Source organism: Clostridium pasteurianum DSM 525 = ATCC 6013, from assembly GCF_000807255.1.
GTDB classification, from domain to species: domain Bacteria; phylum Bacillota; class Clostridia; order Clostridiales; family Clostridiaceae; genus Clostridium_I; species Clostridium_I pasteurianum.
In genome coordinates this window covers 1,384,119-1,499,461 of record NZ_CP009268.1, presented here as the reverse complement: position 1 = coordinate 1,499,461, position 115,343 = coordinate 1,384,119, and the positions used below count along the sequence as shown (strand labels likewise).

Annotated in this window: 106 protein-coding genes, 21 tRNA genes, 1 pseudogene, 1 riboswitch and 2 other annotated features (2 of these 131 cut by a window edge); of the genes and pseudogenes, 32 read left to right on the top strand and 96 right to left on the bottom strand. The window is 29.2% G+C overall.

Annotated elements, in window-relative coordinates; all coding sequences use genetic code 11:
• Window positions 1–887: the 3' portion of an NADP-dependent glyceraldehyde-3-phosphate dehydrogenase gene (locus CLPA_RS06820; RefSeq protein WP_003447913.1), read on the top strand. 568 nt of this gene lie to the left of the window's left edge; the window shows 887 of its 1,455 coding nt (coding positions 569–1,455); the start codon falls outside the window, past its left edge; its stop codon occupies window positions 885–887.
• Between the two features lie 103 nt (window positions 888–990).
• On the opposite strand, the gene CLPA_RS06815 is transcribed toward CLPA_RS06820, so the two are convergent.
• Complete coding sequence (locus CLPA_RS06815; RefSeq protein WP_003447915.1) at window positions 991–2,682, bottom strand: WG repeat-containing protein; 1,692 nt, start codon at window positions 2,680–2,682, stop codon at window positions 991–993.
• Window positions 2,683–3,070: 388 nt separating this feature from the next.
• On the opposite strand from CLPA_RS06815, the gene CLPA_RS06810 reads away from it, so the two are divergent.
• From CLPA_RS06810 to thrC, 4 genes are all read left to right on the top strand, one after another.
• Entirely contained in the window at window positions 3,071–3,508 is a 438-nt protein-coding gene (locus CLPA_RS06810) for an ACT domain-containing protein (protein ID WP_003447917.1), read from the top strand.
• 11 nt (window positions 3,509–3,519) lie between these two features.
• Window positions 3,520–4,419, top strand: a complete 900-nt coding sequence (thrB, locus tag CLPA_RS06805) for a homoserine kinase (RefSeq protein ID WP_003447918.1) — start codon at window positions 3,520–3,522, stop codon at window positions 4,417–4,419.
• A gap of 37 nt (window positions 4,420–4,456) precedes the next feature.
• Complete coding sequence (locus CLPA_RS06800) at window positions 4,457–5,752, top strand: homoserine dehydrogenase (protein WP_003447920.1); 1,296 nt, start codon at window positions 4,457–4,459, stop codon at window positions 5,750–5,752.
• 88 nt (window positions 5,753–5,840) lie between these two features.
• On the top strand, window positions 5,841–7,334 hold the full coding sequence (gene thrC, locus CLPA_RS06795) for a threonine synthase (RefSeq protein ID WP_003447923.1): 1,494 nt from the start codon (window positions 5,841–5,843) through the stop codon (window positions 7,332–7,334).
• A 151-nt stretch (window positions 7,335–7,485) separates the two neighbouring features.
• Here thrC and CLPA_RS20405 read toward each other — a convergent pair whose 3' ends face one another.
• The gene (locus CLPA_RS20405; RefSeq protein ID WP_080751519.1) at window positions 7,486–7,644 is read right to left on the bottom strand and encodes a Spo0E family sporulation regulatory protein-aspartic acid phosphatase; all 159 of its coding nucleotides are present in this window, start codon (window positions 7,642–7,644) and stop codon (window positions 7,486–7,488) included.
• A 200-nt stretch (window positions 7,645–7,844) separates the two neighbouring features.
• On the opposite strand from CLPA_RS20405, the gene CLPA_RS06790 reads away from it, so the two are divergent.
• Window positions 7,845–8,246, top strand: coding sequence for a helix-turn-helix domain-containing protein (locus tag CLPA_RS06790; protein ID WP_003447925.1), 402 nt, complete (start codon window positions 7,845–7,847; stop codon window positions 8,244–8,246).
• Between the two features lie 85 nt (window positions 8,247–8,331).
• Window positions 8,332–9,477 carry a GerMN domain-containing protein gene (locus tag CLPA_RS06785; protein WP_003447927.1) on the top strand — a complete coding sequence of 382 codons (1,146 nt, stop codon included), beginning with the start codon at window positions 8,332–8,334 and terminating at the stop codon, window positions 9,475–9,477.
• Between the two features lie 129 nt (window positions 9,478–9,606).
• On the opposite strand, the gene CLPA_RS06780 is transcribed toward CLPA_RS06785, so the two are convergent.
• The 8 genes from CLPA_RS06780 to CLPA_RS06745 form a co-directional block, all read right to left on the bottom strand.
• Window positions 9,607–11,304 carry a methyl-accepting chemotaxis protein gene (locus CLPA_RS06780; protein WP_003447929.1) on the bottom strand — a complete coding sequence of 566 codons (1,698 nt, stop codon included), beginning with the start codon at window positions 11,302–11,304 and terminating at the stop codon, window positions 9,607–9,609.
• 378 nt (window positions 11,305–11,682) lie between these two features.
• The gene (locus tag CLPA_RS06775; RefSeq protein ID WP_003447933.1) at window positions 11,683–12,861 is read right to left on the bottom strand and encodes a DUF116 domain-containing protein; all 1,179 of its coding nucleotides are present in this window, start codon (window positions 12,859–12,861) and stop codon (window positions 11,683–11,685) included.
• A gap of 2 nt (window positions 12,862–12,863) precedes the next feature.
• The gene (locus tag CLPA_RS06770) at window positions 12,864–13,505 is read right to left on the bottom strand and encodes a lactate utilization protein (RefSeq protein ID WP_003447935.1); all 642 of its coding nucleotides are present in this window, start codon (window positions 13,503–13,505) and stop codon (window positions 12,864–12,866) included.
• A gap of 318 nt (window positions 13,506–13,823) precedes the next feature.
• A complete protein-coding gene (gene proS, locus CLPA_RS06765) occupies window positions 13,824–15,266 on the bottom strand; it encodes a proline--tRNA ligase (protein WP_003447938.1) in 1,443 nt (480 codons plus the stop codon).
• Between the two features lie 82 nt (window positions 15,267–15,348).
• Window positions 15,349–15,592 (bottom strand) — a binding site (T-box leader).
• Window positions 15,593–15,658: 66 nt separating this feature from the next.
• On the bottom strand, window positions 15,659–17,011 hold the full coding sequence (locus tag CLPA_RS06760) for a TolB family protein (protein ID WP_003447939.1): 1,353 nt from the start codon (window positions 17,009–17,011) through the stop codon (window positions 15,659–15,661).
• A gap of 69 nt (window positions 17,012–17,080) precedes the next feature.
• Window positions 17,081–17,431 carry a sensor histidine kinase gene (locus CLPA_RS06755; RefSeq protein WP_257786247.1) on the bottom strand — a complete coding sequence of 117 codons (351 nt, stop codon included), beginning with the start codon at window positions 17,429–17,431 and terminating at the stop codon, window positions 17,081–17,083.
• 308 nt (window positions 17,432–17,739) lie between these two features.
• Window positions 17,740–18,546 carry an ExeA family protein gene (locus CLPA_RS06750; protein ID WP_003448320.1) on the bottom strand — a complete coding sequence of 269 codons (807 nt, stop codon included), beginning with the start codon at window positions 18,544–18,546 and terminating at the stop codon, window positions 17,740–17,742.
• Between the two features lie 15 nt (window positions 18,547–18,561).
• Window positions 18,562–18,879, bottom strand: coding sequence for a Mu transposase C-terminal domain-containing protein (locus tag CLPA_RS06745; RefSeq protein WP_034829397.1), 318 nt, complete (start codon window positions 18,877–18,879; stop codon window positions 18,562–18,564).
• A 93-nt stretch (window positions 18,880–18,972) separates the two neighbouring features.
• Here CLPA_RS06745 and CLPA_RS06740 point away from each other — a divergent pair, with 93 nt between their 5' ends.
• Together CLPA_RS06740 and CLPA_RS06735 are read left to right on the top strand one after the other, a co-directional pair.
• On the top strand, window positions 18,973–19,302 hold the full coding sequence (locus CLPA_RS06740) for a transposase (protein WP_003441125.1): 330 nt from the start codon (window positions 18,973–18,975) through the stop codon (window positions 19,300–19,302).
• Window positions 19,303–19,346: 44 nt separating this feature from the next.
• A complete protein-coding gene (locus CLPA_RS06735; RefSeq protein WP_003441126.1) occupies window positions 19,347–20,228 on the top strand; it encodes an IS3 family transposase in 882 nt (293 codons plus the stop codon).
• Window positions 20,229–20,276: 48 nt separating this feature from the next.
• Here the strand turns inward: CLPA_RS06735 and CLPA_RS06730 are convergent, their stop codons facing one another.
• From CLPA_RS06730 to CLPA_RS06715, 4 genes are all read right to left on the bottom strand, one after another.
• A complete protein-coding gene (locus CLPA_RS06730; RefSeq protein WP_236900390.1) occupies window positions 20,277–21,215 on the bottom strand; it encodes a DDE-type integrase/transposase/recombinase in 939 nt (312 codons plus the stop codon).
• A 198-nt stretch (window positions 21,216–21,413) separates the two neighbouring features.
• Complete coding sequence (locus CLPA_RS22100) at window positions 21,414–21,968, bottom strand: DUF6431 domain-containing protein (protein WP_076719224.1); 555 nt, start codon at window positions 21,966–21,968, stop codon at window positions 21,414–21,416.
• A 174-nt stretch (window positions 21,969–22,142) separates the two neighbouring features.
• Window positions 22,143–23,234 carry a sensor histidine kinase gene (locus CLPA_RS06720; protein ID WP_003446324.1) on the bottom strand — a complete coding sequence of 364 codons (1,092 nt, stop codon included), beginning with the start codon at window positions 23,232–23,234 and terminating at the stop codon, window positions 22,143–22,145.
• 16 nt (window positions 23,235–23,250) lie between these two features.
• The gene (locus tag CLPA_RS06715; RefSeq protein ID WP_003446323.1) at window positions 23,251–23,934 is read right to left on the bottom strand and encodes a response regulator transcription factor; all 684 of its coding nucleotides are present in this window, start codon (window positions 23,932–23,934) and stop codon (window positions 23,251–23,253) included.
• Window positions 23,935–24,195: 261 nt separating this feature from the next.
• On the opposite strand from CLPA_RS06715, the gene CLPA_RS06710 reads away from it, so the two are divergent.
• From CLPA_RS06710 to CLPA_RS20400, 3 genes are all read left to right on the top strand, one after another.
• Entirely contained in the window at window positions 24,196–24,420 is a 225-nt protein-coding gene (locus CLPA_RS06710) for a FeoA family protein (protein WP_003446322.1), read from the top strand.
• Between the two features lies 1 nt (window position 24,421).
• A complete protein-coding gene (feoB, locus tag CLPA_RS06705; RefSeq protein ID WP_003446321.1) occupies window positions 24,422–26,185 on the top strand; it encodes a ferrous iron transport protein B in 1,764 nt (587 codons plus the stop codon).
• A 76-nt stretch (window positions 26,186–26,261) separates the two neighbouring features.
• Window positions 26,262–26,423, top strand: coding sequence for a FeoB-associated Cys-rich membrane protein (locus tag CLPA_RS20400; protein WP_003446320.1), 162 nt, complete (start codon window positions 26,262–26,264; stop codon window positions 26,421–26,423).
• A gap of 136 nt (window positions 26,424–26,559) precedes the next feature.
• On the opposite strand, the gene CLPA_RS06700 is transcribed toward CLPA_RS20400, so the two are convergent.
• From CLPA_RS06700 to CLPA_RS06620, 17 genes are all read right to left on the bottom strand, one after another.
• Window positions 26,560–27,189: a DUF3793 family protein gene (locus tag CLPA_RS06700; RefSeq protein WP_003446319.1), complete on the bottom strand. Its 630-nt coding sequence runs from the start codon at window positions 27,187–27,189 to the stop codon at window positions 26,560–26,562.
• 79 nt (window positions 27,190–27,268) lie between these two features.
• Window positions 27,269–27,691, bottom strand: a complete 423-nt coding sequence (locus CLPA_RS06695) for a flavodoxin (RefSeq protein ID WP_003446318.1) — start codon at window positions 27,689–27,691, stop codon at window positions 27,269–27,271.
• A gap of 304 nt (window positions 27,692–27,995) precedes the next feature.
• Complete coding sequence (gene argB / locus CLPA_RS06690) at window positions 27,996–28,877, bottom strand: acetylglutamate kinase (RefSeq protein WP_003446317.1); 882 nt, start codon at window positions 28,875–28,877, stop codon at window positions 27,996–27,998.
• Between the two features lie 167 nt (window positions 28,878–29,044).
• The gene (locus tag CLPA_RS06685; protein WP_003446316.1) at window positions 29,045–29,371 is read right to left on the bottom strand and encodes a YqfO family protein; all 327 of its coding nucleotides are present in this window, start codon (window positions 29,369–29,371) and stop codon (window positions 29,045–29,047) included.
• A gap of 10 nt (window positions 29,372–29,381) precedes the next feature.
• Entirely contained in the window at window positions 29,382–29,720 is a 339-nt protein-coding gene (locus tag CLPA_RS06680) for an arsenate reductase family protein (RefSeq protein WP_003446315.1), read from the bottom strand.
• 72 nt (window positions 29,721–29,792) lie between these two features.
• Window positions 29,793–30,674, bottom strand: a complete 882-nt coding sequence (locus CLPA_RS06675; protein WP_003446314.1) for a LysR family transcriptional regulator — start codon at window positions 30,672–30,674, stop codon at window positions 29,793–29,795.
• A 392-nt stretch (window positions 30,675–31,066) separates the two neighbouring features.
• A complete protein-coding gene (locus CLPA_RS06670; protein ID WP_003446313.1) occupies window positions 31,067–31,867 on the bottom strand; it encodes a protein-glutamine gamma-glutamyltransferase in 801 nt (266 codons plus the stop codon).
• Window positions 31,864–32,853 carry a hypothetical protein gene (locus tag CLPA_RS21640; RefSeq protein WP_003446312.1) on the bottom strand — a complete coding sequence of 330 codons (990 nt, stop codon included), beginning with the start codon at window positions 32,851–32,853 and terminating at the stop codon, window positions 31,864–31,866. Before CLPA_RS21640 ends, CLPA_RS06670 begins: the two co-directional genes overlap by 4 nt.
• Before the next feature lie 1,063 nt (window positions 32,854–33,916).
• Window positions 33,917–36,031 carry a ferrous iron transport protein B gene (gene feoB / locus CLPA_RS06660; RefSeq protein ID WP_003446311.1) on the bottom strand — a complete coding sequence of 705 codons (2,115 nt, stop codon included), beginning with the start codon at window positions 36,029–36,031 and terminating at the stop codon, window positions 33,917–33,919.
• Between the two features lie 46 nt (window positions 36,032–36,077).
• Window positions 36,078–36,299 carry a FeoA family protein gene (locus CLPA_RS06655; RefSeq protein ID WP_003446306.1) on the bottom strand — a complete coding sequence of 74 codons (222 nt, stop codon included), beginning with the start codon at window positions 36,297–36,299 and terminating at the stop codon, window positions 36,078–36,080.
• 230 nt (window positions 36,300–36,529) lie between these two features.
• A complete protein-coding gene (locus CLPA_RS06650; protein WP_003446299.1) occupies window positions 36,530–37,462 on the bottom strand; it encodes a peptidoglycan-binding protein in 933 nt (310 codons plus the stop codon).
• A 229-nt stretch (window positions 37,463–37,691) separates the two neighbouring features.
• Window positions 37,692–38,672 (bottom strand): D-isomer specific 2-hydroxyacid dehydrogenase family protein, encoded by a 981-nt coding sequence (locus CLPA_RS06645; protein ID WP_003446298.1) that lies wholly within the window; start codon window positions 38,670–38,672, stop codon window positions 37,692–37,694.
• Window positions 38,673–39,345: 673 nt separating this feature from the next.
• Window positions 39,346–39,912 carry a CDP-alcohol phosphatidyltransferase family protein gene (locus tag CLPA_RS06640; RefSeq protein WP_003446297.1) on the bottom strand — a complete coding sequence of 189 codons (567 nt, stop codon included), beginning with the start codon at window positions 39,910–39,912 and terminating at the stop codon, window positions 39,346–39,348.
• Window positions 39,913–39,962: 50 nt separating this feature from the next.
• Window positions 39,963–40,808, bottom strand: coding sequence for an undecaprenyl-diphosphate phosphatase (locus CLPA_RS06635; protein ID WP_003446296.1), 846 nt, complete (start codon window positions 40,806–40,808; stop codon window positions 39,963–39,965).
• A 272-nt stretch (window positions 40,809–41,080) separates the two neighbouring features.
• Entirely contained in the window at window positions 41,081–41,929 is an 849-nt protein-coding gene (gene ablB / locus CLPA_RS06630; protein ID WP_003446295.1) for a putative beta-lysine N-acetyltransferase, read from the bottom strand.
• Between the two features lie 187 nt (window positions 41,930–42,116).
• Window positions 42,117–42,542 (bottom strand): DUF1523 family protein, encoded by a 426-nt coding sequence (locus CLPA_RS06625; RefSeq protein WP_003446294.1) that lies wholly within the window; start codon window positions 42,540–42,542, stop codon window positions 42,117–42,119.
• A gap of 432 nt (window positions 42,543–42,974) precedes the next feature.
• Complete coding sequence (locus tag CLPA_RS06620; RefSeq protein WP_003446293.1) at window positions 42,975–43,256, bottom strand: hypothetical protein; 282 nt, start codon at window positions 43,254–43,256, stop codon at window positions 42,975–42,977.
• Between the two features lie 550 nt (window positions 43,257–43,806).
• On the opposite strand from CLPA_RS06620, the gene CLPA_RS06615 reads away from it, so the two are divergent.
• The gene (locus CLPA_RS06615) at window positions 43,807–44,385 is read left to right on the top strand and encodes a Uma2 family endonuclease (protein WP_003446291.1); all 579 of its coding nucleotides are present in this window, start codon (window positions 43,807–43,809) and stop codon (window positions 44,383–44,385) included.
• A gap of 143 nt (window positions 44,386–44,528) precedes the next feature.
• Here the strand turns inward: CLPA_RS06615 and CLPA_RS06610 are convergent.
• From CLPA_RS06610 to CLPA_RS06495, 24 genes are all read right to left on the bottom strand, one after another.
• Window positions 44,529–44,605: transfer RNA gene (locus CLPA_RS06610), tRNA-Arg, on the bottom strand.
• Between the two features lie 74 nt (window positions 44,606–44,679).
• Window positions 44,680–44,753 (bottom strand) — tRNA-Gly (locus CLPA_RS06605).
• A 4-nt stretch (window positions 44,754–44,757) separates the two neighbouring features.
• A tRNA-Pro gene (locus CLPA_RS06600) sits at window positions 44,758–44,833 on the bottom strand.
• A 16-nt stretch (window positions 44,834–44,849) separates the two neighbouring features.
• Window positions 44,850–44,925 (bottom strand) — tRNA-Lys (locus tag CLPA_RS06595).
• A 68-nt stretch (window positions 44,926–44,993) separates the two neighbouring features.
• Window positions 44,994–45,068: transfer RNA gene (locus tag CLPA_RS06590), tRNA-Gly, on the bottom strand.
• Window positions 45,069–45,133: 65 nt separating this feature from the next.
• A tRNA-Leu gene (locus CLPA_RS06585) sits at window positions 45,134–45,217 on the bottom strand.
• A 5-nt stretch (window positions 45,218–45,222) separates the two neighbouring features.
• A tRNA-Lys gene (locus CLPA_RS06580) sits at window positions 45,223–45,298 on the bottom strand.
• A 14-nt stretch (window positions 45,299–45,312) separates the two neighbouring features.
• Window positions 45,313–45,387, bottom strand: a tRNA-Gln gene (locus CLPA_RS06575).
• 6 nt (window positions 45,388–45,393) lie between these two features.
• A tRNA-His gene (locus CLPA_RS06570) sits at window positions 45,394–45,469 on the bottom strand.
• Window positions 45,470–45,473: 4 nt separating this feature from the next.
• Window positions 45,474–45,550, bottom strand: a tRNA-Arg gene (locus tag CLPA_RS06565).
• Window positions 45,551–45,556: 6 nt separating this feature from the next.
• Window positions 45,557–45,630 (bottom strand) — tRNA-Gly (locus tag CLPA_RS06560).
• Between the two features lie 6 nt (window positions 45,631–45,636).
• Window positions 45,637–45,711 (bottom strand) — tRNA-Gly (locus tag CLPA_RS06555).
• 129 nt (window positions 45,712–45,840) lie between these two features.
• A tRNA-Leu gene (locus CLPA_RS06550) sits at window positions 45,841–45,924 on the bottom strand.
• A 5-nt stretch (window positions 45,925–45,929) separates the two neighbouring features.
• A tRNA-Lys gene (locus CLPA_RS06545) sits at window positions 45,930–46,005 on the bottom strand.
• Between the two features lie 14 nt (window positions 46,006–46,019).
• Window positions 46,020–46,094: transfer RNA gene (locus CLPA_RS06540), tRNA-Gln, on the bottom strand.
• 6 nt (window positions 46,095–46,100) lie between these two features.
• Window positions 46,101–46,176: transfer RNA gene (locus CLPA_RS06535), tRNA-His, on the bottom strand.
• 4 nt (window positions 46,177–46,180) lie between these two features.
• Window positions 46,181–46,256: transfer RNA gene (locus CLPA_RS06530), tRNA-Lys, on the bottom strand.
• A 13-nt stretch (window positions 46,257–46,269) separates the two neighbouring features.
• A tRNA-Arg gene (locus tag CLPA_RS06525) sits at window positions 46,270–46,346 on the bottom strand.
• A 6-nt stretch (window positions 46,347–46,352) separates the two neighbouring features.
• Window positions 46,353–46,426, bottom strand: a tRNA-Gly gene (locus tag CLPA_RS06520).
• 4 nt (window positions 46,427–46,430) lie between these two features.
• Window positions 46,431–46,506, bottom strand: a tRNA-Pro gene (locus tag CLPA_RS06515).
• 101 nt (window positions 46,507–46,607) lie between these two features.
• Window positions 46,608–47,075: a metallophosphoesterase gene (locus tag CLPA_RS06510; protein WP_003446290.1), complete on the bottom strand. Its 468-nt coding sequence runs from the start codon at window positions 47,073–47,075 to the stop codon at window positions 46,608–46,610.
• Window positions 47,076–47,245: 170 nt separating this feature from the next.
• Window positions 47,246–47,866, bottom strand: a complete 621-nt coding sequence (locus CLPA_RS06505; RefSeq protein ID WP_003446289.1) for an XTP/dITP diphosphatase — start codon at window positions 47,864–47,866, stop codon at window positions 47,246–47,248.
• Window positions 47,867–47,869: 3 nt separating this feature from the next.
• Complete coding sequence (gene rph / locus CLPA_RS06500) at window positions 47,870–48,619, bottom strand: ribonuclease PH (protein ID WP_003446288.1); 750 nt, start codon at window positions 48,617–48,619, stop codon at window positions 47,870–47,872.
• Window positions 48,620–48,654: 35 nt separating this feature from the next.
• A complete protein-coding gene (locus tag CLPA_RS06495; protein WP_003446287.1) occupies window positions 48,655–49,635 on the bottom strand; it encodes an AIR synthase family protein in 981 nt (326 codons plus the stop codon).
• Window positions 49,636–49,723: 88 nt separating this feature from the next.
• Between CLPA_RS06495 and CLPA_RS06490 the strand changes: the two genes are divergently transcribed.
• A complete protein-coding gene (locus CLPA_RS06490; protein WP_003446286.1) occupies window positions 49,724–51,295 on the top strand; it encodes a hypothetical protein in 1,572 nt (523 codons plus the stop codon).
• A gap of 150 nt (window positions 51,296–51,445) precedes the next feature.
• Here the strand turns inward: CLPA_RS06490 and CLPA_RS06485 are convergent, their stop codons facing one another.
• From CLPA_RS06485 to CLPA_RS06435, 11 genes are all read right to left on the bottom strand, one after another.
• A complete protein-coding gene (locus tag CLPA_RS06485; RefSeq protein WP_003446285.1) occupies window positions 51,446–53,086 on the bottom strand; it encodes a peptide ABC transporter substrate-binding protein in 1,641 nt (546 codons plus the stop codon).
• A gap of 274 nt (window positions 53,087–53,360) precedes the next feature.
• The gene (gene gatB / locus CLPA_RS06480; protein ID WP_003446284.1) at window positions 53,361–54,791 is read right to left on the bottom strand and encodes an Asp-tRNA(Asn)/Glu-tRNA(Gln) amidotransferase subunit GatB; all 1,431 of its coding nucleotides are present in this window, start codon (window positions 54,789–54,791) and stop codon (window positions 53,361–53,363) included.
• A gap of 14 nt (window positions 54,792–54,805) precedes the next feature.
• Window positions 54,806–56,266 (bottom strand): Asp-tRNA(Asn)/Glu-tRNA(Gln) amidotransferase subunit GatA, encoded by a 1,461-nt coding sequence (gene gatA, locus CLPA_RS06475; RefSeq protein ID WP_003446274.1) that lies wholly within the window; start codon window positions 56,264–56,266, stop codon window positions 54,806–54,808.
• A gap of 63 nt (window positions 56,267–56,329) precedes the next feature.
• Window positions 56,330–56,617 (bottom strand): Asp-tRNA(Asn)/Glu-tRNA(Gln) amidotransferase subunit GatC, encoded by a 288-nt coding sequence (gene gatC / locus CLPA_RS06470; RefSeq protein ID WP_003446272.1) that lies wholly within the window; start codon window positions 56,615–56,617, stop codon window positions 56,330–56,332.
• A 506-nt stretch (window positions 56,618–57,123) separates the two neighbouring features.
• Window positions 57,124–57,399, bottom strand: coding sequence for a hypothetical protein (locus CLPA_RS06465; RefSeq protein ID WP_003446271.1), 276 nt, complete (start codon window positions 57,397–57,399; stop codon window positions 57,124–57,126).
• An 83-nt stretch (window positions 57,400–57,482) separates the two neighbouring features.
• Window positions 57,483–59,477: an NAD-dependent DNA ligase LigA gene (gene ligA, locus CLPA_RS06460; RefSeq protein ID WP_003446270.1), complete on the bottom strand. Its 1,995-nt coding sequence runs from the start codon at window positions 59,475–59,477 to the stop codon at window positions 57,483–57,485.
• Between the two features lie 110 nt (window positions 59,478–59,587).
• Entirely contained in the window at window positions 59,588–61,879 is a 2,292-nt protein-coding gene (gene pcrA, locus CLPA_RS06455) for a DNA helicase PcrA (RefSeq protein WP_003446269.1), read from the bottom strand.
• A gap of 255 nt (window positions 61,880–62,134) precedes the next feature.
• Complete coding sequence (locus CLPA_RS06450; RefSeq protein WP_003446268.1) at window positions 62,135–62,473, bottom strand: YerC/YecD family TrpR-related protein; 339 nt, start codon at window positions 62,471–62,473, stop codon at window positions 62,135–62,137.
• A gap of 237 nt (window positions 62,474–62,710) precedes the next feature.
• Entirely contained in the window at window positions 62,711–63,457 is a 747-nt protein-coding gene (locus CLPA_RS06445; RefSeq protein ID WP_003446267.1) for a pseudouridine synthase, read from the bottom strand.
• A gap of 16 nt (window positions 63,458–63,473) precedes the next feature.
• Window positions 63,474–64,175: a lytic transglycosylase domain-containing protein gene (locus tag CLPA_RS06440; protein WP_003446266.1), complete on the bottom strand. Its 702-nt coding sequence runs from the start codon at window positions 64,173–64,175 to the stop codon at window positions 63,474–63,476.
• A 177-nt stretch (window positions 64,176–64,352) separates the two neighbouring features.
• Complete coding sequence (locus CLPA_RS06435) at window positions 64,353–66,359, bottom strand: triple tyrosine motif-containing protein (RefSeq protein WP_003446264.1); 2,007 nt, start codon at window positions 66,357–66,359, stop codon at window positions 64,353–64,355.
• Between the two features lie 163 nt (window positions 66,360–66,522).
• Between CLPA_RS06435 and pulA the strand changes: the two genes are divergently transcribed.
• Complete coding sequence (gene pulA, locus CLPA_RS06430) at window positions 66,523–68,676, top strand: type I pullulanase (protein ID WP_003446262.1); 2,154 nt, start codon at window positions 66,523–66,525, stop codon at window positions 68,674–68,676.
• A 161-nt stretch (window positions 68,677–68,837) separates the two neighbouring features.
• On the opposite strand, the gene CLPA_RS06425 is transcribed toward pulA, so the two are convergent.
• A complete protein-coding gene (locus CLPA_RS06425) occupies window positions 68,838–69,281 on the bottom strand; it encodes a YaiI/YqxD family protein (protein ID WP_003446260.1) in 444 nt (147 codons plus the stop codon).
• Between the two features lie 461 nt (window positions 69,282–69,742).
• Between CLPA_RS06425 and CLPA_RS06420 the strand changes: the two genes are divergently transcribed.
• A complete protein-coding gene (locus tag CLPA_RS06420; protein ID WP_003446258.1) occupies window positions 69,743–70,015 on the top strand; it encodes an STAS-like domain-containing protein in 273 nt (90 codons plus the stop codon).
• A 240-nt stretch (window positions 70,016–70,255) separates the two neighbouring features.
• On the opposite strand, the gene nth is transcribed toward CLPA_RS06420, so the two are convergent.
• From nth to sleB, 5 genes are all read right to left on the bottom strand, one after another.
• Window positions 70,256–70,894, bottom strand: a complete 639-nt coding sequence (gene nth / locus CLPA_RS06415; protein ID WP_003446256.1) for an endonuclease III — start codon at window positions 70,892–70,894, stop codon at window positions 70,256–70,258.
• Between the two features lie 43 nt (window positions 70,895–70,937).
• Window positions 70,938–71,642: a lysophospholipid acyltransferase family protein gene (locus CLPA_RS06410; RefSeq protein WP_003446244.1), complete on the bottom strand. Its 705-nt coding sequence runs from the start codon at window positions 71,640–71,642 to the stop codon at window positions 70,938–70,940.
• Window positions 71,643–71,845: 203 nt separating this feature from the next.
• Complete coding sequence (queG, locus tag CLPA_RS06405) at window positions 71,846–72,826, bottom strand: tRNA epoxyqueuosine(34) reductase QueG (RefSeq protein WP_003446242.1); 981 nt, start codon at window positions 72,824–72,826, stop codon at window positions 71,846–71,848.
• Between the two features lie 302 nt (window positions 72,827–73,128).
• Window positions 73,129–73,686 (bottom strand): serine O-acetyltransferase EpsC, encoded by a 558-nt coding sequence (gene epsC / locus CLPA_RS06400; RefSeq protein ID WP_003446241.1) that lies wholly within the window; start codon window positions 73,684–73,686, stop codon window positions 73,129–73,131.
• 770 nt (window positions 73,687–74,456) lie between these two features.
• Complete coding sequence (gene sleB, locus CLPA_RS06395; protein ID WP_003446240.1) at window positions 74,457–75,158, bottom strand: spore cortex-lytic enzyme; 702 nt, start codon at window positions 75,156–75,158, stop codon at window positions 74,457–74,459.
• 339 nt (window positions 75,159–75,497) lie between these two features.
• Between sleB and CLPA_RS06390 the strand changes: the two genes are divergently transcribed.
• Both CLPA_RS06390 and CLPA_RS06385 read left to right on the top strand, forming a co-directional pair.
• Window positions 75,498–77,450, top strand: a complete 1,953-nt coding sequence (locus CLPA_RS06390) for a YgiQ family radical SAM protein (RefSeq protein WP_003446238.1) — start codon at window positions 75,498–75,500, stop codon at window positions 77,448–77,450.
• A 291-nt stretch (window positions 77,451–77,741) separates the two neighbouring features.
• Complete coding sequence (locus tag CLPA_RS06385; protein WP_003446236.1) at window positions 77,742–79,358, top strand: FMN-binding protein; 1,617 nt, start codon at window positions 77,742–77,744, stop codon at window positions 79,356–79,358.
• 88 nt (window positions 79,359–79,446) lie between these two features.
• On the opposite strand, the gene CLPA_RS06380 is transcribed toward CLPA_RS06385, so the two are convergent.
• The 6 genes from CLPA_RS06380 to CLPA_RS06355 form a co-directional block, all read right to left on the bottom strand.
• Window positions 79,447–80,955 carry a sensor histidine kinase gene (locus CLPA_RS06380; protein ID WP_003446234.1) on the bottom strand — a complete coding sequence of 503 codons (1,509 nt, stop codon included), beginning with the start codon at window positions 80,953–80,955 and terminating at the stop codon, window positions 79,447–79,449.
• The gene (locus CLPA_RS06375) at window positions 80,956–81,642 is read right to left on the bottom strand and encodes a response regulator transcription factor (RefSeq protein WP_003446232.1); all 687 of its coding nucleotides are present in this window, start codon (window positions 81,640–81,642) and stop codon (window positions 80,956–80,958) included.
• 37 nt (window positions 81,643–81,679) lie between these two features.
• Window positions 81,680–82,015, bottom strand: coding sequence for a hypothetical protein (locus CLPA_RS21635; RefSeq protein ID WP_236900389.1), 336 nt, complete (start codon window positions 82,013–82,015; stop codon window positions 81,680–81,682).
• A 371-nt stretch (window positions 82,016–82,386) separates the two neighbouring features.
• Window positions 82,387–83,268 carry a YegS/Rv2252/BmrU family lipid kinase gene (locus CLPA_RS06365; RefSeq protein WP_003446229.1) on the bottom strand — a complete coding sequence of 294 codons (882 nt, stop codon included), beginning with the start codon at window positions 83,266–83,268 and terminating at the stop codon, window positions 82,387–82,389.
• Between the two features lie 570 nt (window positions 83,269–83,838).
• The gene (locus CLPA_RS06360; protein ID WP_003446228.1) at window positions 83,839–84,267 is read right to left on the bottom strand and encodes a CBS domain-containing protein; all 429 of its coding nucleotides are present in this window, start codon (window positions 84,265–84,267) and stop codon (window positions 83,839–83,841) included.
• Window positions 84,268–84,321: 54 nt separating this feature from the next.
• The gene (locus tag CLPA_RS06355) at window positions 84,322–85,014 is read right to left on the bottom strand and encodes a TVP38/TMEM64 family protein (protein WP_003446227.1); all 693 of its coding nucleotides are present in this window, start codon (window positions 85,012–85,014) and stop codon (window positions 84,322–84,324) included.
• Window positions 85,015–85,256: 242 nt separating this feature from the next.
• Here CLPA_RS06355 and pssA point away from each other — a divergent pair, with 242 nt between their 5' ends.
• Complete coding sequence (gene pssA / locus CLPA_RS06350) at window positions 85,257–85,793, top strand: CDP-diacylglycerol--serine O-phosphatidyltransferase (protein WP_003446226.1); 537 nt, start codon at window positions 85,257–85,259, stop codon at window positions 85,791–85,793.
• Between the two features lie 35 nt (window positions 85,794–85,828).
• Here pssA and CLPA_RS06345 read toward each other — a convergent pair whose 3' ends face one another.
• Genes CLPA_RS06345 through sdaAB form a run of 3 tightly spaced genes read right to left on the bottom strand, consistent with a single transcriptional unit; the run spans window position 85,829 to window position 87,764 of the window.
• Window positions 85,829–86,158: a hypothetical protein gene (locus tag CLPA_RS06345; protein WP_003446225.1), complete on the bottom strand. Its 330-nt coding sequence runs from the start codon at window positions 86,156–86,158 to the stop codon at window positions 85,829–85,831.
• Between the two features lie 52 nt (window positions 86,159–86,210).
• Window positions 86,211–87,080: an L-serine ammonia-lyase, iron-sulfur-dependent, subunit alpha gene (gene sdaAA, locus CLPA_RS06340; RefSeq protein ID WP_003446222.1), complete on the bottom strand. Its 870-nt coding sequence runs from the start codon at window positions 87,078–87,080 to the stop codon at window positions 86,211–86,213.
• Window positions 87,081–87,764, bottom strand: a complete 684-nt coding sequence (sdaAB, locus tag CLPA_RS06335; protein WP_003446220.1) for an L-serine ammonia-lyase, iron-sulfur-dependent subunit beta — start codon at window positions 87,762–87,764, stop codon at window positions 87,081–87,083. It abuts the gene before it with no gap.
• A 392-nt stretch (window positions 87,765–88,156) separates the two neighbouring features.
• Here sdaAB and CLPA_RS06330 point away from each other — a divergent pair.
• The 5 genes and pseudogenes from CLPA_RS06330 (at window position 88,157) to fba (ending at window position 91,949) form a co-directional block, all read left to right on the top strand.
• Window positions 88,157–88,529: pseudogene (locus tag CLPA_RS06330) on the top strand (IS607 family transposase).
• Window positions 88,492–89,664 (top strand): RNA-guided endonuclease InsQ/TnpB family protein, encoded by a 1,173-nt coding sequence (locus CLPA_RS06325; RefSeq protein WP_174548949.1) that lies wholly within the window; start codon window positions 88,492–88,494, stop codon window positions 89,662–89,664. The pseudogene CLPA_RS06330 and the gene CLPA_RS06325 overlap by 38 nt, the downstream one beginning before the upstream one ends.
• A gap of 158 nt (window positions 89,665–89,822) precedes the next feature.
• Window positions 89,823–90,494 (top strand): DUF421 domain-containing protein, encoded by a 672-nt coding sequence (locus tag CLPA_RS06320; RefSeq protein ID WP_003446215.1) that lies wholly within the window; start codon window positions 89,823–89,825, stop codon window positions 90,492–90,494.
• 30 nt (window positions 90,495–90,524) lie between these two features.
• Entirely contained in the window at window positions 90,525–90,905 is a 381-nt protein-coding gene (locus CLPA_RS06315; protein WP_003446213.1) for a DUF4363 family protein, read from the top strand.
• 120 nt (window positions 90,906–91,025) lie between these two features.
• Window positions 91,026–91,949 (top strand): class II fructose-1,6-bisphosphate aldolase, encoded by a 924-nt coding sequence (fba, locus tag CLPA_RS06310; RefSeq protein ID WP_003446210.1) that lies wholly within the window; start codon window positions 91,026–91,028, stop codon window positions 91,947–91,949.
• A 56-nt stretch (window positions 91,950–92,005) separates the two neighbouring features.
• Here the strand turns inward: fba and CLPA_RS06305 are convergent, their stop codons facing one another.
• The 3 genes from CLPA_RS06305 to CLPA_RS06295 form a co-directional block, all read right to left on the bottom strand.
• Entirely contained in the window at window positions 92,006–93,133 is a 1,128-nt protein-coding gene (locus CLPA_RS06305) for a MalY/PatB family protein (protein WP_003446209.1), read from the bottom strand.
• Window positions 93,134–93,214: 81 nt separating this feature from the next.
• The gene (locus tag CLPA_RS06300) at window positions 93,215–94,252 is read right to left on the bottom strand and encodes a nucleoid-associated protein (RefSeq protein WP_003446208.1); all 1,038 of its coding nucleotides are present in this window, start codon (window positions 94,250–94,252) and stop codon (window positions 93,215–93,217) included.
• 202 nt (window positions 94,253–94,454) lie between these two features.
• Window positions 94,455–94,949 (bottom strand): DUF6106 family protein, encoded by a 495-nt coding sequence (locus tag CLPA_RS06295; RefSeq protein ID WP_003446207.1) that lies wholly within the window; start codon window positions 94,947–94,949, stop codon window positions 94,455–94,457.
• A gap of 268 nt (window positions 94,950–95,217) precedes the next feature.
• Here CLPA_RS06295 and CLPA_RS06290 point away from each other — a divergent pair, with 268 nt between their 5' ends.
• The 4 genes from CLPA_RS06290 to CLPA_RS06275 all read left to right on the top strand — a co-directional run bounded on the left by CLPA_RS06290 (window position 95,218) and on the right by CLPA_RS06275 (window position 98,627).
• The gene (locus tag CLPA_RS06290; RefSeq protein WP_003446206.1) at window positions 95,218–95,754 is read left to right on the top strand and encodes a class IV adenylate cyclase; all 537 of its coding nucleotides are present in this window, start codon (window positions 95,218–95,220) and stop codon (window positions 95,752–95,754) included.
• Between the two features lie 138 nt (window positions 95,755–95,892).
• Window positions 95,893–96,750: a DUF5685 family protein gene (locus CLPA_RS06285; RefSeq protein ID WP_003446205.1), complete on the top strand. Its 858-nt coding sequence runs from the start codon at window positions 95,893–95,895 to the stop codon at window positions 96,748–96,750.
• Between the two features lie 517 nt (window positions 96,751–97,267).
• The gene (locus CLPA_RS06280) at window positions 97,268–97,903 is read left to right on the top strand and encodes a J domain-containing protein (protein WP_003446204.1); all 636 of its coding nucleotides are present in this window, start codon (window positions 97,268–97,270) and stop codon (window positions 97,901–97,903) included.
• A gap of 205 nt (window positions 97,904–98,108) precedes the next feature.
• The gene (locus CLPA_RS06275) at window positions 98,109–98,627 is read left to right on the top strand and encodes a hypothetical protein (RefSeq protein ID WP_034829403.1); all 519 of its coding nucleotides are present in this window, start codon (window positions 98,109–98,111) and stop codon (window positions 98,625–98,627) included.
• A gap of 48 nt (window positions 98,628–98,675) precedes the next feature.
• Here the strand turns inward: CLPA_RS06275 and CLPA_RS06270 are convergent, their stop codons facing one another.
• Window positions 98,676–99,434 (bottom strand): LytR/AlgR family response regulator transcription factor, encoded by a 759-nt coding sequence (locus CLPA_RS06270; protein ID WP_003446203.1) that lies wholly within the window; start codon window positions 99,432–99,434, stop codon window positions 98,676–98,678.
• Entirely contained in the window at window positions 99,427–100,764 is a 1,338-nt protein-coding gene (locus CLPA_RS06265) for a sensor histidine kinase (RefSeq protein WP_003446201.1), read from the bottom strand. The genes CLPA_RS06270 and CLPA_RS06265 overlap by 8 nt, the downstream gene beginning before the upstream one ends.
• Window positions 100,765–101,284: 520 nt before the next feature.
• On the opposite strand from CLPA_RS06265, the gene CLPA_RS21120 reads away from it, so the two are divergent.
• Window positions 101,285–101,455, top strand: a complete 171-nt coding sequence (locus tag CLPA_RS21120) for a hypothetical protein (RefSeq protein ID WP_003446199.1) — start codon at window positions 101,285–101,287, stop codon at window positions 101,453–101,455.
• Between the two features lie 114 nt (window positions 101,456–101,569).
• Here the strand turns inward: CLPA_RS21120 and CLPA_RS21115 are convergent, their stop codons facing one another.
• From CLPA_RS21115 to CLPA_RS20395, 8 genes are all read right to left on the bottom strand, one after another.
• A complete protein-coding gene (locus CLPA_RS21115; protein WP_155760555.1) occupies window positions 101,570–101,728 on the bottom strand; it encodes a hypothetical protein in 159 nt (52 codons plus the stop codon).
• Entirely contained in the window at window positions 101,718–102,320 is a 603-nt protein-coding gene (locus tag CLPA_RS06260; protein ID WP_003446194.1) for an accessory gene regulator B family protein, read from the bottom strand. The genes CLPA_RS21115 and CLPA_RS06260 overlap by 11 nt, the downstream gene beginning before the upstream one ends.
• Window positions 102,321–102,358: 38 nt before the next feature.
• Window positions 102,359–103,027, bottom strand: a complete 669-nt coding sequence (locus tag CLPA_RS06255; protein ID WP_003446185.1) for an ATP-binding cassette domain-containing protein — start codon at window positions 103,025–103,027, stop codon at window positions 102,359–102,361.
• Window positions 103,014–104,135: a hypothetical protein gene (locus CLPA_RS06250; protein ID WP_152414182.1), complete on the bottom strand. Its 1,122-nt coding sequence runs from the start codon at window positions 104,133–104,135 to the stop codon at window positions 103,014–103,016. Before CLPA_RS06250 ends, CLPA_RS06255 begins: the two co-directional genes overlap by 14 nt.
• A 388-nt stretch (window positions 104,136–104,523) precedes the next feature.
• Entirely contained in the window at window positions 104,524–105,801 is a 1,278-nt protein-coding gene (locus CLPA_RS06240; protein WP_003446182.1) for a M50 family metallopeptidase, read from the bottom strand.
• A 194-nt stretch (window positions 105,802–105,995) separates the two neighbouring features.
• Complete coding sequence (locus CLPA_RS06235) at window positions 105,996–107,708, bottom strand: methyl-accepting chemotaxis protein (protein WP_003446181.1); 1,713 nt, start codon at window positions 107,706–107,708, stop codon at window positions 105,996–105,998.
• A 417-nt stretch (window positions 107,709–108,125) separates the two neighbouring features.
• Complete coding sequence (locus CLPA_RS06230) at window positions 108,126–108,353, bottom strand: hypothetical protein (RefSeq protein WP_003446180.1); 228 nt, start codon at window positions 108,351–108,353, stop codon at window positions 108,126–108,128.
• A 346-nt stretch (window positions 108,354–108,699) separates the two neighbouring features.
• A riboswitch (SAM riboswitch) is annotated at window positions 108,700–108,810 on the bottom strand.
• A 97-nt stretch (window positions 108,811–108,907) separates the two neighbouring features.
• Entirely contained in the window at window positions 108,908–109,180 is a 273-nt protein-coding gene (locus tag CLPA_RS20395; protein ID WP_071167505.1) for a hypothetical protein, read from the bottom strand.
• A 79-nt stretch (window positions 109,181–109,259) separates the two neighbouring features.
• Here CLPA_RS20395 and CLPA_RS06220 point away from each other — a divergent pair.
• Both CLPA_RS06220 and leuS read left to right on the top strand, forming a co-directional pair.
• Window positions 109,260–109,336: transfer RNA gene (locus tag CLPA_RS06220), tRNA-Gln, on the top strand.
• Window positions 109,337–109,432: 96 nt separating this feature from the next.
• Window positions 109,433–109,629: a binding site (T-box leader), on the top strand.
• Window positions 109,630–109,821: 192 nt separating this feature from the next.
• On the top strand, window positions 109,822–112,251 hold the full coding sequence (leuS, locus tag CLPA_RS06215) for a leucine--tRNA ligase (RefSeq protein WP_003446178.1): 2,430 nt from the start codon (window positions 109,822–109,824) through the stop codon (window positions 112,249–112,251).
• 123 nt (window positions 112,252–112,374) lie between these two features.
• Here leuS and CLPA_RS06210 read toward each other — a convergent pair whose 3' ends face one another.
• Together CLPA_RS06210 and CLPA_RS06205 are read right to left on the bottom strand one after the other, a co-directional pair.
• Window positions 112,375–113,493 (bottom strand): Ger(x)C family spore germination protein, encoded by a 1,119-nt coding sequence (locus CLPA_RS06210; RefSeq protein WP_003446177.1) that lies wholly within the window; start codon window positions 113,491–113,493, stop codon window positions 112,375–112,377.
• Complete coding sequence (locus CLPA_RS06205) at window positions 113,490–114,893, bottom strand: spore germination protein (RefSeq protein WP_003446175.1); 1,404 nt, start codon at window positions 114,891–114,893, stop codon at window positions 113,490–113,492. Before CLPA_RS06205 ends, CLPA_RS06210 begins: the two co-directional genes overlap by 4 nt.
• Before the next feature lie 131 nt (window positions 114,894–115,024).
• Here CLPA_RS06205 and CLPA_RS06200 point away from each other — a divergent pair, with 131 nt between their 5' ends.
• On the top strand, window positions 115,025–115,343 hold the start of the coding sequence (locus CLPA_RS06200; protein ID WP_003446172.1) for a GerAB/ArcD/ProY family transporter. It continues 773 nt past the right edge of the window; only the first 319 of its 1,092 coding nucleotides appear in the window; the start codon lies at window positions 115,025–115,027; its stop codon lies off the right edge, out of view.

The window sequence follows — 115,343 nt, the reverse complement described above, 5'->3', positions numbered from 1 at the left end:
GTGCAATAAGTGCATTATATTTGGCAGAGGTCTTTAATAAAGCAGGTATTCCTAAAGGAGTATTAAATACCGTTACTGGCAGAGGTTCTGAAATTGGTGATTATCTTGTCACTCACAAAAATGTAAACTTTATAAATTTTACCGGCAGTACAGAAGTAGGTAAGCATATTGCTAAAGAGGCAAATATGATACCAATGATGATGGAACTTGGGGGAAAAGATGCCGCTATAGTTCTTGAAGATGCTGATCTAGAATTAGCCGCTAAAAATATAGTTTCTGGTGCGTACAGCTATTCAGGTCAAAGGTGTACAGCAGTTAAGAGGGTTTTAGTTTTAGATACTGTAGCAGATAAATTAGTATCTCTTTTAGAGGAAAAAGTAAAGAAATTAAAAGTAGGAAACCCAAAGGATGAAGTAGATATAACTCCTTTAATTGACTCAAAAGCCGCAGATTTTGTTCAAGGCTTAATTGATGACGCTATTGATAAGGGTGCTAAACTGCTAGTTGGAAATAAACGAGAAGGAAATTTAATATATCCAACTCTTTTTGATAATGTTACTACAGATATGAGACTTGCTTGGGAAGAACCTTTTGGGCCTGTACTTCCTATAATACGTATAAAAAATATAGAAGAAGCCATAGACATTGCAAATAAATCTGAGTACGGTCTTCAATCTTCTGTATTTACCCAAAATATTGATGACGCTTTTTATATCGCTAAAAAGCTTGAAGTTGGTACAGTACAAATCAATAATAAAACTGAAAGAGGTCCTGATCATTTTCCTTTCCTCGGAGTTAAATCTTCTGGTATGGGAACTCAGGGTATACGTTACAGTATTGAAGCTATGAGCAGGCCTAAAGCCATTGTATTGAATCTTCTAAAGTAATATATCTTATAAATAACAATATAATATTTTAATTCATTCGCATTATTTCAAAAGAGCTGTTTACAATGGATAAATAAACATTGTAAACAGCTCTTAAATTTTCTTATATTTTTACACAGTCATGAAATTCCCCATCTTTATATATAAATCCCTCTTTAATTCCCCTTAAAATGCTATTAACTTTTACATGAGCAATTCCATTATAAAACTCCCCTACTTCATCAAATCTAGGCTTTATTACTATTTCACCTAATTTATTTATATATCCCCATTTAGTTCTCATAAGAGATTTTATCTTTACTGCTGCCAATCCATCATGAAAATCTCTTGCAAAGTCATACATAGGACTTATGATTATTTGCCCTTCTTCATTTATATATCCCCACTTATCATTTATATTTATTCTAGCAATATTATCATTAAAAGATCCTATATAATCAAAATAAGGTTTTATAATAGTTATTCTATACTCTTTATCCATATATCCATATTTGCCTTTACTATCTATAAATCTCATAAGTCTATTATTTATAAGCCCTAATTTTTTTCCGGTAGAATCTACATAAGTATAATTTCCATTTATCTTCATTAATGCAATTCCATTAATGAAATCAAATTTTTCATTGATTATATAGTCATCTTCCTGACTAGAATCATAAGCAATAACATCTACTACCGTATGACACTCTTCCATTGCAGTATTATCTGTACCTTTCTCTGAATTATTAAATCTAATTTCTGTTTCGCCTTTAAAGTTTATTAACTTTATTGTTTCCACTTCTAAACAGTTATTATCATTTCTAAATACCACATAGACCTTGTACCTGTCCCCAGCTTCATAGAGTTCTTTTGAAAATCTTCTATCTGCTTCAATATAGGTATTTTTTATATTTGATATATATTCTTTTATCCAACTTTCCCATTCTATAATTAAAGGAAGAATTTCTTCATTTGAATTATATCTATCTATATCTAAAACAGCTTCACCTGCTGATAACAAGCTTAAACATTTTATTTGATTTGTATATTCTTCTGTAGTATCAAAAAATAAATTATTAAAAATGACAGTATGTACACTAATTTTATTTTCCTTCCATAATAAAAATATTTGCTGAATATCTACAAATATTTGTCCATTTATATAATTCAATTTTCCATAAATGGTACATGAACTATTTTCCCTATAAAATTCCTCTACTTCTTCTCTATCTATAACTATATAAAATAAATTTGAATCTGGAAATTTTACTTCTTTAAAAGTATCAATGTTCACCTGTATTTTAAAGGCACCTGTGTTTATATCATAGTTGTTCCTATCTATTATTACTTTTCCCAAAGGCATATCTTTTATGTTTATTATTCTATCTTTAAAATCACTTTCCGTTTCAAAGGACCTTTTTATAAAGCTTATAGGATAAACTTTTAATTCCATATCCTCTACACATATAGTTATACTTTCAGTGTTAACATAAACTTTTTCACCTTTTACTATTAAACTGGCTCTTACGGTATATCTATCATTTAAATTTTCTATATACTCAATTTTTTTATCTTGAAGAATAAAATATAAGTAGTCATAATCAATTTTTGCTATAGACTTCCATTTATAAAATTCTACATTCATAAAACAAATACCACATTGAGCATCGTAACTATCAATCAATATTTCTGCTTTCCCTATATTAACTGATTTCAAACTTTCAATACGTTCTTTAAATTCTTCATAAGTTTCGAAGGAGTCTCTTGTCAAACTGTCATCCGTTATATTAATAATAGAACCATTATAATTAAACAAATTACCACTTCCTTCATAATATATTATATTTAAATGCAGTTTTTCAACTTAAATTTATCCATTTATATTATTATATTCCATTTTCTGTATAATTATCAAGTACTATATTTAATTTTAAAAAATTTATATAAATTAATAATAATATTTATATAAATTAATCTAATAAATCTTTATTCATATTACTTATTCAAAAATTTAATTATATGATTGTAATATAAGTATAGCTATGATAATATATCAAGGGAGTCCTTAATAGAAAAACACTTGTTTTTTATACAAAGACATATAAATTAAAAATTGCATTTTAAATAATCATTAAAATTTTTCTATAAGAATTGTTATTTTAATAATTATTTAAATTAGTTGGAGGGGTATTTATTAAAAGCTTATGAAAAATAAATATTTGTTAGTAAATACAAAAGTACTCCCTGATGTATTTGAAAAAGTAATGGAAGTTAAGGATCTTATAAATCTAAAAAAAGCTCGAGATATAAGTGAAGCAGTAAAAATTGTAGGTATTAGCAGAAGCACTTATTATAAATATAAAGACTGTGTTTTTCCAGTTTCTGAAACTGCTAAAAGTACCAAAGTAGCCATATATTTACTCCTTGGTCATAAAACTGGTACTCTCTCAAGAATACTTGATAAAATGGCAGAAAATCATGCCAATATTCTTACAATAAATCAAGATATACCTATTAATAATGCTGCTAATGTAAGTATCACCTTTGATATCTATAATCTTAAAATAAAATTGGAACAATTATTAGAAGATATAAAAAACACTGAAAATGTTATTAAAGCTGATTTAATTGCAATGGAATAGGAGATGAAAGTATGCTTAAAGTTAAAGTGCCTGCTAGTACCGCTAATATGGGACCTGGTTTTGATTCTTTTGGTATGGCATTGAACTTATATAATGAATTTCAAATTAAAGAAACAGACAAAGATATAATATTTTTGGAAAATGGAGAGCCCTCTTCAATTCCTTTGAATGAAAACCTGATATATAATAGTATGATTAAGGCTTTTCAAAAACATAAATATAAATTTAAAGGACTTTACATAAATGTAACAAAGGCTGATGTGCCTCTTTCAAGAGGTCTTGGAAGCAGTGCTACCTGTATCGCTGCTGGTATTAAAGCAGCTAATCATATTATGGGTAACATTATGCCAAAACAGGAAATTTTAAATTTAGCTACAGAAATAGAAGGCCATCCTGACAATGTAGTTGCTGCCTTAGAAGGTGGTTTTGATGTTTCCCTAGTGGAAAATAACCAGGTATTATATTCTAAAATAACACCACCAGAAGAACTTGTATTTGCCGCATTAATACCAAACTTTAAAATGAGTACTTTAAGTGGCAGAAAGGTTTTGCCTGACAAATATGACAGAAAAGATTGTGTATTTAATATTTCTAGAGCAGCTCTTTTGATTTCCGTATTTTATAATAAAGATTTTGAAAAACTAAGAACATGTTTTCAAGATAAAATACATCAACCCTATAGAGGCGAATCAATCAAAAATTTAAATTCAATTTTTGAAACTGCTAAAAGATTTGGATCATTAGGCGAATTTATCAGTGGATCAGGCTCTACTTTGATGACAGTAATTCATAAAGACAATATTGATTTCTTAGAAAATATGAAAAACTACTTGAAAACTATGGAAGTTTCTTGGGAAATAAAACTTTTAAAACCAGACTGCAATGGTACTGAAATAACAGTATGCCAATAATCAATAAAAATAAAGTAAAAAGGGGAAAATCATAATTATGAATAAAATAAAAATAGCTTTATTGGGTCTAGGAAATGTAGGTAAAGGTGTTTGGGAAATATTTAAGAATAATACTGATGAAATAATACGTCGTTCTGCTTCTGAACTGGAAATCAGCAAAATATTGGTTAAAGATGTAAATAAGGATAGAGGCATTGATGTTCCTAAAGAAATATTAACTGAGAACATTGATGATATATTAAATGATGACAGTATACAGATTATAGTTGAATTAATGGGTGGTGTTGATCCTGCTTCAGATTATGTAGTTAGGGCTATTAAAAACAAAAAACACGTAGTAACTGCCAATAAGCAAATGATAGCAACTCAAGGTAAAGAATTATTGGATCTTGCAAAAAAAGAAGGTGTACTTTTATACTACGAAGGTAGTGTTGCAGGCGGTATCCCTATATTAAAAGGAATTGAAGAAAGTCTTACTGCAAATAAAATTGAAGAAATTGTAGGAATAATAAATGGAACTACCAATTATATTCTTACTAAAATGTCTCTTGAAAATATGGACTTTGAAACAGCTCTTAAAGAGGCTCAAGAAAAAGGATATGCTGAAGCTGACCCTACTTCTGACATAGAATCTTATGACGCTGTATATAAACTTGCAATTTTAACTTCTTTGTCTTTTGGAATAAATGTAAATGTAAATGATATTTACAGAGAAGGAATTTCAAAAATAACTTCTCATGATATTCAAAATGCAAAGGAATTTGGATATACAATTAAACTTTTAGCCATTGCAAAAGAGAAAAATGATTCTCTTGAACTGAGAGTTCATCCTACAATGATTCCTTTAACTCATCCATTGTCAAACGTAAATGACTCCTTTAATGCTATACTTATAAAGGGAAATGCCGTAGGAGACTTAATGTTCTATGGAAGAGGTGCTGGTTCTCTTCCAACAGGTAGTGCTGTGGCTGGTGATATAATATCAATTGTGAGAAATGATATGACTTTACGTTCAATTGCTCTAGCTGATAATCCAGATTTACAGAAAAGAGTACTTTCTAGAGAAGAATTTACTTCAAGATATTATTTAAGACTCAAAGTAAAAGATGTCAGCGGCGTTTTAGGTCAAATTTCCAATATATTAGGTAAAAATGATGTAAGTATATCCTCCTTTATTCAAAAGGGACAAAAGGATGAAAATAATCTTGTATCTATAGTTTTTATCACTCATGATACATTAGAAGGAAATATCATGAAATCTATTGAAGAATTAAAAACTCTTGATGTAGTAGATAAAATTAAAAATTTAATAAGAGTTGAAAAATTCATCTAAAATTTCAATATAAAAAAGTAATTCATTAATAATAAAATAATACTTTTAGATAAAAGACATTAAAAAGAAATATTGAGGAGGAAATACCTTGGATAATTTAATATACAAAAGTACACGAGGACAAGGTGAAGCCGTTAGCGCCTCACAGGCTATAATAAGAGGAATTGCGGAAGATGGAGGTCTTTTTGTACCTAATTACATTCCAAAAATAGATTTTAATGCAAAAGATTTTTCAAAGTTTGATTATAAAGAATTAGCTTATATTGTAATGAGCAAATTTTTTACTGATTTTACTGAAGAAGAGCTTAAAAATTGTATAGATAAAGCCTATGATGATAAATTTGATACTAACGAAATTGTACCAGTAAAAAAAATTGGCAATGATTTTTTCTTAGAACTTCATCATGGTCCTACTCTAGCTTTTAAAGATGTAGCATTATCTATTCTTCCACACCTTTTAAAAACTGCTGTAAAGAAACAAGGTATAAACAAAGAAATCTTAATTCTTACAGCAACTTCTGGAGATACAGGTAAAGCTGCCCTTGAAGGTTTTAACAATATAGATGGTATAAAAATAATAGTATTCTATCCTGAGGTGGGTGTAAGTATAGTTCAGCAACTTCAAATGACAACTCACAATGGAAACAATACTTTCGTTGTAGCTATAAAAGGTAACTTTGATGATGCTCAAAAAGCTGTAAAAGAAATTTTCACCGATGAAAAGATGAGATCTCAATTAAATGAAAAGGGATTTATGTTTTCTTCTGCAAATTCCATTAATATAGGAAGACTTATTCCTCAAGTGGTCTACTATTTCTCCGCTTATTTAAATTTATATAAAAAAGGTGAAATAGCTGAAGGAGAAAAGATAAACGTAGTAGTTCCTACAGGTAACTTTGGAGATATACTTGCAGGATACTTTGCTAAATCTATGGGACTTCCTATTGATAAATTAATATGTGCCTCAAATAAGAATAAAGTTTTAACTGATTTTATAAATACAGGTAGATACGATAGGAACAGAGATTTTTATGTTACTAATTCTCCTTCAATGGATATATTAGTTTCAAGTAATCTAGAGAGATTATTATATTTTGTAAGTGGAGAAAATCCAGAAAAAGTAAAATCCCTAATGGAATCTCTATCAACTAAAGGTGAATATTCTATAGATGAGGATATGAAAAATAAGCTTCAGGACTTCTATGCAGGCTATGCTTCTGAAGAAGAAACTTGCTATGTGATTACTGATCTTTACAGAGATTATAAAGAAGCAATAGATACTCATACTGCTGTTGCCTACTCAGTATATAAAAAATATGAAGAGGATACTAAGGATGCTACAAAAACAGTAATATTATCTACTGCAAGTCCTTTTAAATTCCCTAAGTCTGTTATGAGTTCCATAGATAAAAAATATGATGGCGTAAATGAATTCGAACTAATAAAGGAACTTAGTAAAATAGGAAATTATCCTATCCCAGCAGGAATTAAGGATATTGATACTAGACCACAAATCCACAACACTGTTTGTGATAAAAAAGACATTAAAAATGTTGTATTGAACTTTTTGAAAATAAAGTAATAATACTGTAATGGGGTTTATTACCATACTGAAAATACGTTAACATTTATCTAGTTAACGTATTTTTTATATTTTTAAAAGTTTAAAGGATATGTTATAAAATACCAAAGAATTTTTAGCAGAATATTATAAAAAAATAACATTTTATGGTTTATTCTTCCGAAGATGTCTTTTCTAATTTTTCATAAATAAATTCTACTATTATTTCATCTAATTCTTGACTTAACTTTAATATTTCTTCATAATCGGCCTCTTCTAAAATTAACAAATGCAATTTTTCTCTTAATATAGAAATTTTATCTTTCAGCATATTTAACACTCCAATTTTAATCTATTTTTATATAAGTTCTTCAATAATTCTCCTATAAAATACTAATATTCACCAAAATAAAACTTTATATATACAATTTTACAACAAATATATGCTATTAGCAAATATTTTTTCATTACTATCAGCCCGTTTATATAACTAATATTTATGTATAAAGTTATTTTAAGGAGTGATCTAAATTGAATAACAAATCAAACTATATAAATGCTGAAAAAATTGGATATAGATTACGTATAGAACGAGAAAAACTTAAAATAACAAGAGAAAAGTTTGCAGAATTAGTAGATCTTTCTCCCCTTTATATTGGACAACTTGAACGTGGTGAAAGACAAATGAGTATTAATGCTTTAGCAAATATATCAAGAACTTTACATATATCCACAGACTATCTGTTATTTGGTAAAACTATGGATAACACTAATGGTCTTTTTAAAGAAAATCTTAATGATTACATTACAAATAGCAATAATTCTAAAAAAATATGTAATAAAAATTTAATAGATTTACTTGGTAAATGTGATGAGATCCAGTTAGAACTTATAGAGAATATTCTAAGATTAATTATGCCCCATTTAAAATAAAATGACTATATTTTATTAATTTTCCTATACATTTATATTATGTTATAATAAAACTACAACAAAATGTAAATTGGAGGGGATTTAGATGAAAGTATATAAAACTGCTTTTAAATTTTGCACTTTTTTCATTGTTTCAGTAATCTTATTAACCAGTTGCAGTAAAGCAGCTAATAATACTAATAACTCAAATATAAATAATACTACTAAAAACAGCAGTGAAAATAAAGTGAATACAAATAATATCACAACATCTGATAATAATGCTAGTAATAATATCTCAAATAAATATACTATAAAAAACTATTATCCTTTTAAGAAAGATTTAAGATTAAGTTATGAAGGAACTGGAAATGAATTTGCCTCTAAAGAAGTTTATGTAGATTTTATAAAAAGCAACAAAATTCAGCTTAGAAACATAAATGCCGGAACTACTCTAGGACAAGTTCTTCAATATGAAAATGGACAGCTTACACTAGTATATTCCAGAGGTGAATTCTATTATAGAGATGATCTAACTTCTTTACAAAGTAATACTAAGGAAATTCTTCTAAAAGAACCTTTACAAAAAGGTACTAGCTGGTCTCTCCCTGATGGAAGAAAAAGATCCATAACAAGTACTGATGCCTCTGTAGATACTCCTTCTGGTAAATATAAAGCTTTAGAAGTTACTACCTCTGGAAATAACTCTACTACTAAAGACTATTATGCACTTAATACTGGTCTTGTAAAAACTGTATTTACTTCTGAAGGTTCTACAGTTACTACATCTTTAAAAGGTATTATTAATGATTCCGCTGTAACCCAAACTATAAAATTTTATTATCCAAAGATGACAGATACAGATGTAGCAATTATGTCTAAAAAAAGTACAGTAAATTTGAAAACTAATGATGATATAAAAAATATCTTTCAAACTAATTTTAGAAAAACTTCAATAACTGATGCTAAGCCTTTAATGAGCAATAACACTAAAATAAACAAACTATATTTGAATGATTCTGAAAAAGTTGTATACGTAGATTTTTCAAAGGAATTTATTACTAAAATGAATGCTGGAAGTTCTATGGAAAGTGGAATACTAACTAGTGTTGTAAACACTTTGGGTGATTATTTCAATGTAAATGAAGTAAGACTTACTGTAGATGGTAAAGAATATGCTTCTGGCCATATTGCAATGAAAAAGGGTGAAAATTTTAAAGTGAACTATAACGAAGTTACAGAGGTTAAATAATTGATAATTTTACATTAAAATATTTTAATGTAAAATAAAAAGGCCGTATATTAAAACCAATAGTATACGACCTTTTTTCTATAACTACTTTTTATATCTTTATGTGTTAATACAAACTTTTATTAAGTTCTATGCAATTTTAAACTGAGATACATACTTCTTTAGCTTATCTGAACTTTCTTTGGCATTATCCATAAATTTTTCCACTGTATCTGCATTTTCAGATACTTTAATTGACTTTTCAGCAATATTAGTAATACCCTCTGCCCCCTCATTAGTTGCTATAGTTACTTGATTTATAGCTTTTGATACATTTTCTATGGACATATATAAAGCCTCTGTTGAATTGCTTACTTCTGTTATAATATTATCTATATGATCTGAATCAGCACTATACTTCTCTCCACTATCAACGAACATTTTATAATCATTTACAATTTGATTATCCACAAACTCTAATAATTCCTTAGAACTGTTTACCAAATTATCAACACAATCCAATACTGTAGTTGTAACTTTTTGTATTTCAATAACTGTAGTTTTTGAATTTTCCGCCAGATGTCTTATTTCTTCTGCTACCACCGCAAAACCTTTTCCAGATTCCCCTACTCTTGCTGCCTCTATAGCCGCATTTAGAGCTAACAGATTTGTTTGATCAGAAATTGAAAGTATAGCTTCTGATAATTCCTTAATTTTTTCAATAGATTTTGACCTTTCAATGGCAATCTTTAATTTATTTTCATTGGCAGAGTACACATCATTAGTATTTTTAGCAGATTCACTGAATACAGTACTTAATTCACTGGATTTTTTATTTATTTCCTTTGCTGATTCATGGCCTTCTTTAGACTTCTGTGCTACAAGTGCTACAGAGCTTTCTATTTCCTGTGAAGTTGCATTCATTTCTTCCATAGATGCAGCGGTCTGCTGCATTCCTGCTGACAATTGCTGTGTAGTTGCAGAAACATCTTCTATACTCTCATTTAAATTTTTAATACTATTTTGTGATAAATTTAAAACTCTATCTATACTAGCAGATTCTTTAGTTATAATCTCAATTATTCCTCTCATATCCTGGGTCAATTTTAAAGAGGCCCTGGCCATGTCCCCAATTTCATCCTTTAATATAAGATATTTTTTAGATATTTCCTTACTAAAATCTCCTTTTGACATATTAGTCAAATTTTCTTTCACTGCATTGATAGCTTTGACTATTGTATCGCCAAATAGATAAGAAACCCCTATGCCTATTATAAGCATGATCATTATAATACTAGTAACAAAAATCATTATTGAAATTATTTCATTATTAGCTGTAGTTTTATTAGAACCCATAAACCACATACCTATTATTTTACCCTTTGCATCAACTATTGGTTTATAATAAGTTATAGAGTCTTGTCCAACAACTTTTGCCTCTCCAATATACTCTTGACCATCATTTAAAACTTTATCAATAACTTCATCTGCTGCTCTTGTACCTGTAGCTCTCTTTCCATTACTATCTAAAACATTTGTAGAAATTCTAGTATCATTCATAAATATAGTAACATAAAAACCTGTAGTATTTTTTATGCCGTCTAATACATTAAAATTATCATTTATTAAGGTATTTCCCTTATATAGTTTGTTATCTTTTATGTACCAATCTCCTGTGTACTTCGAATCTAAATAGGAATATCCAAGTTCTGCACTTGATTTAATATCTTTAGTATAATTGTTATAAATAATAGTATTAATCTTACTATAAACAACTAAAGCTATTATTGATGAAAATAATAACAGTATTACTGAAAAAGTAATTATTATTTTCTTTTTCACACTCATAAAATCGCTCCTTCCATATTATATAATTTTATTCTTTGAAATTCTACAAGCATATGTAAAAAATCTTATGATACATACGGTCACATACAATATATGTAATTTATATGGTAATGTTTTTAATTATACTGTATTTATTTAAAATTATCAATAAAAATTATTAATTAATAATTAATAATCCGACAAAAAAATGTTTCTCAAAATACTCATTTGAGAAACTATAAACTCATATTAATATTCATTATCTTTTTTAACCTGACTAACTTGGCGTAAGTCTCCAACGCACTCTGTGAAAGTGATTCACACCAAATTAAAATTTGGGTTCTCTACTTTTTTCTTCAAGTGGGAGTTCAACGCCAAGTAAGCCATGCATTCGCAGTTCTAAAATTCAGATGAGGTAAAAGAATCCCCACCTGAATTAAGAACTTGCTTCAATTGATTTATATTGATATCTGTTACAATTCCCTTATTACTCCAATGCTTTTTGCAACCACAATAATCTAAAATTACACATTGAGGAACTAGATTAAACCTTCTTGCCTTCCATCCACCACTCATTAAATTAAGAACACAGGCAACTCCAACAATTCCTATCTCACCATAAGAAATCTTTTTTTCCTTAAATACTGAAGAACCGTGGGGGATTATCAATACTTCAAATCCATATTTTTTCCCCATCTTAGAAAGCTTATTAACTTTACAATTTTCAATACAATCTTTACAAGTATATCCATCCTCTGTATATTGTGCTTTACAATTTTTTTCGTTATTATATCTCATACATACAGGTAGAAGTAGTTTTTTTATCTTAGTTTTCAAAAAATCTGTTCTAAAAGATCTGTTCATTATTTCTGCACCTGTCATATTTAGATGATATTCTATCCTTTGTCTTCCACATAGAATAACATCTTCTTTGAATTTATGCTTAGGATATTCATCCTTAAGAAATGTTTCTACATTTACTGTGTACTTTCCAATTAAATTTTCACTTCTTATATTAAACCATAATGCATAAGAATTTATATTAAAAAAAGTCTGTTCCAATTTTTCTTCAGACAAAGCAAAGAAATATTTTTTTAAAATATCAAATCTCTGTACTTCCTCTTCAAATTCTCCTGAAGCGGATAACCACTTTAAAAACTTTTCAAAAGTCTTTAGAGATGGTTTTATGTTTGATTTGTAATTATTATTTGGAAACAAAAATACAGTAGCAAGTATTCCTCTTATGAAATCCGCTCCACCTTTAACTTTTCCTCCATGTTTCCTAAAGTCTACAAGTTTTTTCATTATATTTTTAGGTAATTCAGACAATTCAGCTGCATCATCACTATATAACTTCCAAAGAGTACCTAATGTTAAAATTTCCAGTAGGTATTCTTCATCACTTCTTAGAGTTTCCATATCTTTTAAACTAATATAATTCTTTAGATCTATTATTATGGAATCTATGATTGATCTTCCATTTAATATAACTTCCTCTGCAAATTCAGCTATATCTTTGTAATAATTATCAGAATTTATTTGGTCTGCATTAAGGGAATAAGTAACAATATCCTTCATAACTAATACCCTAATTCTTTTCCTACAATTATTACTTTTATTCTTCCTTTAGCACCTTGTCTTTTTATCAATGTATATTCATTGCAAATTCTCTCTTCGCTGCTGCAATCCATACAATATCCAACCTTTGCACAGGGAGTTTTTCTATTTAATCTCTTTGCATTAGCTGGAGCTGCATACTCTCTATTCCTCTGAATTGCTTCATCTACATCTTTAACTATTTTATTTTTACCCACAATTATAATAACTTTATCTGGTCCATAAAGCATTGCTGCTACCCTATTGCCGTTACCGTCTACATTATAAAGTTCTCCATTTTCGGTTATAGCATTACTGCTTACAATGTAAGTATCTGTTAAAAGACTCTTTTTAAATATATCTAATACTTCTTTACGAGTTAATCCTTCTGCATATCTGTCTAAAAAATTAAAGTCTCCATTTCTTAAAAAATCAATAGCCCCAATTTGAAAAAGTGTCTCTGAACCTCCAACAGCCACACTTTCACCCTTATTTATAAGGCTTTTAAGTATATCCAAAGCTTCTTTTTCATCTTTAGCATAGTACCCTTCCATATTATTTTTTTCTAATTTTTCAATAGTTCTATTAATTCTTTGTTCCATTAACCATATAGTATTTTCATCCATAATCTTTATAAGTACTACCATAATTCCAGCAGTACTTTTCCCCCTTTTCTTTTTATTTGATAAACAACATACCTATCTATCATCTATTCTTTTATATTTTAACATATAATTATTTATGTGATTAGGTAAAAATATAAATTTAACCTGACTAACTTGGCGTAAGTCTCCCCCTTTTTCAAGTAGGAGTTCAACGCCAAGTAAGCCATGCATTTGCAGTTCTAAGGGTAAAAGAATCCCCACCTGAATTAAGAACTTGCTTCAATTTTTCTATATACTAAATTAAGTGAGATTTAAAAATCTCACTTAATAAAATACTAATTAATATGCTCTTCCCCAATACACCATGTGTTTTGCCTTTTTACCACAGCATACACAAGTATCTGAAAGTTCTTCCTGCTCAAAAGGAATACACCTTGAAGTAGCTCCTGTATCTTCCTTTATCTTATCTTCGCAGTCTTTATCACCACACCACATAGCTTTAACAAAACCAGTTTTATTTTCAACTATATCATTGAACTCTTCCATAGTAGTTGCTATGTTGGTTTTTTCTTCCCTTGCCTTTGTAGCTGCTTCCAGCATTGATTTGTGTATATCTTCTAAAAGTTCTGGTATCTTTGTTTCAAGTTCATCCATTGGTACAAATATTTTTTCTCTAGTATCACGTCTTACTAGTACCACCTGATTTTTCTCCATATCCTTAGGTCCAACTTCCAGTCTTACTGGAATACCCTTCATTTCATATTCACTGAATTTCCATCCTGGTGTCTTATCACTTATATCCATTTTAACTCTGGCTACCTTAGCTATTCTATCCTTTAATTCAGTTGCCTTCTCAATAACACCTTCCTTATGCTGTGCTATTGGCACTATTACAACTTGAGTTGGTGCTATTCTTGGAGGCATTTTTAACCCTTCATCATCCCCATGTACCATGATAATTGCTCCAATTATACGTGTAGTCATACCCCAGGAGGTCTGATTTACATACTCAAGCTTTTCATTCTTATCTGCGAACTGTATTCCAAAGGCCTTTGCAAAATTTTGACCAAAGAAATGGGAAGTTCCTGACTGAAGTGCCTTACCATCATGCATCAAGGATTCAATAGTATAGGTAGCTTCTGCTCCTGCAAACTTTTCCTTTTCAGTTTTTCTTCCCTTAACTACTGGTATAGCAAGCATATTTTCACAGAAATCCGCATAGATATTAAGCATTTGTATGGTTTCTGCCTCTGCCTCTTCCTTTGTAGCATGTATGGTATGGCCCTCCTGCCATAAAAATTCTGTAGTCCTTAGGAAAGGTCTCGTAGTCTTTTCCCATCTTACTACAGAACACCACTGATTATATAACTTTGGCAGATCTTTATAGGATTGAACTATCTTAGCATAGTGCTCACAGAACAATGTTTCTGAAGTTGGACGAACACATAATTTTTCTGTAAGCTCATCATTTCCACCCTTTGTAACCCAAGCTACTTCTGGTGCAAATCCCTCTACATGGTCTTTTTCCTTTTGAAGAAGACTTTCTGGAATAAGAAGTGGCATATATACATTTTCATGGCCTTTTTCTTTAAACTTTCCATCTAAATATTTCTGTATATTTTCCCAAATGGCATAAGCATAAGGCCTGAGGATAACACATCCCTTAACACTGGAATAGTCTACAAGTTCTGCTTTTTTAACGATATCTGTATACCACTGTGCAAAATCCTCATCCATAGAAGTGATTTGCTCAACTCTTTTATTATTGTTTTTCTTTGACATAAAGTTTTCTCCTCCTAATTATAAATTATTATGTAATATTTCTAATAAAATTATCAATAAAAATAAAAAAGTCCCAAATCCCCAAAGGGACCGAGACTATATCGGCGGTACCACCCTAATTAATAAATTAATTAACACTACTCACTCTTATCTTTAACGGAATTTAACCGCTACAGCCTACTTTAAGGAATGTTGAAATTCATATACCTTATTTCAGTGCAGAACTCAGAGGCAGGTTCAAAGGGGCTCCTTAAGGAATTTTTCAGCTAGCATTCCCTCTCTTTTAAAGAACTTATATTTCTACTATTCCTCTTCTTTGTATTTAATCATAGTATTGAACTACCTCAAATAATAGAATATAAAATTTACTTTGTCAATAGTGATAATAAAGTTTATTTAAAGGTTACTATATTTACTTCATTTTTATCCATGAAAGTAAATTCATTTTTAGTGGTTTGATTTTTTCCAGTGAAATATAATATACTTTTACTATCTGGACTCCATTGTACTTCATTATATATGTTTCCTAAAGTATTTATATTTTCAGCTAGTAATTTTCTATCTGTAAGATTATTTCCATTGATTTTGGCAGCATATAGATTCCATTGATCCTTATTATTTTTAATTACTATATTCTTATATATAATCTTAGATTTATCTGGTGATATCCAAAATGGTAACGCATATTTACTTTCTTTTGAGTTAACATGATTTATTAAATTATAAAATTTTCTTGTATCTACATCATAAACATACAGACCCTCGCTATTATTTAATATGCCATCAAATATTATTTTTTTACCATTATCTAAAATACCATAAATATCAAAAGATAGTCCATTCATAATCAAATTACCTTTTCTAATTGTTCCTATAAGAGGTAATTCAATGGAATTACCTGCACTAATATTAACATATGGGAAAAGCAACACTTCATCTATTTTCTCAGTTTCACTATTTACTTTGAATATACCCTGCCTTCTATTATTTAAATCATTATCTTTATACTGCTCTCCTATAAAATATATATCCTTTCCATCTCTACTATAAAAGTTTTGTAACGAACCCATATTAACATATTTTTTATCTATCTTTATTTCTTTATTTTTATTGTTTTTAATATCATATAAATTTATATTACTATTTTGTTGTCTAATTAAATAATTTCCATCTTCGGACCAATTGCTACTCCATGAAGTTTTCCAATCTTCTTTAAAATTATCATATTCTATATTCTTATTGGCATTTATATCATATAAGTTGTATTTATTATCTTTAGCATATCTTAATTTATTAATATTAGATACTACAGCTTCTGTTACATTTTTAGTTTCTATGTTTAAAGGGTATTTTTCAAAGGTTGTTAGATTAAGTTTGTAAACACTTCCTTGAAAGTCATCCATAGCTTCATTACTTTCCTTATCTGTCATTTTACTTAAAGCTTTAGTATATTTCTTATAAAACTTATCTCTATCCATACCAATTCCCACAATAGCTTCATTAGAATTTATAAAACCAAAGTTTTCAGAAAAACCTTGTACATTGCCATAAGTTTTCTTACTAACTATTTCTAAAGGTTTATCATCTGTCAAAGATAACGCTGAGCTATCATTCCATACCACCTCAGGTTTTTGAGAGATACTTTGTCCATGTGCAGTAATAAGTTTGTCTAGTCCTAGGCATCCTACTATAATAAATACTGGAATACCTATAATTATTAATATATTTTTAGCCTTTCGCTTCATTGTTAATCCTCCATTCATTACGTTATAATCAAAATTCATTAGTTAAAGAATAACCAATAATTATATCCATCACTTAACTAAGTTATTGCCAACTTGTAAAAACAGAGGAATTTTTATCTTAACTTTTGTTCCCTTATTAATTTCACTTTCTATATTTATATTGCCATCATATTTATCCACTATAGCTTTAACTATGGCTAATCCAAGACCACTGTTTCCACGCTCTCTACAAATCTTTTTATTCACTCTATAGAAAGGATTAAATATTTTGGATAGACTTTCTTTTGAAATTCCTATACCACTATCTTCTACCGTAATAACACAATTTCCCTTATCTCTATATAACTTAACCTTTATAATAGATTTTACATTAGCATATTTTATGGAGTTATCTATTATATTTATGAGCATTCTTGATATTTCATCTTTATTTGCAAATACATTAATATCCTCAACAATACATCTTTCAAAGGTAATTTCATACTTTTTAGCTTTAACTGTTACGTGTCAAATTATTTAATCCTTAAAAAGTCAAATTATTTCAGCCTAAAATTAGTAATAATGTGGTAAAAAATCAGTTTAAATAATCTTACTAATGGCAAATTAAGTCTCAAAAATCAAATTAAATAACCCTTTCTCCACAATATCCACAATGTATAAAATTCTAAAATTGGTCAATAAATATAGGCATAGAAAAACACTGCTCAGAATAAGCAGTGTAAAAAATTTTAAATTGTAAGATCAATTTCACTCTGAGATTTATAAACTGTATCTGAATTAATAGAAGTAAGTCTTTCATTAGCACCAGAGATAAGGCACATTCTCGTTAGAGAATTTAGTGGTCTTATAGCTCCATTAGTGCTTGAATAAATGAGTTCAAAAGCATCATCAGTAAAAATTGGTTCTGAACAGCCTGCGGCTTTTAGCATAGAAGTTATGTAGGGCTTACATTCATCATGCGTTAGCCCTTTTAAGCAATAATTCATTATGATTCGTTGACGTAGTGCTTCATGGACCTGCCTGCTGAGTTGAAGTAAAAAATTAGGTTGACCTGAAAGAATTAACATAGCATAATTCTTTGAGTCCATATGAAAATTAAATATTATTCTTAAATCATCAAGAATGGAATTGCTTAAAAATTGACATTCATCAATTATAATAACTGGAATTACATTTTTACTGTGGCTATAAGTGTATATAGACTCTTGTATTTGCTTAAACATAGTTACTTTTTTCTGAGCATGAATTATTCCAAGACCATCGCATAATGCTCTATAGAAGTCCATAACAGTTAAAGTGGAAATAGGAATGTATACGCACTTATATAAATTTGGATTTAGTGAATCTACAAAATTGCGGAGCAAGAAAGACTTACCAACTCCAGGCTCTCCAGTAATAACGCCAATCCCTAAAACAGATTTTAAAAATTCTAATCTATTCATTGCTTTAGAGAAATCCTCAGATTTAAAACTGTATTTTAAGTCAAGATTTTTATCAAAAGGATCAAAAGTTAAGCCATAAAAAGCTTTATACATAATATCAACCTCCGGTTAGTTAGCTTCAAAGGCAGAAAAATCAACAGAATTAGTATTGTTAGTTCTTCTGATTTTTGAATTATCAATTTTTTTAACAGGGAAAATAGTATCTTCAAGTTTACCATCCTGTGAAAAAATATAAGCTTTATCAATAGATGATGGATCATAGCGTATATTTATTTTGTCACCAACATATTTTAGTGGTACTTCAAATATTTTTGTACCTATAGATACTGTGGAGTCATTTTTTACAGTACGGAGTACTTTATATAAAAATAAATAGTCTAGTTCAGTTTTAGAATCAATAAATCTTATATTTTCAACATTAGACATGTACTTATCAATTGGTTTCTCTTAAGCCCCGAAATAATCTTGGACAATTGCCTATACATTTAATATAATGTAGAAAGTGATTGGAGGAAAGTTATGAAAGGCAAAAGTTATACAAAAGAATTAAAAGAAGAAATATTGAGAGAAGTAAAGGATGTAGGAAATGTTTCTTTAGTATCAAGAAGACATGGTATATCAAAATCAACCATATTTACTTGGATAAAGAAATCTGAGAATAAGGATGAGATTAAGGTTAAGCCAGGAAGAAAGGCTTTAGTTGAGGGACAAAAAGAGTTTGAAAGTGAAATTACAGAAGTAACAAAAGAGAATGATCATCTTAAAAAGATTTTAGGTGAAAAAGATTTAGAAATAGCTATCCTTAAAGATTTAATAAAAAAAGCAAACCCTCAATTAAAGATAAAGTAGCAATAGCTAAAAAATATATACATCAAGGATATAACGCAGTTTTTGTGCTTAAAACAGTTAGGCTTCTTAGATCAACATATTACTATAATTTAAGTGTTGAAGGCAAACAAAAATCAAAACCTAAAGGCGGTAAGCCTAGAGGATACAGCCTAAATAAAAAGAATCAAAAGGTATGTGATGACCTTATTAAAGAGTTTATTATTGAGTCAATTGATGGTGATGCCATTAATTATGGTTATAGAAAAATAACTTATCATCTGCGAAAATATTATAATCTTATAATTAATCCTAAGAAGGTTTACAGGCTTTGCAAGGAGCTTGGCATACTTAAAGATCAAAGAGTTATCAAACCTAAAGTGAAAAAAACTATTGCAGCTAACAGAATTATAACAGGTTCCAATCAGCTTTGGGAAATGGATATAAAGTATGGTTATATTCATGGTCAAGATAAATTCTTCTACTTGTTAAACCTAATTGATATTTTTGATAGAAGTATTATTGATTATCACATGGGATTTCACTGTGAAGCTAAAGATGCGTCAGCATTATTAAGAAAATGTTTAATAAGAAGAAATCTATTTGAGGAAGGAGTTAACAAGCCTGTAATAAGAACAGATAACGGACCACAGTTTGTAAGTTATAAATTTAGTGAATGCTGTGAGGAAATCAAGGTAGAACACGAGAGAATACCAGTAAAAACACCAAATAAAAATGCTCATATAGAATCATTTCACCGAATACTTGAGGATGAATGTTTTAAAAATAATGAATTTGAAACTTATGCACAAGCCTATGAGGCAGTAAACGATTTTATGGTTCGATATAATGACAGAAGAATACATTCAAGCTTAGGTTTTATGTCACCAAATGAATTTTATACCCTTCATTTTAGAGAAAATCTAACTGGTATTGAAATAAGGGTCTAATTCTAAGAAAATCAAAGAATTTATTATGTTTTGTCCAAAATGAAGGGGTTAATCCGGTTTTTTGTTTATTGAGGAATGTATAGTGTTGTTATAACTGTTAACATAACCCGACAGGGATTCATTTAAAAGATCTATAGATTTAAAATCATTCCAATTAATTGAATTCATCCATTGTTTTTGCATAGTTTGGAACCATCTTTCAATTTTGCCCTTAGATTGAGGGGAATATGGTCTTGCAAAACTTAAAATACTACCAAGAGCTGCACAAATCAAATGAAATTGCTCACTTTTATATATCTTTCCATTATCAACGAAAACTTTTTTAGGAATTCCCTTTGATGCTACCGCATCTTTAAATACAGACATAAGAGATAAAAGATCATCTTTAAAAAATGCTTTGCATCCTACAATGACTCTACTGGAATCATCTAAAAAAGCTATAATATAAGTCTTGAATTTTTTATCTTCTATAGTAAGGTAAGGACCTACAGATACGTCAGATTGCCAGCATTCATTGGAAAACTCAAATTCAAAGGCTCTTCTATCATCAGGTACAAGCTTTTTAGAACCTATCTTAGCCTTATTTATAAATCTAGTTACTGTTGACAGGGAAATACTAGTTTCACTTTCAAAACCTTTAGCTATAACTTCATGATATATGTACTTGGCAGTTTTTTTAGGTGAATTTAATTTACTGTTTATAATAAATTCTTTGGTTTCATTTGAAATTTTTCTGGAAGTACCTTTATCAGCTCTTGATTTTGGATATAAGCCATCAATACCATATTTCCTATATTGAACTAGCCATCCTTTGATTGTTGCAGGAGAATACTCTTTTTTCTTGCCGTTAGGCAGTGTATAAGACTTTGCTGCAATTTCTGCTAAATAATCTTTTACAGAAGTCTGAGTAAATGTATTGGTTATAATGGGTGCAATCAGAGAATAACGAAATAATGCTATCTTTTGATTAAATTCTTTTAATATCATTGATTATCAACCTCCTATTTTTATTAATAATTATGACTTAAAATCGATATTTAAACCGTTAAAGGTTGTGTGGAATTATACAAAAATTTTAGATAGAACAAGAGAAATGAGGACAAGATTGATATAAAAAGACATTAAAAAAGTGTGAAGTATTTAATTTGATAAAAAAGATAGATCTAATTTGTACCTATTAAATTATCATTTACAAAAGAAATACTTAGGCATGTGTAAAAAATAATCCAAGTTAAAATCGTGCCTTAAACGGCAAAAGATAATAATTTTTTTTATGATATCAATAGGTAATTTGCTATTTATGTTAGAATTATAGAATTTATACTGTGCAAAAAATAAACGAATACTCGATAATGAGCTTACTAGCCTATTTTTCCAAAATGATAGATCTGTTGTATTAAGAGATGAGTAGTTAATATTAAGAGATTTTATAAGAGTTAATATTTTACTAAAGGAATAACCTAGTTTTAGCATCATAATAATAGAAGTTAGAATAACTTCATAAGCATATTGCCTATAAGGAATAATAAAACTGGGTATAAGAGAATAGGTTTTACCACAGGATTGACATTTACAACGCAGGATGACTATCTTGTATGCACCTTTAAGGGTAATTAAGTTTCTATAATAAAATCCATGTCTGTACAGCTTACCTTCAAATCCACATGCTTCGCATCCATATTTACTTGGAAATTGATTAAACTTACAAAGTTTATTGTATTTTTTTATTCCGTAAGGCATTTTTACTATATTTATCATTATTATTTCTTCTCATAATTAAAAAATTTTCTCCTTACTAATTATCGTCAGATTAAATAATCTTATTCTTTTTGAGTCAGATTATTTAATCTGACCTATAAATTAAGTCTATAATAATTTGACTTTTTTGAATGTTTTTTAGCTTAAGTAAAATGCCTAATAACATTTAACAGCTAAATCATCACATATACCATTTACAATAGAGAACATATATAAGTTTTCTCTATTATCTATATTTACTTTGGATTCTATTTTTGACATATCAAGTACATCTATAATCATATTGTGAAGCTTTTCTGATTCTCTTTTTATCTTAGATGCAGCTTTTTTTAAAATAACCTCATTACTAGCTCCTTCATCTAAAATCATTTGAGAATATCCATTTATTATAGTTAATGGAGTCTTCATTTCATGAGTAACGTTGTCAAAGAAATTCTTTTTATGCCCCTGAAGTTTAATTAAATCATCCCTATCCTTTTTTATAGTAGCTATTTGTTCACTTATCTTTTCTTTCATTTTATTAAAGCTTTCCTCTAATTCCCCTATTTCATCCTTTGATTTTACTGATATAGTAATATCAAACTTGCCTTCAGCTATTTCTTTGGTAAGCTTACTTAACTTCACAATTGGTTTAGTGATTTTAGAAGCCAATAGTATTGCAAATAAAGTTACTATTAAAAATATTCCACCCATAAACATTTTTATTTTTGTTAATAATTCATTACTTGTTTCAAATAATTCCGTATTATCTTTTACATATCTTATAATTCCAAGTCTCTCATTATTTGCATAAAGAGTTTGAGAAAATACCACTAAGTATTTACTATTAATTTTTATAATCTTATAGGCAGACTTGTCTTGTTCAGCCATTTTTAAATCTGCATGATCATCTGATAATTTTTTAGTTTCTTGTGAAAATATATATCCATTAGCATCTTCGCTATCAAAGATAAAATCCCCACTATTACTATATAAAATCACTCTATTATTAATCTTAGAAGCCAGTCCATTACCTATACTTTCCCTGTTAACATGAAAACCATTCTGGCTTATATCCATATTATTTATAAGCATAAATTGTCTTATAAATATATTTAAATCTCTTTGTGAGTTGAGTAATTCATTACTTATAACTTTCTTATTATTCTGTATTATTATCTTATCCATAAAATAATTCATCGCATTAAAACTTAAGCAGAAAATCAAAAGAATTCCTATGGAAAATTTATATTTTATAGTAAATTTCATATATAATACCCCTATTTTATAGCATTTTATATCCTACTCCAAATACCGTTTCTATTATAGGCTTATCTCCTTTCACCTGAAGCTTTTTTCTAATTCGCTGTATATGTACATCAACAGTTCTACTATCCCCTTCAAATTCAAAACCCCAAACCTTTTCCAAAAGTCTTTCTCTTGTTAAAACTATTTTTCTATTTAAAGATAGCATTAAAAGAAGTTCATATTCTTTTGGCTTAAGTTTTATTACATTTTCACCTTTTATAACTTCTCTGCTATCCACATAAATTTTTATGCTATTGGGCAGCTGTATTACATTTGCAGTTCTTTGTTTTTTTAAACTGTCTATTCTCTTAAGACATACTTTTACCCGTGCAATAACTTCTCTTACATCAAAAGGCTTTGTAACATAATCATCTGCACCTAATTCTAAACCCAAAAGCTTGTCTACTATATCATTTTTAGCCGTAAGCATAATAATAGGAATATTATATTTTAAAGATATATCCTTGCATACATCATAACCACTTGTATCTGGCAGCATTAGATCTAGTATTATAAGATCTATATCTTCACTATTTACTAATCTAATTCCCTCTTTCCCCTCTTCTGCTTCTCTTACTTTAAAATTTTCTTTTTCAAGATAGTGTCTTAATATATCTCTTATGTCTTCTTCATCTTCAATAATTAGTATTGTTTTATCCATAATAATCATCCTTGTATAATTTACATAATATATAATCTTAATTATATACAAAGTTATTGCCAAGTTGTAGACAATTGTTATTTTATTATGACTAACTTATTAATTTGTATTTCAATATAAAATCTTGATATTATTTTTATAGATGATTAGCATTATTTATAGTAAATGATTTTTATTCCCATTTATCATTGACAATTTATTAAATCAATGATAAAATATACATGTAATTGATAATGATTTTCATTTAGAGGAGTTGTTAATATGAGTTTATTTGATTTAAAGCCTGGTGAAAAGGGAATTATAAAAAATATATCTGGAGACAAAAGACTAGCAAAAAGATTATTTGCTTTAGGTTTTATCGAAGGAACAGAAGTAAGGATGAAAACCTCTGCACCCTTTGGCGACCCCCTGGTTATCAATGTTAGAGGCTTTAATATTGCCATCAGGAAAAATGACGCAAAAAATATTTTTTTAGGAGATGCTTAACATGCTTACTGCTGCTCTTGTTGGTAATCCTAATGTAGGTAAAACTACTCTATTTAACTTTCTTACAGGCTCAAATCAGTATGTAGGTAATTGGGCTGGTGTAACTGTAGAAAAGAAAGAGGGTTTTTTAAATAAATCTGTTAAAATAGTTGATTTACCTGGTATATACGCTATGGATACCTATTCTAATGAAGAAAAGGTTTCAAAAAACTTTTTATTAAATGACGATGTTGATGTAATTGTAAATATAGTTGATGCCTCCAATTTAGATAGAAATCTATATCTTACAATGCAGTTAAAACAGTTTAAAAAGCCTATAATATTAGTTTTAAATATGATCGACGTAGCTCTAAAAAAAGGGGTTACAATAGATTATAAAAGTTTATCAAAAGAACTTAATGTAACTGTAATTCCTATAGTTGCATCAAAGCATAAAGATATTGATAAAATAGTAGATTCATTAAATAATACTACTTTTTCAACAGCAATTGATGAGAAAGATTATAATTTTAAATCTGAAAAGGAAACCTATAGCTATATAGAATCAATACTTAATAAATGTACAGACCAGTCAAAGGAAATTAATAAGTCCACTACAGAAAGAATTGACAATATACTTTTAAATAAAATTTTAGCTTACCCAATTTTTATAGGAATTATATGTTTAATTTTTAAAATAACTTTTTCTTGGGTGGGACAACCGCTTCAAGATTTACTTGATGGTTTAGTAAATGATTCTTTAATTCCACTGCTTCATTCAGCACTAGCTTCTTCCAGCCCTTGGTTTAGTTCATTAATAGTTGATGGCATAGTTGGAGGAGTTGGTTCTGTTATAGTATTTCTTCCAATAATACTTACATTATTCTTCTGTGTATCAATTTTAGAAGACAGTGGTTATATGGCTAGAACTGCCTTCTTAATGGATAACATAATGCGAAAGATGGGTTTATCAGGCAAAGCTTTTATACCTGTAGTTATTAGTTTTGGATGCAGTGTTCCAGCTATAATGGCTTCACGAACTCTAGAAAGCGAAAAAGACAGAAAACTTACTGCATTATTAGTACCCCTTATGTCTTGCAATGCTAGATTACCTATTTATGCACTACTAGCTGCTGCCTTTTTTCCAAAACACCAAGGTTTAGTAATAGGTTCTCTATACTTATTAGGAATTTTTATAGCTTTTATAATTGGTTTACTATTTAAAAGTACCATATTTAAAAAAGATGAAGAACCTTTAATAATAGAACTTCCTGAATATAAACTTCCTGAATTAAAAAGCCTTTTAATTCATACTTGGGATAAAGGTAAAGGTTTTGTAAAAAAGGCTGGTACAATAATTTTCTCCATATCAGTTTTAATATGGCTTCTATCAAATTTCGGCTTTACAGGTATGGTAAATATTGAATCAAGCTTTCTTGCAGGTATAGGTCATATATTAGTGCCAATATTTAAACCTTTAGGATTTGGAACCTGGCAAAATTCCGTTGCCTTGTTGACTGGATTAGGTGCAAAAGAAGTAGTAGTAAGCACTTTAGGTGTATTATATGGAGCAAATTTATCAGAACTACTTCCTAAACTGTTTACGCCAGTTACTGCCTATGCATTTTTGGTTTTCGTGCTATTATATCCACCTTGTATTTCTGCTTTGGGAACTATGAAAAAAGAATATGGCAGTAAAATGACTGTATTTACCATAGTATACCAAATATTATTAGCCTGGATAGTCTCATTTACTATTTATAGAATAGGTCTTTTAATCATATAATATAAATATAAACTTTAAGTATCTAATTGTTTAAACTCTTTAAACTTATTGGTAATTTAAATTAGAAGGTGATTTTGTGCAAAATATAGTAGAAATACTTATAGCCCTTATTATAGTAGCATCCGCAATATTTTTATTTATTAAAAATATTAAGAAAAAATCCTCTGGTGGCTGTGATTGTGGCCACTGCTCACAAAGTATTTCTTGTAATACTAAAAACAAAAATATTAAGAAATGAATTTTAATATAGAAATAAACTAGGAGTAAAAATTACTCCTAGTTTATTTCTATACCATAATAACTTAAAGGTAATATACCAGTTCATCTTGATAATTATAATGTTTAATACTACTATGTAACGTATGGAATTCACATTATACAGTACTAACCTCCGAGTTCAACATATTAATCATTTCAATTGGTTCAACTTTTTGCTTTAACAGCCTTACAACATTCTCTCTTGTCTTATCATAGCTCTCAAAAACTTTAAGAGCTTTTTCTCTATCATGATAAACTTTCCAGTATCCGCAGAGTATACATTGTTTTCCGTTACAATCTATAAAAGCTTCTACATCTTTTACAGGTATACCCAAAAATATTCCAACTTCATGAGGGCAAGCCATATATTGATACCTATATTTTAATAATTGTAAGCACATATCTAAAGACATTAAATTTGAATACCCAAATTTCAGTAAAAAATTCATATTATTTTCATGGAACAAGATCTGTGACAACAGTTTCTCATTATAAAACAGCAATATAATAAGATTTTCTTTTCGCATAATTTCAAATACCTTTAAATTTATGTTATCTATATATTCATCCCCATATTTATACCATAGATCATACATACCCTTATTTTGATTTGATATAGTAATTATAGAAGATGGTTTATATCCGGCTATCGTAGGAGATATTGCGTAGGTTATTAAATTCATCATATAATCTTTTTCTCTGGTATAATCAATAAAATCAATAAAATTTTCAATTCTCCTTGCCATCTTCTAACAATCCTCTCTTTTTTATTTATATTTTTCTAAATCTATTGTTTCCATTTCTAATTTTTTTATTTATATTTTTCTAAACTAATTCTCTACCAAGATTTTTACAATCTTCTGCTGAATCTCCTTCTGGTGCCTCTTGTACAATTAACCCATCATTTACTACATTAGCACCTAAATTATCCATTTCTGATACCCAATTTCTCATCCATTCACCGTCTCCCCAGCCATAAGAACCAAATAAAGCTACTTTTTTGCCTGTGACAATAGAAGATACTGAATCTAAGAAGGGCTGCATTTCTGATTCTTCAACAACTTCTGATCCCATTGAAGGTGATCCAAAGGCCACAACATCTGCTTCTTTTACATCATCTTCTTTAGCATCTGAAACATTTAAAAGTTTAACCTCTGCTCCTTTTTCCTGTGCTCCTTCTGCAATTAATTTTGCCATAGCTTCAGTATTACCAGTTCCGCTCCAATAAATGATATTTACTTTACTCATATAAATCACCTCACCATATAGTTGATAATGAAATTCATTATCAACTATATGATACCTTTATTTAATTTGGCTGTCAATACCATTTTTCATTATTCTTTATAGATAAAACTATATTTTTTATCAATTTAAACATCTATTTTTTACAGAATTAAAATAATATTCTTTCAATTCTGTAATTTTATTATATTAAATATAATCATAAAATATTACAAAATAAATGAAAAACATATAATTCCAATCGGAATTATATGTTTTTCATTTATTTAATAACAATATACAAAAATCAAACTAAGTATAATTAATGTTATTTAAGTATCATAGTTCCTATACCTTCATGAGAAAATATCTCAAGTAAAAGCGAATGATGTACTCTTCCATCAATTATATGAGTCCTTTTAACCCCGCCTTTAACTGCTTCAATACAGCAATTAATCTTAGGAATCATCCCTCCAGATATAACTTTATCCTCAATTAATTGAGATATATTTTGGGTCTTAAGTTCCGAAACAAGCGAAGTTTCATCCATTGGATTCATTAATACTCCTGGCACATCTGTAATTAAAATAAATTTTTCTGCCTTTAACTTACTGCTTATTTTAGCCGCTGCCAAATCTGCATTTACATTATATGGTCTACCATCTTCCTGACCCAAAGCTACTGTAGATATAACAGGTATATAGCCTCCATCTAAGCAATGCTGTATGATAGAATCATTTACATCCACAATTTCCCCTACATATCCAATATCTACTCCATCTTGAAGTTCTACTTTCTTTGCCTTTAAAAGATTGGCATCAATCCCGCATAACCCCACTGCCTTGCCTTTATTTTTATCTATTAATGATACTATGTCCTTATTTACCTTTCCCGCCAGTACCGATTGTACTATTTCTATAGTTTCTTCATCTGTAACTCTAAGTCCATTTACGAATTCACTTTTCTTACCTATCTTAGATAGATACTCATTTATTTCAGGACCTCCGCCATGTACAACCACTACCTTAATTCCAACACAATTTAAGAGAACTATATCCCTTATAACTGAATTTTTTAAATCTTCATTTATCATTGCATTTCCACCATATTTTATTACAACAGTCTTTCCACTGTACTTTTGAATATAAGGTAATGCCTGACTCAAAATATTTGCATTGTGTATGTTAATATCATTAATTCCACTAAACACTTAAAACCCCCCTGTTTTTCTTTTAAAATGTCTTAAATAAAATATTTTATATTTTCATTAAACGATTGTTAATTGATCAATCTATGATTAAAAATAATTTCAATTTCTATTACAACAACTATATATTATAAACTTAATAATCAATTATGAAAATGGTAAAATTAAATTTATTTCAAAAAGTTTGGAAGCACATTTATAACTGGGACTTCATAGGGATGGACTTTCTTTATTACTGTTAAAACCTCTTTCAATATCTCACTTTTACAAGAAAACTCAATTTTACATTCTATTTCTCTAGATACCTTATAAGCTTCTCCTTTAAAAGGATCTGCTCCACTTAACGGTCTCCAGTATCCTGTAACTCTAGAAACAGCCATACAATTATCATAATTACCGCCTATAGTAAGTGCACCTATACTATTTAAGCATTCTCTTAGCTCTTCCACATATTCTTCTGGTATAAAGGTTTCTATTTTAAAAAATTCAAATTCCATAATTATCTCCTTACTCCCACAGTTTCCAAATCTCTGGCATGTAACCTACAGTTGCTTCCTTTCCATTACGTACTATAGGAGTTTTATATAATTTAGCATTATTTAAAAGCAGTTCCTCTTTAACAGCATTATTTCTTATATGTTCAACATTTAAATTTTTATATTCTTTGGCTTTACTATTAATTAAATCATTGATATCTACAGATCTGCTTACGCTTTCAAGCTCTCTTTTACTTAAAGCTTTTTCGTTTAAATCTATGAATTGAAATTTTATTTTTCTCTCTTTAAAATATCTTTCAGCTTTCTTAGTATCAAAACATTTTTTCACACCGAAAATTTGAATATTCATTACATATTGCTCCTTATATTAATAATATTTACTGTCTAAATACGTGCTTCTTCTATTCTAAGAAATAGAAAATTATTTAGTACAAAACTCTACAAAAGTCTGAGCTGCAATAGATAGTGGTATTTTTTTATTTGAAACAATACCTATAGTTCTTTCAGGTATAGGTACTTTAACGGGGATTTCTACTAATTCTCCAGATTGAAGCTCCTTTTCAATGAAATTTTTTATTACAACAGTTATTCCCAATCCTATTTTAGCAAATTCAATTAAAAAATCCATACTGCTTATCTCAATTTCTGGCTTTACAATTATATTATTATCAAAAAAATATTTATCAATGTACTTACGGGTTATGTTCCCTGGCTCTAGCAGCATTAAATTATATTTTTCAAGTATTTCATGGAGATTACTGATATGCTTTTCTTTAATATAATCCCTTCCAGCTACAAAAATGTCCTGTATGATATCTAATTCTATAAAGTTATAATTACTACAGTCAAAAGGATAGCTTATAATTCCAAAATCAATTTCTCCTTCATCCACTAATTTTAAAGTATCAAAAGTAGTTTTATTTATGATTTTAATCTGTATATCAGGATACTTATTTATAAATTCTTTAAGTCTAGGTATCAAAAAATATTGACAAAGGGTAGTACTTACTCCTAATTTTATAATACCCTGTTCCCTTTTTTTAAGTTTTGATAATATCTTTTCTCCTATCTGTATTTCTTCCATTGCTTTTTCTATATAAGTAAAAAATATATTTCCCTCTGCAGTTAATTTTACCCCTCTGGAATTTCTTGAAAACAGTGTGATTCCAGCAATATTTTCAAGTTTTTTTATGGCTTTACTTACAGCAGGCTGACTTATGTAGAGTATTTCTGCAGCCTGAGAAATATTCTTACAACAGGCTACAGTATAAAAAATTTTATAAAGTTCCAAGTCCATATTCATTATAGATAACTCCTAGTTATAATAAATTAAATTAATATATAATTTAATTATATATTAATTTAATTTATTTGGGCAATAAAATTTAAAAATACTATCAATCTATGTAAAATAAATTGATAGTAACTTATACCATAAATTATAATTTTTCTATTTTAACCTGACTAACTTGGTGTAAGTCTCCCACGCACTCTGTACAGCGATTCACACCAAATACAAAATAAATTTTGTTTTGTCTGCTTGCACTCTGTGAAAGCGATTCACACAAAATCAAAAAAAAGATTTTGGTTCTCTGCTTTTCTTCAAGTGGGAGTTCAACGCCAAGTAAGCCATGCATTTGCAGTTCTAAAATTCAGATGGGGTAAAAGAATCCCCACCTGAATTAAGAACTTGCCTCAATGATGCCTATGTCTTCGTCTATGAGCTTCCTCATTCCTAGAAACTGACTTTAAATATATATAGAACAGATGTTTAAAATCCGGTCTTGTAGCAGAATCCAGTAAAAAAGCAGATCTTCTTGCTCCCATAAATCTCTCTTCATTTAAAGCTTCAATTATTTCATCAGCTGTTCTTATTCCTATTCCATGGCCATAATATTTACCATTCCCTAAATCAATTACATTTTCCCCCTGCCATTCTGGAGTCAATGGATTCACATCAGGATTTTTAAAATATCTGCAATCTCCTGGTAAAAAATCTGATATGTCATCACTGATATCAAGTCCAAGATTTCTATCAATATAATGCCAGTTCATTAGATATATATTTGAGAAAACAGTATCAAAAAGTCTTGCTCCAAAAGAATCCAAAACTGCTTTATAATACACAATTACCATAGCTGTGGCACACTCAGTAGCATATTTACCACTGTTTTTATAAATATCATTTATGGCACTAGCGGAACTTACTCCGTTTCTCAATAGGAATCCACCTTGACGCGTTCTTTCCCAATATTCAGAATTTGCTCTTGATTTACGGAAAACAGCAAAATCAAAATTGCTTTTATCAAGATCTATAGCTGCATTTACAATATTTTTTCTCAGATTTAATTCAAATTTGAGTTCATCCAATGAATCATATTCATGAACCTCTTCACCGGATGCCATTTTCTTTAAAGTATATGCTTCTGTGCTATTGTCTTTATATTGATTTATTATGGTACCTATATCAAATTTATCTCCATTGATCTTAATCATTGTACTCCTCCTATCTTAGCAATCTTTATTTGATCCTCTAAAGAATAGTGGAGCCATACATCCCATAGATATATATTCTTTTGATGTATTCTAATTGAAAAATTTGAAAGCAATATTTTTGTATCATAATCTAATTTCTTAAAGCCATTTAACAGTTGATTTTCTTCTCTTGATGGAATACCTAGAGTCCTTCCAGTTTCACAACATATATTTTTACATAAATATTTTCCTTCTAAAACTACCTTGTAAGGACTAGGATTGGTTTTTTGTTGAAAACTCTCTCCTGTATATTCTAAAAATGAACCGTTCTCCTTCATCCAATTTAGAAAAGTTGTATACTTCTTTTCTTTAGTGATACTCTTATCTACTTCTGGTATAAAATTTAATAATCTTGCTGCTATCTTCACATCTTCTGGTATGGAAGACAATAGTTTTTCTCCAATGAGTATTAAACTTTGTGGATCTTCTATTTGAAAAAATGCCCATACCAAATCATGTACCAAAGCTCCCTTTTTATATCTATCAAAAATCATATCTACCAGTATATTAAGTATAGTTTTATCCTTATACATCTTTGTTAGAAGTATTGCAGAAATATCTAATACTCTATCATAATCGTCATCCATACCATCATCTTTAAAGCCTGTTTCAATGATCCACTTTAGAACATTGTGAATCATCTGTACATAATCAAAGGATAATTTTTCAGAAGCTAGATTATCCCTTTTATCTGTCAATATCTCTTTTACTATTAATAATGCTATCTTATTCTTTTTAGTTAGGACATCTTCCAAATTATTTCTTTGTATCTCATCTCTAAGAACAAACAAAGTAGGAAATTGAAGATCTTTGTCATTTATAAAGTCTTTAGCCCCTTTTAAATCCTTTGCAGTTAATTGCTTAAAAAAATCTCTTAAATCTTCTATTCCCCTATCGCTTCTAACTTTATCTAGAAAACTTACGGGATCTAGATTTAAATCATACATAGATATTCAATATCTCCCTTAATATTACTATCCATACATATTTATTATTTTAAATGTAATTTATACTAATTTAATAGTAAAAACTAAAAGTTAATTACATTATTTTAGTATGTAATTAACTTTCATACTAGGAGAAAAGGACGAAACAATCCTTTTCTCAGTTGAAAGTGGATAGTGGAAAGTGGAGAGTTTAAAAAAGTTCAAATATCAAAGTCCAAAAAACAAATAAGGTGATTTTGTCTTTTACAACAAAATTCACAATTAGTTAAGAGTTAAAAATTAAGAATTAAGAGTTACTGATGCTTTTTCTTCGCTGTACTGCGAAAAAAGCTTTAGAACTAATAATTTAACATTTTAAATGGCAATATAGGTTTTTAGACCGGTAGGTCGGCTGTGCCAACTAACTTAGGTAATAAAATTTTTCAAAATATAACTAAACATTCGTTAATTCTGTTGACCTGTCCGTAGGACCATGTTATTAATAAAATACCCCTTAACAAGAGCTATATACAATATAAGTTTAGATGAATTACATGAAGAAGTTGCAGCTGTTATCTTCACCTTGTTAGAAATGAAGTATTACAGCTCTTAGCTTTCAAATAACTATCTAAACATCGATATTTTCTATACTTAATATGATTGAAAAATCGAGTCTAGTAGCCACCAAATAAATATTTTTAACTATACAAAATTGTAGGTATTAATCCTATAGTCCTTCGGACTATAAAAACAACTATCTAAATGCTAATACTCAGTCAACGTAGATTCATCATATTAATGTAATATCACTGCTAAACCACCGGGCTAACCGCCCAAAAACCTTTTATAAACCAATCTCCTTTTTTAAGTTTGTATTTATTAATTCTAAATTTTTCTGTAGTGTAACGGAAGAAAAATATCCATCACTCTCAACTTTCAACTCTTAACTCTTAACTTAATAGGTAACTTTACTCCTATCACTTTTCTAAATCTGATATTTGTTCTTTGAACTTTGCACTTTGACGTTTGCTTCGTCCTTTCCCACTAGTAAGAAAATTAATCAATTGATTATTTGAAACAATTACTAGTATAATCCAAGTATCCTAGCTATAGATGTAGTAATAAAACATACCACTATGGCAATCCCCGTAGGCATAGCTGCAGCAAACAACGTCCATTTAATGCTTCCAGTTTCTTTTCTTATAGTCAATAGTGTAGTAGCACAAGGCCAATGTAGCAGAGAAAAAAGCAATACATTTAAAGCTGTAAGATAGGTCCATCCGTGAGAAAGAAGTATATCTCTAAGTGAATCAATACTTTGAAAATCCACCATGGTTCCTGTAGAAAGATATGCCATAATAAGTATAGGAATTACTATTTCATTTGCTGGTATTCCAAGTACAAAGGCCATGAGTATATAACCATCAAGTCCTATAAATCTTGCAAAAGGGTCTATAAAGGTCACTACATGATCTAAAACACTTAAATTTCCTATATATACATTAGCTAAAATCCAAGTTATTACTCCTGCTGGAGCAGCTATAAGTACAGCCCTTGCCAGCACAAATATGGTTCTGTCTATAATTGAAGTATATATTACTCTTCCTATTTGCGGCATCCTATAAGGTGGAAGTTCTAATGTAAAACTTGATGGGTACCCTTTTAGTACAGTTTTAGACAACAAACGTGAAATAAATAAAGTCATTATTACTCCAAGGACAACTATTCCTGTAACCGCTAATGCAGGAAGTATACTTAAGCCACCGCCTCCCTTTGCAATGAGAAAAACTGATGAAATGGCAATAATCGTTGGAAATCTTCCATTACAAGGAATAAAGTTATTTGTAAGTATAGCTATAAGTCTTTCTCTTGGGGATTCAATAATCCTGCAGCCTATAACACCGGCAGAATTACATCCAAGTCCCATACACATACTAAGACATTGTTTTCCATGGGCACAAGCTTTTTTAAATAGATGATCAAGATTTAATGCTACTCTTGGTAAATACCCTAAATCTTCTAAAATAGTAAACAAAGGAAAGAATATTGCCATAGGCGGCAGCATTACAGAAATTACCCAAGCCATAGTCTTATATAGTCCAAGAATCAATACCCCATGAAGCCACTTAGGGGCATTAAGCTGTGTAAATAAAAGCGTCAATTTATCTTCAATGGCAAATAATCCCCTTGCCAGCATATCTGAAGGTACATTGGCACCAGCTATAGTTAACCACAATACCGATGCAAGTATTGCTATCATAAGCGGTATACCAAAAATTCTTGAAGTAATATACTTATCTATTACTCTATCTCTGTTAATTATTTTATTTTCATGAACACATTCATTTTTTATTTCTTCTGCACTTTTATATATTGTATAAGTAATATCATCTCTAATATCCTTCTTATCATATTTACCTTTTACTTCTTCCACTGTCTTCAATATAATATCTGCATCTTCCTTTTTAAGTTTGTTAATTATTGTCTTTCTAATGCCTTCATCCCCATCTATGAGTCTTAAAGAAAGCCATCTAGTATTTAAATTTTTTATTTTTTCCTCTATTACAGAGCTAAGTTTCTGTATCATTTTTTCTATATATTCCTGATAAATTATCTTTTTAGGTGTGGGCTGCAACTCACCTGAAGTAACTTTAGCTATAGTTTCTTTTAATTCTTCTATTCCAACACCGCTTCTGGCAGCAGTAAGTACTACTGGAATTCCCAGTTTATCTTCTATTTTTTTACCATCAACAGTTATTTTCTTTCGTTTCGCTTCATCAATAAGATTGATACACAAAATAACTTTATCTGTAAGTTCCATAACCTGATATACTAGATTTAAATTTCTTTCAAGACAAGTAGCATCAGTAACAACAATTGTAGCATTGGAATTTCCAAAACAAATAAAATCTCTGGCAACTTCTTCTTCTACAGAAGAAGAAAATAGAGAATAAGTCCCTGGCAAATCCACAAGTATATATTCCCTATCTTTTACTTTAAATTCTCCTCTTGCATTTGTTACTGTCTTTCCAGGCCAGTTACCTGTATGCTGCCTTAATCCCGTCAAAGCATTAAAAACTGTACTCTTACCCGTATTAGGGTTTCCTGCCAATGCAAAAATCTGTTGATCTTCTCTTTTATCCACTTCATACATTTCTGTTAAAACTTCCAGTCCTGTTGAATGACAAGTAAGACCCATTTCAAACCTCCAAATTATTGATAAGTACTATTTTATTAAAATGTCTTTAAGAAACTTCTATAAGACATGCTTCTTCTTTTCTAAGTGCAATCATAGCCCCTCTAATATCATATACAGTAGGATCCCCTGATGGTCCTCTATGAACAACTTCCACTAAAGCACCTTTTGTAAGACCTAATGCCAGCATTCTTTCCCTTAATAATCCTTTTGAATCAATACTGTGTACTGTTACAAATTCTCCAATATCAGTATTACTTAGTTTTCTCATAAATTTTTCACCCCTTTGTAAATCTTCATAGTTAGTTAAACTTAATAGAGTTTCCTTAAACTAACTTTTATCTAATAATAGATTATGCCGATAAATAATTAAGTGTTCATAATTTTTTCACAGTAAAATGCTTGAAACTATTATTTTCAAAGCTATAAAACTAAAAAAGCTGTCTGACAATGCATACACATTGTCAGACAGCTTTCCTAATAACTAATAACCATGCTTTTTCAATCAAGAAGCTTTTTCCAGGTTTCAGCACCTACAATTCCATCTACAACCAACCCATGATTCTTCTGCCACTTTTCAACATTACTTTTAGTTTCATTTCCAAAAATACCATCCACTGTACCGCCAGCTCTCCACTGTATATATCTAGTTGCGTATATATAACTGAAATAATTAATTCCAACAGTAGGTCTTGCATATATTTCCTCTATAGCTTGTACTGTCATTGGACCCCATATGCCATCTTGTAAAAGTCCCATGGCACCTTGAAATTCTTTTATAGCAGCGCTAGTTTTAGAACCATTGCTTCCATCAACATCTAATCCTTTTTTTAAGACCTTATTTAATTGCATTTGTATTATCTTAACTCTATTATTTTCATTTACCGTTAACTGGTTACTGGAATTCTCATTATTCATCAATATATTCCTGCTGAATATATTGATATCTGCATTTCCCTGAATGCCATTTACCCTGCCATTCCAGCTATATTGGATACCAGCATATCCATTAGTATTAGAGGGTCTTGTATTAGGCTCTGCAATCCATATTCTATTTTTGGAGATGCTGCTTCTATCTGCTATATTATGATTAGAATAAAACAAAAGACTTTCATTTTGATTCATAAATATTTTTATAAAATTAAAGTCAGGATTACTTTCTTCATAGTCTAATACAGGCCTCAAATCCTGATGATATTTACTTATGGTGTTAATAAAGTGATTATATTCTCTAGTGGGATCATTTCTTCGTGCAAAATGATAAAATCCCACCTTTAATCCTACATCTTTGGCATTTCTATAATGACTGTCCATAAGTGGATTTACATAGGTTAAGCCTTCTGTAGCTTTTATATAAACGACCTCAACTCCGTCTGCTTTAATAGCATTCCAGTCTGTTATAATAGTTCCGCTGTAAATATCTATTCCCTTCATATAACTCATCCTTTCCAAGGATTTCATATACATTTATATGATACTTTATTATATTCAGAACTATATAAATTTGTCTATTTTTTATTATAATTTAATAAAATTTACTAATTTTATATTCCTATATGAGTTTTAAATTCATAATTGCAGATACAATAAATCAGTACTACTAATATTATATAATTAAATTACATTTTGACAAATACACAATATTTTCCTTAATTCAAATATATCAAATCACTTCCCAAGGATTTTTCTTACCTTCCATAAATAAAATACAACTTAAAATAGAATTTTCTACCATATCACTTACAGCCTGATCAGTGTAAAAGGCAGTATGAGGTGTTACAATCACATTAGGATAGGATTTTAAAATAGCTAATTGTCTATTATCTAATATCTCACATTTCAGATCATTGTAATAGAGATTTGTTTCATGTTCAATTACATCTAAAGATGCACCACCGATTTTTTTCTGTTCAATACCATCAATTAAATCTTCAGTATTTATAAGAGAACCACGGGCTGTATTAATTATGAATACTCCCTTTTTCATATTACCTATAGAATTTTTATTAATTAGATGATAATTATCTTCTGTAGCAGGCACATGCATTGTAATTATATCACTATCTTTGAAAAGCTCATCCAAAGCAACATATTCTGCATACTGCTTTATTTTTTCATTTTCATACAAATCATAGGCTATTATTTTACAATCAAACCCACTAAGGCGTTTAATAACCGTTTGACCAATCCTGCCTGTACCTATAACTCCTACAGTTAGATTATGTAGTTCTTTTCCCTGAATGCCCTTTAAACTATAATCCTGTACACTACTGTATTCCATTATAGCTTTCATTTTTCGTGTTGCCATAAGCACCATCATAAGGGTATAATCTGCTACACTGCTTGGTGAATAAGTTACATTACCTACATGAATCCCCAGCTTCTTAGACTCTTTAATATCAATATGATCATATCCAATTGTTCTAGTGGATATAAATTTTACACCAATCTGATAAAACTTTTTCAATAATTCACTAGAAATTTCAGTAGTTATAATACTTATACATTGGAATCCTTTTGCCAAATCTGCAGTCTCCATAGTAGGCTCTTCTTCACATAGTTCAACCTCTACTTTATATTTCTTACTAAATTCTTTAAAATATTGAGTTTCATCTGATCTATGACTGTATGCTAAAATCTTCATTATTTTTAACTCCTTTATTATGTTTTTAACTTAATAGGTAAGATATACAATTTTTTAATTAAACTTTATTTAAGATACAAGGCTTTTAAAGGTTTTACTTTAAAGCCTAAATTTATATATGAAAATTCTATATTTATAATTATATTCTCTTAAATATAATTATAGTATAATTCTCATTTTTTTCAATTTTATTAGGAAATTACTGTCGTATTATTTTGTTTATAACAAAAATAGACTATCTCAGCAATGCATATATCTGCACTGTGAGACAGCTTTTTAGTTATTATACTTGTTGTAAATATCTATTAAATTTTAATTTTTTATAGTTAGATCAGTCATTTTTGATTGTAATGAATATTTATTTTTTTGAGACAACCTCTTTTATTTATTTAATATTTCATCAATTCGTGTTAATTCATCAGAAGTTAATTTTTTATTTTCTAACATTCTTACATTTTATATTTCTCCTCATTTCTTGTTTCATTTACCTTATCCGGATAGAAAAGCTTTTCATATATATACTATTTTAAAGTAATTATTTTATAATTTAAATGGAAATTTATTAGAATTATATGGTTAAATGTTATATTACTATATATGATTTATTTATAGTATCATTATGCATATGTAATGTAATTTATTCTACACATTACATATCATAATATCCATAACATTAAGAAGCCTTGCTTTCACTAAACATTTTAATAAATAAAGATGCATACAAAATAAATGAGAGAATAAGGAAGAATCCTATTACTACCATAAAGAAATCTATAACCATTAAGGGTAGTGTAGGCACAGCAATTAATACAAACATAATGCTATAAAAAACTGCTGTAGAGACCTTTCCAAACCATTTGGCACCATCTAGCTTTTTATTTCTCTTCAAAAGCATTAATCCACAGAAAAACATAAATAATTCCTTTATCAATAAAATAATTGTTAGAATAACCATACCCTTAAATTGAAACATAAGTACTAAGACAACAGCTGCCTGTGTCAATTTATCTGCAACTGGATCTATTAACTTACCAAGCTCAGTTATCATATGATATTTTCTTGCAATAAATCCATCTGCAAAATCCGTAATGCCTGAAATTAATATAATTAGGGCAGAAAAATAGTAATCTTTAGGATCTGATGAATGTATATAAGTGAATATAAATACTGGTATTAAAGCTAATCTAATATAACATAAGACATTAGGAATATTAAAGATATCTTTTAATTTTATTTTCATTAAATATCTCCCCCTGAGCTTGATTCTTCATTAGTTATTAATATATAATTTTAAAATATTCCTGAAAACCCAGCTATTAGAACTACAATAGCAAATATTATTCTATACACTGCAAATATTCTCATAGGTCTCTTCTTTAAATATGCAATAAATTTGTCAATTACTATTAATGCTACTATAAAAGAAACCACAAATCCAACTGCAAGCGCCACTGTTTCCTGTGATGTTAATGTAAATAATCCTCCAATTTTTATAATTTTTAAAATACTCATTCCAACCATAACCGGTATTGCTAAAAAAAATGAAAATTCAGCTGCAGCAACAGTAGAAAGACCAGATATCCATCCCCCTATAATAGTAGATGCAGAACGAGACATTCCTGGAATTATTGCTAAACATTGAAATACTCCAATTATAAATGCCTGTTTTATAGTTACATTTAATTCTTTTCCCTTTGAAGTATTATTTCTAAATTTATTTTCTGCTAATATCATAAGTATAGCTCCTACAAACAAAGTTATAGCTACAGGAATTGGTGCAAATAAATACTTTTCTGCTAAATCATCAAATAATACTCCTAAGATTCCACCTGGTATACATGCAATAAATATCATAAACCAAAACTTAAAACCTGACTTTTCATAACCTACTTTTTTAGGAGAAAAGTTTACTAAAGTATCCTTTATCCTTTTCCAATAAAGTATAATTACAGCTAATATAGCTCCTAATTGTATTACATATGTATACATATCTACATAACTAGTGCTTGTCCCACCAAATCCTATTAGGTTTTGAAAAATCACCAAATGTCCTGTAGATGACACTGGCAAAAACTCCGTTACTCCCTCTACAATACCTAATATTACAGATTTAAATATTAGTAATATTCCTTCCATTTAATCACCTTTTCTTACTTTATTTTATATATGTTACAATAGATTATATTAAAAATGAAATTATATATTTCATTAAAATAAATAATCTCAGTTGCAACCTATATAATTATATCATATTGATTTTTTATAATCAGCTTATATATTGTTTTAAAAGCTAATATTTTCAAATAGTATTTTTTATATACAATCAGAAGAAGCACTTGAAATTCTCCTGATTGTTACCTATATTCATTAATAAACTAAATATAAAGTATCTTCATTACTATATAAAATCATAATACTTTTACCCAAATATTCATATCCTCAAAGCTGCCGCATATATGACAATGGTTTACAAGCCTCCCGCTATACTCATAATCATGTTTAGAAAAAACAATATTCATACCTGTAGAAATAGATCTTGCCATACTATAGAGTACTTTATATTCTTTATGCTTTAATTCTTTTTCCAGTTCAAAAATTAATCTTCCCACTAATCCTTTACCTCTATGTAACTTATCCGTGGCACAATCAGTCATTTCAACATTTAAATTAATGGGATCCATATCTGCCGATGCAGCACTTACAATCCTATTTTCATAAATTGCTACTTTAAAAAAAACATCATTATCCATTACAAATTTAATATAATCAGAATTATTCATAGGTGATGGATAAGTTTCAAATACACTATCATAAAGTTTAGCCAACTGCTCTGCATCTTCTTTACCTGCATTTCTTATTAAATATTTGTTGTATTTATCATATTTATAATTTTCATCTGAATATTCCCTTGATATTATTAAAACTTCTTCTTCTTCTGGAATAACTATACTCATTTTTCTCTTATCTGTAACGAATTTAGATAAAAAATATCCTGGTTTACCCTTTAAAAAATTGTAAACTTTTGCTTCCATTATAAATCCTTCATCTTTGAACTCCTTAATTCTTTCTTTAGGTGCAACGTAAAATATTTTTCCTACTTTATTCTCATCTGAAAGTATCATTAATTCCTTTAATAATCTTTTAACATCACCTTCAAAGTTTACAATTTTAATCTTTTGATTAAATTCATCTAGCTTAATCTTTGCACTTCCTCCATCAAATTGGATTTTTTTAATTTTAGGTACTTCTAAAAGCATATAATCACCCCTATTTACTTTAATACCTTAAATATTTGCAGTTTTTACTTTATTTATTCTTTTATAGGATAGCAAGTAACTATAATAATTTTTTCACTTTGGAGTTAGATAATTATTGCGATCATTTCAAGTTTTGTTGATAGTATTAATCCTTTAATGAAATGCAGAAAATAAAGAGTGTAAAATTTTATTTTACGCCTTTTATTTTTACAATATTTTCATATTTTTCCGTTAAAGGTATTCTAAACCCATAAGCCTTAATCTCATAGGTTCTATTAATTCTGAGTCCCCCATATATATCTTCAGAGTCAAATTTAAATTCCAATAAACTGTTAGTATTTTTAAATACCCTGGTATCTCCATTTTCCATTTGAGTATAAATTAAATATATCTTTTTATCATCAACTGTTTTTATCTGTTTATTGGCAATAGTTACTATATAAGTACTTCTAAAAAAGTGAGGAAAAAATAGAATTGTATTTAACATGATAATTATGCAAATTCCTAATATTATAAGTTTAAATTTAGATATCCTAAAATTAGGAATTTTACTCCTGCGAGCTAATCTATACCTATTATTAAATCTGTACCTATAAAATTTATTTTTTATCATAGACTCTCCTTAAATACTAAAACTACTCTAATTTATTTTTATTCTTTTTTTATTAAAATTAGTATTGAAGGAGATATTTTTTATTAAATTCCACTTATCTTATTAGTATTATTCAACAAAAAACACCAGTATTTAACTGGCGTAAAAAATAAGTTTACTAATAAGAAGGGAAGTTTATTCTAACACAATCATATTAACATATGATTGTTAAATAACATCTTAATTATTGTAAATATTATTTAATCTAATTTATATTATCCAATATATTTTTAAATTTATAGAGTAGTATTGAATCAAGAAATCATTTACACTATAATAGTATTGTATTTTGCAATTAATAAACTCTTCAAGAAAGTATGTATTAATTTATACATACTTTTTTTACAGATATAACACATACCTTTTAAAATAATCTCTGTTAAGGGTTCTTTTTTATTTATGGCTTTTATTATTATTTAATTTTTCCATATAAACATAATATATAACTGCAGAATCTATTTTAAGATTACTAGCAATTCTACTAACTTCTTTAGGTATCAATGACAATTCATTAATCAATTTATATATTTTTTCTGTTAGCATATCCTTTAATTTTAAGTAAATCATATGCTTAGTATTCTCATCCAAACTATTTACTTTTTTAATTAAATCTTCTTTGCTAATTTTGCTTCCACTTGCTATTATAGCTATTTTTATATCTTGTTTGTTAATCATGTAAGCCATCTCCTTTCTACATAATTTTACCATAAATAAAAGTAATATCCTTTAATTTTTGTTCATCAAATTTCTACAACAATATTTTACATTATCTTATATTTGAACAAGCATTTTAATTGATGTGGGTTTGTAAAAAAGTTTGATCAAAATATACTTTAGAAATAGCTTAAAACCGTTAATTTGAAAATTAATTTTTGAAACAAAGTTTAATCAAAAGTATCATTTTAATAAGCAATTTATGACAAGTTTTTGTAATAAAGTTTGAGCAAAACTCATATTTATTACGAAGTTAAGCCATTTACAAGGAGTTTAATCCTTAATTCTGATTAAACTTTATTACAAATGATCAATCTTTGTTCCAAACGATTAAACTTTATTTTAAACTTACAATTGATACTATTTCTAAAACTTTAGCATGTTTAATAGTTGCTGACCCATTATTCTCTTATTCTTGCATAGAGAAAGAATAAGAGATAATATTAATATATGGAAGTTTAATTTGAACATTGGGTAAAATATAAAAAAAATAAGAAAGGAGCTAACCACTATGGATAATGCCGCAAAAAATAAAACCTATACTTACACGGACTATATGAAATACCCTGAAGGTGAAAGAATAGAAATTATAGACGGCCACATATACAATATGGCTGCTGCTCCATCAAGAATCCACCAGAAAATCATATCACAATTATTAATTGAAATAGGAAATTATATCAAAACTAATAAAGGAGATTGTGAGGTATATCCTGCTCCCTTTGATGTAATATTAAAAAATGATGATGAAGAATTGTCTAATAGCAAAAATATTGTTCAGCCTGATATATCAGTGATATGTGATAAAAACAAGCTAACAGATAAGGGCTGTACTGGTTCTCCTGACATGATTATAGAAGTGGTGTCACCATTCAACCCATCTAATGATTATGTAAGGAAATTGAGCCTGTATGAGGAATTTAAAGTACGTGAATACTGGATAATAAACCCTATGAAGGAAACTATATTTGCTTACACTCTTGATGAAAACAATAAATATGCAGCTCCTGACAGCTATACATTCAAAGATAAAATAAAAGTAAACATATATGATAATTTAGAAATTGATTTTAATAGCTTGAATTTGTAGTTACTAAACAAATATTTATAATATCACACTTAGAGAGAAAGAATATTCAGTACTAATGAGTATTTTGAAATATTAAATGATTTATATGATTACATGGTGGCAAAATTAAAAGCCTCACAAACTTAGTATTTGTAAGGCTTTAGTGGTGCACCCAGGGGGAGTCGAACCCTCGACCTTCAGATTCGAAGTCTGCAACTCTATCCAACTGAGCTATGGGTGCATAAAATAAAAATAAAACTCAAACTTAAAAACAAGAGTTTAAAGTAAGAGCTTTTTTAATCAAATAGTTTTATTTGGAGCGGGTGAAGGGAATCGAACCCTCGTAACCAGCTTGGAAGGCTGGCACTCTACCATTGAGTTACACCCGCTTGGTGGTCGGGGTGACAGGGATTGAACCTGCGACCTCATGGTCCCAAACCACGCGCGCTCCCATCTGCGCCACACCCCGATATTTAAAATTAAATTGGTGCGTCTTCAGGGACTCGAACCCTGGGCACCCTGATTAAGAGTCAGGTGCTCTACCAACTGAGCTAAAAACGCATTTTATTTATCAAGCAAAAATTCAATATGATTAATTCATGTCCAAACTTCATACAAAAACTTAATTATGGAGCGGAAGACGAGATTCGAACTCGCGACGTTCACCTTGGCAAGGTGACGCTCTACCACTGAGCCACTCCCGCTTATGATAAACTTCACTAGAATCTAAAATCAATCATAGTTATTAACAATGTATACCAACTAAAATTGGTGCAGGTGAAGGGAGTCGAACCCCCATGCCGTAGGCGCTAGATCCTAAGTCTAGTGCGTCTGCCAATTCCGCCACACCTGCATCATTGGTGGCTTACCGGGGAATCGAACCCCGGACAACATGATTAAAAGTCATGTGCTCTACCAACTGAGCTAGTAAACCATATTTAATTAAATTGGCTGGGATGGCAGGATTCGAACCTACGAATGCAGCAGTCAAAGTGCTGTGTCTTACCGCTTGACGACATCCCAAGATTATGGGGTGAATAAAGGGACTCGAACCCTTGACAACCAGTACCACAAACTGGCGCTCTACCAACTGAACTATATTCACCATATGGTGCGTCTTAAGGGATTCGAACCCCTGGCCCACGCCTTAGAAGGGCGTTGCTCTATCCAGCTGAGCTAAAGACGCATCTTTTGGAGCGGGTGAAGGGAATCGAACCCTCGTAACCAGCTTGGAAGGCTGGCACTCTACCATTGAGTTACACCCGCATATATTGGAGCGGAAGACGAGATTCGAACTCGCGACGTTCACCTTGGCAAGGTGACGCTCTACCACTGAGCCACTCCCGCTTACAAACTAATAAGATTACTTAAATCATAAATCCAAATAATTTTCTAACTAAATACTTAATAATTTAAATTATTGTGTAATAAATAAACTTCTTCATAATATAATTATTAATATATACCAACTAAAATTGGTGCAGGTGAAGGGAGTCGAACCCCCATGCCGTAGGCGCTAGATCCTAAGTCTAGTGCGTCTGCCAATTCCGCCACACCTGCATCATTGGTGGCTTACCGGGGAATCGAACCCCGGACAACATGATTAAAAGTCATGTGCTCTACCAACTGAGCTAGTAAACCATATTTAATTAAATTGGCTGGGATGGCAGGATTCGAACCTACGAATGCAGCAGTCAAAGTGCTGTGTCTTACCGCTTGACGACATCCCAAGATTATGGGGTGAATAAAGGGACTCGAACCCTTGACAACCAGTACCACAAACTGGCGCTCTACCAACTGAACTATATTCACCATATGGTGCGCCTTCAGGGACTCGAACCCTGGGCACCCTGATTAAGAGTCAGGTGCTCTACCAACTGAGCTAAAAGCGCATTTTCTTTTTAATGGTGCGTCTTAAGGGATTCGAACCCCTGGCCCACGCCTTAGAAGGGCGTTGCTCTATCCAGCTGAGCTAAAGACGCATCTTTTGGAGCGGGTGAAGGGAATCGAACCCTCGTAACCAGCTTGGAAGGCTGGCACTCTACCATTGAGTTACACCCGCTTGGTGGTCGGGGTGACAGGGATTGAACCTGCGACCTCATGGTCCCAAACCACGCGCGCTCCCATCTGCGCCACACCCCGATAAGCTAATGTATTTTAGTAAATTTATCATGTCACCGCTTGACGACAAAAATTATTCTACACTAAGATGAAGTATTCGTCAAGAGTTTTTTCATTTTTTTTTATAAGTTTTTTATATTATACTTTATATTTCCATCAACAATCTCTATAAATGCTATGCTATTCTTGCCATTTCTCGGCATGGAAACACTTCCAGGATTAATAAACAATATACCATCCTCTTCAGCAGATATAGCTATATGAGTATGCCCGAATAAGACGATATCTGCTCCTGTTTCCAAGGCCTTATATTTAAGATTCATTAAACTGCTTTTTACATTATACCTATGTCCATGTGTCAAAAAAAACTTTTTCCCTTCTATTATTTCAATTTTTTCACTAGGTACATCAGTATAGTCACAATTACCGCTTACATTTATTATTTTGCCTTTGTAATACTGTTTTATTTCCCCTACATCCTCTACATTATCTCCTAAATGCATTATAATATCACAATCTTTTGTATACTTACAGGCCTCTTTTATATATCCATTTATTCTATGTGTATCGCTTAATACTCCTATTAACATAAAGAACTCCTTTTATAACTGATTTTTTAATTTATATTTTCACCTGACTAACTTGGCGTAAGTCTCCCACGCACTCTGTACAGCCCTCACACAAAATCAAAAAAAGATTTTGGTTCTCTGCTTTTCTTCAAGTGGGAGTTCGACGCCAAGTAAACCATGCATTTGTAGTTCTAAAATTCAGATGGCGTAAAAGAATACCCACCTGAATTAAGAACTTGCTTCAACTGATTTAATGCTCTTCCTCTATGACTTATACTATTTTTTTCGCTGCTAGTCATTTCGGCAAAAGTTTTTTTTATTTCAGGTATGTAAAACAATGGATCATATCCAAATCCATCTTTTCCCCTCCTATCTTCAAGTATAATCCCCTCTACCTGCTCCTGTACCTTAATTTCTTCATAATTATCCATGATAAGTACTAAGGCACATACAAATCTTGCCTTTCTATCTCCTTTACCTTTTCCCTTTAACATACTAATTAATTTTTCATTGTTCTTTTCATCATTTCCATGTTCTCCTGAAAATCTTGCGGATAATACTCCAGGAGCTCCATTTAAAGCATCTACCATGAGCCCTGAATCATCCGCAAGTACCATATAACCTTTAGTAATATTATATATTTCTTTAGCTTTTTTATAGGCATTTTCCATAAAAGTGCTGCCATCTTCTACTACATCAATATCTATCTGGAGATCTTTTAATGAAAATACTTCTAATTGAAAGTTCTTAAGAATTTCTTTTATTTCTTTTATTTTACCTTGATTATTGCTTGCAACTATAAGTTTATTCATATTTTATATTTCCCCTCCTGTTCCAATCCAAAGTGCATCGTTTTTTAAACTTCGTTTTTGTATTTGAATCATTTTCTTTACACCAATTTCAGCTAAATCAATTAATTCATTCATATCTTTTCTTGAAAAGGGATTCTGCTCTCCAGTCCCCTGTATCTCCACGAACTGTCCATCATCAGTCATTATGATATTCATATCTACCTGAGCATTGGAATCTTCTTCATAACACAAATCTAAAAGTTTTTCATTGTTTACTATTCCAACACTTACAGCACTTAAATATTTTCTTATAGGATAAATCTTAAAATCCTTTTTTTTATGTAATTTATTAATCGCTTCTACTATAGCTATAAAAGCCCCTGTAATAGCTGTAGTTCTAGTACCTCCATCTGCCTGAATAACATCACAATCAACCCAAAGTGTCTTTTCTCCAAGAGCCTTAAGATCCACCACAGACCTTAAAGTTCGCCCTATAAGCCTCTGTATCTCCACAGTTCTTCCATCTATTTTCCCCTTAGTTATATCTCTCATTTTACGAATTTGAGTTGCCCTTGGCAGCATACTGTACTCACAGGTAATCCATCCTTCTCCTTTACCTCTTAAAAACAAAGGTACCTTTTCCTCAATAGAAACATTACATATAACCTTAGTATCTCCTACCTCAATATATACTGATCCATCAGCATATTTAGTATAGTTTCTTACTATATTAACTGGTCTTATTTGATCAAATTTCCTTCCGTCAAAACGCATAAAAACCTCCACAATATCAGTTGTCAATTAATCTGTTATTTCATTATTTTAAATAATTCATCACTATCTGGAGGATCAACTTCTTCCTCTTTTCCATCTTTTATAATGATATTTTTATCCTCAGTAATATTGCCAATTATTACAGATTCTATGTTGTTTTTCTTCAATAAATCCACCAATTTATTTCCATCTTTACAAGTTACAAGCATACTTCCTGAAGATATAAATCTTAAAGGATCTATATTAAATTTCTTGCACACTTTTCTGGTTACTTCACTTATAGGCATAAAATCATAACAAATTTTAAAGCCACAATTACTGGCTTTAGACACTTCCCAAAGTGCTCCTAAAACTCCACCTTCTGTTATGTCATGCATACTGTTGACTCCAGCTCTTCCGCAAATTCTTCCCTCATCTACTACACTTATACTTTCTATATAACCTCTAGCCTCTTTTATTTCTTCCTCTGTAAGTATATTTATTAATTCATCTTCTTTATGACTTACAGCTATAAAAGTACCTTCCATTCCAAGTTTTTTAGTGATAATTATATCATCTCCAGGCTTTGCATCAGCTGTAGATACAGAAGAATTTTTCCTTCCCTTTCCTAAAACTGTACAGGATACTATCATTCTATTTACAGCACTAGTTACTTCTGTATGTCCCCCTAGTATCTCTAAATTTAGTTTTTTGCACTCTTCACTTATTTCCTCCATAACATTCTTTATATCTATAAGTGTTGAACTTTCTGGAGCCATTATAGTTACAAGTATTCCTAGAGGTTCAACTCCAGCAGAAGCAATATCATTACAATTAATGTGTACTGCAAGTTTCCCAAGTCCCTTTTCCGCTCCAGTTATGGGATCTGTAGATACTACACATTCAAAGTCTCCAAATTCTATAACACTGCAATCTTCACCAATGCCCCCTCTAATTCTTACGTCTTCTCTCTTTATTCCTCTATTGTTATCGATTATCTTCTGCAATTCATAAGAATCCAGCTTTCCAACCTTCATAAAAATCTTCCTTTCTAAAAAAATATACACAATCATAATCAGTATTTCATATAATGCTATATAGGATTACTTTTAGGCGGTGTTTATTTTGAGATATATAGGACCATTTTTAAAAATTAATTCTTTAAATAAAGAAAATATAAAAAATCAATTGTTTCACCTTGCTAAAGAAAGTGAAAAAATAATTGTGTTTTATTCTAAATTTGGTATCTCAACTTATACTAAAGAATTTAGGCACAAAATTATTCCCAATAATGATATTAGCACATTTAATTCATTTTCTCCACTTTTATGTGTATATAAAAAAGGAGATTGTGAACTGGAATTTTCCGATAACAAAGCAAGATGGATGGAAGACAAATTTAAGAGAGAAATACCCATATCCAGCAATGCCTTTATGACATTATCTATACTTGAATTATCTAAATATTATAGAGGCCTTGAAACTATTCATTCAGATAAATCGAATTTAGGCTCTATATACACAGAGCTTGGAAGAAAACAATTGGAATTCTATGCAACCAATCTTAGAAATTTTGAGGGTGTTTTTGTAGATAAAAAAGATATATCTGATTCATCTGATTCTGAATTAAAACTTGAAGAAAAGTCTTCTAAATTCAATTTTTCAGATCAAGCATTATTAATGTCTGCTTTTTACAGCTGTTCTCAGCTTTCTAATGATAAAGATTCCATCCAATTTAAGAATTTTTCATTAGATATATTAAATATGCTTGAGGGATACAAAGGGGATATATATAATTTATCTTCAGAAGAAATTTTAAAGGTTTGTTTAGCTTTAAATGTATTTTATGATTACTCTCGTAATAAAAGTTCTCTAGCTCTTCTTCTGGATTTATATGATTATGTATTAGAAAAACTAGAATCTAAAGCAGAGGATGAGGAAGAAACTCCAGACATAAATATACAATGTCTATGCTGTATAAACTCATCACTTATATATAAACATACCGGATTTTTTAATTACAAAAAGAATGTTAGAGAAATTTTGGAAAGGCTTAAGCAAACATATAATTCTGAAAATCATATATTTGTAAAAGATAAAGATAAAAAGGAAACAAACTATAGTTCTGAAGAAATACTATTGTATGTTGTAAGTACATTAGTATCTTCTGCTGAGGATGAAAATGATAATATTATTTCTAACATATTTAAACGTCAAATTATTGAATCTGGAATTATTAACAGCTGGCCTGATGTTCCTAGTTTAGGCAATCCTGAAAGATATAAAAATTTTTCTCTTAATTCCGAAGATTTGTTGAATGAACAGAACTTTAAAATGCCTACTATACCAACACCGGAAACCTCAGAAACAGCCCCTGTATTTTTAAAATCTATAACTTATAATAAAAAAAAGAATACCTTTACTAAATCTAAAAATAGCTTTTACAGTAATCAAAACATGTTTTTATTCTTTTTATTTATATATCTTTTTAAACCTACTTATAAAATAGCTTCAGTTAGATCATCTAAAGAAGAATCCATTAAATATAGTTCTAAAACATCTTCTAAAAATTCTAATAAACAATATGTTAAATTTAATGAAAATAACAATTCTCATCATAACAAAAACAATAAAAATAAGCATACTAAGAACAACAATATGCCAAAGGAAAATAATTCTAATTTAAAAACTTCTTAGTATAATCTTTTGAGTATCCTATTTTCATAACATAGATATCTCTAATAAAACTAATAAAAAATTTAGACAATATTCACTTATTATATAAAAGAGGCTACGCTGTATTGCATAAAAATGCAGTGTAACGCAGCTCTTTTATTACTTATTAATCTATTTTTCCTGAAGCTTTTCTATTAACACATTCCCAAATTCATTTAAATTTAAGCTCTGTACAGAGGTTTTAGAACATGCTATAGTATTTTTAGAATATAGAGGAATTACAGGTATTCTATTTTTTAATTCCTCTATACATTTATTATATACCTCATATTTTTTATTTAAGTCTTCAGCAACATTTCCAGTATATATTAGATCATCATAGGCAATATCTTTAAATCCATATATATTATAAGGAGAATTAGACTTCCATATTTCTAGAAAGGACATAATATTATTATAATTTATATTGTAATCACCTAAATACATATCATAATTATTATTCTTTATAACTTCATTTATATCCTTTAAGCTATAACCTTTAAGTTGAAATTTCACATTACCTATTGCTCCCGTATCACTGTTACTTCCTTCATTAGATATAGTATAATTTATCATCTTAATAATATTCTCGCATACTTTTTTATTGGTATCATTATCCACATATACAAATCTTATTACATTATTTTTATTATAATTGCTCTCTTTAAAATATTTTAAGGCTTCACTTTTATTGTAATTATCAACTTTACTGTTATCTATTGGTGAAGAGTTCATTTCTCTAGGTAAATATGATGTCAAAGCTTCCCCATAATCCCCTACTACATTATCTATTAATTCATTTCTATCCATAGATAACTGCACGGCTTTTCTAAAATTATAATTTGAAACTGCAGTATTGCTATTAAAATTAAAAAATAATCCTTTAACCGAAAGCTTTGGAAAAATAGCAGCTTCTCCTTTAGATTTTAATCTATCTACCTCTGTTGAAGGTGGATTCAAGAATATATCCAAATTGTTATAAGTTTCAAAATCAGCCAAGGAATATGCACTTCCATTTTTATTTGTAGTCAGTACAATCTGATTACTTTTAACGTCACTCTTAAATACATAATTCTTATTTTTATTTAAAAGTATATTACCATTGCCTTCTATATTTTTAATGAAAAAGGCTCCTGAATACTTTATATATTTATAATTCTTTTTCCAATTTATAATATTACTATCAATTTTTCTAAGACCATACATAGGCTGAGTTAATAATTGTAAAAAATGTGGACTTGGATAGTTCAATCTTATTTGAAGTATATTATCTTTCGGTGCCGTAATGGCAACTGCTGAAAAGTCCTTATTATGATCTATAAAATCCGAAACTCCATAAATACATTTGAGCTCATACCTGTATACACTATCATAATCCTGTGACAATATATCTTTAAAAAAATCTACAAAGTCCTGAGCTGTAATAGGGCTGCCATCATTCCATTTTATATTATCTTTTAATGCAAAGGTATATACAAGTCCATCCTTTGAAATATCACAGCTTTTTGCTAGTGCATAACCTATACCATCCTTGCTATTTTCCTTTTCATATACTAATCCTTGAAATAACACTCTCTCAATATCTCTAACTCTTAAAACATCCATATCTGTCTTGCTTAAATCCTCTGGCAAACTTCCTATATCGTACATTAAATATCTATTATTTTGATTAATTGTATTTATATCCTCTTTTTTTTCTACACATCCAGAAAATATTATTGAAATTATGATGATAATCAAAATTATACTTAAATATCTCTTTAAAATTTTCATACACACGTACCCTTATAAACATATTTTTAATTGATTTAATAGCACATTTGAAGCAAGCTCTTAATTCAGGTGAAATTCATAACTAAAACATATCATATTAATGATTATTAACATTTATTGCCTATAGTAAACAATTTTTTAGATGAATTATCCAGGAACCTGTAGCTGCTATTCCCACCTTATAGAAAAGCAGACAAAAATAGTCCTGAAAATTTTTATAAATCTTATTCTCAGGACTTTTTAGTATATTATATTAAATTTTATTATTTTTTAACTAATATTTTTTTATCTCTTCATTTATAAGTTTATTTACAATTTGAGGATTTGCCTTCCCTTTAGTTTCTTTCATAACAAGACCTACAAGAAATCCTAAAACTCTCTTTCTTCCATTTTTATAATCCTCTATAGTTTTACCATTATTATCTAATACGCTTTTAACTACTTTAAAAATCTCATCTTCATTACTATTTTGAATCAATCCCTTTTCCTCAATAATAACTTTAGGATTTTTACCTGTATTAAACATGTCAACTATAATTTTTTTACCTATAGCGTTAGATATAGTTCCCCCATTTATAAGTTTTATAAGCTCAGCTAATTGCTTTGGAGTAAATTTCAAATTTTCTACCCATACAGCATTTTCCTTCATTATTTTGGATATATCACCCATAAGCCAATTTGATGAAGCTTTTGCATCTTCACTTAATACAGCAGTTTCTTCAAAGAATTCTGCCATAGACATTGTAAGGGTAAGAACCTTGGCATCATATTTAGGAATTTTAAACTCATTAACAAATCTTACTTCTTTCTCATAAGGAAGCTCAGGTATTGTCTCTCTGATTTCTTCTATCCATTTATCATCTATATTTAATGTAACAAGATCTCCTTCTGGAAAATATCTATAATCATTGGCAAATTCTTTACTTCTCATTATAGTAGTTATATTGTTATTATCATCCCATCTTCTTGTGTCCTGAGTAAGCTTCTCTCCCTTTTCTAGGGCAACTATCTGCCTTTCAGTTTCATAGTTTAATGCCTTTTCTAATGCTTTAAAGGAGTTCATATTCTTTATTTCTGTCCTAACACCAAATTTATCTGATCCCTTTTCCATAACAGATATATTGGCATCACATCTTAAAGATCCTTCTTCCATTTTACAATCAGAAACCCCTATACATGAAAGTATACTCTTTAGTTTTTCAAGATATTGAACTGCTTCTTTTGGACTTCTAAGATCTGGTTTAGATACTATTTCAGCTAGAGGTACCCCCGCTCTGTTAAAATCAACTAAAGTACCTACGCCAGTATGTAAAAGCTTACCTGCATCTTCTTCTATGTGTATTCTCTCTATTCCTATTTTTTTAATGCTTTCATCTTCCAATTCAATTTCAATATATCCCTCTGTACAAAGTGGTAATTCATCTTGAGTTATCTGATAATTTTTAGGACAATCAGGATAAAAATAATTTTTTCTATCCATTCTTCCATATTTTGTTATGGAGCAATTTAAAGCAAGACCTGCTTTAATCCCATACTCCACTACTTTCTTATTTAAATGTGGAAGTGCACCAGGAAGTCCCAAACATACAGGACAAACATGGGTATTAGGCTGTCCTCCAAATTCTGTTGTACATCCACAATATATTTTAGTTTTTGTTGAAAGTTCCGTATGAACTTCAAGCCCTATTACAACTTCATATTCCATTTTATTCACCTTCCTTATTCAACTAAAGCCTTTTTCTCATTCCACTGTGCAGATGCTTCATAGCTATAGGCAAAATTAAATAAAACATCTTCTCTGAAATAATTTCCTATAAATTGCAATCCTACTGGCAAATCATTTACAAATCCGCAAGGCACAGATATAGCTGGAAGTCCTGCTATATTTACTGGAACTGTATAAACATCTGACAGATACATGGAAACTACATCTTTAGTCTTTTCTCCAAATCTGAATGCAGTTGTGGGTGATGTAGGCGAAACTAATACATCAAATTCCTTAAATGTTTTTTCAAATTCCTGCTTTATAAGATTTCTAACCTTTAAAGCTTTTTTATAGTAAGCATCATAATAACCTGCTGATAGTGCATATGTACCTAACATTATTCTTCTTTTAACTTCTTTACCAAAACCTTCACTTCTTGATTTAGAATATATATCTACAGCATCTTGTGCCTCTTTGGATCTATGACCAAATCTTATACCATCAAATCTAGCTAAATTTGATGAAGCTTCTGCAGAGGATATTATATAATAAGCTGCCAGTGCATATTCTGTCAATGGAAGTGAACATCTTTTAACTTCAGCACCATTGTCCTCTAAAACTTTTATTGCTTCTTCTATGCTCTTTCTTACATTGTCATCAAGTCCATCACCAAAATATTCTTCAGGTATGCCTATCTTCTTTCCCTTTATATCTTTTACCAGACTTTTTTTATAATTCTGTACAGCTATATTAACTGTAGTAAAATCTCTGTTATCCACTCCTGCAATATTCTGAGTTAAAAGTGCACAGTCTTCTACATCTCTTCCTATAGTTCCAACCTGATCCAAAGTTGATCCAAAAGCTACCACGCCATATCTTGATATTCTTCCATAAGTAGGCTTAAGTCCAACCACTCCACAAAAGGAAGAAGGCTGTCTCACTGAACCACCGGTTTCAGTACCCAAGGATATAGGTGCTTCAAAAGCTGCAACAGAGGCTGCCGATGCTCCTGAGGAACCACCTGGAACAAATTCATTATTCCAAGGATTTACCACTTTCTTATATCCACTGTTTTCATTTGAAGATCCCATGGCAAACTCATCCATATTGAGTTTCCCAAGTATTATTCCATTTGCTTCCTTTATCTTTTGTGTAACTGTAGAATCATACGGAGATATATACCCTTCTAATATTTTTGATGCACAGGTATTTTGCATACCCTTTACACTTATATTATCCTTTACAGCTACTGGAACTCCTCCTAATCCATCAAGTACTTCTCCCTTTGCAATTCTCTCATCCAGCTTTTTAGCTTCACTTAATGCCTCTTCTTCTGCCTTGTATAAATACGCTCCTATTTTATCATCAGTCTCGTCTATTCTATTTAAAAAGGAATTAGTTACTTCCTCCACCTTGACTTCTTTATTTTTTATTAAATCTTTTAACTCATGGGCCTTAAGTTTATGTAATTCCATATTTTTACCTCCATTATTATCTTTAAGCTACATCTAAAAATAATACAATAATTAAACACCATACTATTCTATTATCTTAGGAACCATTATATATTCTTCTAATTTTTGAGGCGCATTATTTAAAACTTCTTTAAGTTCCATTGAAGCTTCTATTTCATCTTCTCTAAATTTATTCTCAATATAATAAGGATTAACAATTATATCTGTGTTTTCTGTATCTAATTCATTTAACTTCTCTACATACTCTAAAACTTTATTTAGGTCTTTTATTAATTCTTCTTTTTCTTCTTCATTAAAACTAAGTCTTGCAAGTTCTGCAACATATTCTACATCTTTTTTTGAAACTGACATGGTACCCCTCTCTTTCTTAAAGCTTTAATTACTTTTTATACAATGACTAATATCTTTAAGCTGAAGCAGCCAGATACTCTGTAATTTAATGTTTCCATTTATCTTACCATATTACCAAATTAAATTATACAATATATTATTGTATAATCTCAAATATTTTAAACAAAATTATTAATAACAAATAAGGTTACCTTACAGGTAACCCTTAATTTCAAAACTGATAAATTTATTATTTTAGGTAAAATTATCTTAAAACTTGTAACTATTATATACTAGAAAGTTTAAAAATTCAAATTATTTTTTCTAAGAAAATAAAAAAGCCTACACAGGCTGTAATTAAAATCTATTTACAACTAAATGTATTCGGCATAAAATAAATTTTAACCTGACTTACGCCAAGTAAGCCATGCATTTGCAGTTCTAAAATTCAGATGGGGTAAAAGAATCTTCACCTGAATTAAGAACTTGCTTCAATTACAGCTTATGTAGAATAAATTTTTACATATTTAAAATACTCCTATGTACATAAAATATACAGCTCCCATTGCAATAAGTGTACAAGAAACTGAATATAGAAGATTTTGTGTTCTCTCTTTCTTGTCAATAAACATTCTAATTGCCCAAATTATCATTGTCAATGCCATGCATAGCTGAAATGTACTATAGGAATCAAAATAGCTTATCTGGCGAACAAATAAATATGTTGTAAGTAATGTAAAGGTTAAAGTAAGCATTGTTAATAAAACAAACACCCAACCAATAAGGTTTATTGCTTTCTTCATTTTATTTCCTCCTATTTTACTATCACCATAATATTAATTGATTTTTTTATTATTGTAAATGTTTTTTTATCAATATACAGTTACTAATTATTTAATAATTTGTAAAAACTTTCTTCAGTTATTATTTCAACCTTTAATTCTAATGCCTTATCATATTTAGATCCTGGATTTTTACCTGCCAATACAAAATCCGTTTTTTTACTGACGCTGCCAGATACCTTCGCTCCTAAGGATTCTATTTTTTCCTTTATTTCACTTCTGCTGAAATTTTCTAAAGTACCTGTTACCACTACCGTTTTACCCAAAAATGGGTTATCTTTAACTGTATCTTCTTCATAATAAGGCGTTACTCCAACTGAAATCAGTTCTTGTATTGTATTTATTATTTTATCCTCATTAAAAAATTCTAAAACACTTTTAGCAACTATTTCTCCTATATCCTGTATGGAAATTAATTCCTCATAGGTACAACTCATTACTTCTTCCAGAGTTTTAAATTTTTTGACTATATCTTTTGCAGTTTTTTTACCTACATTTGCTATACCAAGGGCATATATGAAAGATGACAATTCGCAATTTTTACTTTTTTCTATAGCTTTTACAAGCTTTTCTGCCTTTTTCTCCGCAAACTTATCTAAGTCCAAAAGATCTTCCTTTTTTATTCTATACAGATCTGTTATAGATTTTATATCTCTTTTTTCAAATAACTGTTCTGCAGTTTTTTCATTAAAGCCTTCTATATTCATAGCTTCTCTGCTGGCAAAATGTACTATACTTTTTACCAGCTGGGGCTTACAGGATAATGTATTTTCACAGAAATAATGTACGCCATCTTGTACAAGCTCACTGCCACAATAAGGACACATTTTTGGAGGCATTATCTCCTGCTGATCATCACGTTCTGACGCTACTCCCATTATTTCTGGAATAACATCATTGGATCTCCTTACAAAAACATTACTTCCTATTTTTATACCCTTTCTCTGTATGTCGTCCATATTATTAAGAGTGGCTCTTTTTACTGTAGCTCCTGCAAGCTCTACTGGTTGAAGTATAGCTGTAGGAGTCACTCTTCCACTTCTTCCCACATTCCATTCTACAGAAAGAAGTTTAGTAGTAGCTTCTTCAGCTTCAAACTTGAAAGCTATTGCCCATTTTGGAAATTTAACTGTATATCCCATCAATTCTCTGGTTCTCATATCATCTATAACAATAACTGCACCATCTATATCATAGCTTAAAGTTTCTCTTAAATTCCTCACAATCTCTATTTCTCTCTTTACTTCTTCCAAATTAGAACATTCTCCCATGTATTCATCTACAGGAAATTTTTTTTCAATTAGAAAATTTAGCATTTCTTTATAGCTTTTAAAAGGTTCACCTTCATTATAGCCCACATCATAAAAGAAGGCAGAAAGTCTTCTTCTAGCTGTCTCTTTTACATTTAAATTTCTTAGAGCACCAGCAGCTCCATTTCTAAGATTTTTAAGAGGAGCTGCTGCTGATTTATTATATTCATTAAAAGCTTCCTTAGTCATTATGGCTTCACCATGAACTTCAATTAAAGCATTATTTTTAATTTTCAGTGGAATAGATTTTATGGTTTTTACCTGTTGGGTTACATCTTCTCCTATTTCACCAGTTCCCCTTGTAGCAGCCTTTACTAGAATGCCATTGTTATCATAAGTACAATTTACAGTTAATCCATCAAACTTTTTAGTTACAATATATTTTATAGGAGGCAACTTCTCCTCATTTAAATTATTATAATTGTTGATAAACTTTACATTCCTATTATGCCATTCTTCCAGCGCATTAAAGGATTGAGCTTTATCAAGGCTCCAGAGTCTCGCTATATGTGTATATTTTTGGAACTCCGGCAATACCACATCCCCTACTCTCAGGGTTGGTGAATAAGGATAAACTGTACCGGTTTCCTTCTCCAAAGTTAGAAGTTCATCATATTTCATATCATATTCTCTATCAGAAACACTAGGATTATCCTTTGTATAATATTCATAGGAATACTTATTTAATTCTTCTATAAGATCTTCCATTCTCTTTAATTTATCCTTCATATCTAAAAATTACTCCATTCATGTTATTTAGCAGAAAAAAATAAGTATAATCTGCAAAAGCTATATTACAATAAAATATATGCTTAATTTAAAGAAATCTTGTTAATTTTTTATATTATTTGTAAAGGTGCTAAGTCCAATCTTAGATTTTTTATCCCCATATTTTTAAAAGCTATAGTTAAATTTACGTTTCCATCTTTCTTGCTGACGGCTACAATGGTTCCTTCTCCAAATTTAGAATGTTTTACTTTTCTGCCTGCTGTAGCTTCATCTTCACTAAGTACTTTTATCTCTTTCTTTTCTGAAATTCCATTAGATTTCAATATACTTTCAGTATATTGTGTAGAAAATCCCTTGTCAAACACTCTATTTTTTGGTGGTATATCCTTGTTAAAGGAAAATCTGCTGTTATCATTTTTGTTTAAATTATTACTTCCTAAAAACTTGTTAAAGGCATTTCCTTTTCTTACATCTATATTCACATATTCCTTTAATTCTTTTGGAATTTCTGCTATAAAATCAGATTCAGCATAGCCAACAGTCCTTCCAAAAATTTTTCTCGTCTGTGCTGAAGTCATATATAATTCTTCCTTGGCTCTTGTAATACCTACATAGGCTAGTCTTCTTGATTCTTCCATTTCAGTAAAGTCTGACAAAGATGCTGCTCCAGGGAAAATACCATTTTCCATTCCCACCATAAACACTACTGGAAATTCTAGTCCTTTAGCACTGTGAACCGTCATCATCACAACAGAGTCTGATTCTTCATCATAATTATCCACATCTGCAACTAAAGCTGTCTTTTCCAGAAAAGCCGAAAGAGACTTATCCTCTGAGTTATTTTCAAAATCCACAGCAGCAGAAACCAATTCTTGAAGATTCTCTATTCTTGTTTCATCTTGCAAATCATTGGATTTCTTCAATTCCTGCAGATATCCTGTTTGTCCAAGAAGTTCTTCAATTAACGTAGAAACTTTTATCTCATCTTTTCTTATAACAAAGCTATTTATTATACTTATAAATTTATTTATAGAAGAGACATTTCGTGCAGTAAGTCCTGGTATATTTTGTATATCTAATAGACAACTATAAAGGCATTCTTCAATTTCATTGGCAAACTTTTCAATTTTGTCTACAGTAGTAGCTCCTATACCTCTTTTAGGTACATTTATAATTCTCTTTAAACTTATATTATCTAGTGGATTGGATATAAGCTTAAGATAAGCCATTATATCTTTAATTTCTTTTCTATCATAGAATTTTAATCCACCAATTATTCTATAGGGAATATGCCTTTTCATAAATATGTCTTCAAATAATCTTGATTGAGCATTAGTTCTATAGAGTACAGCAAAGTCCTTATAGGTTCTATCTCCTGAATCCATAGCCTTTTTTATCTCGTTAGCCACAAATTCCACTTCTTCCATATCCGAGTAACTTCTATACAGTTTTATCTTACTTCCATCTTCATTTCTGGTTCTAAGTAGTTTAAAATGCTCATGAGGATTGTTTTTAATGACCCCATTGGCTGCTTTTAGTATATTTGCCTTTGATCTATAGTTTTCTTCCAGTTTTATTACTTTAGCATCCCTATAGTCCTTTTCAAAGTCAAGTATATTTCTTATATCTGCTCCTCTCCATCCGTATATGCATTGATCATCATCTCCCACCACGCATATATTCTTATGTTCTTTTGCTAGTAGTCTTGCCAATTCATACTGAGCTTTATTTGTATCTTGATATTCATCTATCATTATGTATCTAAATTTTCTCTGGTAAAATTGCAGTACGTCTTCTTGTTTCTTAAATAATTCAACAGTTTTAAATATTAAATCATCAAAGTCTAAAGCATTGTTTTCTTTAAGTTTCTTCTGATACAAAAGATAAACCTCTGCAATCCTATTTAATTTAAAGTTATTCTCATTCTTTCTTTTGTATTCTTGTGCAGATACTAAATTGTCCTTCTGAGCTCCTATTTTAGATATTATTTCTTTATCAGTTATATCCTTATCGTTGATACCAACTTCTTTTATGCATTGATTTATTAAAGTTTTTTGATCTGCACTATCATATATTGTAAAATTTTTATTGTATCCAATTTTATCTATTTCTCTTCTAAGTATTCTCACACAGGTGGAATGAAATGTTGATACCCACATATTATCAGCTTCACTGCCCACAAGAGCGCGGACTCTTTCCTTCATTTCCTGAGCCGCCTTATTAGTAAAAGTTATAGCTAATATTTGTGATGGATAGACATTCAAATTTTCAATCATATTAGCAATTCTATAAGTAAGAACTCTAGTTTTACCTGATCCTGCTCCTGCTAATACCAGTACAGGTCCATCTACTGCTGTTGCCGCCTCATATTGTTCTTTATTTAATAGTTTTTTTAAATCCATTTTGCTTCCTCCCGTTTCTAATACTCATAATAAATTTATTTATTATAAAGCACTTAACTCCTAAAAGATCTCATATAATTGTAAATTATTGAGAATATTTAATTGACTATTATTTATTATATCATTTAGAATATGTATTTAAACATTCAATTCATATAAATATGAAACCTATTAATCAAGAAAGGTATACACCTTTCCAACACAAAGAAAAGGTCCACTGCATACTTCTTCAGCAAACCCCTTTACTATGTAAAATTACTCTTCACCTTTATCATTATTGCCCTGCTTTTCTGATTCTATTATTCCTAGTTTTTTTAGTACTAATGCATATCCATCACTACCATAATTAAGACATCTGTTAACCCGGCTTATAGTAGCAGTACTGGCTCCTGTAGCTTCCCCTATATTTGTATAGGTTTGCTTTTGTACCAGCCTTTTAGCAACCTGAAGCCTTTGCTCAATAGCTTTAACTTCATTGATTGTACATATGTCTTCAAAAAATCTGTAACAATCTTCTCTTGTTTCCAAACTTAAAATAGCATCACAAAGGAAATTCATATTTTCACTTTCAAGTTTTGATTCATACTTTGTCATTTAATTCACCTCTCCAGAAAGACATTAAATAAATCAAATTTCTTTTAAAATTTTTCACCTGACTAACTTAGCGTAAGTCTCCCTCGCACTCTATACAGCGATTCACACAAAATCAAAAACAAGATTTTGGTTCTCTGCTTGCACGCTGCGAAAGCGACCAAATACAAAATAAATTTTGTTTTGTCTGCTTTTCTTCAAGTGGAAGTTCAACGCCAAGTAAGTCATGCATTTGCAGTTCTAAAATTCAGATGGGGTAAAAGAATCCCCACCTGAATTAAGAACTTGCTTCAATTCTCCTTCAGTTAGTTCTCTATAGTCTCCTTCTTTTATACTTTCATCTAAATGAATTCTACCAAAACTAACTCTCTTTAAATATACAACTTTTTTATTTCTTGCTAAAAACATTCGTTTAACCTGATGAAATTTTCCTTCCTGAATAGTTACCATAACTCTAGAGCCATTGGAATCTACATTAAGTATATCAAGTTTTGCAGGCATGCACTTATATCCATCATCTATCTCTATTCCATCTTCAAAAGCCCTTATATCCTCTTCGTCAACAACTTTATCAATTTCTGCATAGTATACCTTATTCACATGCCACTTAGGTGAAATCATTTTATGATTTAAATCACCATCATTGGTTAAAATAAGGAGTCCTACAGTATCCTTATCAAGTCTTCCTACAGGAAAAGGATTAAATGAAGCATGATATTCTTCAAGAAGATCTATCACAGTCTCATCATAATTGTCAAAAGTAGCAGAAACTACTCCAGCAGGCTTATTCATCATTAAGTAAATATGCTTTTTATATATCAGAGTCTCTCCCTTAACAGTTATATTATTTTCTTTTACATCTACTTGTATATTAGATGATTTTACTTTTTTTCCGTCTACTTCTATGAGACCACTTTTAATTAACTTTTTCACATCTTTTCTAGAACCATATCCAGAATTAGCCAATATCTTATCTAATCTTTCCATTATAAAAATTCACGTCCTAAGCATTTTTGTAATATTGCGAAACCTTAGCTACATAATTCTGAGTTTCACTTGGGAGTTTATTTATATTTTCTCCACTTTTTTGTACCGCCCCAGGACCTGCATTATAGGCCGCAAGTGCCATTTTATAATTTCCAAAAGTATCTAACATTTGTTTTAGATATTTTGTACCTCCATCTACATTCTCACCTACATCATAGGCATTTTCAACTCCCAGTTCCCGTGCAGTACCAGGCATAAGCTGCATAAGTCCCATAGCTCCTGCATTTGATGTAGAACTTGGATTAAAAGATGATTCTTGTTTTATAACTGCTAATATAAGTTTTTTATCAACTCCATATTTTTTAGAAGCTCTATCCACTGCTTCATCTATAGTTAAATTATTATTACTCACATCTTTCTTCACATCTTCACTTATAATGCTGTTATAGGGAATTGATGATATATTTGAATTATCCAATTTTGTACCAGCACCATAGCCTAGTTTACTCAAATCACTATCACCTAAAAAATTCAATTTATTGATATCAATTTTTCCGGTATTATCTTTAGTTGAATCCAGCATACTTTGCATAAGTATATCAAACATACTCTGCTGAGTACTATCTTCGCCATCTATAGAATTGCTCTGAGCTATGCTTTTAAGCATTTGATTCATAAGTTCATATTGTAACATACCAGTAATATCATTTGTTTGCATACTACCACCCTCAAAATTAATTTGTACTATAACTATTATCTAAGTAGTTCACTATCATCTATATAGAATATATAAATCTTCATACAATTAACAGTTTATTTAATAAAATAACTAGCCTGTATGCTAGTTATTTATTTTAACATTTTTAATTACTCTTCCATTATACTAATAATATTATTATTTTTCTACATCAAATCCTAATATAGCATAATCTTCATAAGAAGATTTATTAAGCTGACTTTTACTTAAAACCAATAGCTTATAATTTCCTTCCATAAATGGCATAAAAGTATAAAAATTTTTTCTACTATATTTTTGTACCAAACTCCATTCTCCCTGTTCCATTAAATAGAATTCATAGGCTACTTCCTCCCCACCTTCACTGCTTACATTAAAAGTAACTCCTTCATTAATTTTTGGATGAAGCTTGTCGCACTCTATTGTAGTATTAGTTACAGGTAGACTATCATGTATTATAATCTTTATAGATTTTTTACAATCAAATTTTCTATCGCTTTTTCTATTTTTAGCAAATATATCAATATTATAAATTCCTGCACATTTAGGATTTAATGTATACTGAGATACTTGTTCATAATTTGTTTCTTCTACTTTACGATTATTAATTCTCAGTACATATTTATTCAAAATATCTCTGGTATTTTCCGCTATAACTGTAATTTCTATCTTATTGCCAACCATATAATAATCATTGGCAGGTATCAGTATATAGTCTATATTGGCAGGTATATAATCAAAGGCTTCTACATAGACAATATAAGAACAATCATATTCCTTCTCTGAAAATTTATCCTTTACCCTTACCTCTATTTCATACACTCCTGACTTTTCTGGAGTGTAGTTTACCCAATTACAGTGGCCATATTCTATCCTTTCAAGTTCTTTATCTCCACTTCTTACAATAAAAGCATATTTAAGTTCTATTCCTCCTTCTGCTATAACCTCTATATTTATTGTATCTCCAATGAGCATTTTAGTCTTTTTGTCAGTGATTACTTCCTTAATAGTTACAGGATCTCTGCGTTCTTCATCTATTAAAAATTCAATTTCAGCCTTATCTTCATAATTTTCTTCAAAGGAAGCATCTTTTACAAATAAAGTTATTTTGTACTCACCTGCTACTTTAGGTTTCCAACTAAAGTTATTATTTCTTATGTATCCTGTATCCTGATTAAAATTACCATTTATTGTAAATCTATACAAAAGCTCTTTGCCTCCTTCAGCTAAAACTTTGAAGTTTATTTCCTGGCCTACTGTTTGAGGAGATATCACATCACAAGTGAAATTTTTAATTATTACAGGTTTATATTTTTTTATTTTATATAAAATTAAGGCTCTATCATCATATTCCTTTGGTGAATACATATCTTTAACCAGACATAGAAGCTTGAATTCTCCATAATCTTTTTCTATGTAACTTACTACTCTCTTTGTAGAATAATTCTGTATACACTCTGCCTTTCCCTCTGAATTTATTTTTACAAATTTATATAATATCAATCTACTGTCATCATGTTCAACATCCACTTGAAATATCATTTCATTATCCATAAAAAGCTCTTCTGTAAGACATCTAAAATCCTTAATATGTATGTCTTTTATAGGCAGCACATTAAACTCAACACTTTTCATATCATCAAATTTTTCCTTTGAATCTATAAGCTTGCAATTAACTACAATTTCCTGTCTTCCTATCTTTGTAACAGTCCAAGTTATCATGTTTTCTGCACTATAATCTTTTAAAAGACGCCATTTTCCATTTTCAACAATAGAATATCTAAATAAAATTCCCGTTCTTACGGTTTCAACCTTAGCTGTTATTTTCTCTCCCACTGTTAACTCTCTTCTGTCCAAAGTTACAGATTTTATAATATTTTTTTCAACTTCTCCAATGACATAATCAGCTTTTCCTAAATAACTAAAAGGTTTTTTTTCATTTTCTACCTTTGCTTGAACTATAATAGTATATATACCATCTTCTGCTGGTTTCCAAATAGCGCTAGTATCTCTGGAAAATTCTTTCAAGGTTGTCCATTTGCCGTTTAAACCTATACAATATTTATATAATAAATTTTCTTCTATTTTGTTTTTTATGGAAATGATTATCTCACTATTTACTTTTTGAGGGCTTTCATTACTAAAATTAATTTCAAGTTCATTCATATATCTTCATCCCCTGTTTTAAGAATATCCTTTTTACATTATACTATGATTCCATTATTTGTAACAAGGTTTTTATTTACATTTTTCTAATTATCTAATATTATAAATTAATAATATAAATAAATTTATTAATTTATTTTTATAAATTTTATGGAGGGCTAAGATGAATATTATTAGTGCATCCGTCAAAGGTTTTAAAGAACTGGAAATAATAATTGACAATTCTACTGGAATTAACTTATCAAAGTTCAGTATAAAAAATAGAGCTGAATTTTTAGATATAAAAACACGCTATATTGATAATAATACTATAACCATAATATTATTAGAAGAAATAGATATAAAAAGTGAATGTTTTTTAATCTATGACAACATCACTAAGGGTTGCAGCTATTTTAAGTTATTCTCCTCAGAAGAATTTAATGGACGATTTTTTACATTAGAGGAACTTGGTCTTATATATAAAAAAAACTTTTCAGATTTTAGAGTATGGTCACCAGTTGCAACCTCAATAAATTTGTTAATTTACAAAAATGGAGATCCTTCTATAGATGAAACTCCAAGAGAATTCCCTATGATAGAAAGTAAAGGACTTTGGTCTGTAACTGTAAATGAAGACTTAAAAAACTGTTTTTATACTTACAGAGTAAATGTATACGGAAATATCAATGAAACTGTCGATCCCTATGCAAAATTAGTAGGCATTAATGGTTATAGAGGCTATATAATGGATATTAAAGAAACAGACCCACAGGATTTTGAAAAAGATATTTCTCCAGATAATTTATCTAATTATACTGATGCAATTGTATATGAAATTAATATTAGGGATATAAGTATAAATCCTAACAGCGGTATTCCAAATAAAGGTAAATTTTTAGGTCTTGCTGAAGAAAATTGCAAAACCTTAAATAATCAGCCTACAGGTATAGATTATTTAAAATCTCTTGGTATAACTCATATACAAATAATGCCTATATTTGACTTTTCCTATATTAGTATAGATGAAACTAATCCTATTGGATACAACTGGGGATATGATCCAGAAAATTATAATGTGCCGGAAGGTCTTTATTCTACAGATCCATATGACTCAGTGTGCAGAATTAAAGAATTAAAAAAAATGATTTATTCTATTCATAAAAATGGAATATCCATTAATATGGACATAGTATATAATCATATATTCGACTACAAAAATAATTGTTTTCAAAAAATATTTCCCGGCTATTATTTTAGATATAATGATGATAACACCCTTTCTGATGGAAGCGGCTGCGGCAATGATACTGCTTCTGAAAATCTGATGATGAAAAAATTTATAATTGATTCAGTATTATACTGGTGCAGTGAATACCATATAGATGGCTTTAGAATAGATCTCATGGGTATACATGATACTGATACAATAAATATTCTTCGTCACAAATTAGATACCTTCAAAAGAAAGATAATGCTCTATGGGGAAGGTTGGAATCTGAAAACAGCATTGGATAGCAGTAAAAGAGCAGCTATATCCAACGCTCTGCATCTTCCACAAATAGGATTTTTCAACGATATAATAAGAGATACTTTAAAAGGAAGTACTTTTGATAAAAATGCTAAAGGCTTTATCAGTGGAGAAAAAAATCTAGAAAATTCTATACGTTTGTGTGTTACAGGATGCACAAAATACTCTGAAACTTTAAATGGAATTTTCTATTCTCCCGTTCAATCAATAAATTACGTATCTTGCCATGACAATAATACACTTTGGGATAAACTGCAATTTACCAATAGAAATGAATCCGATGAAATAAGAGCATATAGGGTAAAATTAGCTTTAGGAATTATTCTTACCAGTCAAGGAATTCCCTTTATACACTCTGGCTGTGAGTTTTTAAGAACAAAAGAAGGCATTGAAAACAGCTACAATTCACCGGATTATATAAATTGGATTGATTGGAACAGAAGAGATAAATATATGTATATGGTAAATTATATTAAAAATCTAATAATCTTAAGAAAAAATCACCCAGCTTTTAGGATGACTTCTTTGACAGATATAAAAAATAATTTAGAATTTTTAGAGGATCTACCTAAAAATACAGTGGCTTTTATTCTAAAGAATAATGCAAATAATGATACATGGAAAAATATCTTAGTAATATATAATGCAAATAATGATTCTGCTGAAATAAAATTACCAAAATATAGCTACTGGAACCTAGTAGTAGATAGGCATACTATCAATGAAAAAACCATTCATACCTATAATATAAATGATTCTTATCATATTGACGGTATAAGTATAAATATACTTTACAATAATTTGTAATGAATTCATAGTTTTATAGTTATTAAAATAATTAATTCAGATTTATTAATAGCTGTTTAAGTTTACTTAATAAAAGCCTTCAAGGTCTTACTTTTTCGCAATTATCATTAATATTATTTACCTTCAAATTATAATATTCTTATACCCTTAAGACCTTGTGGCTATTCACCTTTTTGGGAATTTATAATCTTTATAAGACTATTATATAATCTCTCATCATCTTCAATATTTCTTTTCTTATGATTTAAAGTCCTCCCTCCTCCTCTCCTTATTTTCTGCCCCAAATGCCTTTCAAATAAAAGTCTTTCAATATTATCATTGCTGTATATTCTTCCTTTAGGACTTATAGCATAGGCACCTTTACCAAGCACCATTGCTGCCACCCCAAAATCCTGAGTTATAACTATATCCTCTTTTTTAGCTTCATTTACAATTTTCATGTCTACACTTTGAAAACCACTGTCTACATAAATAATTTTACTATAATTACTTTTTAAAATATGATTTATATCACAATACATAAAAACATCTATATAATTTTCTATTGCTGCTTTTTCTATTATATTTCTCCCAGGGCAAGCATCTGCATCTACTATTATTCTCAAATTAAAAAATCCTTTCATATTCATAATTTATTGCAGATATCTGATGTATAATTAAATGTTATAACTTGAAAATAAATTTTAAAGTTTATATATTAAAATTTATTTTCAAAAATTAGATATCTATAATTTGAAATAAGCGTTCTTTATATATAAGCAAAATTTTAAATTATATATATAAATAAATCAAGTCCATGAATTTTTTTCAATTTTTTTATTGATTATATATATAAATTCTACAAATATTATTTTTATATCAATAACAAATTATAGTTTAATACCATAATTTATTAATAAAATATGCAATTCTATTGATAAATTAATTTAATATAACGATTTAAAATATTTTTTTAAAATTTATTGTTAAAAATTTGACAAGTACAAAAGACTGTTATATAATAGAACCATAAGATTAGTACACAAATTAATGATAATTTCTTTAAGTTGATAGGAGGAATATAAAAATGGAAAAAGTTTTGAATGTAAAAAATATTATTGGTGGTCAATTTACCTGTGAGGACGCTATTTTATTAAAGAGTAAAATTTCTAATAACAATGATGCTGTAGTGCTTGATTTTACTGGTATTGATGAGGTGCCTACAACTTTTTTCTACAATCTATTTTCTGATTTATTATACACTGAAGATAGGAATAAATCCTTTCAACACATTAAAGTTAAAAATTTATCAGATATATACAATTACAATAGAGTTGTTCAAGGAACAGCTATTATGTAATTATTATATATACTTTCCCTTTCCTTATATTACAGCTAAAAGCTGAACCCTTTTAGCTGTATTTATTTTTTTGAATTATCTACTATAATCCAGACAAAATATCTATCAAATAAGATAACTGTTATATATAACTTAATGTTCTCATTATTGGGAAAATCCTAAATAAACATTAAAGTACAAAGAGAAAATAGGAGAAAAGTTTCGTTCTTTTCTCCTATTTTCTCTTCTTTTAAAACTAAATTACAACTTAAAGTTTTCCTTATAATAATTGCAATATTCACTTATAGGACAAATTTCACATTGTGGCTTTCTAGCTTTACATATTTTTCTTCCATGCCATATTAAATAATGATGAGCATTACTCCACATATTTTTAGGAATAACCTTTCTAAGTTCTTGTTCTACTTCAAGAGGATTATCTCCTGATGCAAATCCTATTCTTTTAGATACCCTGAAGACATGAGTATCTACTGCTATAGCAGGTATATTAAAGGCATTTGACATTACTACATTGGCAGTTTTTCTTCCAACCCCGGGTAATTTAGTAAGCTCTTCCATAGTCTTTGGAACCTGACTATTATAATTAAATAATAATTCCCTTGATGTAGCTAAAATATTCTTACTTTTATTTTTATAGAATCCACAGGGTTTAATTATTTCTTGAAGTTCTGTATCTGTTAATTCCACCATTTTTTCTGGAGTATTATATTTACTAAATAATTTTTCAGTTACTATATTAACTCTTACATCTGTACATTGAGCTGATAAAATTGTAGCAATTAGCAGTTCATAAGCACTATTAAAATTTAGTGCACATTTTGCTTCATTATAAACTTTACTTAAAATTTTAAGAGTATTATCAATATCTTTTTTATTCAACTTATTACCACCTCTAGTTTGATAGTGTTAGTTTACACATTTTTTACTTGTATACTCCCCTATATTCTTCTGGTAAAAGTTCTGCAATCTTTCTCATAGCCTCATCAGTAGCCCTTTCTTCATATTCTTTTCTATCTTCTCCTGCATTTCTTTTAACCATTTCAAACGGTTTACCTATTTTTATATACACCTTTGCCTTGTGAAGAGTTTCTCTATTCATATCTGCATCCTTACCTATTGGCAAAAGTTTTTCAGAACCATATATTCCTATGGGAACAAGTCTGGCTTTACTGAGCTTTACAATCAAATTAAGCCCCTTTCTAGCTTTTATCATAGCTCCCACTCGACTTCTTGTTCCTTCAGGAAACATAACTATATTTTCACCACTTTTAATCAATTTTATTATATTAGATATACCTGCTTTATCTGCGGTATTAGGTACTATAGGTGTATTTTTAACAGCTATTGTACCTAAATATGTTAAAGCATCCTTCTGTAATTTTACTCCCGCTACAAAAGTAGGATCCCATTTCTTCATAACTTTCCATAAAACTATTCCATCAGAATTACTGAGATGATTTCCTATAAATAAAAAAGGACCTTCTTCTCCATCTAAATTTTCCATCCCTGATATACTTATATCAGCGTACTTGTCCATAATTCCTGATAGAAATTTAACGGCAAAAATTCTAAGAACACTTGTAGGAAGAAGTTCTAATAGTTTCAATATTTTAGGAGAAATAATCAATCAAACCACACCTTTCAAATCAATAAAAATATATAATTCCAGATTTTAAGCTATAGATTCCATATGAAATAAATTTTATCCCCTGAATAGTTATTATAACTATAGAATACAGAATAAAATTTATTCATAAATTATTACAGCTTACATTTAAAATTGAAAATAAACTAACAAATATGCTAATTATTTTCAGATACTTTATTATATTATAATTTATTAAAATTTAAAAGTCTATTAAAGTATTCTCTTACATAAGGCGAAACTATTTCCAAATTATGCATTTTATTTTCATTCTTCTTCATAATAAAATTTATAAGTGCATTTCTTTGAATTATATTTTTACCTCTCCAGCCACAGGAAGTTATTTTATATTTTTCTCTAAAAATTTTATTATCTATACTTATAAGTTCATATAGATTTACATTATTCATAAATTCCAAAGGTTTAAAATCATCTATTTCTGAGTATTTTACTTCATAATTAAAAGGGCATACCAATTGACAGGTATCACAGCCAAATAGTCTTCCATTAAACTTTTCAAACCACTTATCCTCTATGTCTTTTTTTTGTGTTATATAAGATAAACATATATTAGGATTATTAAAATATTTATTTATAGATTTCGTAGGGCATGCTTTTATACATCTTTCACATTCGCCACATTGATTTTTACAGGGTTCATCTGGCTCTATAGACAAATTTGTTATAATTTCTCCTAAGAATATATAAGATCCATATTTTTTATTGATGAGCATGTTATTTTTACCTATAAATCCTATTCCGCTTTTACAGGCAATATATCTTTCTGGAAGAGCATTACTATCCACAAAATATTTTGCTTTTCCTCCTATTTTTATTATAAATTCACATACCTTTTCAAGATAATTGGACACAACTTTATGATAATCTTTTCCTCTTGTATATAAAGAAAAATACATTTCCTCATCTTTGTGTAAATAAAAGCTATAGGGAAAAGCTATAGATATAATAGTTTTCCCTTCTTCCATATAGTAATTGGGATTTATTCTCTTATTTATATCTTTTTCTTCAAATTCATTTTCCACTCCTTCATTTTTTCTTTTATTAAGATATCTTTCTAGTTCATAAAAATTCTCACATCTACAAAAACCCACTTCTGAAATACCTAATTCTTTGCAGAAATTTATTATATGAGTTTTATTATCCATGTTCTTTTCTCCATTTATTTTAAATATAATAATTAATTTTTATATAAAAAAACTGCTTTCACAAAAGCAGTTTTTACTATAATTATTCATTGCAGGGCTGCATCTTCAGTAAATGCAGCCGACAATAATGACTTTTTAGCTAATTTATCTAAACTTAACCGGGATATACCCCCCCGTTAATTAAAAAATCTATTTATATTATCCATAATTTTATAACTAAATTATACATTTTGTCAATTAATTAAGATAGAGAAGATATTTTAATAATAATTAATGATTTAAAAATAATGACTATAAATAAACTATTTCATATAATCCTTCATATCAATTATATTTTTTTCTCCAATCCTGGGAGGAATTATCCTTGCAGGTACCCCAACTGCTGTGCAATTATCAGGAATATCCGTTAAAACTACTGCATTAGCTCCTATTTTAACATTATCTCCAATCTTTACAGGCCCAAGCACCTTAGCTCCACTGCCTATAAGCACATTATTTCCAACTGTAGGATGTCTCTTACCTTTATGCTTACCAGTTCCGCCTAGAGTAACTCCGTGATATAATACTACATTATCTCCAACTTCTGCGGTTTCACCAATTACAACTCCCATTCCATGATCTATAAAAAGTCCTTTTCCGATTTTTGCACCAGGATGTATTTCTATTCCTGTAAAAAATCTTGCTAATTGTGAAATTAATCTTGCTAAAAAAAACATTTTTGATTTATAAAAGAAATGAGCTATTCTACTCCATAATACAGCGTGTACACAAGGATAAAGTAAAAATACTTCAATCCTATTTCTAGCAGCAGGGTCGTTTTCCATTATTTTGTCTAAATCATATTTTAGTTTATTAAACATTAATTTCTCACCTCAATAAATATATAAAATTTATTTGATTAATAGTTACTATAGTGCTCTATTCTTATAGACACGTTAACAACCACAAGATTTTAGATAATTTATCTAACCTTGGTGGCAAAATAACAACTTCAACAAGAGTAGATTCATTCATATATTTTTTTATATAAAATAAAAAACTCCCCCTCATTATAGAGACGAAGTTGATAGCCGATATCCACTCTAAAAGCTACATATTCAAGCACAGACATGCTCTAAAGCTATAACGGGCTTCCCCGTTGCCTTTTACTATAATTCAAAGACACTATTCCAAAGGGCACTTCTTTTAAATTTCCTTTAAGAACCTTTTCAGCTTCCAGTTCTCTCTCTAAAAATTCTATTTAAAATACTTTCCTTCTTCAACATATTTCCAAGTGTTTGAGTATGTTTTCATATATTATTATATTCTAAAAAAATTTTTTGTCAACTATATTTTAACAAATAATTTTTTAAATTCTATCAATATATCTATTGAATTATTATATATTTTATTAATAGTACAAGCAAGCATATTGATATAAAAAATAATTTTTTAATACACTATCAAAGTAAAAAATATCTATATATGTTTTAATATTAATATGTATAAATATCTTTTGCAGACAATTATAATATATTTAAATATAATTTAAAAAGTTATCTTCAATACATTAATTGTTTTCATGCACTGAAGATAACTTATTCTTAATCTATTATTGTCACAATAAACTAAGTAATATTAATCTGATATATTAACTGCAAAATCTATGTTCTCCGATGATTTTAATTAGTGGTCTGGACCATATCCACGCACTAGTGGCTTTAGCTGGATTGAAATAGTATACTGCACCGCCAGAAGGATCCCAGCCATTTAATGCATCTCTGGCAGCATTAATAGAAGTTTGCTCTAATTCAGCATCAATTTGACCATCTACTGTTGCTGTAAATGCACGAGGCTCGTATATTACTCCAGCTACAGTGGAAGGAAATCTTGAATCTCTCACTCTATTGAGAACTACAGCACCAACAGCCACTTGACCTTCATAAGGTTCTCCCCTTGCTTCACCATTAATAAGTCTTGCTAAAAGCATCAAATCTTCACTATTACTGGAATACTGGGCATTATTAGATTGTGATGGATTATTTATACCCAAAGCTGCTAAAGTGCTATCTCCTGCAACCCCATCTGCTGTCAATCCATTTTTACTTTGAAAATTTTTTACTGCTAAGTAGGTTTGATATCCGAATTTTCCATCTACACTTCCCTTATAATATCCCCAATTTTTTAATTTTGTTTGAATTTGAGTTACCACACTTCCCTTTGATCCATATTTATATGCAATAGCACTAATTGCATTGCTATAAGGTGAAAAGATAATAGAAGTGCCAAAGTATGTAACTAATAATACAGCTATTAAAGTAAATGTTATTTTTTTATTTTTTATAGCATTCATATCAAGACCGTTGTCAAAACATTATAAAACTCTATAAATTTCTTTAAATTACTGTTCAAGGTATTCTAGCTTTGCTTTACATAATTACACTATAAAGGAACAATATAAAGTATCTATAGATATTATTATACGTTTTGAAACAGTTCACCTCCCTTTTTATAATAAGAACTAATTCTATTTTTTACTGAACTATCAAAAAAAATACTTTTATTTTACAGGAAATTTTTTAATTTATATTTATTCTATAAATCAAACATAAAATTATTGCATATTTATATTTATCTTATATTATGTTAATATTATTAATTGATTCATATTAACAAATTAGGAGAAAAATCAATGAAAAAAAACAACAAATTTTTACCTGTATGTAAAAATGATTTAATAGAAAGAAAAATAGATCAGCTTGATTTTATAATAATAACGGGAGATGCTTATGTAGATCATCCTTCTTTTGGCAGTGCAATAATTGGCAGAGTTCTTGAAAGTGAAGGTTTTTCTGTGGGAATAATAGCACAGCCCGATTGGAAGAATACAAAAGATTTTATGAAATTAGGAAAGCCTAAATATGCTTTTTTTATAAACTCTGGAAATATAGATTCTATGGTAAATCACTATACCGCTGCAAAGAAAAAAAGACATGATGACTTTTACTCTCCTGGTGGCAAATCAGGCTATAGACCTGATAGAGCTCTCATAGTATACTGTAATAGAGCTCGTGAAGCCTATAAAGATGTACCCATAGTTATAGGTGGAATTGAAGCAAGCCTTAGAAGATTTGCTCACTATGATTATTGGGACGATAAAGTTAGAAGAAGTATACTTATTGATTCTAATGCTGATTTATTAGCTTATGGTATGGGGGAGAAAATTACAATTCAAATAGCAAATTTGTGTAAATATGGAATGAATATAAAGGACATGGCAGATATAAGGGGTACTGAATATATAACTTCAGATATAAGTAATCTAAGGGACTATGTTGAAACACCTTCCTATGAAGAAGTTTCTTCAAACAAAAATGCTTATGCTGAAGCCTTCAAACTTCAATCTATGGAACAAGATGCCTTTAGAGGTAAGACTATTATTCAAAAACATGGTGACAGATATGTAGTACAAAATCCCCCTCAATATCCTCTGTCAGAAGAAGAGATGGATGTGGTGTATAATCTTCCCTATACAAGAACTTATCATCCATCCTATGAAGATAAAGGCGGTATACCAGCTCTTAAAGAGGTTAAATTTTCAATTACAAGCCATAGAGGCTGTTATGGAGGTTGTTCCTTTTGTGCACTTACCTTTCATCAAGGCAGAACCATTCAGCACAGAAGTCAAAATTCCATTATTGATGAAGCCAAGGCAATGACTGATTTTGATGATTTTAAAGGTTATATTCATGATGTAGGAGGTCCCACAGCTAACTTCAGACATGTATCTTGTAAAGATCAATTGGAAAGAGGAGTATGTAAGACAAAACAGTGTCTTTTCCCAAATCCCTGCAAGAATCTTAAAATAGATCATACTGAATATCTAAGTCTTCTAAGAAAGCTAAGATCACTGCCAAAAATAAAAAAGGTATTTATACGCTCTGGAATAAGATATGACTATCTTATTCACGATAAAAACACAAAATTTTTTGAAGAACTTTGCAAATATCATATAAGTGGTCAATTAAAAGTGGCACCTGAACACATAAGTGATAAAGTACTAAGGAAAATGGGCAAACCCACAAGAGAAGTCTACGATAGCTTTGTAAAAAAATACCATGATATAAATAATCGTCTAGGTACAAAACAATATCTTGTACCATACCTTATGTCAAGTCATCCTGGAAGTGATTTAAAGGCAGCCATAGAATTAGCTTTATATATAAAAAAGATGAACTACATTCCAGAACAGGTACAGGATTTTTACCCTACACCAGGAAGTCTTTCCACCACTATGTACTACACTGGAATAGATCCTTTTACAAATGAAAAAGTATATGTTCCTAAGACCCAACAGGAAAAAAATATGCAAAGAGCACTACTCCAATTTGCTAAACCTGAAAATTATAAAATTGTAAAAGAAGCATTGATAAAAGCTCATAGAGAGGATTTAATAGGCGGCGGCGCTAATTGTCTTATACCAGCTTCTCCAAGAGTAAAATTTAATAGATCATCCTCTAAATCTGAAAACAGGACTTCTAAATCCTCAAGTATTAGATCAAAAAATTCTTTTAATGCTAAACATAAGCACAGTAAAAAATTGAACAAAAATAATTCAAAAAATCATAAGTCCAGAAATAGATGAAGATAATTTAAATAACTGCAGTTAATATACTTTTAGCGAGATATTAACTGCAGTTATTTTCTTATTGCGTTCATATAGGTAATGATTTGACGCAAATATTAACAATATGGTTACTAATTTCTCAGGAAACTCTAAGTAATCTTTAAACCTTTATTAATAAAAGTATTGTATAGTTATACCTGTAGTAAATTTTAATGATAGGAGACAGTAAAATAAATAGAAACCAAAATATTATTGAATACCCTCTATCTATTTATTTGAAGTCCCAAATAGAAATAAGGAGTTGACACCATGAAAAGAATACCTAAAATACAAATATTCAGAGTCTTTATTCAGATTATATTTTTATTTTTACTCCCAGGTCTCTTTGCTTTAACCTTTAGTCAATTAGGTCAAATATATTCAATGATAATTAATGGCAAATTCAATTTTGTTGAAATTTTCCCTAATCTAGCAGGATTTTTAACAATTTTTATTCTGACCCTAATACTAAGTAGATTTTTCTGTGGTTGGATTTGTGCTTTCGGAGCCTTTAATGATTTCATATATATTATAGTGAATAAAGTATTTAAAACAAATTTCAAGATTAATAAAAATATAGATAATATATTAAAATACTTAAAATATGCAGTTTTACTATTTATAATAATTTTCATATGGACAATTGGCAGCAAGTCCTTCGACACTTTTAGTCCTTGGAATGCCTTTGCACAGATAAGCGATCTTCCTCAAGTTATATTAAATTATCCAGTTGGACTCATTATACTGATATTAATAGCTTTAGGTGCTGTATTTATCGAAAGATTTTTCTGTAGGTATCTCTGTCCTTTAGGTGCCATATTTTCAATAATATCCAAGCTTAGTATATTTAAAATAAACAAGCCTTCCGACAAATGCGGTAAATGCAGAGCATGTACAAATAACTGTTCCATGGGAATAGAACTTTATAAGCTGCAAAAAGTTAGGGGTGGAGAATGCATAAATTGTTTAAGATGCATAGAAAAATGTCCTAGAAATAATACTAAGACTACTATCTGTGATGAAAATATCAATCCAGCATTAGCCAGTTCCATTGCCATAGTTGCTTTTACAGGTCTCTACTCTGCCAACAATGTGGCGGGAAAAGTTGTAAGTAGGAATTTACCAGTATCTGTATCCTCTAACACCAGCAGCTCTATGCCAAAAGTAAAATATACAGATGGAACATATAGTGGCACTGGTACTGGATTTAGAGGAGGCTCAACTGAAATTTCAGTTACAGTAAAAAGTGGAAAAATCGCTAATATTGAAACTGTATCCAATGGGGATACACCAGACTATTACGAAAGAGCATATAGTACAATACAAAGCGAAATAATTTCCGCTCAATCTACTGAAGTAGATGTGGTTTCTGGTGCTACCTACAGCAGTAATGGAATTATTTCTGCTGTAAAAAATGCACTGAACAATGCAACAGCAGACAATTCATCACAAAGTAATACTGCTTCATCATCAGATAATAATTCTTCTTTAGACAATACTGCATCATCTGAAAATAGTACTATAACAAATAATGATAAATCCACCAATATTAGTTCAACAACGGGTACTGCCAGCACAGATTCTAATACTGAAAATACTACAACTGCTGAAAGTAAATATAGAGATGGTACTTATACTGGGACTGGCACTGGTTTTAGAGGAGGTACAACCGAGATTTCAGTTATAGTAAAGAATGGTAAAATTACAGATATTAAAACTGTATCCGATGAAGACACGCCAGACTATTATGAGGGAGCTTACAATTCAATACAAAATGAAATCATTTCATCTCAATCTGCCCAGGTAGATGTGGTTTCTGGGGCTACCTACAGCAGTAATGGAATTATTTCTGCCGTTGAAGATGCATTAAGTAAAGCTAAATCATAGTTATTCCCCAAGTAAGCCATACATTTGAAGTTCTAAAATTCAGATGGGATAAAAGAATTCCCACCTGAATTAAGAACTTGCTTCAATTTTAAGATATTCTTTTTAGATATATAGAAAATATAGTTCCCACTCCAACCTCACTACTTACCGCAATTTTCCCATGATGATCATCTATTATAGATTTAACTATTGAAAGACCTAATCCGTATCCTCCATATTTACGCGATCTATGAGCCTCGCTGCGGAAAAACCTGTCAAATATCTTATGAATATTTTCTTTAGATATACCAATTCCATTATCTTTAATTTTTAAAATCATAAAATTATTATCATAATCCGTACTTATACTTATTGCACCATTGTGTCCATCTGTATAGTTTATGGCATTTTGCACCAAGTTATATACTACCTGTTTAATTTGATCTCTATTGGCATAAACTAAAATGCTTTCTTTTAATTTTAACTCTATTCTCCTCCCTCTAGAAAGTATCTTCAGCTGAGGATACATTTCATTTATAATATCATTAATATCTTCTCTTTTCATTTCTACCCTTATGTGCCTATCTAGTCTGGTCAGTAATAATAGATCATTAACCAGTTTATTAAGTCTCTCACTCTCAATTAAAATACTATTCAATGCTAAATCCAGCTGCTGCTCATTTTTTGCTGCTCCTCTAAGCAGAACCTCTACAAAACCGTGAATAGAAGTAAGAGGAGTCCTCAGTTCATGAGAAGCATCAGAAATAAACTGCCTCATCTTTTCTTTGATATACTGTTCTTCTTTAAAAGACAACTCAATCTTCTCCAACATAGTATTAAATGCACTGGACAATTTATTTATTTCTAACTGTCCATTATTTATAGGTAAACGAGTATTTAAATGTCCTACACTAATGTCCTCTATAGTATTAGTCATGTTGTAAAGTGGTTTTAAAGTGTATTTAAATACTGTTAAAGTAAACATTCCTCCTATAATTAATACTATAATAGATATTGTTAGATAAATATAAAATTGTTTATAAAGTATATCCTGTATAGGCTTTGCTGAAATATTTAACTGTATAAGCCCTGAAGGTGAATGCAAATCTCCAATTTTACGAAAGGCTACTATTTGTAAATTCTTATTCTCGTCTTTAAATAATTTATAACCTTCTAGATTCCCTCTTTGTTTAAATAATTTTGTATAGTAATCTTGTGATAATTTTAAAATAGGATTTTTGGAAAAACTATCTATATTTTCTGATTTAATGATATCATTAGACTTTCGATTATTTGGCCCTTTGCTCATACTTGTTATAATATTACCATTTATATCAATAATTGCTCCACTCATATTTGAATCAACGGTTTCATCTAAAAGATCATTTGATTCTTCTATTACTTCCTCCGTACTTTGTATTTTCTGTAATTTGTGTTCATCAAGATTATGAAATCTGGCATCTAAAACCTGCTCTTTACCTCCATACAAATATTCCTTCATAGTTATATATTGAAGTATCCCGATTATAATCAAAAGCAGTATTAATATTAAAAAAAAACGAGACAACAATTGATATTTTAGACTATTAATTTTCAATATATTCTTTAATTTTTTCATCTATATTGTCATCCTATATCCTACACCCCGCACGGTGAAAATTATTTTGTGTTCTTTATCTCCAAGCTTATCTCTTAGGTATCTTATATATACCTCTACTATATTTTCTTCACCATTAAAATCATTACACCAAACATTTTCAATTATTGAAGCTTTACTCAGTACTAGTCCATTATTAATCAATAGATATTTCAGTAAATTATACTCTGTTACAGAAAGTTTTAATGTTTTATCCCTAAAAGAAATTTCATGAGCACCATTATCTATTAAAAAATCTCCTATAGGAATCAAACTATTTAACTCTGGGAATATATTCCGAAGCCTTGCATTGATTCTTGCCAATAATTCTTTAAAACTAAAGGGTTTTATCATGTAATCATCTGCTCCTGAATTCAATCCTTTCACTCTAGCATCTATTTCATCCTTAGCAGTAAGCATAATAATTGATGTTTTCATAAGTTTTTTTATTTCATCACATACCTCATAGCCATCCATTCCAGGCATCATAATATCCAGTATTATTATTTCAGGTTTCAATTTTCTCGCTAAAGCCATAGCCCCTATACCGTCAGAAGCTGTATATACATTATATCCTTCAGCTTCAAGCCCCATTTTTATAAATGAAGTTATACTATCCTCATCATCTACAACAAGAATATTTATCTTATTTTTATTTATCATATTCATGATATTTATCTCCCTTTTGTTTATGTATTCTCTAATTTTATTTTTTCTTTACTTTACTTAAACAATAATTTAAAGTAATTATCCACATAAATTCTCCCCACAAATATTGAGGCATAATTTCAATACCAATATAGGGAAGTATCACTGATGTAACAGTACTTAATGAAGAACATACTGCCAATATTATTCCAGTCCTATTTGTATTAGAACTATTTATAATGTCAATATAGAACATAAGTAACACTATATTTAAAGCAAAATAAACTATTCCTATATATAAAAAGTTATTTTGTAAATTCATACTATAACCTAATGCAGCATCTTTTATAATGCCTATAGATACTGAAACCTTTGAAAACAACAAAAAATACATTATTAAAAATGTAAAAGAACCTATTGTAATATGTAGGAATTTTATATTGTCTTTCCTAGATAAAATATATAATATTATAATTCCACTTATTGGTATACATGCTAAATATACAAAATAAATAGATTTCATTATGTACATATAACCAATATTATTATTTATGTACATTATAAATAAAGATACATATCTTAGGAATAACAAAATTAGAATAGTAAAGCTGAGAATCCTAATTCTTTTAGGGCACCTTAAGCACAGATTTATCCCAGATAAAACAGATAATAAAACAAGTAATAATAAAATTAAATATATATACACTATCATTTACTTTCTCCCAAAACTTATTATTACTTATTAATATTAGTAAAAAATTATATTTATTCTTCCATTCCCAAAATTTTTAGTCCATGCTTTATACAAGTAATTCTAAGAGGAAAATCTGGCCCTTTTTCTCCATCTATATCTGTAGTTATGTCTTCATGGCATTCAATCTCTAGTTTATCTGTTTTAAAATAAATTATAGAACTGTTGTTTAAATGGTCACCTTTGAGCATATTTATAAATAAGCCAAAAAAATCTACAGGATTAATAGCTTTAATTATAATTACATCTAAAAGTCCGTCATCTACTTGAGCTTTATAGGCAAAATTCAGATTTCCCGCAGTTTGTCCATTAAATATAAACATTAAATATATATCTCCATCAAAATAACTCTTTTCAGATCTTACTTTAACTTTTAATTTTCTAAAATTGGGCAATTGCTCTATACCCTTAATATAATAGGCCAATTTTCCCATAGTATTTTTTAAATTAACATCAGTTTTCTGAGATATATCTGTAAATAAACCCATACTAGCTACATTTAAAAAATACTTATCATTTATTTTTCCCAAATCAATTTTTTTAACTTCTGTGCTCAATATCTGTTTGCATGCCTTTTCAATATTACTTGGCATACCAATAAACTTTGCAAAATCATTAGCTGTTCCCACTGGTAAAATAGCTATTGGAATATCTAATCCTCTATTTTTCATACAGTTAACCACTGTATCTACAGTGCCATCACCGCCAGCTATAAGTATGTATTTATAATTATCATCTATATCCTCAAAAGCTCTATCTATGTTAAATTCCATGCTTATTCTATAGGGTATTATTGTATATCCCTTTTTCTGGTGTATTTTTATAACCTTATCTATATTATTTAAAATAGAATTTTCCCCTGAATAAGGATTATAAATAAATTTTACTTTATTCATGCTAAAAATCTCCTATCAACAAATTTTATAATATATATTTCCATTACTAACAATTATAGATAAACAATATGAAAACTTAATTTACACATTAATAAAATACAATATTTTAAACGCTTTTATTTATAAAAATTAATCATTGAAGTTGTTTATCTATATTTAAAACCAGTTGTTAATTAAAGTTTTTAAGGTAGGTACTCAGCAATTTATTCTATACTAAGGCATATTCAAATAAATAACTAGTCAGTATGCTAGCCTATTTTGAATCCTACTACGTCAGCAGAACCCTCAGATAGCCCACTATCCTCGGAACCTACTTCCTTGTTAGATTCAAAATATTCGTCGCATCTTTGACTTACTATTTATTTTCACATGCCTAATTACATTCTTTATATATTATAATATAAAATTATTAATTATATACTAACGATTGGTTATTTTCTCTATTTTCAATTAAGTTATCCCTATTCATCTTCCCCATGGAAATACAAAAATTTCACATAATAAAATTAAGTAAGTAACAAGTCATATAGTATTTTGACTTGTTACTTACTTTTATGGTAATTATAATATTTAAATTTCAGGTGTACAAGGTTCAGAAACTTCACACAACACCTTTTCTGATATATTCTGCATTGTAGGATTAGTTGCTATGTCTCCAAGGGCAATTATACCAACTAAATTGTCATTTTCTACTACAGGAAGTCGTCTTACCTGTCTTTCACACATTATTCTTGCTGCTTCATTTGCTTCCATATCAGGTTGTATAATTACAGGATTAGATGACATAACTTCCTTAACTGTTTGTACTTTTGCGTTTTCTCCGTTAGCTACGGATCTAAGCGTTATATCCCTATCAGTAATAATTCCAACTACTTTTTCACCTCTGCACACAGGAATGGACCCTATATTATGCTCTCTCATTAACTGGGCTGCCCTTTCAATAGTATCTTCAACATTCAAACTGGCTACACTTTCCGTCATTATTTTACTAACTTTCATAATAAAAAACACCTCCTGATTGTATTTTAACCAAGAGTAGTTTTTATATAATCTTTAATTGATTTTTATTTTTTTGTATCTTCTGTATATATAGGAAGATGTAACAGCAACTGCCATTATTATAGCAATAGGCAGCAGCATTTTAATGGAAAAAGGTCTATTTAAATGTTTTCCCATAAATGAATAGGACAGCATCTCTGGTATTATACCAAGCATAGTCCCTAAAATAAAGTCTGTATACTTCATTTTAGTAAGCCCTGCTGCATAACTAAGAGGATCATAGGGAAATACAAAAGACAAACGCATAAGAAGCATTATTAAGAACCCATGTTTTTCTATTCCACTATCAAGTTTAAAAGCCTTACCTCTAAGTATTTTATCAACAAAGGGTTTTCCCAGAATATGTGCAAGCCAAAAAGCTAATGAAGCAGAAAAAAAACATCCTGTCATACTCAATAAAAAGGCATACATGGGACCAAACACATTTCCTGCCAATATAGACAACAAAGAAGTTGGAATCACTAATACAACAGGTTTAATTGAATATATTACAACAAAAATAACTGCTGCAAAACTTCCATAACTCAATATATAGTTTTTTAGATGCACTATAGATATATGTCTTTTTAAATTTACTAAATCAATGTATTTAAATATGTATCCAAATTTAAAAAACATATAAAAAATAATAAGTGCAAGACAAATAATAAGAACATATTTAATTCTATTATAATGAGCTCTTCTCATATTTTTCTCATCTCCAATATACTATATATAATAACATTGTAATAAATTCATTTCTAGTATTTACAAAAACTATACTTCCTAACATGTAAAATTATTAATAAACTATTAACTATTTCAAATAAATGAGTTATAATATATTGTATTATTATTTATACTTAATAACTTCCAATTAATATGTTATAATTACTAAGTTATATGCAAACTCATTATGCAATTATAAAAACATAGGAGTGATTTTTAAAATGGCTAAAAATTCTGTACCAAATTTTTTCACACTGAGTAATTTGGCTTGCGGGGTATTATCTCTTTTGATGACATTTGAGGCTTCATCACAAAATTTAAATGCTTATAAATGGGCTTGTCTTTTTATTATATTTGCAGCACTTATAGATAGGTATGATGGTAGAGTTGCTAGATATTTAAATGTATCAAGTGAACTGGGAAAAGAACTTGACTCTTTAGCTGACTTGGTTTCTTTTGGTGTTGCTCCCTCAATATTAATTTTTAATCTATATGATTTTGCAAGATTGGGTCTTATTGGTTATGTATTAGTTTTATTAATGCCAATTGCAGGAGCCTACAGACTAGCAAGATACAATACCACTAGCTTTGATGGAAACTTTATGGGAATACCAATAACTGCAGCTGGAATCATTATTGCATTTTATTCTCTTATTTTGATCTTATTAAATGCAATTCCAAATCTCTTAGTAACTATTTTTCTAATACTTATGCTGTCATATTTAATGGTAAGCAAATTAAAAATTAAAAAGGTTTAAAAAAACAGACTCCATAAATTACTTATGGAGTTCTTTTAATTTGAGGATTTAAGCTCTTCCTCAATTTCCGTACGAATACTGTCTATATTTATGCTTTTTTTCAATACTTCACTTTTAAGTTTGCAATAATTAATATAATCCTTATTAGTATCTTCCATATTGTCCAATATTTTATCAATAACCTCCCCTAATTTATCAACTCTCTTAATGGCATTTTTCACATCATTCTTGGTAGACAATGCTATCTGATTAAGTTCCCCAACTCCACCAATCAAAAGTCTATAAGAATTTACAAGTCGTCCTAGTAAATCTGCAAGATTACTTACATCAGAATAATATTTTTCTATGACTTTTCGTTTTGACAAAATTAAATCCACCTTTAAGATAAATATCACTAGTATTATATGCTCTATGCTGTTATTTTATACTATTTTTAAGTTTTAAACCTGTTTTGGTTACAGCTAATCCTCCCATTGCTGTTTCTCTCAATTCACAAGGCATCTGTTTCCCTATTGTATACATAGCCGCCACACAGTCATCAAAAGGTATTTTACTTTCTACTCCGCTGAGTACTAAATCTGCCGTGGACAGTGCACTGACGGTGCCGCCTATATTTCTCTTTGCACAGGGTATTTCTACAAGTCCTGCAATGGGATCACATACAAGTCCCAATATATTTTTTATAACTATAGCTGCTGCATCTAAAGCTTGTTTAGGAGTTCCTCCAAGCATCTCCACTACTGCAGCAGAAGCCATAGCTGCAGCAGAACCGCACTCAGCTTGACATCCTCCTTCTGCTCCTGCTAAAGTGGCATTTTTAGCTATTATTATTCCTACTCCTGCGGCTGTTAACAATGCTTTTATTAAATCTTCATCTGTCTTATCATACTTTTCTCCAGTGCTTATTATAACTGCTGGTAAAATTCCACAGGAACCTGCTGTAGGTGCCGCTACAATTTTTCCCATGGCTGCATTTACTTCTGAAGATGAAAGAGCTCTTGCCATGGCTTTTACAAGAAATTCTCCGCATATAGTATTTTTACTTTTAGCATATTTATATACTTTTACAGCATCCCTGCCAATTAATCCACTTACAGAAGTAACTTCATGAGTCAGTCCATATTCTGCTGAAGCTCTCATTACTTTTAAATTTCTGTTCATCTTATCCAATATGACTTTCTCTGTTTTGTTATTTTCTTCCATTTCCTGTAAGAGTACATATTTATATATAGGCATATTTTCTTTACTGCAAATATCCATAAGTTCTTTTCCAGTATTTACAAACATCTATTTTCCCTCCGTAAGTGGATTTATACATCTTATACTCTCTATATTCCCTAGATTTTTTATTAATGGTAATAAACCATCTGGTATAATCTCATCAGTCTCAAATATCATAGCTGCAGTAAGTCCTCTGCTTTTTCTATATACCTTAAGAAAGGCTATATTTATTCCCGCCTGTGATATAACTGTACTTACCTTAGATATCATTCCTGGAACATCTTTGTGCTTTATTATAAGTGTTGGATAATCCCCATTGAATTCTACTTTTTGATCATCTATTTCACTTATTTTAATACTTCCGCCTCCTATAGAAGATCCCTTCACTGTAACTTCACTTCCATCTCTTCTTATAATTATGAACTTAACGGTATTGGGATGTTCTATACCTAGATTCGCTTCTATAAAATCAAATTTAATATCCCTTTCTTCTGCGATTTCAAAGGAATTTTTAAGGCGTTCATCCCAGGGATTCATTCCAAGTATACCAGCCATTAATGCCTTATCCGTTCCATGACCTTTATAGGTTTTGGCAAAGGATCCATGAAGCAAAAACTTAACTTTAACTATATCTTTTTCTCCAGCTATTATAGCTGCAATTTTTCCAAGTCTTGCCGCCCCCGCTGTATGGGAACTGGAAGGACCTATCATTATTGGACCTATTATATCAAAACAGCTAAATTCTTTCATAATATTTCACCTGCTTTTTTATCTATAATTTATTTTCACCTGACTAACTTGGCGTAAGTCTCCCAGTTCTTCAAGTGGGAGTTCGACGCCAAGTAAGCCATGCATTTGCAGTTCTAAAATTCAGGTGGGGTAAAAGAATCCCCACCTGAATTAAGAACTTGCTTCAAATACCTATATACAAACATAATAAATTACATTTAGCCATAAAACAACAATTATTAATTATAAAAATATATTTTGTATTAAATTTTATAAATATGCAAACATTATAGATTGAATAGAACTTATATAACAAAAATCGTATTATTATTTAAAAGATTTAAGCAGCAAGGAGGATATCGTTAGTTCGTAAGAATATATACAAATATAATCACAAGAGGAAGTGATTATATTTGTATAAGAATCATAAACCAAAGGAATTTGCAGAGTTGTTAAATGTGTCAGTTTTAACTCTACAAAGATGGGATAATGCAGGTTTTAGAATACCAACAAATAGAAGATATTACACTTATGAGCAATATAGAGAATTTAAATGGATAACATCCTCTGAAAAAAGAATAGTTATATACACAAGGGTTTCAACTTCTAATCAAAAAGATGATTTGAAAAATCAAGTTGAGTTTCTTAAACAGTATTATTGTAGATGAAATAATAGAAATTTCCATACTTCATGTTTTTAGTTGTAGAATTTATGGTTTAAGAAAATATAAGAAAAAGATAAAGGAAGATGAAGAAGTTGAAAAAAGCATACAAAATAGAGATTAAACCAACTAATGAACAAAAACAAAAAATTCATCAAACTATTGGTGTAAGCAGGTTTATATATAATTTTTACATTGCTCGTAATAAAGAAGTTTATGAAAAAGAAGAGAAGTTTGTTAGTGGCATAGACTTTTCTAAATGGCTTAACAATGAGTATGTCCCTAATAATCAAGACAAAGTTTGGATTAAAGAAGTATCTTCCAAAGCTACAAAACAAGCTATTATGAATGGTGAGAAAGCCTTTAAAAAGTTTTTTAAGGGCCAAAGCAGATTTCCTAAATTCAAGAAGAAGAAAAAACAAGACGTAAAATCGTACTTTCCTAAAAACAATAAAACAGATTGGACAATTGAAAGACATAGAGTTAAAGTGCCAACATTAGGATGGGTTAGATTTAAAGAATTTGGTTATATCCCAGTAAATTCAATGGTTAAAAGTGGTACAATAAGTCAAAAATCAGATAGGTATTATGTTTCAATATTAGTTGAAGAAGAAATTAAAGTAAATGATAAAGCATTTTCTAAAGGTATAGGTATTGATGTTGGACTTAGAGATTTTGCTATATGCAGTAATGGTGTAACTAAGAAAAATATTAATAAGACAAAAAAAGTTAAAAGATTAGAAAAGAAGTTAAAACGTGAACAAAGAAAGCTTTCAAGAAAATATGAAAGTTTAAAATTAAGAAATAAAAAAGAGAAAGGAGAAGCTGCTCGTCAAAATATCCAAAAGCAAGTAGTTAAGGTACAAAAACTTCATCAAAAACTTGGAAATATAAGAACCGACTATGTGAATAAGACGGTAAATGAGATAGTAAAGCAAAAACCAAGCTTTATAACAATTGAAGATTTAAATATTAAAGGAATGATGAAGAACAGACATTTAGCTAAAGCTGTATCACAACAAAAATTCTATGAATTTAGAACTAATCTTATTTCTAAAGCTAAACATAATGATATTGAAATAAGATTAGCCGATAGATTTTATGCAAGTAGTAAAATTTGTAGTTGTTGTGGATATACTAAAAAGGATTTAAAACTATCTGATAGGATATATAAATGTGATAATTGTAACACTTCAATAGATAGAGATTTAAATGCTTCAATAAATTTAGCTAATGCTAAAAAATATAAGATAGCTTAATTAAACAAGCACTTATATGTGTACCCAAGGCTATTTGGGGAATTAACGACTGTGGAGTGCTATACAAACTGTAGTAGCCTCGGCAAGGCAGAGTACATCGAAGCAGTAAAAATCTCAATATGGATACGTTTGACCATATTTTGAGTAGCAGAGATTTTATGTTTATTCTTATGATAAGAACCACTATATTGTATATTTTATTGGTTATAGTAATGAGATTAATGGGGAAAAGACAAATTGGTCAATTGCAGCCCTTTGAGCTTGCAATAACTATAATAATTTCTGATTTAGCTTCACTTCCAATGCAGGATACAAGAATACCCATTATCCATGGAATTATACCTATAGTAACCTTATTATTTATAGAAATAATTGTTTCTATATTGCAATTAAAAAGTCAAAATGCCCGTTTAGTAATATCAGGTAAGCCCAGTATACTTATTAACAAGGGTAAAGTAGATATAAATGAACTGAGGAGTCAACGATTAAATATGAATGATTTACTGGAAGAAGTGCGACTTAAAGGATATTATAATCTTCAAGACATAGAATTTGCCATACTGGAAACCAGCGGGCAGCTGTCTATAATACCTAAAACAGAACTTTCAAATGCTACTAAAGAAGATGTTAATATTAAATGTAAGCAGGATACTATTCCAGTAACTTTAATATTGGATGGTGTGGTCAATAAGAAAAATCTAAAAATTATAAATAGGGACGAAAAATGGCTCATGTCCACCCTCAGAAGTAAAAATATAAATTCATCTAAAGATGTATTTATTGCTCTTGTAGATTCACAAGGAAAATTTTATACACAACTTTATAAATAAAAAACTTATATTAAACAAGGAGATAATCTAATGAAAAATATTGTAATAACCTTTATTCTATTTATATCCATGATATTTGTCTGCTTTATTTCCTTAAATTACTTAAATAAAACTTCTTATAATATGTATTCATCTAATAATTCAGTTAAAAAGTATATATATAATAATAATTGGGAAAAAGCAGATAAATTATCTAATAAACTATCTAAAGATTGGCACATGTATGCTGATAATTTCTCTCTATTTGTAAATCACACTTTAATTGATGATATAAGTATAGAAGAGCATAAACTAGAAGAATATATAAAATGTAAAAATAAAGAGGAAGCCTTAGCATCTGCTAATACTATACAATTTTTAATAGAAAGGATTAGGAAATTAGAGAAATTTAACATACAAAATGTATTTTAATGAAAATTATTATGCTTAAACTATGGAAAATAATCTTCATTTGAATTATAATAAGTTTAGGGGAATGTCCCACTGGGACTCAAATCGTCCCCATTTAAGTTTGAAAGGTGGAATTTTAAGATGGCATTAGTTACTACTAAGGAAATGTTTAAAAAAGCTTATGAAGGTAATTACGCAATAGGTGCTTTTAACATCAATAATATGGAAATAATACAAGGTGTTGTTAACGCTGCAAAAGCTAAAAAATCACCAGTTATATTACAAGTATCCTCAGGTGCTTTAAAATATGCTGGTCCAAAATATTTAAAAGCAATGGTTGACGCTGCTATAGCTGATACAGGAATCGATCTTGCTCTTCACTTAGATCACGGTCCAGATTTTGAAACAGTTAAATTAGCTATTGAAACAGGTTTCACTTCTGTTATGTTCGATGGTTCACACTATGAATATGAAGAAAATGTAGCTAAAACTAAAGAAGTAGTTGATTATGCTCACGCTCACGGTGTTGTAGTTGAAGCTGAACTTGGAGTACTTGCTGGAGTTGAAGATGACGTTAAAAGTGACGTTCATGTATACACTGAACCAGATCAAGCAGTTGATTTCGTAAACAGAACTGGAGTTGATTCATTAGCAATAGCTATTGGAACAAGTCATGGTGCATTTAAATTTGCTGGAGAAGCTAAATTAAGATTTGACATATTAGAAGAAATCCAAGGTAAATTACCAGGATTCCCAATAGTTCTTCACGGAGCTTCAGCTGTTGATCCTGCTGCTGTTGAAACTTGTAACAAATATGGCGGAAACATAGCTGGTGCAAAGGGAATACCTACTGACATGTTAAGAAAAGCTTCATCTATGGCTGTATGTAAAATCAACATGGATACAGACCTAAGACTTGCTTTCACAGCTGGTATAAGAAAAGTATTCGGAGATACTCCAAAAGAATTCGATCCAAGAAAATACTGTGGAGCTGGAAGAGAAGCAATCCAAGCTACAGTAGAAGCTAAAATTACAGATGTTTTAGGTTCAGAAAACACTCTATAATTTAAAATAAAAAAATGTCTCACAATGTGTATAGCCATACATTGTGAGACATTTTTTTATATCTCTTTCACAGCCTCTTCAATCCTATCAAGGGCCTGCTCTAATAATTTCCTTGGGCAAGCAAAATTAAGTCTTACAAAACCTTCCTCACCAAAGTCTTTTCCATCTGTAAATACAATTTTAGCTTTATCGTAAAAATATTGAAATGGATTTTCTATTCCAAGGGGCCTAAAATCAATCCAAACAAGATAAGTTCCCTCTGAATGATTATAAATCACCTTTGGAAATCTTTTAGCAAATTCACCTTCCAAATAATCACGATTATTCTTTAAATAACCCAATAATTCTCTCTTCCACTCCTCTGACTCTCCATAAGCAGCTCTGCAAACTTCGTAGTTCAATGGTCCAGGATGTGGCATTGCATAGCCTGCTGCCTCAAAAGCCTTTTTAAGCTTTCTATTTGGAATAATGGCAAAAGCAATAGGAATTCCCGGCAAATTATAAGTCTTCCCAGGACTCATAAGGGTAATTGAACGCTCAAGGGCAATATCTCCTGTAGTTACCGTAGGTATATGAGCTCTGTCAAAAACCAATTCACAATGGATTTCATCCGATACCAAAATCAAATCATGCTTATGGCAGAATTCAGCTACTTTAAACAGCTCTTCCCTAGTATATATTCTTCCTACAGGATTATGAGGATTACAAAGTAAAAATACCCTTGTTTCAGGAGTAATTCGCTTTTCCAAATCTTCAAAGTCAATTTCATAACCTCTGCTCCCAAGCTTTAAAGGAGAATCAATTCTACGTCTTCCAGCTTTTATAGGTGCAGAAAGCAGCATAGAATAATTTGGAGTATTGGTTATTACATCTCCACCCCCCATAGCACTTGCTACTCTAAGGGCAGGCACTACTCCAGGCAGCCAAGTTATCCAGGATTTCTTTAACTGAAATCCATAAGTTCTATAAAACCATTTAAAAATAGCATCATAAACTTCCTCACCAGGCTTTGTATATCCAAAGAACCCATTAGCTACTCTTTTTCCCAAAGCTTCAATAACAGCAGGTGGAGATTTAAAATCCATATCTGCTATAAAAAGCGGAATATAATCTTCAGGAACTGTATCCCATTTAATACTGTTAGTACCTCTTCTATTTACCATAGAATCAAAATCAAAATTCATATTATCACCCCTTTTTTTCAGTTGAAAGTTGATAGTGAAAAGTGGAAAGTTAAAAATTAAGAATTAAGAATTAGGGATTCTTTACTTCTCTATATAATTCTTAATATGCTTAATAACCATGTTTATAGTTCCATCGCCATTTCTAACAATTTCAAATCTGGAACTGTCATCATAGGTTTCCTCATTTATATAAATATCAATATCCTTATCCAGCTTAAGCCTTACTCTCTTTAACTTATTCTCTACCCATTGTTTGTCTACTTCTATCTGATCATTTACTCCCTGATCTTTTATATATTGAACAAAATTTTCAGCTGCATCCCTGCTTTCTCCAAAGACATCCTTTGAAAATTCATTAATATCAATTTTATCTTCCTGCTTGAGCTTTCTTTTCAATGAGGATCTTACAACTTCGGCGGTTTCTGCATTATCTTTTAAATTATCTCTTGTCCACTTTTCAGCATTTTTAATAAAATTACGAGTAATATCTCTTTCATTTTCAATTATAGAACAACCCAAAAAATTACTTATAAAATAATTTGAACCATAATCCTCTCCCTCTTTACTCTTGCTTTGCTTGTCTATAACCATTAAATCAAATTTATTTTCCTCAGAAATAAGCTTTATAAAGGCACATTTTTGCAGTCTCTGTCCCCCTGAAGGAAGACCTATAAATTGAGGTACTATACTTATACCTATTTTATCTTCTAAAAAATCTACATTATGGGTATAATTTTTGATATAATCCATTTTTAAAATTGCCAGCATAGGTCCAAATTCCGTGGAAATAGATACTACAATTAAATCACAAGAAGGTATATTACCATTAGACTTCATCAATATAAAAAGCTGTTTTGAAATTTCCTTTGATATGGCTATAAAATCTCCCTGACCACTTAGATATTCCTGAGAAAGTTCCTTGACAATATTTCTATCTTTGTTAAACACTGCATATTTTAATTCCTCATCCTTAAGAGATTTCTGTATATGTTTCAATATATATTCATAAGTTTCATCTGAAAGTTCCAGTATATATTCATTATATACTGGTTCCTCCGCATTATTATCCAGAATGTGAATAATAGCTTCATTCAGATTTACCTCACTAACGTACTCCAAACTTTTTACCTCCAAATATTTTAAGTTAAAATTTTATTTAAGTATGAATAACAATTATTATAGTTCTTGAACAAATATAGTTCTCAGTATCTTACTTTAGACACCAAGAACTAATTATACTTTATTAAAGGAATTTTTATCAAGTAAAACAATCATTTTTATTTTCATTTTAAATTATTGCATTTAATGCTTATTTAACAGCCTACTTATTTACTTTTCTAGGATTAAGTAAATAACACAAATCCACAAATTCTTTATCTGGTACAAAATTTATCTTTAACTTTCCTTTATTACAGGCAACATATATGCTGTATACAGCACCCTTATTGTGATTAACATAAAAATTAAGTTCTTTCTCGTAACTAAAATTACCATTCTTTATAATATCACTATCTGCCTTTGCCATAATTTCAATATCATTTATGTTAAAATTAGCTACTGATTTTCTATTACTCCTGTCAGTTATTTTATCAATATCTATTTCTCCATTAGTAAAACTATATTCGTATTCAGTATATAGTTTTTTCTTGGCTAAAAAAATTCCGGATCCAATGATAAGGAATACAATAAAAGCAAAGACCTTTGCTATAGCAAAGAAAAGCAAAGCTATAATACAAAAACCATATACCAAAACATTAATAAAATTATAAAATTTGCTATCTTTTCGTCCCACAAATTGTTCATAAAAATTGTCCATATTTTTCTGTCCCCCCCTAATATTTGAATATATTTTAATTATAACATATTAGACTTTTAATCTGAACTTATAATAATCACGGCTTTTTTAATAATCAATGAACAGATCAAACTTCTTTACTATTAATATATATAATTATGTTTTTAATTGTATATTTTAATTATTATATATTTAGCATACCTTCTTATTTATATAACTACACTATGTTATAATATCTATAAATATTATTTAGCATAATTAATTGTTTAAAACTAAAGAGGTGAATTTCTTGAAGGAAATAGAAACTAAAATAACTCATATAAATATATCTGAAATAAGATCTAAATTAAAGAATATAAATGCTGAAAAAGTAAAACTAGAAAACCAAATAAATAACTTGTATGATTTTCCAGATAATAGACTTTTAAAAAATAAAGGCTATGCCCGAATAAGAATTGTAGAAGATCTACTAAAAAGTGAAACTCGTTATTATATGACTACAAAGAAACTTATAAGTCAGGAAAAATATAAAGTAATGGAAGAAAATGAAGTAATAATAAGCGATGCTGCTGCAGGCAGTAATATATTTTTATCTCTTGGACTTATACTTAAAAGCAGCATAAAAAAATCCCGAGAAAGCTACAGATATAAAAATACTCTCATTGAAATAGATATAAACGATAAATCTTTTTGTCCTTTCCCCTATATTGAAATAGAAACTGATAATGAAAAGGAATTGGAAGAAGTGGTGAATCTTTTGGGATACAGTATGGAAGATACTACTTCAAAAACCATATACCAATTAATTAAAGAATATTCAAAATAATATAATGTTAATATTTAATTATAGATATTAATGTATATAATTATAAATGAATTTTAAACTTATATTTTAAGTTATATCTCTATATATTATTAACTTTCAATTGAAAATTTTATTAAAAAGGAGTGCTAAAACTTCATAATGTTTGGATATGTATTGCCTTTAAAAGGCGAACTTAAAGTAAAAGACTATGAAAAATTTAAAGCCTATTATTGTGGTCTCTGCCTTTCAATAAAAAAGAACTATGGAACCATTCCAAGATTGGCAGTAAACTACGATATGACTTTTGTAGCAATACTTTTAGATGCTTTGGAAAGTGAACCCTGCAAAATTCATTCAGGGAATTGCATAGCTCATCCTCTGCAAAAGAAAAATTTTATAATTAATAATTCCGCTTTGGATTATGCCAGTTTTTTAAATGTAGCTTTAGCATATTTTAAACTTACAGATGATGTTAAAGATGATAAATCAAAAGTCAGTAGTTTATCTGCATTTTTTCTAAAGAATTACTTCAAAAAATTCCCAAAGAAACTTAAAGTACACAGTAATTTTATAAGAGAAAAATTAAATGAATTATATAAATTGGAAGACTCTCAATCAAAAGTAAGTATAGATGAACTTTCACATCCCTTTGCCGAACTTACTGCCTTTGTGCTAAGCTCTTACCCTAAGCTCAAGGAGCATAAGGATATTCTCTATACTCTTGGATACAATCTAGGCAAATGGATATACATAATAGATGCCTTTGATGATTTGGAAGAAGACATGAAAAAAGGTAAATTTAATGCTGTAGCTTCCATTTTTAATACTAATAATCTTCCTTTTAAAGAATTTAAGATTTTTATTAAGGATAGAATAGACTTTATATTAGTTACCTGTGCAAGAAGCTGCTTTGAATGTCTTAATAAATTACCTCTTAAGACAAACAAAGATATACTTTATAATATATTACAACTTGGTCTTCTTGAAAAAATGGATAGAGTATTTATTTTAGAATGAACCATATTAGAAAATTGATAAGCAGTTTTTTATTGGAAAGTTGATAGTAATCAATTAAATAAAAAGTTCAAATATCAAAGTTTAAAGAACAAATTTATTTAAAAGTTAAAAATATACACAACTTACATAGTATTTTTACAATTAATTTGTTAAAATTAATTATAGTGTGTTTAAAACATTATTACTAAGGTTTATTAATTCTTCATTGAATCTAGATAAATTTAATGTGTAATTTATCCGATGACTACCATCCGTAATACTCCCAGTGCACTCTGTACAGTGATTCACACCAAATTAAAATTTGGGTTCTCTACTTTTCTATAAAGTGGGAGATAACGGTTGCTACGTCCCTGGATAATGATTTACCCTAAAGGACAACGATTTCTAAGTATCACAAAGCGATACTAAGAACTCTGTTAGTAAGTTTTAGCTGTCGTAACAAAAAAACTCCACCTGAAACAAAGAACTCTGTTTATATAATTAATACTTAACAAGAAACGCGAGGAGGAAACAATACATGAGAAATCCCTATGAAGTACTGGAAATAAAGGAAGGTGCTTCTGAAGCAGAAATAAAAAAAGCTTACAGAGAATTGGCAAAAAAATATCATCCTGACCAGTATGGCAATAACCCTTTAAAGGATCTTGCCGAAGAAAAAATGAGAGAAATAAATGAAGCCTATGATTATCTTTTAAAGAACAGTAATTCCAGTAAAAGAAATAGCAGTTATAACAATAGCAATACAAGTGGTAATCAAAACTACAATCAAGATTATAATTCACAGTATTCAGGTACTAATGCTGACTTATATAATTCTGTAAGAGTAGATATAAACAACGGTAATTTATCTTCTGCAGAGCAAAAATTGGCTGGTGTAAAAATCAGAGATGCAGAATGGAATTTTCTTATGGGAAGTGTGTGCATGAGAAAAGGATGGTATGACAACGCCCAATCCTATATAACTATGGCTTATAACCTTAATCCTCAGAACCCGGAATATAGAGATGCTTTTCAAGCTCTAAATCAAAGAAATAATACCTATAGAGATCCTTATTTCAATAGAGGTGGAAATGACCGAGATGACTGCTGCAAAATCTGCGTAAGTATATGGTGTGCTGATCAGCTTTGCGACTGCATGGGCGGAGGCTGTTAGGAACTTTAAATAGTTATCAAATGCTTAGACAAAGTTATACATTAAAGGAAAAATATTAAAAAGATATGGAATTAAATCTTGTAAATTATTATGGAGATTTAATAATGTATATATGTTTTAAAAGTTGGGAGAAATAAAAAATATAATAAAGATAGAAAGGAGTGCATGGTTAAGTTTGTCCAATTTTTCTTAACCAGGTTATTTTATGGCAAAAACAAGAACCAGTAATATAACCAAAGGAGGATTATATACAGCACTATCTCTGCTGTTTATATATCTCTCCAACATATTACCTACAAATAAATTCTTTATTCTTGTAATAGTTTCCTGCATAATTCCAATTTCCATAATAACTACAAATTTCAGAAACAGTATAACTATTTATGCGGCCACATCACTATTATCCCTTTTGCTGCTTGGAATAAAATTAAATGTATTGTCCTATATAATATTCTTTGGAAGTTATGGTTTCATAAAATACTATATAGAAAAAGTAAACAAACTGCCCTTAGAAATATTATTAAAACTTATATTTGCAAATCTATGTGGTGCGGTTATCTATCTTATATACAAACTTATATTTGTAGTAGACATAATAGCTGCAATAAAATTTCCAGTTGCTGTTTTAATAATTGCTATGGAGGTTGTTTTCCTGCTTTATGACTATGCTCTCACTCTGTTTATTTCCTATGTGAATAAAAACTATTTAAAAAGACTTAAATAAAAAATCAAGTGGGAAGTTCGACGTCAAGTTAGCCATGCATTTGCAGTTCTAAAATTCAGATGGGGTAAAAAAATCCCCACCTGAATTAAGAACTTGCTTCAATGACCTAGCAGATACCAGACACTTCTCACCATTTATCATATGAGCAACTTTTTTCTTTGCATCAATCTCCTCTATATTGTCCCTGTTAACTATATAGGATCTGTGACACCTAAAGAATCTCTCATCCAATTCCTTCTCAATATCCTTCATTTTAGCATAAAATTCAATCTGTCTACCTACAGCATGAAGTAATATCTTATGTATAGTTCTGGAGGTTTCAAAGAATAATATCTTCCTAAATTCCACATTTATAATCCTATCATTAATCTTTATATTAAAATTCTTCTGAAGTTTATTTATTGTACCTGAATATTTTGTATTGGCATCAATTATACATTTTTTTATGCTATCTTTTAAATTTTCATAATTGTCCTTTACTATATAATCCATAGCCTCTACTTTATATTTAAAGGTCAGTGGAGCCATTTCCCCATGGGTAGTTATAAATACAATAAAACCTCTAGGATCATATTCTCTTATTTTAGCAGCCAGCTCAATACCATTTATAGAATGACTTAAATCTATGTCCAAAAAATATAATCCAGATATATCATTTTTACTTAAATAATCAATAATATCCTCTGGATTTTTAGCTGCTAAAGCTACTTCCATATCAAAATTTCTAATTACTATAAAATCTTCAATTATTTCAGTAAATCTACTTCTCTGTATATCATCATCTTCACATATGAATATTTTAAGCATTTACAACACCTGCACTTTCCATAGTCTTTCCAATTTCAAGCTGCTGCTTAAATTCTCCATTTTGTATTGCTGTATCAACATACACATTTTCATATTTATTAGTTATATCCTTTAATATATTAAGTCCCAATCCTCTATTATTCCCTTTAGTTGAAAAACCTTTTTGGTAAATTCTATGTATATGTGGTATTATCTCTGCACAACTGTTACTTATAACTATGAGTACAGAAGTTTTTGTATTTATAATTGCTAGCTTTATGAATGGCTTGTCACTTTTTTCAGCAGCCTCTATTGCATTGTCAAGTAGAATTCCAAGGCATCTGCTAATATTTATAATATCTATATTTATGTAATCTATGGGTTCTGTGATTTCAATAAATGTGTCAATACTTAATTCCTGAGCCATAATTAATTTTGAAGATAATATACCTTTTATCTCTGGAATTTTTATATTTTTTAAAACTCCTAATTTAAAATTATTAGCCTCCATTTTTCTTCCCAAAGGAACAATATTTTCATTAAAATGCTTTTTAAGACCTTCCATATCATTACTCTCCATATAACCCAGCATAGAAGATAAAATATTAGCATAATCGTGCTTAAATTTTCTCATATCTGTATATAGTTTTTCTAAATTATTGGTATACTCATGTAAATTATTGTATAACCCCTGCTTATTCTTTAATTCTAATTCTTTTCTTATACTTGTGAATAATATGTACATTATCACTAATAGCATTATAAAATATACAGAAAACATTAATGCATTTATTCTAATAATGTCACTTTCAAAACCCAACTTATCTTCTAAAATTATATTAGCATACATTATTATAAGGGTAAGTATTGAACTTATAATAATGAGAAAAGAAAATTTGCCTTTAATCTTCAGATTGGATATTTTCATTTTTTTATTTATTATACTGCCTAAAAATTTACTTGTGATAAATACCAAAATTAATTCTAATATATACAAACTCCAATATGATTTAATGTCATTGCTCATAGCATACATATCAGTATTAAAAAAATAAACAATAATGCTAGTAAGTACATAATCTGAAATTACAACAATTATTATCGAAAATATAGGTAATACAGTACTTTTCACTATATTTATATTATTCTTATAAAGTATTAGCATTGGAATAGCTAGTACTGGTATCAACGCTATAAATTGTCCTAAGTGTACTACTAAAATTGATGAAATTACTTCTGTTATACCTATCATTAATAAAATTTGTTTTGTTTTAAATTTGTATAAGTTTAAATTCATCATTCCTACATAAACAAGAAAAATTGTACCAATCATCTTAATATATAATTGCATATTTTACAAAATACTCCTTAATTTCTTTTTTTAAAATTATAACACATTATGACAAAATAATCTAATATTAAAATTATAAATAAAAAATAAAAGTGAAACAAACTACATTTAGTCTATTTCACAAATCTCATTATCCTAGTATAAAATTTTTCTTGTTACTATTGCTTCAATTTAAATTTTGTTAAATATTTTTCATGTAACTGTTCAGGCATTAACATTAATTTATTTTCGTGATAATATTGGATTAATGAAAAACAACTCTTCTCTTTATCATAAATTTTTGATATTATAGAACATGTCTTGAAAAACTAATGATAGAGGTGATTACACGTAGTGAGCTAAGGTAAAATTATTGAGATTTATAATAAAGGTATATCTGAAGTTATAGGTGTTATTAAAGAGTTATCAAATGAAATTAAAACACTTAATTCTCAAGTAGAAACACTTTCTAAAGATAACAAAACTCTAAACGAGCGTGTAAAGTCATTAGAAAGTCAAGTCAATAAAAATAGTAATTCGCATGACAAAGGTAAAACAAAAAGTTTCTGGTACATTTAGAAGTTCCTCTGGATCAAAATTCTTTGCAAGAATTCGTGGCTATATATCTACTGTGCGTAAGCACTCTAAGAATACTATTGAATGTTTAGAATCTGCTTTTACAGGTAAGCCTATTGATCCTACTTTAACTTAAACCTTTTAGTAAGGGGTATTTTTTTAGATACCCCTTTTTTGTGTATCAAAATTCAGACTATGCTGTAAGCATAGCTGAATAGTTACTTTTTCATAAATTTTATTATTATTTTACTTATTTTCTTGCATTTTCCTTTAATATTTCAATTGGAATATTGGGTTCATATATACCTAGAATAAAACATTTTTCACAAGTTTTATCACTTATTTTTATAGAAACTTCTCCTATAACATCAGCAAATTTTTCAGTAAAATCAGAAATTTTAGCTTTCATATTTCTCATAATTTTTCCAACTCCTTTTTAGTATTCTATATGTTACTGGCAATATACTTATTACTTCAAAGGCCACAGTAAAAACGCTTAAAGTCTTTATTTCTTTGCTAGACATTACTAAAACTATTATCATTAATAAAATACAATTTAAAACTGAATTTTTCTTAAGTTTATTTCTTAATTTCTTTCCTAACAAAGGATGTTTTTCAGTATCAGATGGCGCATATTTGAAAAAGAGAAAACTCATTATTACAAATGCTATAAAAACTATATAATTATTTAATTTTATAAAAGAACTTAAATAAGCTCCAAAAACAAACATTGTAAGAGACATTATGGTACATACAACACTATTTTTAGCATGAAGTCCAAAAGCATTTCTTCTCATAACTGCAAAAATTATTATCATAAATGCTGTTTGTTTTATTAGATTAAAATATATTGATGCTGACATTATTATTATCAACTTAGATATATTGATTAGTAGTATTTCTATACCTAGTTTCATTTTCTGAAGTTCTAAACCTTCTTTATTTAAATTTCTATTTAATTTCAAGACAATACTTTCTGATAACATTTCTATAAAATTCATTTTATCAGCTCTCTGTTTTTTATTATTTTGAATTTTCTTTACAATAATTTTTCGTTTATTTCCTTTATTTTTTTCTTTAATTCCTTTGAATTTTCAAAGGAATTTTCCAGTTCAACTATCTTTCCATCCTTTAAAAGAAGAATTTTATCTCCTATTTCCTGAGCTATATCAAGCATATGAGTTGATATGACAATTGCTCTATTCTTTTTTACATATTCTCTAACAATATCTATCACTATTTCCGATGAAATATAGTCTAGAGCAGTAAAAGGTTCATCCATTAAAATATATTTATAATTCAGTAAAAATGCTGTAATTAATACCAGCTTATGTTTCATTCCTAGGGAATAGCTGAATATTTTATTGTTAATTTTATCCTCCATTTTTAACTTATATAGCAAATACTCATAATATTCCTTATTAAAACTTCTACTTTTAAAATTCATTATAAGACTTATATATTCTTTTCCTGTTAAATAATAATAAAATTTCATTTCATCATGAATAAACAATATATCATCATTACAAACTATTTTCTTTAGATTGCATTTAACTTCACCATTCAAACATTTAAATAGAGTAGTTTTACCTGATCCATTTTCTCCAAGCAAGCAATATACCTTTCCCTCTTCAATTGTAAAATTTATATTATCCAAAACATTTTTAACATTATCATAGGAATAATTTAACCCTCTAATTTTCAGCACTTTCCCACCACTTTCTGAATATAATCAATCCCAGTACCTCTGTGTAATATAAAATAATATTGAAGAGAATAAAAATTATATTATAGACATTTTTTAGTATAATTGTATTGTCAGGATTCATAGTAAATATTAATATAGCTGTATTAAACACTATAACTATGAACAAAATAATTAATTTAAATTCTTTCAATTTTTCTTTCATGAGAATAAATTTTATGGTAAATATAGATAAAAATTTTGCAAAAAATGTTATTGGAAGTATAATATAAATCATCTCAATGAAAAATCTTATGCTTATATTTCTGAAAAACAATATTGTCATTCCTATAAGTAAAGGAGCAATTGATATTGAAAATAAATAATTGCTTTTTCCAATTATTATATATTTAATATTTACTTTTATAGAAAATTGTTTTAAAGAAGACAACTCATCTTTTACTTTTATATTCTGGTAACTAATTAATATATATATAAGAGTAATCGGAATAATTTGAAAAAGTATAATTAAATTTATTATTGGAATAGAATTAATAAAATTATATATATTAGTTTGATCTTCTAAATAAATGTAACACATAAATCCAAAAGCTAGTCCCTGTACTATAAACCCAATAATTTTTAGCATGGATTTTCTTCTGTGAAATTCAATTAAATCCTTTATTAGTATTTTATTTTTCAAATATCTGCTGCTAATCAACCTATTTCCAACTTCACTTTCACATTTGTCCTCTGCTTGTACATCATAAAAAAATATATATAAATTCTTATTTATAAAATTACACATGGATATGTATAAAATCATCAATATCACACATAAAATTACTGCCAAAATCAACATATGAATAAAACTTATTTTAAAATTTATAGCAGCCATACCTTGTTTTACAACTATAGATAACATTAGAAATGTCATATACGATGCAATAAATATAAAAGCTGACAATAGAATAATTGAAATGAACAAGTATAAAATTTTTATAGAAATAGAGCTTTTAGCTCTAAAGCTTATATAATTTATTCCAAATATTAAAATTCCATTCAAGAAATAATAACTTGCTATTATTAATATAAAAAGTATTGTCATCCCTATTAGATTTTCATGTATCATAAAAATAGGCATTATAAAAGGTACTACAAAACAAATTAAAATCTTTATTATAAATAAATCTATTCTTGCCTTTATATAGTTGAATCTTTCTCTTTTTAAAAATATTATTATGGAATCCTTTTTATTTCCTGTATAATAATTTTATGAATAATCAAATTTATTAAATAAATTAAAATAACATTTACACAAATAATTAAAGTAATAAATTTATTAAATTGCATATTACTTTTTAATACTTTAGACAGATTATAAACTCCACAAAAAACTCCTAGGCATAGGAAAATTTTTATTATTACGTTAAGTATTGTATTCGAAAAAATACTGCTTTCTTTTAAATCATTAATTATTATTTTTATGAGCATCTTTGTCCTTTTTAACTCCATTACATCTACTCTCTCTTAATATATTTTTTTATTGTTTTATAAATCATATCTCCTATTACAAAACAAACTGCAAAGATTAAAATATCTATTATTGAATTCACTTCATTGATTGATGGATTTATAAAAATAATAATTATGTATAGAACAAGTCCTATAGCTATTGAAATAACATTATCGATGATAATGTGCTTTTTTGTGGAAATTTTTGTGTTTTTCTTTTTAATATACGTGCTTTTTTCTTGAAAAACTCTTTTACTCTCTAAAATATTCTTATTCTTTCTATATTCCTCAAACTCAATATATGCACTATTCCGAGCCTCTTTTATTGTCCTCATAACTTTTACTTTTTTTCCTTCTATCAAGTCTTCAGGTAACAACCTAAAATCAATTATTCTTGTAATTATACTGTTAATTTTATGTCTTATAAGAAATTTATGCTGAGATTTTAGAGTTTCATGATTATGTATTAACCAATAAAGAAATCTATTAAATTCCTCTGGCTGCGGCTTATGGTGTACTATGTTATATTCAATTAAACTAAGCATACAAGTTAATACATCATAGTTATATTGACCTGCCATTAATCTTATGTTTACAAAGTCAACTATCTTTTCTCTATAGAAATCATTAACTGCATAATTTATTGATAAATCATTTTGCATAAATAAGAAAATATGTTCAGAATTTTTATTTAAAATTATTATCTTTTCTATATCTCCTAAAGGAAAAATACATCCTATAATTGATAATATATTTATAAGCACTATAATAAATCCAACATCAATAGTAGTATTATTGAGCATTAAAAATGTACCTATTATTGCAAATAGTCCATTAAATATACAACCACCTAATAAAAAACTTTTAAATTCTTTCTTCAGTTTTATAAAATCTTCTTCTGATTTTACAGAGGCTTGTAGATCGATCCCTGTGGCTCCCCCAAATAAAAATGCTGTTATTTTAATTTTAAATTTTAATTTCCCCTTATCTTTTAATATAAAAAATGGCCCTGCACAGAAAAACTTCAGATCATATTTATATATTCTCGCTATAACTAAATGCCCCAATTCATGTATGAAGATAGACATATATAAAATAATTATAATTTTTAATACAATATGTAAAAAATTCAAATCATCTTTGTGCTGGTTATATATTTGTATCTTAAGAAGCTCAAAGCTTCCAAAAGCACAGATACTGACAAATAATATAAAAATCATTATATTAAATATTCTTTTGACTTTTTTATCCTCAATTAATGTGTACTCTCTTATCTGTTCCATCTTATGATAGTCCTCTCATTTCAAGTATTTATCTGCATATTCCATATATAATATCATATTTCATGTACTTTTTGTTAATATTGTAATAAACTATTGTTTTTTTGTCATAAACCTTCATATATTATTAATTTAAAACAAAAATATAGATCAGAATTCTTTGCAATTCTGATCTTTAAATTAATTTTCATCAGTTATTATATCTTAAATTTTTGTGTTGCCTCATTAAGTTTTTGTGCAAGTTCAGCCTGGTCTTGTGAGGTTTTAAAAACTTGTTCTATACTCTCCGTTACTTCCACTATGCTATCTTTTATAGTATCTGCATTTTCAGAGGATTTTTGAGCGGCTCCTGCCATACCTTGTACTGCTGTACTAACTTGATCTACAGTAGCATTTATTTCTTCTGTCATAGCAGCTATTTCTTCCGTCATAGAACTCACAAAATTTGCTTCATCATAATATTGGTTCCCCATATTTTCAAAATCCTCCAAATCCGCATTAATATTTTCGTTTATAAATCTTAGTACTTCATTGCTGTTAATTGAAAGATTTTTAAAAGCCTTTTGAACTTTTAAAATAGTATCTTGAATTTCTGTCACTAATTCCGCTGACTGTTCAGCAAGCTTCCTAACCTCTTCTGCAACTACTGCAAAGCCTTTGCCCTGTTCACCCGCCCTGGCAGCTTCAATAGCAGCATTAAGAGCCAGCAGATTTATCTGTTTAGAAACATCTGCAATTGCATTTGACATAACCTTTATATTCTCTACTACCTTTCCATCCTCTATGGATTTTAAAATCTTATTTCTTTTTTCATCATATAAATCCCTTATCTGTTTTATAGAATTTTCTACTTTAGTCTTTACACTTTTAGCATTTTCTTTAGATTCATTGGCATTATTACTTCCTTCCATTGATCTCTCCATCAATTGATTAATACTTGCATCTACCTCCTGTACTGAAGCACTAATTTCTTCAGAAGAAGCACTGGTTTCCTGTAATTGAACTGTTATGTGTTTTGTAGATGAATCTATATTTTTAAAATTTGAATTTAATTCTTCTACCATAGAGAAAAGTTTTTCACTGGCAGTATTCATATACTGAGAATTCTGTATAATATTTTTAATTAGACTATTAACATTTTTTTGTGCAGTATTAAGAGCAATTGCAGTTTGAGAAAACTCATCCTTGCCAGATACTGCTATGAATATTGAAAAATCAAAATCAGCAAGCCTCTCTGCAAAAGCTTTTATTTTTAACAAAGGCTTCGTTATTTCTCTAGTAAGAATCAACCCTAAAATTAATGAGAGAACAACTCCTCCTATAATACATATGAGAATACTAGTATTTGAATTAGTATAAACCGACATATTATTTTCATTAGTTAATTTTGCTCCCATAGAATTAGTAGCTACAAGATTATCTATAGTTTGAAACATTGTCTCCCACTTGTTTACGGAATTTTCATATTCTTTTATTGCTCCATCGAAATCATTATTGTCAACCAATTGTAAAATTTTCTTTTTGTCTTCTCTATACTGTTGTAATTGACTTTTATATGTATCCCATAATTTTTTATCCGAATCTTTCATGGGTATTTTTTCAATATTAGCTATATGTATATTGTTTGTACTGACATTAGTATTAATCTCCTGCTTTAATGCAAAATTTTTTACAGGATTTTTTAGATAAACCAATTGTATTATATCACTTTTATCCCTTATTAAATTTTTCTGCATATCTGTAAGCATATAAATATTCTGCAGACTATTTTTGTACATATCTTGTGAATTTGCATTAACCTTCTTTAATGAACTCATTCCAATTACTCCCACTACAGCAATTAATACTGTTATAATAAGAAAAGCGCATACCATTTTTACTCTTACTTTTATTTTCCCTAGTATTTTCATTTGTACATCATCCCTTTTAAAAATTTTTAGATATTTTAATTTATATATTATTTTAACTTTTTCTAAAATTTTATTATTTTTTACAAAATACCAAATAAAAACAAGTATTTTGTACCACTTATTATAACATAGAATACATAGTAAACCAACTTGTAATTAATAAATTAAATAATTCGTATAAAATTTGTAATTTTCAAAAATAATATTAAAATTAAGTTTATAATATTAGCTATTTATTAACTAAAACATATTCAATAAAAAAATCTGTGTAAACTCCACTGAAGAAAATTCACACAGATTTTTTAGGATAGTTTTATTTTAGCCACAAAAAACTACAGCGTTATTTATATAATCTATTCTATAAATAGTACTGTAGTTTTATATTTAAATACTATAATCTCAATTCATCTAAAACTTTTATATTCCACTCCCATTAAAAAAGTCATTAAAACCATTATATTTATTTTTATTAACCTGCTCTTGTGCCTTTTTATAAGCTCTGCTGTAAAGTTCCTGCATAGCAGAAATTTCTTTTTCACTTAAGTTTTCATAAAAAACTTTAGGGCAAATAGCAAAGGCCTCATCATTTTTAAAATTTCCAGCGTTATCATTGAGAATGTTTAGAAACCTATCTCCTATATCCATTTTAAATACCTCCATTTATTTAAATCTCTAAAATTGAAGCAAGTTCTTAATTCAGGTGGGGATTCTTTTACCCCATCTGAATTTTAGAACTGCAAATGCATGGCTTACTTGGCGTAGAACTCCAACTTGAAGAAAAGCAGACAAAACAAAATTTATTTTGTATTTGGTCGCTTTCACAGAGTGCAAGCAGAGAACTAAAATCTTGTTTTCGATTTTGTGTGAGGGCTGTACAGAGTGCGTGAGAGACTTACGCCAAGTTAGTCAGGTGAAATCAATTATAGCAAAAACTACTTTTCCTATAAGAAAAGTAGTTTTTGCTATAAAAAAATTTATGTTTATACTAAATTTCTCATCTTTCAAAATATTACACACCTGTAGGAATTAACACCGATACATTTAAATTAATGCCGGTTGTCGGGCTTCAAAGGGCCAGTCCCTCCACCACTCTTGATAAGAGTACTCTGTATTAAATTTTCAAAATATTTCAGAAATAAATTATTTTTATTATATTAACATTATATCTGTGTAATGTCAATAGTCAATCTGATTTTTATTTATCTTATATTTAGTAAAATACTCCTTATTCTATTTGCATATAATTTATCTAAATCCTTAACTCCTATGTTGAAATATTTACTGTCCACTGTCTTTTGTGCACCAGTTTTAACTAATATTTCATCTAATTCTTTTAAAGCTAAATATATATCCTTATCATCTTTTGCTGAAACCGTTCCTAAAAAACCTGCATTAATTTTAGTATCATCCTTGAGAACAATATCATAATAGAATTCACCTCTATGTTGTATAAAGGGAATATTTTCCTGCATGAAACTATTTATTCTAAAATTTTCATAAGATTTATATTGACATTTATAAAAAAAATGATAGAATATTAATTGTTGCTGATGCCCTATAGCCAAATTGGTAAGGCACCTGATTCTGGTTCAGGCATTGTGTGGGTTCGAGTCCTGCTAGGGCAGCCAAAGAAAAGCTAAGATTTTTATCTTAGCTTTTTTATTTTAATTTATTGACAATAAATACTTTATAACTTATAATATAGTGGCATAATTACATTATTATATTTTGCCTTGAACAAGAATAGTAATATTGAACTCATCTAAAGAGAGCTGTTGATTGCTGCAAAACAGTGATGATTATATATGAACTCGCTTGGGAGCATTACTACTAAAAAGTAGTACGGTTAATCCGTTATATTATAAAGTGAGGTTCTTACCTAAGTAGAGTGGTACCACGGAGTTTAACCTTCGTCTCTTTTTTGAGATGGAGGTTTTTTATTTGGACTTTAATCAATAGTTCTTACTTAGTTGATATTTACTTTTGTACTTACACCACTTTTAAACTAATTATCTTTGCATACCTATATAATCTCTATCTTTTAAAATTTAGAGTATTATAGCTAGAAAGCACAGGATAAATTACATATTAAAATTACGAGGAGGTTATTTAATTGGGAAACTACAATACTAAAATTGATGAAAAATGGCAAAAAATATGGCAAGATAAAAAACTTTATAAATTTGATGAATCAAATATGGATAAAAAATTATATGCACTTGAAATGTTTTCATATCCTTCTGGTGCAAAGCTTCATGCTGGTCACTGGTTTAATTATGGTCCGGTAGACTCTTGGGCAAGATTTAAAAGAATGCAGGGTTTCAATGTGTTTCAGCCTATGGGATTTGACGCCTTTGGTCTTCCTGCAGAAAACTATGCTATAAAAACAGGTATTCATCCAAAAGATTCTACTCTTAAAAATATAGAAACTATGGAAAAGCAGCTTAAAGCTATGGGTGCAATGTTCAATTGGGACCACGAAGTAGTTACCTGTTTTCCTGACTATTATAAATGGACTCAATGGCTATTTTTAAAACTTTATGAAAAAGGATTAGCTTACAGAAAAAAAGCTCCTGTTAACTGGTGCCCTAGCTGTAATACAGTACTTGCAAATGAACAGGTAGTAGATGGCGGCTGTGAAAGATGCGGCAGTGAAGTAATAAAGAAAGATTTGACACAATGGTTTTTAAAAATTACTGATTACTCGGAAGAGCTTTTACAAAAACTTGAGGATTTGGATTGGCCTGAAAAGACAAAAGCTATGCAAAGACATTGGATAGGTAAATCCAAAGGTGCAGAAGCTACTTTTAAAGTAGACAACAGCGATATAACCTTTGACGTATTCACTACAAGAGTTGATACATTACTAGGAGTTACCTATGTAGTTCTGGCTCCTGAAAGCCCTCTAACAGATAAAGTAACCACAGAGGAATACAAATCTGCTGTAGAAGAGTACAAAATTCAATCCTCAAAGCAAACAGATATAGAAAGACAATCTTTAACAAGAGAAAAAACCGGTGTATTCACTGGTGCCTATGCCACAAATCCAGCAAACGGCAAAAAAGTACCAATCTGGGTAGCCGACTATGTACTTGCAACTTATGGAACAGGTGCAGTTATGGCAGTACCAGCTCATGATGAGAGAGATTTTGCCTTTGCAACAAAATATAATCTTCCAATAATAAGAGTAATTGAAGGTGGAGACAGCCTTCCTTATACTGAATACGGCAAACTTGTTAATAGTAGTGAATTTGACGGTCTATCTGGTAATAAAGCCAAAGAAGCTATAGTAAAATTATTATCTTCCAAAAATCTAGGGCACTGGAAAGTCAACTACAGACTTCGTGATTGGCTTGTTTCAAGACAAAGATATTGGGGTGCTCCTATCCCTATAGTTTATTGTGAAAAATGTGGTACTGTAGCTGTGCCAGAAGAGCAGCTGCCTGTAGAACTTCCTTATGATGTTGAGTTTGCTCCAGATGGTAAATCTCCCCTTGCTAAAAGTGATGAATTTGTAAATACAACTTGCCCTCATTGTGGCGGGCCAGCAAAACGAGAAGTTGATACTTTAGATACCTTCGTATGTTCATCTTGGTATTATTTAAGATATGCAGACAATAAAAACAGTGACAAAGCCTTTGATCCTGAAATAATAAACAAAATGCTTCCTGTAGATAAATATGTTGGAGGTCCTGAACACGCCTGCATGCATCTTTTATATGCAAGATTTATAACAAAAGCATTAAGAGATATGGGATACTTAAACTTTGATGAACCTTTTCTTTCCTTAAGACACCAGGGATTGATCCTTGGACCAGATGGACAAAAGATGAGTAAATCCAAGGGAAATACAATATCACCAGATGATTATATAAGCGAATATGGTGCAGATGTATTTAGATTATATCTTATGTTTGGTTTTGACTATACAGAAGGTGGAGCTTGGAGCGATGATGGTATAAAGGCTATTTCTAAATTTGTAGACAGAGTGGAAAGAATTCTGTCTCAGTGCACTGAATCTTCAGATAACAGTAAGAATACTATAGATAAAGCTGAAAAAGAACTTAACTATGTAAGAAATTTTTCCATTAAAGGTATAAGCGAAGATGCTGAAAAGTTCCAGTTTAACACCTGCATAGCAAAAATAATGGAATTTACAAATGCACTTTCAAAATATATAAATGAAGATAAAAAGAATCCAGAATTCTTAAAGGAATGCGTTGATGATTTCATAAGACTTCTATCTCCTTTTGCTCCTCATTTTGCTGAAGAGATGTGGGCTAATTGTGGAAATAATTTTTCAGTTTTCAATGAATCCTGGCCAAAATTTGATCCAAAGGCATTAATCAAAGATGAAATGGAAATAGCTATACAAGTAAATGGTAAGATTAAAGCCAGAACAAATATAGCTTCTAATTTAAAAGAAGATGAAATTAAAGAACTTGCTTTAAATGATGATAACATTAAAGCTGCTGTTGAAGGTAAAAAGGTTGTTAAAGTAATTGTAATTAAAGGACACCTTGTTAATATAGTTGTAAAATAAAATATATTAAATAAGATATTACATATACAGTATATAATAATTTATTAGTGTATATGTAATATCTTTATATATACCAAAAATTTCATATCTAAAATTTTTATAATTATAACTTATAAATTTAAATTATTGTTGATATTTATCAATTTTTCCAGGGCTATCAATAAATACTCTTGGCTCTATTTTCATATTGGCATGTTTTATAACCTCTCCTCCTATAGGAATTTTATCACCATATTTATTTTCAAGTTCCTGACCAATCATAAAGATATCCAAATCTCTCTTCTTATACTTGTTAAATATATTTGTACAGGCATTAATTAAATTGGCTTCTGCACCTTTTCTAATCTGCTCTAATTCTTCATCCGTTAAGTCCATATACTTTTGAAATTCTACAATTCTTGCCTTTACATTTATCTTCTTTGTAACATCTACAGTGTTACCCCGTAAATTTACATCTGTATCGGTTTTGCTATTTTCTATAGATAAAGATATATATTTACTGCTGTCTCTAGGATCTGCCACTTCCATGGATCCTTGTTGTATTACATCAACGAGGAAATTATATGCCTGACCCTCTGAACTTGGAAGCATTTCAACTAATTTATCATTTTCCATTATGGCTCCACCATTAATTACCAATGAAGGATTAGGTTGATCATTATCTATCTTCAGCACTGTCAGCACATCTGTCCTGCTTGGAGATACCCTTCTTGATAAATATCTATTGAGAGAAGATTGTACTGCTCTTGGGCTGCTTCTCACATTAATTATTAAATCCCATATAAATAATCCTATAAATTGTTCTCCTTCAAAATTTCCCTTTGCAAGTCTTTCTACATCTCCATCATAAACAAGCATGTAGGGTTTTATTATAGCTTGGGTATCTCTTCTAAATATATCAAAATAACTTTCTATTCCCTGTGCTGCAGCTCTCTTTGTATATATTATAGCTTTGTTTTGGGTGTAGTTTATTTGATAGCTGGAAGCTAAGTTTACATCATTTAATGCTTCATAGGCAGTTTTTCCTGTTCCCTTTAGAACAATTCTCTGACCTGTTTCTGCGGCTTTTGAAGCAGCTCTTATAGATTTAAAAATTTCTAGGTATATAACCGGATTATTATCTTTATCTATATCAAATATTACAGAGGTTACAAAAACTACATTATTTATATCTACATAACTAAAACATCCATTTAAAAATATGGAAGATGCTAAAAATAAACACATTAATATTTTCTTCATTTCTTACCACCCTCATTTGTAAAATCTTTAGATATAGAATCTAAGTCATCTCTTAAAACTATATCTCCAAAATTGAATTTTTTGATGGTACCCATTGGAAATATATACTTAAAGCCACAGCTTTTAAGACCAGCTAATTCAGATATCATTAAAATTATTCCTACAAAATATCCTGGTAATCCAACTATACTGGAAAACAATATTAGTAAAATTGACCAAAAAGTTACTGGACCATAAATTTTAGGCGTTAAAAATAGAGCAATAGAGGTTAATGCTACAATAATTATAGTGGTTTCAGATGCAAAGCCGGCACTTACAGCTGATTGTCCTAAAATCAATGCACCAACTATACTCATTGCCTGACCTACCGGCTGAGGTAACCTTACTCCAGCCTCTCTTAATATCTGAAAGAAAAATATCATTAGAATAACTTCTATTACCATTGGAAATGGTACCCCAGCCCTTGATATAGAAAGTCTAAATACGAATACAGAAGGTATCAGAGAAAAGTGATGGGTAGTCAGTGCAACATACAATCCTGGTAAAAGTACAGAAATAAAATAGGAAATCCATCTTAAAATTCTCAAAGCATTTGACATATATTTATTTAAATAATAGTCATCTGGCATTTGAAAATTTTCATAAAAGAAATAAGGTGCTGTAATTACAAAAGGAGTCCCATCAACAATTATAGCTACTCTTCCTTCAAACAGTTTGGAGGCCACTATATCTGGCTTTTCCGTATAACCTATGGTATCATATAGTGTTTTCTTTTCTTTTAATTTTTCCTCTACATAATTTGTATCCAGTAGAAATTCTGTATCTATACTCTTTAATTCTTTTCTTATATGAGATACTAATTTATCATTAGCTACACCCTTAATATAAGATAATACCACAATGGTATCTGATTTTTTTCCTATATACATACTCTCAAATTTTAAATCAGAATTTCTAACTTTTCTTCTTATAAGTGAAATATTGTCTACAAAAGCCTCCGTAAAACCTTCTCTAGGTCCCTTTATTACACTTTCTGTAATTGGTATTCCTACAGATCTCCTATTCCAGCTCTTGGCCTCACAAAATATTAATCCCTCATAAAAATCAGAAATTACAACCACATCTCCTGATAGTATATGGATAAGTACATCATGACTAGTATCTATATCTCCTATAGAATTGGCAAACAGAATATTCTTCTTTACATCCTCTGCAGTTTCAATAATATCCTTTTCCCTTACAATAGGTTCAATTATATATTGACTAATAAACTTAGCATCCGACAAGTTATCAATAAATATTATAGATATACAGCCTTTTTTACATTTTAGTTTTCTAAATTTTACATCTACATTACCCTTAAGTTTTTCCTTTACAAATGTCATATAATCTTCATTCATATTATCACCTGCCTCATTTTTTTCTAATCATTGCATAATATTCATTAAATATGAAATACTACTACTATGTTAAAGAGATTTCAATAATAGTATGGATTTTTCTAAATACTTTATGCAAAAGAGGTAATGTTATGGATAAATTTAATGGTACCCATTTATTCTTCGTCTTAAGTGGAATGGCTATAGTTTCTATGAAGACTTATCCACGTCTATATACAGAAATAGGTGGAAGGGATTCTTGGATAGCTGTTATATGTTCAGGAATACTCTTAATGTTATTTGCCTATATGATTATAAGTATAACTGAAAAAAATAATAACTATAATATGAAAGATATATATTGTACTGCTATGGGAAAAACTCTAGGGAATATTCTTATCTGGTGCTTTATAATAACTTTATTTCTTACTTTAGTGGAATGTAGCTCTGTTGAATCTAACTCAATGCATG

Excerpts from the sequence above, each read along its gene's own strand:
- CLPA_RS06280 (WP_003446204.1), top strand. The coding sequence starts at position 97,268 with ATGAGAAATCCCTATGAAGTACTGGAAATAAAGGAAGGTGCTTCTGAA.
- CLPA_RS06655 (WP_003446306.1), bottom strand. The coding sequence starts at position 36,299 with ATGAGAAAACTAAGTAATACTGATATTGGAGAATTTGTAACAGTACAC.
- CLPA_RS06275 (WP_034829403.1), top strand. The coding sequence starts at position 98,109 with ATGGCAAAAACAAGAACCAGTAATATAACCAAAGGAGGATTATATACA.
- CLPA_RS06450 (WP_003446268.1), bottom strand. The coding sequence starts at position 62,473 with ATGACAAAGTATGAATCAAAACTTGAAAGTGAAAATATGAATTTCCTT.
- CLPA_RS20395 (WP_071167505.1), bottom strand. The coding sequence starts at position 109,180 with ATGCAGGAAAATATTCCCTTTATACAACATAGAGGTGAATTCTATTAT.
- fba (WP_003446210.1), top strand. The coding sequence starts at position 91,026 with ATGGCATTAGTTACTACTAAGGAAATGTTTAAAAAAGCTTATGAAGGT.
- CLPA_RS06730 (WP_236900390.1), bottom strand. The coding sequence starts at position 21,215 with ATGATATTAAAAGAATTTAATCAAAAGATAGCATTATTTCGTTATTCT.
- CLPA_RS06720 (WP_003446324.1), bottom strand. The coding sequence starts at position 23,234 with ATGAAATTTACTATAAAATATAAATTTTCCATAGGAATTCTTTTGATT.
- sleB (WP_003446240.1), bottom strand. The coding sequence starts at position 75,158 with ATGAATGCTATAAAAAATAAAAAAATAACATTTACTTTAATAGCTGTA.
- CLPA_RS22100 (WP_076719224.1), bottom strand. The coding sequence starts at position 21,968 with ATGCCTTACGGAATAAAAAAATACAATAAACTTTGTAAGTTTAATCAA.
- CLPA_RS06640 (WP_003446297.1), bottom strand. The coding sequence starts at position 39,912 with ATGAAAATAAAATTAAAAGATATCTTTAATATTCCTAATGTCTTATGT.
- CLPA_RS06615 (WP_003446291.1), top strand. The coding sequence starts at position 43,807 with ATGGATAATGCCGCAAAAAATAAAACCTATACTTACACGGACTATATG.
- CLPA_RS06785 (WP_003447927.1), top strand. The coding sequence starts at position 8,332 with ATGAAAGTATATAAAACTGCTTTTAAATTTTGCACTTTTTTCATTGTT.
- CLPA_RS06685 (WP_003446316.1), bottom strand. The coding sequence starts at position 29,371 with ATGGAATTTGAATTTTTTAAAATAGAAACCTTTATACCAGAAGAATAT.
- CLPA_RS06230 (WP_003446180.1), bottom strand. The coding sequence starts at position 108,353 with ATGGATATAGGAGATAGGTTTCTAAACATTCTCAATGATAACGCTGGA.
- CLPA_RS06710 (WP_003446322.1), top strand. The coding sequence starts at position 24,196 with ATGAGTTTATTTGATTTAAAGCCTGGTGAAAAGGGAATTATAAAAAAT.
- CLPA_RS06680 (WP_003446315.1), bottom strand. The coding sequence starts at position 29,720 with ATGAATATTCAAATTTTCGGTGTGAAAAAATGTTTTGATACTAAGAAA.
- gatC (WP_003446272.1), bottom strand. The coding sequence starts at position 56,617 with ATGTCAGTTTCAAAAAAAGATGTAGAATATGTTGCAGAACTTGCAAGA.
- gatA (WP_003446274.1), bottom strand. The coding sequence starts at position 56,266 with ATGGAATTACATAAACTTAAGGCCCATGAGTTAAAAGATTTAATAAAA.
- CLPA_RS06235 (WP_003446181.1), bottom strand. The coding sequence starts at position 107,708 with ATGAAAATACTAGGGAAAATAAAAGTAAGAGTAAAAATGGTATGCGCT.
- CLPA_RS06650 (WP_003446299.1), bottom strand. The coding sequence starts at position 37,462 with ATGAAGGGAATAGATATTTACAGCGGAACTATTATAACAGACTGGAAT.
- CLPA_RS06465 (WP_003446271.1), bottom strand. The coding sequence starts at position 57,399 with ATGAAGAAAGCAATAAACCTTATTGGTTGGGTGTTTGTTTTATTAACA.
- CLPA_RS06325 (WP_174548949.1), top strand. The coding sequence starts at position 88,492 with ATGAAGAAGTTGAAAAAAGCATACAAAATAGAGATTAAACCAACTAAT.
- CLPA_RS06265 (WP_003446201.1), bottom strand. The coding sequence starts at position 100,764 with ATGCAATTATATATTAAGATGATTGGTACAATTTTTCTTGTTTATGTA.
- CLPA_RS06365 (WP_003446229.1), bottom strand. The coding sequence starts at position 83,268 with ATGAATAAAGTAAAATTTATTTATAATCCTTATTCAGGGGAAAATTCT.
- sdaAB (WP_003446220.1), bottom strand. The coding sequence starts at position 87,764 with ATGAAAGAATTTAGCTGTTTTGATATAATAGGTCCAATAATGATAGGT.
- CLPA_RS06780 (WP_003447929.1), bottom strand. The coding sequence starts at position 11,304 with ATGAGTGTGAAAAAGAAAATAATAATTACTTTTTCAGTAATACTGTTA.
- CLPA_RS06205 (WP_003446175.1), bottom strand. The coding sequence starts at position 114,893 with ATGAATGAAGATTATATGACATTTGTAAAGGAAAAACTTAAGGGTAAT.
- CLPA_RS06440 (WP_003446266.1), bottom strand. The coding sequence starts at position 64,175 with ATGCAAACAAATGATATTACTGGTATGTTACAATATGAACTTATGAAT.
- CLPA_RS06320 (WP_003446215.1), top strand. The coding sequence starts at position 89,823 with ATGTTTATTCTTATGATAAGAACCACTATATTGTATATTTTATTGGTT.
- CLPA_RS21640 (WP_003446312.1), bottom strand. The coding sequence starts at position 32,853 with ATGTATGATTTAAATCTAGATCCCGTAAGTTTTCTAGATAAAGTTAGA.
- CLPA_RS06375 (WP_003446232.1), bottom strand. The coding sequence starts at position 81,642 with ATGAATATGATAAATAAAAATAAGATAAATATTCTTGTTGTAGATGAT.
- CLPA_RS06510 (WP_003446290.1), bottom strand. The coding sequence starts at position 47,075 with ATGTTAATAGGAGTATTAAGCGATACACATAGAATAAATGGATATATA.
- feoB (WP_003446321.1), top strand. The coding sequence starts at position 24,422 with ATGCTTACTGCTGCTCTTGTTGGTAATCCTAATGTAGGTAAAACTACT.
- pcrA (WP_003446269.1), bottom strand. The coding sequence starts at position 61,879 with ATGGATTTAAAAAAACTATTAAATAAAGAACAATATGAGGCGGCAACA.
- rph (WP_003446288.1), bottom strand. The coding sequence starts at position 48,619 with ATGCGTTTTGACGGAAGGAAATTTGATCAAATAAGACCAGTTAATATA.
- CLPA_RS06250 (WP_152414182.1), bottom strand. The coding sequence starts at position 104,135 with ATGATACATGAAAATCTAATAGGGATGACAATACTTTTTATATTAATA.
- CLPA_RS06620 (WP_003446293.1), bottom strand. The coding sequence starts at position 43,256 with ATGATTAACAAACAAGATATAAAAATAGCTATAATAGCAAGTGGAAGC.
- CLPA_RS06740 (WP_003441125.1), top strand. The coding sequence starts at position 18,973 with ATGAAAGGCAAAAGTTATACAAAAGAATTAAAAGAAGAAATATTGAGA.
- CLPA_RS06390 (WP_003446238.1), top strand. The coding sequence starts at position 75,498 with ATGAAAAAAAACAACAAATTTTTACCTGTATGTAAAAATGATTTAATA.
- pssA (WP_003446226.1), top strand. The coding sequence starts at position 85,257 with ATGGCTAAAAATTCTGTACCAAATTTTTTCACACTGAGTAATTTGGCT.
- feoB (WP_003446311.1), bottom strand. The coding sequence starts at position 36,031 with ATGGGTCTTACTTGTCATTCAACAGGACTGGAAGTTTTAACAGAAATG.
- CLPA_RS06635 (WP_003446296.1), bottom strand. The coding sequence starts at position 40,808 with ATGGAAGGAATATTACTAATATTTAAATCTGTAATATTAGGTATTGTA.
- CLPA_RS06305 (WP_003446209.1), bottom strand. The coding sequence starts at position 93,133 with ATGAATTTTGATTTTGATTCTATGGTAAATAGAAGAGGTACTAACAGT.
- CLPA_RS06700 (WP_003446319.1), bottom strand. The coding sequence starts at position 27,189 with ATGGCAAGGAGAATTGAAAATTTTATTGATTTTATTGATTATACCAGA.
- CLPA_RS06435 (WP_003446264.1), bottom strand. The coding sequence starts at position 66,359 with ATGAATGAACTTGAAATTAATTTTAGTAATGAAAGCCCTCAAAAAGTA.
- CLPA_RS06745 (WP_034829397.1), bottom strand. The coding sequence starts at position 18,879 with ATGTCTAATGTTGAAAATATAAGATTTATTGATTCTAAAACTGAACTA.
- CLPA_RS06355 (WP_003446227.1), bottom strand. The coding sequence starts at position 85,014 with ATGAGAAGAGCTCATTATAATAGAATTAAATATGTTCTTATTATTTGT.
- CLPA_RS06505 (WP_003446289.1), bottom strand. The coding sequence starts at position 47,866 with ATGAATAAACTTATAGTTGCAAGCAATAATCAAGGTAAAATAAAAGAA.
- queG (WP_003446242.1), bottom strand. The coding sequence starts at position 72,826 with ATGGATAATAAAACTCATATAATAAATTTCTGCAAAGAATTAGGTATT.
- proS (WP_003447938.1), bottom strand. The coding sequence starts at position 15,266 with ATGTCAAAGAAAAACAATAATAAAAGAGTTGAGCAAATCACTTCTATG.
- CLPA_RS06380 (WP_003446234.1), bottom strand. The coding sequence starts at position 80,955 with ATGAAAAAATTAAAGAATATATTGAAAATTAATAGTCTAAAATATCAA.
- sdaAA (WP_003446222.1), bottom strand. The coding sequence starts at position 87,080 with ATGTTTGTAAATACTGGAAAAGAACTTATGGATATTTGCAGTAAAGAA.
- CLPA_RS06800 (WP_003447920.1), top strand. The coding sequence starts at position 4,457 with ATGAATAAAATAAAAATAGCTTTATTGGGTCTAGGAAATGTAGGTAAA.
- CLPA_RS06695 (WP_003446318.1), bottom strand. The coding sequence starts at position 27,691 with ATGAGTAAAGTAAATATCATTTATTGGAGCGGAACTGGTAATACTGAA.
- CLPA_RS06760 (WP_003447939.1), bottom strand. The coding sequence starts at position 17,011 with ATGAAGCGAAAGGCTAAAAATATATTAATAATTATAGGTATTCCAGTA.
- CLPA_RS06670 (WP_003446313.1), bottom strand. The coding sequence starts at position 31,867 with ATGATTAAGATCAATGGAGATAAATTTGATATAGGTACCATAATAAAT.
- CLPA_RS06645 (WP_003446298.1), bottom strand. The coding sequence starts at position 38,672 with ATGAAGATTTTAGCATACAGTCATAGATCAGATGAAACTCAATATTTT.
- CLPA_RS06270 (WP_003446203.1), bottom strand. The coding sequence starts at position 99,434 with ATGCTTAAAATATTCATATGTGAAGATGATGATATACAGAGAAGTAGA.
- pulA (WP_003446262.1), top strand. The coding sequence starts at position 66,523 with ATGAATATTATTAGTGCATCCGTCAAAGGTTTTAAAGAACTGGAAATA.
- CLPA_RS06315 (WP_003446213.1), top strand. The coding sequence starts at position 90,525 with ATGAAAAATATTGTAATAACCTTTATTCTATTTATATCCATGATATTT.
- CLPA_RS21635 (WP_236900389.1), bottom strand. The coding sequence starts at position 82,015 with ATGTATTTTTTGTTGTTTTCAAAGGTTTCAGTATCTATAGGCATTATA.
- thrB (WP_003447918.1), top strand. The coding sequence starts at position 3,520 with ATGCTTAAAGTTAAAGTGCCTGCTAGTACCGCTAATATGGGACCTGGT.
- CLPA_RS06750 (WP_003448320.1), bottom strand. The coding sequence starts at position 18,546 with ATGTATAAAGCTTTTTATGGCTTAACTTTTGATCCTTTTGATAAAAAT.
- CLPA_RS06210 (WP_003446177.1), bottom strand. The coding sequence starts at position 113,493 with ATGAAGAAAATATTAATGTGTTTATTTTTAGCATCTTCCATATTTTTA.
- CLPA_RS06285 (WP_003446205.1), top strand. The coding sequence starts at position 95,893 with ATGTTTGGATATGTATTGCCTTTAAAAGGCGAACTTAAAGTAAAAGAC.
- epsC (WP_003446241.1), bottom strand. The coding sequence starts at position 73,686 with ATGTTTAATAAACTAAAATATGATTTAGACAAAATAATGGAAAACGAC.
- CLPA_RS06385 (WP_003446236.1), top strand. The coding sequence starts at position 77,742 with ATGAAAAGAATACCTAAAATACAAATATTCAGAGTCTTTATTCAGATT.
- CLPA_RS21120 (WP_003446199.1), top strand. The coding sequence starts at position 101,285 with ATGACAAAGGTAAAACAAAAAGTTTCTGGTACATTTAGAAGTTCCTCT.
- CLPA_RS06240 (WP_003446182.1), bottom strand. The coding sequence starts at position 105,801 with ATGGAACAGATAAGAGAGTACACATTAATTGAGGATAAAAAAGTCAAA.
- CLPA_RS20405 (WP_080751519.1), bottom strand. The coding sequence starts at position 7,644 with ATGCTGAAAGATAAAATTTCTATATTAAGAGAAAAATTGCATTTGTTA.
- gatB (WP_003446284.1), bottom strand. The coding sequence starts at position 54,791 with ATGGAATATGAAGTTGTAATAGGGCTTGAAGTTCATACGGAACTTTCA.
- CLPA_RS06770 (WP_003447935.1), bottom strand. The coding sequence starts at position 13,505 with ATGGATGAAAATACTATATGGTTAATGGAACAAAGAATTAATAGAACT.
- CLPA_RS06715 (WP_003446323.1), bottom strand. The coding sequence starts at position 23,934 with ATGGATAAAACAATACTAATTATTGAAGATGAAGAAGACATAAGAGAT.
- CLPA_RS06360 (WP_003446228.1), bottom strand. The coding sequence starts at position 84,267 with ATGAAAGTTAGTAAAATAATGACGGAAAGTGTAGCCAGTTTGAATGTT.
- CLPA_RS06295 (WP_003446207.1), bottom strand. The coding sequence starts at position 94,949 with ATGGACAATTTTTATGAACAATTTGTGGGACGAAAAGATAGCAAATTT.
- CLPA_RS21115 (WP_155760555.1), bottom strand. The coding sequence starts at position 101,728 with ATGAAAGCTAAAATTTCTGATTTTACTGAAAAATTTGCTGATGTTATA.
- CLPA_RS06260 (WP_003446194.1), bottom strand. The coding sequence starts at position 102,320 with ATGAATTTTATAGAAATGTTATCAGAAAGTATTGTCTTGAAATTAAAT.
- ligA (WP_003446270.1), bottom strand. The coding sequence starts at position 59,477 with ATGAAGGATAAATTAAAGAGAATGGAAGATCTTATAGAAGAATTAAAT.
- ablB (WP_003446295.1), bottom strand. The coding sequence starts at position 41,929 with ATGCTTTTAGAAGTACCTAAAATTAAAAAAATCCAATTTGATGGAGGA.
- CLPA_RS06775 (WP_003447933.1), bottom strand. The coding sequence starts at position 12,861 with ATGAAGGATATTGTTACTTATTCCCTTAATGCAGACCAAATAAATTCT.
- CLPA_RS06625 (WP_003446294.1), bottom strand. The coding sequence starts at position 42,542 with ATGATAAAAAATAAATTTTATAGGTACAGATTTAATAATAGGTATAGA.
- CLPA_RS06485 (WP_003446285.1), bottom strand. The coding sequence starts at position 53,086 with ATGAAAATTTTAAAGAGATATTTAAGTATAATTTTGATTATCATCATA.
- CLPA_RS06495 (WP_003446287.1), bottom strand. The coding sequence starts at position 49,635 with ATGAAGGTTGGAAAGCTGGATTCTTATGAATTGCAGAAGATAATCGAT.
- CLPA_RS06675 (WP_003446314.1), bottom strand. The coding sequence starts at position 30,674 with ATGAATATGGACTTGGAACTTTATAAAATTTTTTATACTGTAGCCTGT.
- CLPA_RS06445 (WP_003446267.1), bottom strand. The coding sequence starts at position 63,457 with ATGGAAAGATTAGATAAGATATTGGCTAATTCTGGATATGGTTCTAGA.
- CLPA_RS06810 (WP_003447917.1), top strand. The coding sequence starts at position 3,071 with ATGAAAAATAAATATTTGTTAGTAAATACAAAAGTACTCCCTGATGTA.
- CLPA_RS06420 (WP_003446258.1), top strand. The coding sequence starts at position 69,743 with ATGGAAAAAGTTTTGAATGTAAAAAATATTATTGGTGGTCAATTTACC.